Source organism: Streptacidiphilus sp. MAP5-3, from assembly GCF_041262505.1.
GTDB lineage: Bacteria > Actinomycetota > Actinomycetes > Streptomycetales > Streptomycetaceae > Streptacidiphilus.
Genome location: NZ_JBGCCL010000010.1, coordinates 114,506 through 227,090, shown reverse-complemented (window position 1 = coordinate 227,090; position 112,585 = coordinate 114,506). Strand labels below are relative to the sequence as shown.

Below are 112,585 nucleotides of genomic sequence, written 5' to 3'. Positions count from 1 at the left end.
GAGGGCGCAGTCGCGGATGCCGTAGGGCTGCTCGGTCGGCTCCTGGACGACCTCGGTGTCGCCGGCCTGCACCTTCTCGAAGGTGGCGTCGAGGTCCGGAGTGGCCAGCAGGATCCAGCCGTAGGTGCCCTTGGCCATCATCTCGTGGATGGTGCGGCGCTCGGCCTCGGTGATCCCCGGGTCGGTGGCCGGCGGCGCGAGGAGGATCGACGTGTCGGGCTGACCGACCGGACCGACCGTGATCCAGCGCATCTTTCCTTGCCCGACGTCGCTGCGCACCTCGAAGCCGAGCACGTCGCGGTAGAAGGCAACCGAGGCGTCCGGGTCGTCATGGGGAAGGGAGCTCGTGTGAATGGTGATGTCCATGAGGGCAGGCTAGAGCGGCCCCGCGTCCCGCGCTTCTCGAATCCTGACTGATCTCGTCGTCGAGCCCTGAGCCATTCCGCCATGGGGTCGGTCGCGCCACAACACCGGTACCGGGCCCACGCTTTGAGTACCCCTACTCGGCGCGGATCAGGACGACTCGGCCGAGGCACCACGCTTCCGGGCCTGGCCCCGTGCCATCACGTAATAAGCGATCGAGGCGACCACAGCGACGGGCGTCGCCACCACGTCGATCCACGACTTGTGAAGCAGCATCGACGCATAAGCGGCCACGCCGAACGCGGTGCTGAGGATGTACGCGCGACTTCGAGCCATTGGCGCTTGTAGGCCTGGAACGCCGCCATGCCGCATCCGAGAGCGGCGAACCCGATGAGGACCCCTATGAGCATTGCTGGAGCATAGGGGCAGCTCACGGCGCGCGGAAGGCCGGCCTGTACGCGCCCGGGGTCATGCCCGTGTGGGCGGGGAAGCGGCAGCGCGGTCGTCCGCCGGGGGCGGAGTCCCGAGACGGAGGGCTGATCGGCTGACAGGGCGGGCGTCGCCAGGTGAGGATGCAGGCATGCCCGACGAGACGACCGAGGTGAACGAGGTGACCCGAAAGTGACCCAGGTGTCAGAGGCGTCAGAGGCGTCAGAGATGCTCACGCCGCGCCGAATCGCCGACGACTACGTGGCGCGGATGGCCGCGCAGGACCCCACCGTCACCACCTGGTTGGGCTTGGATCCCAAGGACGAGCGGTTGCCGGACTTCTCCCCCGAGGGGTGCACCGCGGAGGCCGAGCTGGCCCGCGCCGTCCTGGCCCGGCTGGAGGCCCTGCCCGCGAGCGCGGACACGGACGCGAGCGCGGACGCGGCGGAGCAGGCCTGTGCGCGGCTGCTGCGGGAGCGGCTCGGGTCGACGCTGGACCGGCACGAGGCGGGCGAGCACTACCGTGCGGTGGCGAACCTGCACACGCCGATGCACGGGTTGCAGAGTCTCTTCGGCATGATGCCGACCGCCGCTGAGGAGGACTGGGTCCCGCTGCTCGCGCGGCTGCGCCAGGTGCCCGAGGCGGTGGCGGGTTACCGGACCACGCTGGCCGAGGGCGTCGCGCGCGGGCTGTTCGCCGCACCGCGGCAGGCGGAGGTGCTGGCCACCCAGCTCGACGCCTGGACGGGACCTGGCAACGCAAACGGCACCAGAACCGGCACCGGAACCGGCAGCAGAAACGGCGGCTGGCTGGCGCAGCTGGTCGCGCCCGCCCCGGAGCGGTTCCGGGACGAGGCGGACGCGGCGGCGGCGAAGGCGGGTGAAGCCGTCTCGGGGCTGAGCGACTGGCTGCGCGAGGGCTACGCGCCCGCCGCGGCGGGGACGCCGGACGCGGTCGGGCGGGAGCGCTACCTGCTCTGCGCCCGTGCGTTCCTGGGCGCGACGCTCGACCCGGAGCAGACGTACGCGTGGGGCTGGGAGGAGTTCCACCGCGTCCACGCGGAGCTGCGCGCGGAGGCGGCGCGGGTGCTGCCCGGCGCGGACGTGGAGCAGGCGCGGGCGCATCTGAACGAGCACGGGCACATGGTCCAGGGCGCCGAGGCGATGCGGGCCTGGCTGCAGGGGATCACCGAGGAGGCCATCGAGGCGCTCGACGGCACGCACTTCGACCTGTCTGGGCCGCTGCGCCGGGTGGAGACCCGGATCGCCCCGGCGGGCACCGCCGCCGCGCCCTACTACAGCGGCCCGAGCCTCGACTTCAGCCGCCCGGGACGGACGCACCTGCCGCTCGCCAACGGCGACGCCGAGGGACGGTTCCGCACCTGGCGGCTCGTCAGCACCTGGTATCACGAGGGCGTTCCGGGACACCACCTGCAGCTCGCCTCCTGGGTCGCGGCGGCGGACCAGCTGTCGCGCTACCAGGTCACCCTGGGCAAGATCAGTGCCAATGTGGAGGGTTGGGCCCTCTACGCGGAGCGGCTGATGGACGAGCTGGGCTTCCTGACCGATCCGGGACGCCGACTCGGCTACCTGGGCAAGCAGATGATGCGCATCGTCCGCGTGATCGTCGACATCGGCATGCACCTGCGCCTCGCGATCCCGGCCGACTCGCCGTTCCACCCGGGCGAGCGGTGGACGCCGGAGCTGGCCACCGCGTTCATGTCCGACTACGTCGGCATGCCGCCCGCCGCCCGGGACAGCGAGATCGTCCGCTACCTGGGCCGTCCGGGCCAGGCCATCGGCTACAAGCTGGGCGAACGCGCCTGGCTGGCCGGGCGGGAGGCGGCCCGGCACCGGCTGGGCGCGGAGTTCGATCTCACGGCCTGGCACATGAAGGCTCTGCGGCAGGGCTCGTTCGGGCTCGACGACCTGGTGGAGAACCTGGCCGGGCTCTGAGCGACGGTCCGGAAACCCTTCGCCCGGACCGCGGCGAAGCGCTAGGTTGCGGTCGACCTTCCGGCCCACTCCACCAAGCGATCAACGACCCAAGGAAGTTGAGACTCATGACGTCGAGCCCCACCGCCGCCGAGGCCCCCGCACGCGTCGACTTCTACTTCGACCCGGCCTGCCCGTTCGCGTGGATCACCTCGCGCTGGATCCTCGAGGTGGAGCAGCAGCGGCCGATCGACCTGCGGTTCCGGGTGATGAGCCTGTACGTCCTCAACGAGAACCGCGAACTTCCGGACTGGTACCGCGAGTTGGTCAACGAGTCGATCGGCCCGGTGCGGGTGGCGGTCGCCGCCGAGGCGCAGCACGGCAACGCGGTGCTGCGCGAGCTCTACACCGCCTTCGGCAAGCGGATCCACAAGCAGAAGAACGAGGACTTCGACCTGGTGATCCGGGAGTCACTGGCCGAGGTCGGGCTGCCGGCCGAACTGGCCGAGGCCGCACACGACACGACCTGGGACGAGCAGGTCCGGCGCAGCCACCACGAGGGCATGGACCCGGTCGGCGAGGACGTGGGCACGCCGACGATCCACGTCGACGGGGTCGCCTTCTTCGGGCCGGTGCTCAACTCCATCCCGCGGGGCGCGCAGGCGGCGCGCATCTTCGACGGGGTCCGCGCGCTGGCGGGTTACCCGGACTTCTTCGAGCTGAAGCGGACGCGCACCGGCTCGCTCAACTTCGACTGATTCGAAGGATCGGACCGATCGGACCGATCGGACTGACCGGACGCTCGGCGCCGGATCAGTAACCCGCCTTGGTGTAGGCGACGGTGGTGAAGGAGCCGTAGCGGTCGTTGGCGTAGCGGACGCCGGCGATGATCGAGTCGACCGGGTTGAGGATGTCCTTGTGGCCGGGCAGGGACCACTCGGCGAAGGTCGGCTTGATGGTCTGGAGCAGGCCGTAGGTGCCGCCGTAGAGGGCCTGGTTGCCGTCCCAGTGGTTCTGCGCGTCCGGGTTGCCGGAGGACTCGGTCATGGCCCGGGCGTAGATGGCGGACGCCGGGGGGACCTGGTCGCCGTGGGCGCGGAGAACGTCCTGCGCCTCGGCGATCCACCCGTTCAGGTTGTCCGGGTAGGTCTTCTTGGCGGGCGCGGCCGGCTTCGCGGGCGCGGGTTTGGCGTCCGTCTTCGGGGCGGGCTTCGCGTCGGTCTTGGCGTCGGTCTTGCCGTCGGTCTTCGCGTCCGGCTTTGCGTCGGCCTTGGCGGAGGCGGACGGGGCCGCGGTCGGGGTCCCATGGTCGGCGGCAAGGGCCGGGACGAAGTTCGCGACGACGACCATCCCGGCGACCGCGGAGCCCATGAGCAGGTCGGCGGTCAGACGGGCGGGCGTACGGGTGGCGAGACGCATGTCACTCCTGGAAACACGGGCAGCACTCAGCACCTGCCGGGCAGGGCAGGGCGGTACCGCACTGGGCACTGGGTCTGGCGGTTGTCCCGACACACCTGGCGCACACACCCGCGCTTCAGGCTTTGCAGTCGAGCGGCTCAGGAACGTCGCGGGGCTTCTCGCCCGGGCGCACACCTCAAGGGGATTCGCGCCCTCGGCGGTCGTGGCTTCGACGACATCGACCGCACTCGTTCCTGGACGTTCTCCACGTTCACACGACGCCCGCGGCCCGGGCAAGGGACTTCCGCCCCAAGTGGTTCAGACCACAACAACCCGGACAAACCTCCTGAGCGTTCGGGAATACCCGCTCACACGGCCGGATCGGCTCTGTTGAGCCGCCGGCGACTGTCGCGGACCCGGCGCACGGGCCCGCAGACCCTCCCCTGCCCGGTGAGGCGCGTCACTGCCCGCGCGAGGTGGCGTGTGACGCGCGCAACGTGGTGCGCGCCACAGAACGCGCCGGGCGCGCGGTGAGCCGGTTCACACCGGGGCGTTTGACCACCTCGCCGACGATCACCGTCTCGGCGGAGTCGACGCCGAGCGCACCGAGGTCCCGGGTGACAAAGGCGTAGAGCTCCGCCAGGTCGCGGAACCAGACGGCGACCGCGAGGTTCGCCTCCCCGGTGGTCGCCAGCGCGCCATGGACGGCCGGATGCGCGGCCAGCGCACGGCCGACCGCGTCCAGGCTGGGTGCGCAGCGCGCCGGACGCGGTCAGGCGGGCCAGCCGGCGGCGGACAGTGGACTCCGGCAGCCTGCTGCGCGTGGCAACGGCCGCGGCGGGCGGGCGGGCGTCGTCGCACAGGCTGTCGATCAGCGCCACATCGGTGGGGTGGCCGCGACGACGGCAACCTGCTCGGCGGCGTGCTGATCGCCCGCGAGGCGGGCGCGCTGGTCACCGACGCGCTCGGCGCTCCGTGGCAGGCGGGCGCGGAGGGCATCCTGGTCGCACCGACCAGCCTGCACGCCCGCCTGCTGGAACTGCTGCGCGACCGCGCCGGCGTCGGCGTCAGCTGAGGCTGCGTTCAGCTCAGCCGAGGTCAGCTGACGCGACGTCGATATGACGGTCGGTCATCTCCTGCTCCTGCGCGGCCAGCGGTTCGACCCGCCGCGCGCCGGTGAGGGCCGATGCCGCGCAGACTGCGCATGCGAGCAGCGGGACCAGCGCCGCGACGGCGAAGACGACGCGCGGCCCGTCCCGGCTGATCAACATGCCTGCCGCGCTCGTGCCGAGAGCGACACCGAGGTTGAAGGCAGTGTTGATCCAGGCGCTGCTCTCGGCGGTGTCGACCAGCAGATAGGCGGTGATCAGCGTCGCGTCGGTGACAGCGCCGGCGACCAGCAGTGTCGGCAGGGCACCGGCCGGGGCGAACCAGAGCAGTGGGAGCAGGTACACCACGCCACCGACCGCGCCCAGCACGGCCATCCGGGTGCGCGGCGAACGGCGCCAGGAGAGGCGGCCGTAGACGAGGCCGCCGACGACGCCACCGACGGAGAAGCCCGCCAGCAGCGGGCCGGCCACGGCCGCGCCCCACCCGGCGACGGCGGCCAACTCGGCCATCGCCCCCGCCGCGCCGACCGCCGCGACCGCGCCGAGCAGCACCAGGAATCCGGCGGACCGGAGTGGCGAGCGCCGCCCGGCCCCGGTCCGGTCCGCCCCGATCCCGTCGGCCCCGAGGCGCGCAGCGTCCGACCGCGTCGGCGCGGGCGCGGCCGTACGCGCCAGGACCGGTGCCAGGGAGCTGAATCCGAGCACGACGATCGCGGCGACGACGGCCAGCGCGATGCCGGGCGTGGTCACCGCGATCAGCGCGCCGCCGAGCAGCGGGCCGACCGAGAAGACCGTCGACTCGGCGACGGCGTCCAGGCTCAGTGCGGCCTGCCGCTGCGCCTCGCCACCGGCGAGGACACCCCAACGGGCCCGCAGCAGCGGCCCGACCGGGGGCGGCAGGATCCCGGCGACGACCGCGAGCACCGGCGCGACGGCCTCCGTCACCGGCCCGCGTGCCCCGCCCGCCGCCAGCAGGGCGAGCGCGGCGATCAACGCCAGCACCGCGGCGAACCCCACCGCGAGCAGTTGCAACGCACCGGGCCTGCGCTCCGCGAGCCGTGCCCGCCAGGGGCCGAGCACGGCGCTGAGCAGCCCGTAGACGCCGACGGAGGTTCCGGCTGCCCCGTAGGAGCCGACGGCCTCACGCAGCGCGAGGAGCAGAGGGAGGGAGATGAGTCCGTAGGGAAGCCGGGCGAGCGCTCCGGCGAGCGCCAGTCCGCGGGCATGCGGCAGCACAAGGACGGCACGGTACGACGCGCCGCCCTGGACAGGGCGTGACATGGAAGGTCTCCGGTGATGCGAGCACTACGCCACAGGGGGCGCGGCAGGGACAGGGACGTCGACGGGGCAGAGGCGTCGCGAAGCGGCACGCGTCCGACGTCAGCGCGATGGCGCGCGTCGGCTCGCGGCGGCGAGGTCCTGTCAGTGCGGCCCGGAGAGATGCATGGGGCGAGCGTAGCGGCAGCGAACCAGCCGTGGCCACACCTTTGCCCGCGGCTTGTACACGCGGCTTGTACAGGCACTTTGGTACGGGCAGCCGTACAGGCAGTTGTGCAAGCAGCCGGTGCAGGCAGCCGGTGCGGGCAGACTGCGGCAGAGTGGTGTCATGCACGGGCTGCACGCGCTGGACTGGCTGAACGCCCCCGGGTACTGGTTGGGCAGGCTGCTGTTCCAGCGCGCGCTGGCCGGGGTGTACCTGGTCGGGTTCCTGGTCGCCGCGCGGCAGGGGAAGGCGCTGATCGGCGAGCACGGGCTGCTGCCCGTGCCGCGCTTCCTGGCGCGCCGGACCTGGCGGGAGGCGCCGAGCCTGTTCCAGTTCGGCTACTCGGACCGGCTCCTCGCCGCCGTGTCCTGGGGCGGGGCCGCGCTGGCGGTCGCCGTCGCCGCGGGGGCGGCGGACGCAGTGCCGCTCTGGGCCGGGATGCTCTGCTGGGCCGTGCTCTGGGTGCTGTACCTGTCCATCGTCAACGTCGGGCAGACCTGGTACTCGTTCGGGTGGGAGTCACTGCTGCTGGAGACGGGCGCGCTGGCCGTCTTCCTCGGCAACGGAAGGGTCGCGCCCCCGATCACCACGCTGCTGCTGATCCGCTGGATCCTGTTCCGGGTCGAGGTCGGCGCGGGACTGATCAAGCTGCGCGGGGACCGCTGCTGGCGCGAGCTGACCTGCCTCTACTACCACCACGAGACCCAGCCGATGCCGGGCCCGTTCAGCTGGTGGTTCCACCGGCTGCCGAAGCCACTGCACCGGGTGGAGGCGGGCGCCAACCACGTGGTGCAACTGGGCGCGCCCGTCGCCCTGTTCCTGCCGCAGCCGGTCGCGACAGTCGCGGCCGGGCTGATCGTGACGACGCAGCTGTGGCTGGTGCTGTCCGGCAACTTCGCCTGGCTGAACTGGGTCACGATCACCCTGGCGCTGAGCACCGTCAGCACCGGCGGGGACCGTGCCTACCCGGCCACGCCGCTCTGGTTCTCCGTCCTCGTCCTCGCCTACGGCGCGCTGGTGCTGGTGCTCAGCTACCGTCCGGCCAGGAACCTTCTCTCCTCACGCCAGGTGATGAACCGCTCCTTCGACTCGCTCCACCTGGTCAACACCTACGGCGCGTTCGGCAGCGTCACCCGACTGCGCCACGAGGTGGTGCTGGAGGGCAGCGCCGACGGACACACCTGGCTGGCCTACGAGTTCAAGGGCAAGCCAGGGGACCCCCGACGCAGACCCCGGCAGTTCGCGCCGTACCACCTGCGCCTGGACTGGCTGATGTGGTTCGCCGCGCTCAACCCGGGCTACGCCCGCCCCTGGCTCACTCCCCTGCTGCGCAAACTGCTGGACGGCGACCGGGATACCCTGCGGTTGCTGCGCCGTGACGGCAACCCGTTCCCGGACATGCCCCCCGCGCACGTCCGGGCCACGCTCTACCGCTACCGCTACACCACCCGCGCCGAGCGACGGGCCACCGGCGCATGGTGGCACCGGGAACTCGTCGGTGGGTACCACCGGCCGCTGTCCACGTTCCATTCGAGCACCTGGGACTGACAATCAGCCGTTCTCCACGACCAGCGGCCACTGGATCTCGGTGACCCACTGCTCCTGCGGACCGCAGGAGTCCAGGTAGAGCTCACGGCCGAGGACGTCGGCCCGGCGGCCGGCGGACTCGATCCAACGGGCCAGGAACTGAACAGTGGTCAGCACCCGGTCCATGGAACCGTGGTGGACGATGGTCGCGGCCTCCGCGACCGGTGGCAGGTCGACGATCTCCACACCGGGCACCGAGCCGGGGGCGGCGGAGACGGTGACCCCCGCGTGCACCACGACGGGGTCGCCCAGCTCCGGGCCGGCCTGCTCGTACCAGGCCAGGGTCGGCCCGGTCGGCGGGACCCCGACGACGTCGAGCTGCTCGAAGAGGCGCCGGTAGAGGGGCTGGATGACGGGGCCGATGTGGCGCGGGTCGAAGCTCTCCGCGGTGTCGGTGAGCACGGCGACGCGGGCGGCGGGGAGGGGCTTGACGACGACTTCTTCGGTGGACATGGAGCCCTCGCTCTCGATGGTCCGGAGCCTCGTCTCGACCTGGGCCAGCCGCGCGGTCGCGCTCGCAACCGTCTCGGCCAGCTCGGCCTGCCGCAGCCGCAACATGCCGCGCAACTCCTCGACGTCGATCGACTCGTCGAGCACCTGGCCGACCTGTTGCAGGCTGAAGCCGAGGTCCTTGAGCGCGATGATCCGGTTGAGGCGGGCCAACTGGGCCGCGTCGTAGTAGCGGTAGCCGGTGTACGGGTCGACCCGGGCCGGGCGCAGCAGCCCGAGCGCGTCGTAGTGACGCAGCATCCGGACCGACACCTGACCGTAGGCGGCGAAGTCTCCGATGGTGAACATGACCCCTCCAGTCCAGAGCCTCCCACTGTGTCAGGGTCAAGCCGGATCCCCGACCCGCTGCGGGCGCGCCTCAGCCCGACGGGTGCGGTCGGTGCGGTCTGATAAGGCGCATGCCCACCGCACTCGTCCCCGGCCTGTGGTCGGGCTTGTGGTCCGGCCTGCGGTTCGTACTCGCCCTGCTGGGTGAGCTGCTGCTGGTCGGCGGCGCAGTGGTCGGGCTCTTCGCCGCCTGGCTGTCCTGGGGGCAGAGCCCGCTGCCCACGGCCGAGCAGCTGCAGACCGTCCAGGCGATCCAGCACGCCTTCCGCACCGGCACGGTGGTGCCGCCGGGTGTGGTGGCGCTGATCCGGATCCCGGCGCTGGGCGCGGGCTGGCAGTACCCGGTCTACGAGGGCACCGGCGCCGCGGCGTTGAGCCGTGGCCTGGCCCACTACTCCGGGACCGCGGAGCCCGGTCGGCGCGGCAACTTCGCGGTGGCCGGGCACCGGTCGTCCGACAGCGGCTTCGAACCGCTGGCCGACCTGCCGGACGTCGTCCGGGTCGGCGACCCGATCGTGGTGGAGACCGCTGCCGCCGAGTACGAGTACCGGATCAGCGGCACCGAGCGGACCGGCCCGTCCGACGTCGCCGTGCTCCGCCCGGACCAGGGACGCCACGCGGACCCGGCGCCCGGACTGGTCACGCTCACCACCTGCACGCCGCGCTACGGCTCCTCGGGCCGGTACGTCGTCTTCGGCACCCTGGTCGCGACCACGAAGGAGCCAACCGCGAAGGAGCCGACCACGAAGGAGCCGGTCCGGTGATCCTCCCCTGGCTGTTCCGGGCGCTTCCGGGCCCCGTCTGGCTGCGCCTCGCCGTCCTGCTGGCGGCGGCCGTGAGCTGCGGCTTCGCCCTGTGGGAGTGGGGCTTCCCGTGGCTGGTGCAGCACTTCGGCACGGCACTGGACGGCAGTCCGACGGTGGGTCAGGGCGGTTCGGGCAGAGCGTAGGGACGTCCGAAGCCGGAACTGGTAAGACTCTTGACAGTTATTTGGTCTAGTCCAATCATTGGCAGCGTCCGGTCACCTGCCGTCCGTCGACACGACGGCCGCCGGCGGCCTTTCTTGCACCGCTCCACCCCACGGGAGTCCTGCATGAGATCCGTACGTTCCGTGCTCACCGCCGCGCTGCTCGGCGCCGGCCTGGCCGTTGTGGGCGCCCCCACGGCACACGCGGCCAACACACCCCTGCCCGCCCACGTCTTCTCGCCCTACTTCGAGGCGTACAGCGGCGACGACCCCGCGACCCTGTCCTCGGAGTCCGGCGCCAAGTACCTGTCCATGGCGTTCATCCAGGCCCCCTCGGCGGGGTCCTGCAGCGTCGACTGGAACGGTGCCACGAGCCAGCCGATCAGTTCCTCGACCTTCGGCAGCTCGATCTCCACCATCCAGGCCAACGGCGGCGACGTCGTCCCGTCCTTCGGCGGCTACTCCGCCGACCACGGCGGCACCGAGATCGCCGACAGCTGTACGAACGTCAACTCCATCGCCGCCGCGTACGAGAGCGTGATCACCACCTACGGCGTCACCCGGATCGACCTCGACACCGAGGACAACTCGCTGACCAACAGCGCCGGCATCGACCGCCGGAACAAGGCCATCGCGCAGGTCGAGTCCTGGGCCGCCGCCAACGGCCGGACGGTGCAGTTCTCGTACACCCTGCCGACGACCACGAGCGGGCTCGCCTCCAGCGGCCTCGCGGTGCTGCAGAACGCGGTCCAGAACAACGCGCGGATCGACGTCGTCAACATCATGACCTTCGACTACTACGACGGCGCCACGCACGAGATGGGCACCGACGCCGAGAACGCGGCCACCGGGCTGGAGGGCCAACTCGCCACGCTCTACCCGTCCAAGACCGCCGCGCAGCTCTGGGGCATGGTCGGCATCACCATGATGCCCGGCATCGACGACTACGGCGCGGCCGAGACCACCACGGTCGCCGACGCGAGCAACGTCGAGAACTGGGCCACGGGCAAGGGCCTGGCCGAACTCTCCTTCTGGGCGGTGGAGCGCGACAACGGGGGCTGTCCCGGCACCGGGGGGTCCGACACCTGCTCCGGGATCACCCAGAACACCTGGGACTTCAGCCACGCCATGGAGCCCTTCACCAGCGGCAGCGGCGGCCAGACCACGAACGACTTCTTACTGGGCGTCAGCCCCGGCTCGGCCTCGGTCCAGCAGGGCGCCTCGGCGACCGCGACGGTCAGCACGGCGGTCACCTCCGGCAGCACGCAGAGCGTCAGCCTGACCGCGAGCGGCGCACCGTCCGGCGTCTCGGTCTCCTTCAGCCCGGCCTCGGTGACGGCGGGCGGCAGCAGCACGATGACCGCCAGGGTCGGGGCCTCGGTCGCGGCGGGCAGCTACCCGATCACGGCCACCGGGACGGCCGCCTCCGGCAGCCACTCGGCGACGTACACCCTGACGGTCACCGGCACCGGCGGCGGTGGCGGCGGCGGCAGCAGCAGCCTGGTCAACGGCGGGTTCGAGAGCGGCAGCCTGAGCCCGTGGACCTGCCAGTCCGGCAGCAAGGTGGTGACCACACCCACACACAGCGGCTCGCACGCGCTCCAGGTGACGCCCAGCTCGTCGACCACGGGTGAGTGCGACCAGACGGTCACCCTCCAGCCCGACACCAGCTACACGCTGTCCGGCTGGGTCCAGGGGAACTACGCGTACGTCGGCGTCAGCGGCGGCGCGACGGCCAGCACCTGGTCCAGCAACAGCGGCTGGAACCAGCTGAACGTGCCGTTCACCACCGGCTCCAGCGGCACCGTCACGGTCTACGTCCACGGCTGGTACGGCCAGGGCAACGTCTTCGCCGACGACCTCGCCCTGAGCTAGGGCCAGGCCCCGGCCCACCCGGGCCAAGGCAGTGCGGCGGGGGTGGTCAGCTCGCCAGGACGGGAACGTCCAGGCGGACCATCCCCGCCACACCGAACTGCAGCATGACGGTCACCGTCGAGCCGGCCTTGGGCGCGTCCCCGGCCGGCAGGCTGACCTTGGGGCCGTTGGCCGCACCGAACTGCGCCGTCCCGTTGTAGCCGCCGATGTACACCCCGGCCACGGACAGCGGGTTGGCCGACCCGCCCGTGATGTTCGCCACGTGCGGACCGACCGAGGCCACCGCCAGGTGCTCGGTCACCGGACCCGCGTTGATCACGCCCATCTCCAGCTCGGCTCCGCCCGGTGCGGCGAGGTGGACCGCGGCCTTGGAGATCTGCAGGTCGACGTTGCGACCCTCCAGCGACAGGTCCGTCCCGTCCGCACTGGTCCGGACGGACGACTGCGCCGCCCCCGGTACCTGCCGCTGCACGCCGCTCCCGGCGCACCCGGACAGTGCCAGCGCTGCGGAGACGGCGACGGCAGCCGCGGCGGCGGGAACCCGGACGGCGGAGGCGAGACGGAGACGCATGCCTGCATTATCGCCACCTCGCCGACCTGCCCCGGCACCCGGGGGGCGCTCACCCGGCTGGGCGACTTGGCGTCGCGCCGTCGGCCCGGTCTGCTCATCACAACGCAGAGTGTTGCTGTGAACACGACGGGCGACACCGTCGGGTGGCGACGCCTCCCGCACGGACGCCCCCGACACAGCAAGGAGCAACCATGCGGAAGTCCTCCCGGCTGGCTGCAGTCGGCACGATCGCGGCAGGCCTGGTCCTCGCCGCGGCCGGTGCGGCCAGCGCGGACGCGACCGCGAACGGCATCGCCGCCAACTCCCCCGGCTTCCTGTCCGGCAACCTCGTGCAGGTCCCGGTGGACCTGGACGTCAATGTCTGCGGGAACACGGTCAACGTGGTCGGCGTGGGGAACCCGGCGTTCGGCACCTACTGCGCCAACGGCGGCGACGTGCACGCCGCCGGCACCCACGGCGTCTGGCAGCACCACATGTGGTGGCACCACGACGACGACAACGCCACCGGCTGGAACCACGACCACGACGGGGACTGCGATTGAGCAGAGCCCGGAGAGTCGCACGACACACGGTGACGCGCTCTGACGCGCCGTCACCTTCGATAATACGCAGCGGCCCTGCTCCCGAGCATGGAGCAGGGCCGCCGCGTGTCCGCGTGACGGATCAGTCAGCGATCAGTCAGCAGTGAGTCAGCGTGGATGATCAGCCGACGTTCGCGGAGTGGTTGCCGAACGCCGGGTTCAGCAGGCCGATCACGTTGATCGAGTTGCCGGTCACGTTGACCGGGATGTGCACGGGCAGCTGGACGTTGTTGCCGCTGATCGCGCCCGGCGAGTTGGAGGCGTCGCCGCAGGCGTGCGAGCTGGCGAAGGCCGCGCCGGCACCGCCAGCAACGACACCGACAGCAGCGGAGGCCACCAGGGCGCCCTTGAGAACGTTCGTCATGATTCTTCTTTCCTCACCGGATTGAAAGACGCACCGGATTGATCACGATGGACACCCGCCACGGGCCCGACATCCGGGTCGCAGCAGGTACCCCACCCAACGAGACCTCCGCCGTCGCGTCACCGGACTCCCCGGACAATCACCCGGAAGTTGGATTACACCGAACATGCCTCCATTCGGGTGGCATTGCCGTGGGCCCATGTCCTCGGCCCCACCGCTTCGTTGGAGAGACCGGACTACCCAGTGCGGCGCACCGCCGATTCCAGGGCGTGGACGGATCACCGTTTCACCGTTCGCCCGGGAACGACGCGGCGCCCGCCTACTTCCGAGTTCCTCACGAGAGGGGACACCTCCCATGGTCAACACCAAGCGCGGCCTTGCAGTCACCGTCGCGGCGGCCGGTCTGCTCGCCGCCGGTGCTGGCGTCGCCGCGGCCAGCAGCACCGCCAACGGCTCGGCCACCAACTCCCCGGGCTTCCTGTCGGGCAACCTGGTCCAGGTCCCGGTTCACATCCCGGTCAACGTCTGCGGCAACACCGTCAGCGTCATCGGCCTGCTGAACCCGGCCTTCGGCAACAAGTGCGCCAACGTCGGCTGATCCTGCTCCGTCAGGCAGTCCCAGGGCCCGGCCGCGGGACGCGGTCGGGCCCTTCGCCGTTCGGCCCGGGGCCCGTCACGCCTTGATCGCGTTCGATCGCGTCCGCTCGTGCTTCGATCGCGCTTCGATCGCAGGGGCGAATCCGTATCGGCTGTACGAGTGGTCGTTCGACATGCCCCGTGTCTCGCCGCCCCGGCGCTCGTTTCGTCTTGCGTCCCCTCCATCCCGGAGGGGCACCTCACGCAAAGGAATGGACATGAACAAGGTCACCAAGGCCATCGCGCTGTCCGCCGCCGCTGCGGCCCTCACCCTGGCCGGCGCCGGCGCCGCCTCCGCCGACTCGACCGCGAACGGCATCGCCGCCAACTCCCCCGGCTTCCTGTCCGGCAACCTCGTGCAGGTCCCGGTGCACATTCCGATCAACCTGTGCGGCAACTCGATCAACGTGATCGGTGCGCTGAACCCGGCCTTCGGCAACGCCTGCGTGAACAACAGCTGACCTGCTGATCACCACCGATCAGCCTGACCCGTAGGAGATTGATCGTGCGCAAGTTCAAGACCGCCGCTGCCGTGTCTCTCGCGACGGTGGGCCTGCTGACGGGCGCCGCCGGCGCCGCCGCTGCCGACGCCAACGCGAACGGCATCGCCGCCAACTCCCCCGGCTTCCTGTCCGGCAACCTCGTGCAGGTCCCGGTGCACATTCCGATCAACCTGTGCGGCAACTCGATCAACGTGATCGGTGCGCTGAACCCGGCCTTCGGCAACACGTGCGTGAACCAGCCCGGCTGCTGACCCTCACCCAGCAGACCGCTGCCGCCGTCCCCCTGCGCCGCGCGCGCGGGGGGACGGCGGTGTCCGTTCCAGCCCTGTTCTTGTGTTCGTGAACAACCTCGGAGAGTCCGATGCGTAAGACCGCCCGTACTGCGGCACTGACCACGATCCTGCTCGGCGCCGCGGGCATCGCGGCGGCGACCCCCGCTGCCGCCCTCACCACAGCGAGCGGCGCGCGCCCCTCCGCGGAGCTGCAGCCGACGTCCATCGGCCCGGCGGTGGCGGGCCTGACCGGCGCGGTCCCCTACGTCGTCGCTCCGGCGAAGGACTTCCGCCTCGACCCGCTGGCCAACTCCTCCGCGGACCCGCTGAACAACGCCGTCGCCCTCCAGCCCGACTCCCCCGGCGCGGGCCCGGTCTCCACCAAGCCGGTCACCAGCGGCCTCAGCAACGGCGGCGGCCTGAGCAGCCTGCCGCTGGTCGGCGGAGCCGCGAATCTCCTCCCGGGCTGAGACGAAGCGCCTCTGCAAGCGATGACGTTGCACTGTTCAGGGGTGCGGGGAACTGCGCGACAAGCCACCCGAAGTGGTGACTCGCCGAACGAGCAGGGCCATCCGCACAGGGTGGTTACTCGCGCAGTTCCCCGCACCCCTGGTCACCCGAGTGCCTAGAAGCGCGCGCGGTTCAGCGTGCCCTGCGCGTCGGCGACGATGTCCTGGACCGGCTTGACGACGTTGGCGTCGGGCGTGCGCTGGTCCAGCGACAGCTGGCCGCCGGGCGCGCTGGAGAGGCTCGGCTCGGTGATCGCCGGCTGCAGGCGGGAGAGGTCGACCTGCGGCAACTGCGGCAGCGCACTCTGCTGCTCCGCCTGCGCAGCCTCCACGCGCGACGGCGCGTCCAGCGCGGACGGGATGGCGCGGCCCTGGTAGGTGACCGGGTGGCCCAGGCCCAGCGCGGCGCCCAGCGCCTTCGTCGGGGCGGCCGGCAACGCCAGGCTCGCGCCGCCGTCGTGGACCGTGCCGTCCAGGGACGGCATCGGCGCGACGGCGTCGAGGGACGGCGTCTGCGGCGCGGAGCTCAGCTGCGGAACCAGCGGGTCGGGGATCAGCTGGTTGTGGTTGCCGCTCATCGCCGGCGGCTGCAGGGGCAGAGCCGGGATCGTGCCCTCGACACCGCTGTCCGAGTGGTTGCCCGTCACATGCTGCACCAGCGGGCCCAGCGGGACGGCGAAGGGCACCTGCATGCGCGCGGCGGACTGCTCCAGCGCCTCCTGCTGCTGGGGCGTGAGCTGCGCCGCCGCCTGCGCGCCGGTGGCGTTCACCGCGGCCAGGACCGGCGCCGCGCACGCCGCGAGGGCGACCGCCGTACCGCGGAGGGACTTGTTCATCGTGACACTCATTCCTGTCCGAACACTCTTGCCCGGACGGGTTGCTGGACGGATTTCCGATGACCGACGGAAGCGGGCCCGGTTCGAGGCATGGGATGAGGTCGATTCAACAGCCGGGTGCGGCAAGGCCCGTGCGAAATCCACTCGTCCGGCCCATTACGCGGGTGCGCATTCGCTCCCGCGCGATCCCAGTTCCGCCTTTCGAGCTACCCCGGTCCTCACAGCGACGAGGAGGGATTCGCCCGTTCGGAGGCGCAACCACGGGCTTCAGGTTTCGTTGATTTGTGTGCCAGCTCAATGAATTGACAGGTGCTCAGAAAGGCGCGCAGCAATGCTCAAGAAGTCCCTTGCCGGTGTCGGTTTCGCCGCCGCTGCGATCGCGGCGTCCGTTACCCCCGCGATGGCCCTCGGCAACTCGGACGGCATGGCCAGCTCGGTGCAGGGCCCCGGTGGCACGAACGTCACCGGCACCTGGGGCGATGACAGCCCGAACTACCACTTCCTGGACAACCCGAACATCTGCCTGCCGGAGATCCACCACGTCCAGGTGGGCCTCATCCCGGTCCAGGCCGATGTCCCGATCGGGAACCAGCAGGAGCACCAGATCTGCAACATCGGACAGGCCACGCAGACCGACGGCGACGCCCCGCTGTCGCACCTGATCGGCTGAGCTGTCCCTCCGCGTTCCAGTTCCGCCCCGCAGTGACCGGTACTGACCCCGGTGCCGCGGCGCATCCCAACCCACCAGGAGCAATCCCGTGATCAAGAAGTCCCTGGCCGCCGCCGGCCTGGCCGCCGCCGCGCTCGCCGTCACCGCCGCCCCGTCCTTCGCCATCGGCGACAGCGACGGCATGGCGATGTCGACCCAGGGTGCCGGCGGCACCGACGTCACCGGTACCTGGGGCAACGGCAGCCCCGACTACCACGCGGCCGACAACGCCAACATCTGCCTGCCCGAGGTCCACCACGTCCAGGTCGGCCTCATCCCGGTCCAGGTCGACGTGCCGGTCCTCAACCAGCAGAGCCACCAGATCTGCAACGTGGGCCAGACCACCCAGACCACGGGTGACGCCCCGCTGAGCCACCTCATCGGCTGATCCAGCCGAACCGCACCACCGAGCTCCATCGAGTAGAGAAACGAGACTGACCCCATGCTGAAGAAGGCTCTCGCCTACACCGGCCTCGCGGCTGCCGCGCTGGCTGCCACGGCCACCCCCGCCTCCGCCATCGGTGACGCGGACGGCTCCGCCGTCTCCTCCCAGGGCGCCGGCGGCACCAACATCACCGGGACGTGGGGCAACGACAGCCCCAACTACCACTTCCTGGACAACCCGAACATCTGCCTGCCGGAGATCCACCACGTCCAGGTGGGCCTCATCCCGGTCCAGGCCGACGTGCCGGTTCTCAACCAGCAGGAGCACCAGATCTGCAACGTCGGCCAGCCGACGCAGACCGACGGCGACGCCGCCGCGTCGCACCTGATCGGCTGATCACCGCCGATCCTGTCCCTCCAGTTTCCACGGCTGCGGCCCCGGGAGTCCTTCCGACTCCCGGGGCCGCGGTCGTGCGGTCGTGCGGTGGTGACGAGGGCTCAGCTGTTGCGGAGGTGCTGGGCGGCCTCGACGGCCCAGTAGGTCAGGATCTGCTCCGCGCCCGCGCGGCGGATGGAGGTCAGCGTCTCCATGACCATGCGGTCCCGGTCGATCCAGCCGTTCGCGGCGGCGGCCTCGACCATCGCGTACTCGCCGGAGACCTGGTACGCGGCGACCGGCACCGGGCTGTGGTCCGCGATCTCGCGCAGCACGTCCAGGTAGGCCATCGCCGGCTTGACCATCACCAGGTCCGCGCCCTCGGCGACGTCCAACTCCAGCTCGCGCAGCGACTCGCGGGCGTTGGCCGGGTCCTGCTGGTAGCTCTTGCGGTCGCCCTTGAGCGACGAGCCGACCGCCTCGCGGAACGGGCCGAAGAACGCCGAGGCGTACTTGGCGGTGTAGGCGAGGATCGACACGTCCTGGTGTCCGGCCTCGTCCAACGCCTCGCGGATCACCGCGACCTGACCGTCCATCATCCCGGAGGGGCCGACCATGTGGACGCCCGCGTCGGCCTGCACCCGGGCCATCTCGGCGTAGCGGAGCAGGGTCGCGTCGTTGTCGACGCTGCCGTCCGCGGCGAGGACGCCGCAGTGGCCGTGGTCGGTGTACTCGTCCAGGCACAGGTCGGACATGATCACGACCTGGTCCCCGACCTCGGCGACGACGTCACGGATCGCCTGCTGCAGGATCCCGTCGGGGTTGGTGCCCTCGGAACCGACGGCGTCCTGCACCTCGGGCACGCCGAAGAGCATGATTCCGCCGATCCCGGCGGCGGCGGCCTCGACGGCGGCCTTCCGCAGGGTGTCCCGGGTGTGCTGGACGACTCCCGGCATCGAGGCGACCGGCACCGGCTCGCTGAGCCCCTCCCGCACGAACATCGGCAGGATCAGCTCCGCCGGGTGCAGGCGCGTCTCGGCGACGAGCCGACGGACGGCGGGGGTGGCACGCAGCCGCCGGGGGCGGATGTACGGACTCTCGATACCCATGTGCTGCGAACTCCTTTTGCAAGATGGTCAGTTGCAAACACCCAGGGCCGCGGGGCTCTGCTGATATGCGGCTCCGCCGAGTGGGCGCGAGAAACCACCCTGCGCGGATGGCCCTGCTCGTTCGGCCTGCCAGCTGCGTGGGTGGCTTGTCGCGCAGTTCCCCGCGCCCCTAATAGTGCAACTTACCGTGCCTTACGACGTGAACCCGGGCGTCGCTCGGAAGGGCGGTAGACCGGCTCGCCCGCCTCCATCGCGGCGTCGCGCCGCGCCGCGCCGAACTCGGCGAGCGCCTCCGCCAGCGCGTGAACCGACGGGGCGGGGGCCAGCACGTCCACGCGGAGGCCGTGCTCCTCCGCCGTCTTGGCGGTCGCGGGGCCGATGCAGGCGATCACGGTGACGTTGTGCGGCTTGCCCGCGATGCCGACCAGGTTCCGGACCGTCGAGGACGACGTGAAGATGACCGCGTCGAAGCCGCCGCCCTTGATCGCCTCGCGGGTCTCCGCCGGCGGGGGCGCAGCCCGGACCGTGCGGTAGGCGGTGACGTCGTCGACCTCCCAGCCCAGCTCGACCAGGCCCGCGACCAGCGTCTCCGTCGCGATGTCCGCGCGCGGCAGCAGCACCCGGTCGATCGGGTCGAAGACCGGGTCGTAGGGCGGCCAGTCGTCCAGCAGACCGGCGGCGCTCTGCTCGCCGCTGGGGACCAGGTCCGGCTTGACGCCGAAGTCGATCAACGCCTGGGCCGTGGTCTCGCCGACGGCGGCGACCTTGATGCCCGCGAAGGCACGGGCGTCCAGCCCGTACTCCTCGAACTTCTCGCGCACCGCCTTGACCGCGTTGACCGAGGTGAAGGCGATCCACTCGTAGCGGCCGGTGACCAGGCCCTTGATCGCGCGCTCCATCTGCTGCGGAGTGCGCGGCGGCTCGACGGCGATGGTCGGGACCTCGCTCGGCACCGCGCCGTAGGTCCGCAGCTGGTCGCTGAGCGCGCCCGCCTGGTCCTTGGTGCGCGGGACGAGGATGTTCCAGCCGAAGAGCGGCTTGGTCTCGAACCAGGACAGCGTGGCCCGGTGCTCGACCTGCTCGCCGATCACGACTATGACGTTGCTCGCGGGGTCGACCGGCGCGGAGACCGGCGAGGGCAGCACCCGGGCCGACTTGAGCTCGGCCGCGATCGTGCCCAGCGTGCCGCAGTAGGTGCGCTGACGGGTCGTGGTGCCCTCCAGCGTGACGGAGACCCGGGTGTCGGGCTTCCGGCCGTGGGCGACCAGGGTCTGCGCGGAGCTCGGGATCGAGCCCAGCAGGGTGCGCACGACCAGGGTCGACTCGCAGGAGCCGAGGTCGCCCCAGACCGCCTCCGGTAGCACGTGGCCGGCGTCGACGAAACGGACGTCCGCGCCCTGCATGCCCGCGCGCAGCGGGACACCCGCGTAGGCGGGCACGCCCACGGACTGGGCGACGCCGGGCACGACCTGGAACGGGACGTGCGCCTGGGCGCAGGCCAGCATCTCCTCGGCGGCGCGGCCGTCCAGGCCGGGGTCGCCGTCGACGGTGCGGACCACGTGCTTGCCGTTGCGCACCGCGCCGAAGAAGCGCGAGACGGACTCGCCGCCGTCGCTGCCCAGCACGCCGCCCTCGTCGAGGACGAAGGCGTCGGACGGGTCGGCGGCGTGGTGCACCTCGACGTGCTCTGGGCAGTAGGCGCGCACCGCGTCCGAGGTCATCGGGTCGGCCACCAGCACGTCGGCGGAGGTCAGCACCTCGACGGCACGCAGCGTCAGCAGGCCCGGGTCACCCGGGCCCGCGCCCAGGAAGGTCACCTGCCCGACGGGACGGCGCGGCGTGTCTGGACTCGTGGGGCTCACTTGGCTCGCTCCCCCATCAGACCGGCCGCACCGGCGGCGAGCATGCGCGCGGCGAGGCCGCGTCCAAGCTCGTCCGCGGCGTCATGGCCGGTGGCGGACATCTGCACGACGGTGGCACCGTCGACCGTGCCGACGAGGGCACGCAGTTCAATCTCGTCGGACTCGCCCCGGCAAGGCAGGGCAAGCGCGCCGACCGGCGCGGAGCAGCCCGCCTCCAGGGCGGCCAGCAGGGCGCGTTCGGCGGTGACGGCGGTGCGGGTGGGCGCGTCGTCGAGGCCGGACAGGGCGCGGGCCAGCTCGGTGTTGCCGGCGGCGCACTCGACGGCGAGCGCGCCCTGGCCGGGAGCCGGGAGCATCAGCTCGGCGTCGAGGATCTGGGTGGCCTCGCCGAGGCGGCCGAGGCGGTTGAGGCCGGCTGCCGCCAGCAGCACGCCGTCGAGCTCGCCGGAGCGGACGTAGCCGATCCGGGTGTCGACGTTGCCGCGGATCGCGACCGTCTCCACGGGCAGGCCCTGCGACCTGACCCACGCGTTGAGTTGGGCGAGTCGACGGGGGGAGCCGGTGCCTATCCGGGCCGGGCGGGTGTGCGCGCCCTTCTCCAGCAGCTCCGTCAGCGTCAGCCCGTCGCGGGCGACCAGCGCGTCACGCGGGTCCTCGCGGAGCGGGACGGCGGCCAGCACCAAGCCCTCGGGGGCCGCGGTGGGGAGGTCCTTGAGCGAGTGGACGGCGAAGTCGATCGTCCCGGCCAGCAGCGCGTCGCGCAGCGCGGAGACGAAGACGCCGGTCCCGCCGATCTGCGCGAGCGCCTCGCGGGAGACGTCGCCGTAGGTGGTGATCTCCACCAGCTCGACCTGACGGCCGGTCAGTCGGCCGACGGCGTCGGCGATCATGCCGGACTGCGCCATCGCCAGAGCGCTGCGCCGGGTGCCGAGCCGGAGCGGAGGGAGCTCGGCCGCGGCACCTTCCGCGGGGGGTGTGGTCATGCTCGTCTGACCCGTCATGAGATCATCCTGGTGGTACTGACGGCCTCAACGGCCATGGGATCAAGGTCGAACAGCTCGCGCAGCGCCTCCGCGTAGGAGGCACCGCCGGGCTCGCCCGCGAGCTGCTTGACGCGGACGGTGGGCTGGTGCAGCAGCTTGTCCACCACACGGCGAACGGTCTGCTGGAGCTCGGCGCGGGTGCGCTCGTCCAGCCCGGGGAGGCGGCCGTCGAGCCGCTCCAGCTCGGCGTTGACCAACTCGCTGGCCATCGCCCGGAGCGCCACCACGGTCGGCGTGATCGCCGCGGCCCGCTGCGCGGTACCGAAGGCCTCGACCTCGTCGGTCACGATACGGCGGACCGCGTCCACGTCGAGCGCGCCGGAGCTGGTGTGCTGGGCCGCGGTGGCCAGCGACTCGATATCGACCAGGTGGACGCCGGACAGCGCCTGGGCGGCGATGTCGACGTCGCGCGGCATGGCCAGGTCGAGCAGGGCGAGCGGCGGGGCGAAGGCACTGCGCTTCTCGGCGGCGGTCTCGACCATCTCGGCGGTCAGCACGATCCCGGCCGCCCCGGTACAGGAGATGACCAGGTCGGCCTCGGCCAGCGCGGCCCCGACCTCGCTGAACGGCACGGCCGTGCCGCCCAGTTGCGCGGCGAGGCGTTCGGCCTTGGCCAGGGTCCGGTTGGCGACGACCAGTTCGCCGGTGCCCTCGCGGACCAGGGTGGCCGCGGCCAGCGAGCTCATCGACCCGGCGCCGACGACCAGCGCCCGCTTGCCCTCGACCGGGCCGCAGACCTCGGCGATCTGCTGCAGGCCGAAGGTGACCAGGGTCTGGCCGGCCTTGTCGATCGCGGTCTCGCTGTGGGCGCGCTTGCCGACCCGCAGCGCCTGCTGGAACAGCTCGTTGAGCGAGCGCCCGGCGGTGTGCTGGTCCTGCGCGGTGTTCAGCGCGTCGCGCAGCTGGCCCAGGATCTGGCCCTCGCCGACGACCATCGAGTCCAGCCCGCAGGCCACCGAGAAGAGGTGGTGGACGGCCCGGTCCTCGTAGTGCACGTAGAGGTGCGGGGTCAGCTCCTCCAGTCCGACGCCGGAGTGATCGGCCAGCAGCGTGGAGAGGTTCTCGACACCGGCGTGGAACTTGTCCACGTCCGCGTAGAGCTCGATCCGGTTGCAGGTGTTGACCAGCGCGGCCTCGCCGACCGGCGCGGCCGCGGCCGCGGCGTGCAGCAGCCGGGAGGGCTGGTGGTCGGTCAGCGCGGCGCGCTCCAACAGCTGGACCGGTGCGCTGCGGTGGCTCAGGCCCACGACAAGCAGGCTCATCCGGCTGCCTCCTCGAACTTCTGCGGCGCCACGTCCGTGCGGTCCACGCGGCCGGCACGGCCGACATGTCCCGGCCGCGAGACTACTGCGGCGGACGAGGCGGAGGGTGCTTCTTCGGCCCCGTCCCGGGCGTCGCGCTCGTCACGTTCGTTGCGCTCGTCACGCCGGCCACGCCCGAACGGGGCCGCGGCGTCGTCGTCGGGCAGGTCGTCGCCCGCCTTGCGCTGCTCGTGGAAGGCGAGGATCTGCAGCTCGATGGAGAGGTCGACCTTGCGCACGTCCACCCCGTCCGGCACGGACAGCACGGTGGGCGCGAAGTTGAGGATGCTGGTCACCCCGGCCGCGACCAGGCGGTCGCAGACCTGCTGCGCCGCGCCGGGTGGCGTGGTGATCACGCCGATGGAGACCCGCTCGGAGCGGATGATCTCCTCCAGCTCGTCGGTGTGCCGGACCGGCAGCCCCGCGACCAGCTGGCCGGTGAGCGCCGCATCGGCGTCGAGGAGCGCGGCGACGCGGAAGCCGCGGGAGGCGAAACCACCGTAGTTGGCGAGGGCGTGGCCGAGGTTTCCGATGCCGACGATGACCACGGGCCAGTCCTGGGTCAGGCCCAGCTCGCGGGAGATCTGGTAGACGAGGTACTCCACGTCGTAGCCGACGCCGCGGGTCCCGTAGGAGCCGAGGTAGGAGAAGTCCTTGCGCAGCTTCGCGGAGTTGACCCCGGCCGCTGCGGCGAGCTCCTCGGAGGAGACGGTCGGCACCGAGCGCTCGGACAGTGCGGTGAGCGCACGGAGGTACAGCGGCAGCCTGGCGACCGTCGCGTCGGGGATGCCCCGACCACGGCTGCGGCGGGCGCCGCCGCCGGCGGGGTTCGGGTTGTTCTGGGTGGTTCGGCCAGTTGCCACGGTGCTCCTGTTGGTGAAGCTGGGCTTCGACTGCGCCTGCCAGGCTATGCGTTTGTGAACGCGTGCACAAAGATGGTGTCCGATTTGTCCACCAGGAGTGATGCGCATCACGCCATTTCCCCCGTGACCACGGAAGGGACAGCGGGGACGCCGTACGGTACGGCGCACGGTACGCCGTACGCGGAGCGCCGACCGCCGACGGCGGCGCGAGTAGCCGTGCGGGTGCTGCTGCGAGCACTGCTGCGGAGGCCAGTCGACCTGGGTGCGAGGGAGCGATTCTGGGTGTGAAGCGGGGCGGCACGGTGGTGCAGCTTCGGCCACGCCGCGGCCTGTGCCGTGTCGACCAGCGCACGCATCGGCTCGGCGTTGCCGGTCGGGGTGGCGAGCAGCCTCCGGAGCAGTGCGGCCGTGGCGCGGGCGTCGCCCAACGCGGTGTGTGCGTCGAACTCCGGCAGCCCGAGCGCGCCGGCGCAGGCCTCGAGACCACGGCCGTGCTCGGCGAGCGCGTCACCGAGTGCGCGCTCGGCCAGCGCCATCGTGCAGAGCGTCGGCAGCTCCGGCAGCTGGACGCCGATCCGCGCGAACTCGCGTGCAAGGAAGCCGTGATCACACCGGACGTGGTGCCCGACGAGCACGCGGCCCCGCAGCAGATCCGCCAGATGCGGTGCGATCTCCCGGAAGACGGGCGCCCCGACGACCTCCTCCTGCACGATCCGGTGCACGGAGGTGGGCCCGACCGGCCCGCCCGGGTCTACGAGGGTGCTGAACTCCGCTTCGACGCGGAGCAGGGGGTAGCCGAGCAGGACCACGCCGATCTCGACGACCCGGTGACGCCACGGACTGCGCCCGCTCGCCTCGACGTCCACGACGGCGAGCCCCCGGGAAGTCGGCAACTGCGGCGACGGCACGTGGGGCTCCTTCTCGGTCCTGCCCCCCGCGGCACAAAACTCCTCGATGGTAAGCGCACCAACGGCATGCTTTTAGGCTTTACAACCCGACAAACCAGACAAATCTTCCATCCCGAGACCAAGTTGCAACCCGCACCCGACCGCGGACGGAGGACGGAGGACGGATCACAGAGGACGCAGGACGGAGGCCTACGCACCGAGCGCAGTGCGCAGTCGCTTCGGGTCGACCTTCCAGAAGTCGTGCTGGTTGCCGTCGATGAGCGTCACCGGAATCTGCTCCCAGTACTTCCGGAACAGCTCCTTGTCGTCGTTGATGCTCAACTTCTCCACCGCGAAGCCCAACTCCGCCGCCAGTGCGTCGATCACCGCCTCCGCGTCCTCGCAGAGATGGCAGTCGGGCTTGCCGATCAGCGTCACCACGTGGTCGGAAGGTTGCTTCGTGCTGCGTCGCGGGAGAAGAGGGGCCATGGGCACATTCTGGACCACACAGAGTTAACGGCGTCTCCACGCTGCGGATACGAGGTTCGGGCCTCCGTCTGGCTATGCTCGCCGCATGGCCAGGCAGCGGAACACCCAGGAGCGGAACGGCTCCACGCGACTCGCGGGCGAAGCGTCCGCGGACGCCGCCGCGAAGGACCAGGACCTGCACGAGCGGTACTCGGAGGAGACCGACGAGCCGTCGGTCGATCCCCACGCGGGCGCCTTCTTCGACTGCGACAACACGATCATGCAGGGCGCGGCCATCTTCTACCTGGGCCGAGGCCTCTACAAGCGCAAGTTCTTCAGCTCCCGCGAACTGGCCCGCTTCGCCTGGCAGCAGGCGTACTTCCGGCTGCACGGCGCGGAGAACGCCGGGCACATGGCCGATGCCAAGGAGAGCGCGCTCTCCATCGTCCAGGGCCACCGCGCCGCCGACCTCGAGGCGATCTGCGAGGACGTCTTCGACGAGTACATGGCCGAGAAGATCTGGCCCGGCACCCGCGCCCTGGTGCAGATGCACCTGGAGGCGGGCCAGCGGGTCTGGCTGGTGACGGCCGCACCGCAGGAGGCGGCGCGAGTGATCGCCGCCCGCCTCGGCATGACCGGCGCCCTCGGCACCGTCGCCGAGACGCTGGACGGCGTCTACACCGGTCGCCTCGTCGGCGAGCCGCTGCACGGGCCGGCCAAGGCGGCGGCGGTCAAGTCGCTCGCCGCGCGCGAGGGCCTGGAGCTGTCGCGCTGCGCCGCGTACAGCGACTCGGCCAACGACATCCCGATGCTCTCCCTGGTCGGCTACCCGTACGTGATCAACCCGGACGCCGAGTTGCGCCGCCACGCCCGCCGCAACGGCTGGCGGGTCCGTGACTTCCGCACCGGACGCAAGGCCGCCAAGGTCGGCATCCCGGCCGCGGCCGGGCTCGGCGCCGCAGCAGGCGGCACGGCGGCGGCCGTGGCCATCTACCGCAACCGGCAGCACTGACACGCCGGGCGCACTGACGCCGCGCGCGCTTTTCCGCCCCTCCCCGGGCTTCCCACGGGCCGTCACGGCCTGCTTCTCCCCGCATCGCGGGGCCTTCACCGAATGACCGCTTCTGATCAGTTGCTGCTCGCGCAGTTGCTCGGAGTTTCCGGCGTGCGCACCCGGGAACGCGCCGTCGAACACCCCGGAATGCAGTCAGCACACGGCTGCTGAGGGTCAACTCTGCCCAACGGCCCGCCAACTGACCGAGGCATAGTCGGTCACATTCTGCCACCGGGTGGCAACAGAAGTGACTGAAGCGGTGAATTTGGCAACTGGGTGTAGCTGTTGTTGCACGAAGCGTTATCCTCGTCCAGCGGTCCCCACCCCCTGCACGTCACAGTCCTGCCCTGGGAGTCCCGTGTACCCACACGTCCGGAACGACGACGGCCTGACCCTGCTGCGCAGTCTGCTCCATCAGGAACAGCTGCACCCGACGCCTGCGTACTCCCCTGCGTACGCGCTCGCGGGCAGCGGCGGAGCGGTCCCAGTCGCCGCGCCCGCGGCGCCCGTCGTCCTGCGCACCCGGACGACGTCGCCCCGTGGCCGCGGCGCGGCGGGAGGCAGCGGCGCCGGCACCGGCGGCGGTGCGGACCGTGCCACGACCAGCTGGGAGAGCCCGGCGGGCAATCCCATGATGGCGCTGGTCGAGCGCGCCCAGGACGGCGACGGCGAGGCCTTCGGGCAGCTCTACGACCACTACTCGGACACGGTCTACCGGTACATCTACTACCGGGTCGGCGGCCGGGCCACGGCCGAGGACCTCACCAGTGAGACCTTCCTGCGCGCACTGCGCCGGATCGGCACGTTCACCTGGCAGGGCCGGGACTTCGGCGCCTGGCTGGTCACCATCGCGAGGAACCTGGTCGCCGACCACTTCAAGTCCAGCCGGTTCCGGCTGGAGGTCACCACCGGCGAGATGCTCGACTCCAACCAGGTCGAGCCCAGCCCGGAGGACTCCGTGCTGGAGTCGCTCTCCAACGCGGCGCTGCTGGAGGCCGTCCGGCGACTCAACCCGCAGCAGCAGGAGTGCGTGACGCTCCGTTTCCTGCAGGGCCTCTCGGTGGCCGAGACCGCCCGGATCATGGGCAAGAACGAGGGTGCGATCAAGACCCTCCAGTACCGTGCTGTGCGCACTCTCGCTCGACTGCTGCCGAGCGACGCGCGCTGATCCGGGCAGGTCGCGTAACCACGCACTTCCCCACTCGTTGCGCAGGATGCAAGACCCGATCCGGGGGTCAGCTTCACTCGAACGGGTGGTCCGTGGCGGAATGGAGCAACCAACCGGCGGGCCGAGTAGTCGACAACGCCGAGAGGAGGTGCTGCCCATGACAGCCAACGTGCTGGAATTCCGCCGGGCGAGAGCCTTCGCCGACGCCGTGGACGCTCGCGAGGCCCGGTTCGACGAGGAAAACCCTGACGGCGATGGTCAGTACGATCATCTGCTCGCCACGGTGGCCTCGTTGGCCTCCGTCCCCGGGCCCAGCCTCGACCCCGAGGTGCGCCTGACCCAACGAGCCCTACTGGTAGCCGAGTTCGAACGCACCTTCGCCGATGGGGGCGGAGCCGCGGTCGTTCCCGAGCAGCGGAGTCGGCGTGGTTCGCACCGCGCCATGCGCACGCCCGCGGTGGCCTGGCCGTCCGCCCGCTGGGGTCGGCGTCTCGCCGTCGGCGGCCTGGCGTCCATGATGGCCCTGGGCACCCTGGGCGGCGTCGCGGTCGCCAGCTCCAAGGCCCTGCCGGGCGACGTGCTCTACGGCATGAAGCGCGGCCTGGAGGACTGGCGGCTCAACCTCGCGGGCTCCGACGCGCAACGCGGCAGGCTGCTGCTGGACGAGGCGTCCACCCGCATGACCGAGGCCCGGGCGCTGATGAGCCGCTCGGACGGACACAGCCTCAGCCCGCAGACCATCGAGGACGTCAACCGCGCCCTCACGGACATGAACGTCGAGGGCAAGCGCGGTCGCGACCTGCTCAACGCGATCTACCGGAACAGCCACTCGCTGGCCCCGCTCCGGCAGTTGGCCGGTTTCGCGGCGACGCAGAGCAAGGCTCTCAACACCATCGAGCCCCGGCTCCCGGGCCAGCTGGACCCGGTGGCCACGCAGGTGCGCAGCCTGCTCTCGGGGATAGACGCAGAGGTCACCCCGCTGCTGCCGCCCACGTCGGGCAGCGGTTCCGCCTCCAGCGGCCCCCGTGACAGCTCGACCTCCCCCTCTGCGAGCGGCGGCACGTCCCAGTCGCAGCAGCAGCCTTCCGGCGGCACCACGTCGGGCACGGGCACGATGCAGGGCGCCACGGGCGGAGGCAGCGCGTCCGCGACCCCGAGCGGCGCGACGACCTCCGGCACGGGCACCCTCGTCGGCGGCCTCACCGGCGTCCTCGGCAACGGCGGCTCCGCCGCGTCGACCACGGCGACGCCGTCTCCGACGGGCAACGCGGGCGACGCCGGCACGGCGTCGAGCAGCGGCAGCGGCGCGGGCGGCAACGGTGGCCTGACGGTCCCTCCGCTGGTCCCTGGCCTCCTCCCGACGATCGGCATCGGCCTCTCCGGCGGGAGCTGAGCCCGTCAGACAGAGGGACGTCGCACTACCAAGGGGCGCGGGGAACTGCGCGAGCAACCACCGACATGCGGATGGCCCTGCTCGTTCGGCGACACACCACACGCGGTGGCTTGTCGCGCGGTTCCCCGCGCCCCTGGGGTAAGTGCAGCGTCCCTCTTGCCTTGTCTAGAAGAACACCGACCGCCGCTGCACCAGCATGCGGTAGAGCGTGTGCTGGATCGTCTCGCGTACCTGGTCCGTCAGGTTGAACATGAGCATCGGGTCGTCCGCCGCCTCCGGCGGGTACGCGTCCGTCGGGATGGGCTTGCCGAACTGGATGACCCACTTCGTCGGCAGCGGCACCGCGCCCAGCGGGCCGAGCCAGGGGAAGGTCGGCGTGATCGGCACGTACGGCAGGCCCAGAAGGCGCGCCAGCGTCTTCGCGTTGCCGATCATCGGATAGGTCTCCTCCGCGCCCACGATCGAGCACGGCACGATCGGCACTCCGGCCCGCAGCGCCGACGAGACGAAGCCGCCGCGCCCGAACCGCTGCAGCTTGTACCGGTCGGCGAAGGGCTTGCCGATGCCCTTGAAGCCCTCCGGCCAGACTCCGACGATCTCACCGTTCTCCAGCAGGCGTTGCGCGTCCTCGTTGCAGGCGAGGGTGTGCCCCGCCTTGCGGGCGATCTCGTTGACGCCGGGCAGGACGAAGACCAGGTCCGCGGCGAGCATCCGCAGATGCCGTCCGGCGTGGTCGTGGATCGCGATCTGGGTGATGATCGCGTCCAGCGGCAGCACGCCCGAGTGGTTGGCGACGACCAGCGCGCCGCCCTCCGTCGGGAGGTTCTCCGCGCCGCGCACCTCCAGGCGGAAGTACTTCTCCGCGAGCGGTCGCGCCAGCGACAACAGCACCTGCTCCGTCAGCTCCGCGTCGAAGCCGAACTCGTCGACCTCGTAGTCGCCGGTGAGCCGTCGCCGCAGAAAGCCCAGGCCGTTCGCCGCGCGCTGCTCCCAACCGTCGCCGAAGACCTTGCCGATCGCTCCGCCCAGCGGCCCGGCCAGCGCGCCGCCGACCGCCTGCGCGACCGACTCCGCGACCGCGTCGGCGAGCCCGCCGCCCGTCGAGCCCGCAAAGTCAGCCGCAGCCTCCGGATCCGGCTTCTCGACCGGCGGCTGCGCCGCGGGCGCGCCGCGTCGCTGGTGGATGGGGATGACCTTGGCCTCGCGCTCCTCGCGCCACGCCCGTTCCCTGGCCCGGCTCATCCCTCGCTCCTCGTGCTGGTGGACGGCAGCAACTCCGCCGCCCGGTCGGTCCAGTCGGCGATCCGCTCCGGCGCGAGCAGACCGGGCCGCTGCGCCTTGGCCAGGTCGGCCAGGGCCTGCTCGGTGGTGTAGGCCGGGGTGTAACCGAAGGTCTCACGCAGCATGGTGGTGTCGACGACCCGACCGTGCGTCAGCAACCGCAACTGCTCCGGCGAGAAGTCCAACAGCCGCGTCTGCCGGGCCAGTCCGGCCACCCAGCTGACGGCCTGCAGCAGCATCGGGACGGTCGGTTTGCCCAGCCTCCGCGCGACCTGGGAGAGCACCATCACGCCCTCCCCCGCGACGTTGAACGTGCCGCTGGTGGTCGTGCCGCGCCGCGGCTCCGACGCTGCCAGCCGCAACACCTCGACCGCGTCGTCCTCGTGGATGAACTGGAGCCGCGGGTCGAAGCCGAGCACCGTGGGCAGCACCGGCAGTCCGAAGTACTCGCTGAGCGGTGTGTCCGCGTCCGGGCCGATGATGTTGGCGAAGCGCAGCACGCTGACGGCGACGTCCGGACGCCGCCGTCCGAAGCCGCGGACGTAGCCCTCGACCTCGACCGCGTCCTTGGCGAAGCCGCCGGTGGGCAGCACCTTGGGCTGCATCAGCTCGTGGAAGACGGCCGGGTCGCGCGGCGCGGAGCCGTAGACGCTCGTGGTCGACTTCACCACCAGCCGTTTGACGCTCGGGGCCTTCTGCACCGCGGCGAGCAGCTGCATGGTGCCGATGACGTTGGTCTCCTTGACCACGCCACGGCTGGTCGAACCGAGCGTCGTGGTGCTGACGTTGAGATGCACCACGGTGGTGACGCCGTGCTCGGCCATCACCCGGGCCACCACCGGCCTGCGGATGTCCGCGCCGACGAAGGTGTAGGGGGCGTGGCCCTCCGGCTCCCCCTCCGGGGCCGGCTGCACGTCGACGCCGACGACGTGGTCGACACCGGGCTGGTCTCTGATCACCCGCGCGAACCGGCTCCCCAGATGCCGGCCGACCCCGGTGACGAGCACGACGTTCCCCACGACGACAGCCCTTCTCGATGCACTCGGTGCAGAGGTCGGCAGAAGACAAAAAGCCGCCCGCACCAGACACTAACGTCGGTGCGGGCGGCTGGACACCATCGGCAGTGCCGCGTGGTGTTACTTCTTGTTACGACGCTGAACGCGCGTGCGCTTGAGAAGCTTGCGGTGCTTCTTCTTGGCCATACGCTTGCGACGCTTCTTAATGACGGAACCCATTGACAACCTCACTCACTGGACACCCGCGAGTGCGGGCAACAGGGTCCAAACGACTGATGTAGGCCAACAGACTACCCAAGTCGGCGCGTGAAACGTAATCCGGCCCGGCGTGCGCGACGCCGGGCCGGATGGTTGTGCACTTGTGCCGCTACCTGTGCTGTTCTGTCGCGCCGTTCATGTGCTGTTCAGTCGTGCTACCCACCCGGCTACGCGGTCTCCCGTCCCACGTAGGAGTCGCGGAGGTAGTCGTGCACCGCTTGCTCGGGTACACGGAACGAGCGACCCACACGGATCGCGGGCAACTCACTGCTGTGCACCAGGCGGTACACGGTCATCTTCGACACTCGCATCACCGAGGCGACTTCCGCCACGGTGAGGAAGTTGACCTCGTTCAGAGGCCGCTCTCCAGACGCCATGACAACACCGAACCTTCTCCGTGTGACGGGCACCGGCTTCCCCTCCGGTGACTCCAGCCAGCACACGCGTATCCCCAGAGTAGTTGCGGGTGGTACGGGTGGGAAGAGGGAGAACCGGCCTCTCATTACTGAGACATACCGGCCAGTTGCAGTACGTAGGCAGTCAGCTGTCTGTAGCAGTCGGAGCGCAGGCCGTCGTCGAGCGGGATCGTCACGGCGACCAGTCCGGTCGCCTCCGCGACGAAGACGGCCGGGTCGTTGCTGTCGGCGAAGCCGACCGCACGGACCCCCAGCCGACCCGCGCCGCAGGCCCACCCGTGGTCGCCGAGCACCAGGTCAGGCAGGCTCTCGCCCTCCTCGGCCAGGGCCGCGAGGGCGATCCGCACCGGCTGCGGCGAGTGCGTGTGGACGGGGTCGCCCAGGGAGGGACGGCGGTCCTGCTCCTTGCTTGACGCGCTCTCTTCATACACCCTCAGCACGCCGACGTGCTCCCGGTAGTCAAGGGCGCAGCGGCGCGGGCCCTCGGCGAAGTGCATCGCAAAGCTCCGCCCGCACGCGGGCGTACGCAGGTCGCACCCGGCAGCGCGCAACGCCCGCCCGAACGCGGCGTACATCCCCGCCAGGTGGGGCGGATGCCCGGTCCCCAGCAGGACGCTGCCGCGCGCGTCGGCGGTCTCCCGGAGCACGACAGCGAGCCGGTCGAGCGCGTCGGCGGTCAGCTCGGGGTCGATGGTGTCCGGCCCGTGCAGGTACCCGGGGTCGGGATTGACCCCACAACGCCGCGCCATCAGCGCGAGCACCTCGTCCTTGCTCCAAGCTGTGTCCGGATCGAGCCCGAACAGCGCGTCGGCGTCCCCCCGCGCGAAGCGGGAGTAACTCCGCAGGTTGCTCTCGCGCAGGGTGCCGACATAGCCGGCGAGGCGGGTTTTGAGGAGATGCGCGACGAGGTCTTCTCTGAGGTCTTCTCTGAGGTCTTCTCTGAGGTCTTCTCTGGGGACAGTCACGGCAGCCTCTTTCGGACGTTGCTAAAGCAACAACCCGTGGTGGGGAAAAACCGCCTTGCGCGTAGCGATGATCGCCTGATCCACCCGGTCCGCCGGGTCGTACCCCGCGTCGAAGTCCTTCCACGTCGCGGCGAAACCGTCGCTCATCCGCTCCGGTGCGTGCGACCGCGTCAGGGTCCGGACCTCCTCGCGCCAGGAGGTTGGAGTCTCCGCCGCCGGGTCGATCGGCTGCCCGGCGGCGATCGCGACGAGGTGGGTCCAGGAGCGCGGGACCACGTCGACGACCGCGTACCCGCCGCCGCCCAGGGCGATCCAGCGGTCGTCCGCATGCGCGGACGCCAGCTCCGCCGCCGCGACCATCAGCGCGCGCTGCGCGTCCACGCTGACGGCGAGGTGGGCGAGCGGGTCCTCGATGTGCGTGTCCGCGCCGTGCTGGGTGACCAGCGCCTGCGGCCGGAAGGCCTCGACCAGCTGCGGCACGATCGCGTGGTACGCGCGGAGCCAGCCCGAGTCACCGGTCCCGGCGGGCAGCGCCACGTTGACCGCCGTACCGGCCGCGCCGCCGATCTCCTCCGGCCAGCCGGTCTGCGGGAAGAGTGTGCGCGGGTGCTCGTGGAGGGAGATGGTGAGGACGCGCGGGTCGTTCCAGAAGATCTTCTCGACGCCGTCCCCGTGGTGGACGTCGACGTCGACGTACACCACCCGTTCCGCACCGAGCTCCAGCAGGCGGGCGACGGCCAGGGCGGCGTCGTTGTAGATGCAGAAGCCCGACGCCTGGCCGGGCATCGCGTGGTGCAGGCCGCCCGCGAAGTTGACCGCGTGGCCGCCGTCGCGCCACACCGCCTCGGCCGCCGCGACCGACTGACCCGCGATCAGCGCGGAGGCCTCGTGGATGGCGGGAAAGGCGGGGTTGTCCTCGGTGCCGAGGCCACGCGCCGGGTTGGGGATGCCGGTCTCGGCGACCGCCTCGACGGCGGTGACGTAGCCGGGCTCGTGGACCAGGCTCAGCGTGGAGTCCCCCGCCGACGGCGCGGCGAGGACCTCGACGTCGGGCAGCCGGTCCAGCCCGAAGGCGCGGACCAGGTCCCAGGTCAGCCGCAGCCGGACCGGGTTCATCGGATGACCCGGTCCGAAGTCGTACCTGGTGAGGGCGTCGTCCCAGTAGAGCCGCGTAACGGTCATACCGTCACGGTATCGGCACCGGCCTCCGCCCCCGTCACGGCACCCGCACCGAAGGACCTGCTGACCAGGAAGACGGAGAGGATGAGCACCATCGGCACCAGCATCGCGATCCGGTAGCCCATGGCCCCCGCCAACCCGCCGACCAGCGGGGCGCCGACCAGGAAGCCGACGTAGTTGAAGATGTTGATCCGGGCCACGGCCGCGTCCGAGTCCTTCGGGAAGAGCCGCCCGCCCGCCGCGAAGACCTGCGGGACGATCACGCTGATGCCGAGTCCGACGACGGCGAACGCGGCGACGGCCACCCACGAGGTCGGCGAGAGCGAGACCAGCAGGAACCCGACCGCGCAGACCGCCGCACCGAGCCGGACGGTCCTGACGCTGCCCCAGCTCTGCACCCGGGCGTCGCCGAGCAGCCGACCGACCAGCATGACGACCATGTACGCGTTGTAGGGCACGGTGGTCATCTGCTCGGAGCTGTGCAGGCCCTCCTGGAGGTACTTGGCGGCCCAATTGGAGACGGTCGCGTCACCGATGTAGGCGGCGCACATGGCCAGGCAGAGCGGCAGCAGCGGCTTCCACGGGATCGAGCGGGCGGCGGCGGCCGCGGCCTCCTCGACGGCGTGGCCGAGCTCCTGCGGGCCCGCGTACCAGCGGCCGACGATCAGCACGACCGCCGCGACCACGACGCCGACGGTCCCGAACATGGACAGCAGGCTGAGCTTGTAGTGGACCTGCGCCCAGGCCAGCGAGGCCCCGAGGATGCCGCCGAGGCTGTACGCGGCGTAGAAGGTCTGCATGACGCTGCGGCCGTAGCGGTGCTGCAGGGCCACCGCCGACATCGCCTGGCTGGCGTCCAGACCGCCGACCGCGAGCCCGAAGGCGGCCAGCGCGAGCGCGGCCTCCCAGAGCGTGTTGCCGAGTCCGACCCCGAGCAGGGTCAGGCAGACGATCGGCTGGACGACGCGCAGCACGGCCCGCGGTGAGGTCCGCTTGACCACGTACTCCAGGGAGATGGAACCGACCCCGGCCAGGATCGGCACCGCCGCGAGGAAGACCGGCAACAGGCCGTCGCTGATGCCGTACTGCTGCTGGATCCCGGGGATGCGGGTGACCAGCAGCGCGAAGACGGCGCCCTGGGCCGCGTAGCTGACCAGCAGGGAGGTGCGGGCCTGCCGAAGTCTCGGCGTGATCTCGGGTGTTGCTGTGGTCATCCGGGAACACCTCTGCTTGGTCCGCTGTGTCGATCCGCTGGGCTGTCGTACGTTGCTTGTCCGCTTCGGTCGTGCTCTGCCGTACTGCAACGGGTTACTACCGGCCGGTACCCGATCAGGTTGGCGTGAGCGTACGGACTCGCGGGCGGGAGCGGAACCCCCGTCCGAAAAGTGATCGCAAAAGGCAACCCGCGTCGGACCACGTCGTTCCCGTGCTGCCGAGCTCCGGTTCCCTACCGTGGGGCCATGGGAATGGGTACGCGTCTGCGGCTCCGCGCGTCCGGCGGGACCGATCCGGTCACGCAGGCGCTTGTCGCGCTCTTCGGGGCACCCCTGGTCGAGCCGATGCTGATCAGCCAGCGGCTGCTGCAACGGGTGCCGGTGCACCGGCTGCAGGAGACGCTGGACGGGCTGCGCGAGCGTCACGGCGAGCTGCGGAGCGTGCGACGGCGGCGTGACCTGCACCTGCTCGTCTTCGCCGGCGGCGGCTCGGAGCTGGTCTGGGCCCGCCTGGACGAGCATGGCCGGCTGGTCTCCTTCGTCACCGGCCCCGGCGCGCTGACGGCCCGCCACGCCGCCACCACGGTCCCCGCGCCGAGCCGCCCGGCGGAGGAGACCGTCCCGGTCGCGGTCGAGGCGCCGGTGCCGGTCGCGGTTGAGGCGCCGGTCGAGGTGCCGGTGCCGGTTCTGACGGTGACGCCGGTGGCGAAGTCGGCGGCTGCGGTGTCCCTGCAACGCACTGTGCTCGCCTACTCCGGCGCCACCGCGGCAGAACTGACGTTCCCTTGGATCACCGGGTCCGGGACGGGCTGGCTGCTGATCCTGGCGCAGACCCCCGCATTCGCCTGGTACGTGCTGCGGACCGCGCCCACCCACGCCCTGCCGCCGTGGTTTCGGCTGCTTGCACCGGCGCCGATCGTGATCACCCTGCTGGCGCTCGCCCGGGTCCTCGGCCTCGGCCTGCCGTGGGGGCTGCCGGGGCTGCCGGAGATCGGCCTCTGCGTGGGCGTGGTCGGCCTGACGGCCTGGACCCGGCAGCGGGCCCGCCCGGTCCCGGGCGCGCCGACGGCCCATCCGCTGCTGCTCCGGTCGCCGCTGCGCGACGGCACCTTCGTCTTCACCGAGGCGGGCGGCCCGGCGACCAACCGCCACGCGGAGGCTTCACTCCAGCCGGGCGGCGACCGCGCCCTCCGCTACGCCGCGGACCTGGTCCAACTCGGCGACGGCCCGCAGTGGCGCAGCCGTCGCGCGCTCGGACTCGCGCCCGCGTCCAACGAGCGGTACGCGATCTTCGGGCACCCGGTGCAGTGCCCCGTCGACGGCGTCGTCCTGGCCGCCGTCGACGGCCTGCCCGACCACGCCCCGCAGGTGTCGTCCGCCAACCACCCGGACGGCAACCACGTCCGCATCGGCACCGACCGCGGCGTGATCGTCCTCAGCGGCCTTCGCGAGGGCAGCGTGCAGCCGCGTCGCGGCCAGCACGTTGCGGCGGGGACGCCGCTGGGCTCGGTCGGCAACAGCGCTGAAGCGCTGGAACCGAGCCTGCGCGTCCGCGCGGAGAACAGCGTGGGGCTGGCCCTGCCCTTCCGCATCGAGGAGTCACCCGGAACCCCCTGCCGGGGGCGCAGGTTCACGATCGAGGACTGAGCAGAACCGTAGGCAAAGGGCGCGCTTGCACTATCCAGGGGCGCGGGGAACTGCGCGAACAACCACTGATGAGCGGATGGCCCTGAACCTTCGGAGCTCTACCGATCAGGGTGGCTTGTCGCGCAGTTCCCCGCGCCCCTGGCAAGTGCAAGCAGTGCCGGAACCTGACGCAGGTCCTCTATCAACCCCGTCGCCGCCCCCAGTCGCTGCCGCGGCGTCAGCGCGGCGTAGCCGTAGACGTCCATGCCTGCCGCCCGTGCCGCCGCGACACCCAGGGGGCTGTCCTCGAAGACCACGCAGCGCTCCGGGGCGACGCCCATCCGCTCCGCCGCGTGGAGGAAGAGGTCGGGTTCGGGCTTGCCGCGGCCCACGTCCTGGGCGCTGAAGAGCACGTCGTCGGAGAAGAACGGGCTCAGGCCGGTCACCGCGTGAGCCGTGCGGATCCACTCGTGGTGCGCGGAGGAGGCCACGCAGTAGCGGATACCCCGCTCGCGCACCCACCTCAGCAGTTCCGGCGCGCCCGCCACCGGCGTCAGCCGCTCGCGGAAGGACGCGAAGACGCGCGCATGGAAGTCCTCGTCGAAGGTCGCGGGGAGCTTCGCCCCCGCGTAGCGGTCGGCGATGACGTCGTGGACCGTGTGCGCCGCCGCGCCCATGAAGTCGCGGTAGGAGTCCTCGATCGTGGTCGGGAAACCGAGTTCGGTCAGGTAGTCGGCGAGCAGTCGGTTGGAGAGCGGTTCGCTGTCCACCAGGACGCCGTCGTTGTCGAAGATCACCAGGTCGTAGCGCAGCACCCGGTCAACCCTACTTCCCGCCCTACTTCCCGCCGGAGGCCAGCTCCTGGGAGCGGTTGCGGGCGGCCTCCAGCGCGCCCAGCAGGGCCGCGCGGACGCCGTGGTTCTCCAGCTCGCGGATCGCGGCGATCGTCGTCCCGGCCGGGGAGGTGACTGCCTCGCGCAGCTTGACCGGGTGCTCGCCGGAGTCGCGCAGCATGACCGACGCGCCCACCGCCGCCTGGACGATCAGGTCGTGCGCGACCGCGCGCGGCAGGCCGAGCAGGATGCCCGCGTCGGTCATCGCCTCGACCAGGTAGAAGAAGTAGGCCGGACCGGAGCCGGAGAGCGCGGTCGCCGCGTCCTGCTGGTTCTCCGGGACGCGCAGCGTCTTGCCGACCTGGCTGAAGATCTCCTCGGTGCGGACCAGGTGCTCCTCGCGGGCGTGGGAGCCCGCGGAGATGACGCTCATCGCCTCGTCGACCAGGACCGGGGTGTTGGTCATGACGCGGACCACGGGCGTGCCGGAGGCGAGCCGCTCCTCGAACCAGGAGGTCGGGATGCCCGCCGCGCCGGAGATCACCAGCCGGTCGGCCGGGAGCGCCGGGGCAAGCTCGTCCAGCAGCGTGCCCATGTCCTGCGGCTTCACCGTGAGGATCAGCGTGTCGGCGAGCTTGACCGCCTCCGCGTTGGTCACCGGCTCCACGCCGTAGCGCTCGCGCAGCTCCGCCGCCCGTTCGGGGCGGCGCGCGGTGACGAGGACGTCATCAGGCGCCTTTCCGGCCCGCAGCAGGCCGGAGACCAGGGCCTCACCGATCTTCCCGGTACCGAGGACGGCGACTCGTTGCGTCATGGAGCCAGTGTGGCACCGGGTCGCCGCGTCCTGCGGACGCGTCCGAGTGGCGGTCACCGAGTGGCGGTCATCGGGTGACGGTCACCGAGTCGCCCGCGCTGCCTGAGCGGTTCAGCCCCGGACCAGCGCGCGGGCGAAGAACGCCAGGTTCGCGGGGCGCTCGGCCAGGCGGCGCACGAAGTACGCGTACCAGTCCACGCCGTACGGGACGTAGACCCGGACGGTCTCGCCCGCACCGGCCAGTCGACGCTGCTCGTCCTCGCGGATGCCGTAGAGCATCTGGAACTCGTAGCGGTCCTGCGGGCGCCCCGCGCGGACGGCGAGGGCTCCGGCGATCTCGATCAGCCGGGGGTCGTGGGTCGCCACCATCGGGTAGCCCTGACCCTCCATCAACAACCGCAGGCAGCGCACGTACGAGCGGTCCACCGCGTCCTTCCCCCGGTACGCGACCGAGTCCGGCTCGGCGTACGCGCCCTTGACCAGCCGCACCCGTGAGTCCGCGCCGAGAAGGTCGCGGCAGTCCGACTCGGTCCGGCGCAGGTAGGTCTGGAGCACCACGCCCAGCCACGGGAACGCGTCGCGCAGCGAGGCGGCGGTCTCCAGGGTGAGGTCGGTGGCGGTGTGGCCCTCCATGTCCAGGGTGACCGTGGTGCCTGCGGCCTGGGCCGCCTCGCAGATCGCCCGGACGTGTCCGCGCGCCAGCACCGCTCCGTCCCGACCGAGGCCCGAGCCCAGCGCGGAGAGCTTGACGGAGACCTCCGCCCGCCGCGCCAGCCCGGCGTCGTCCAGGGCGCGCAGCAGGCCCGTGTACTCGGCGGCGACGGCTGCGGCGTGGTCCTCGTCGACGGTGTCCTCGCCGAGGTGGTCGAGCGTGACCCGCAGGCCACGCGCGATCAGCCGGTCGGTCACGGCCACCGCCTCGTCGCGGGTCTCACCCGCGACGAAACGTTCCACCACGGCCCGCCCACCGGGCGCGGCCACCAGCGCCCGCTGCGCCTGCGGACTCCGCGCGGCGGCGAACAGAACACGACGGGACAGCATGGGCTCAAGGCTAGGGCTTGTCGTGGGGGCCTGTCCGGCCACGACACCCGGCCCTGGCTGGGGCCTCCTCCGGGCTGACTAGGGGCAAACTCAGGGAAGTCCCCTATGGCTTCCGCGGCGTCGGAGGCGCACCGTGGACGTATGAGTAGTAGTGAGGTCAACCGGCGGGAGTCCAGCACTCTTGCTGTCGCCTCGGCGTCGCGCGGTCCTTGGAAGACGGCGGCTGCCGTGGGCGTGGTCGGCGCCGGTGCAGCCGTGGCCGTCGATCTGATCACGTTGCACTGGTCGCTGAGCATCCTGGCCGGTCCGGCCAGCATCGGCTTGTTCCTCTTCTTCCTGGTCGGCGGCGCGGGCGCAGCGCTCACCAAGCGGGGCGGGGACCACCGGATCCGGCGCTGGGCCGCGGAGCACCCGTGGGAGGCCGCGCTCGCCCCTGCGGGCGCGCTGTGGGTCACCAACGCGGTGACGGAGTTCGTCTTCAGCTCGGCCGGGATACTGAGCAGCATCCTGACGGGGCTGTGGCACGCGGCGATCCTCTACGCCATAGTCGGCGTGGTCAGCAGCGTCGCCGGCGCCCGCCGAAAGTCCTCCGGCAGCTGACGATCTTGTCAGATTCTTAACCGATCATTCCGGCGCGGCGGTTTGACCGTCGCCATACTGGCGCGGTGCCAGCGACAGATGATCACGAGAAGGACCCGTTCGAGGGGCTGAAGCTCGACGAGGACTTCATTCAAGGGGCCGAGCACAAGGAGCAGTCCGCCCGCGCCCGGATGCTCTCGGCCAGGTGGAAGCGCACCCCTCCGCAGGACACCGGGTGGCGGGTTCCCGTCACCCCGGTCAAGAAGCGCCGTCGTCGCTGGCAGACGCCGCTTTTCGTGCTGCTCGCCGCCGGACTGGTCGCGGCCAGCCTCGACGCGCACGCGATCCACGACTGGGCCTTCGGCAAGGCGCCGGGGGCGCAGTCGGGGAACAGCGTCCAGATCACCCAGGCGCCGGAGACGACCCGCCCGACGACCGCTCCGCCCACGCCGGCAGACACGAACACGCCGACCCTGGAGCACCCGTTCGCCGGCTCGCCCGCGAACACCTGGCCGGCGGGCGCCGCTGCCATCACCGTTCCCGCAGCTCACGCGGTCGGCGTGTACGACGCGAGCACGGTCGCCTCGTACCTGGCGCGGGCCAAGGAGTTCCTGGTCGACAGCAACCTCGCGCCCGACGTGGTCGGCGGCGGCTATCCCAGTGCCGCCCTGGCCCTGGTCGATCCGCTGGAGACACAGCTGGTGGGCCCGCTCCGCAGCGACCTGGCGCATCCCTCCGCCAAGAACGACCCGACCGACATGTTCACCCGCTTCAACCCCGACCAGGCGCGGCTGATCGGCTCGGTGATCAAAGTCGAGGGAGAGCTGAGCTACACGTCCGACGAACAGGGCGGGCTGGACATCCACGCCGACGTCACCTTCGTCTACCCGCTGCAGCCCGGTCCGCACCCTGCGCCGTGGCTGACCGCGTCCCCGAGCCCGTCCGGGGCGGCGGTCCAGGCCTCGCTGACGGACTCCCCCGACGACTGGGACGTGGCCCGCAGCATCATCCGGCGCATCATCGACTTCGACGTGCCCGATGCGGCCCACTGGCAGCACACCCCCGGCAAGCTGTGGATCACCAACTACACCCCCGACATCGGCAACAGCGCCTGCGGGGTCAGCAACGGGTACATCAACCCGGAGTTCCCGAGCGTGGCCAACACGGACACCGAAGCTCCGTCCGGCCCCGCCGAGGACCCGTACGACCGCAGCAAGCTCCCGGACACGAAGCAGCAGGGCTGCGGAACGCTCAGCCGCACCTGATCCGGTCCGGGCTGGTCAGCGCTTGCGCCGGCTGCTCGCCTTGGCGGCCGACCTGCCGCCGCCCGAGCGGGCCTTCTGCGGCTTGGGCGTAGCCTTGCGGCGGGCCGCGGCGGCCACGGCCCGCTCGTAGCGGGACCGCAGGAGGGACTCGCCCGGGGCCTCGACAAGGCTGCGGACGAAGTAGGCGACCAGGGAGCCGACGAAGCCGACGATCATCGGCACGCCCATCGACTTGTCGTCCTCCATCCAGCCGGACAGCGACTCCTTGCCCCGGGAGAGGATGGTCCAGTTCCGCAGCGCGGCGATGCAGCTGCAGACCGCGATGGCGAGCACCATGACCGCCTCGACGAAGCCGCCGGTCTGCGCGATGAAGACGCCCTCCACCGCGAGCTGCATGATGTAGCCGCCGAGCAGGGCGGCGACGAGCGCGCCGACGCTGACCCCGACCCGACGCAGCCAGTAGCCGCGCCCCCGCTCCACCCAGGTGGTGCCGAACCAGCGGATCGGCTCAGGAGCAGGGGCGGAAGCAGGGGTGCTGCCGCCAGAGGTGTTGCCGACATGGCTGTCGGACGTCACAGGGCTCTGGGCGGGGTTCTCGGCGCGCGGGGACACCATTCGATTATGCGTGGTCCGACGGGTGGGCCGTGGGACCACCCGGGTCAGCCCAGCTTCGAGACGTCGCGGACCGCGCCCTTGTCGGCGCTGGTGGCCATCGCCGCGTAGGCGCGCAGCGCGGCCGAGACCTTGCGCTCGCGGGCCTTGGGCGCGTAGACGCCGCCCAGCGCCTCCCGGCGCGTGGCCAGCTCGGCCTCCGACACCAGCAGTTCGATACCGCGGCCCGGGATGTCGATCCGGATCCGGTCGCCGTCCTGGACCAGCGCGATGATGCCGCCCGAGGCCGCCTCGGGCGAGACGTGGCCGATGGACAGACCGCTGGTGCCGCCGGAGAAGCGCCCGTCGGTGATCAGCGCGCAGGCCTTGCCCAGACCGCGTCCCTTGAGGAACGAGGTCGGGTAGAGCATCTCCTGCATGCCGGGGCCGCCCCTGGGACCCTCGTAGCGGATGACGACGACGTCGCCCTCCTTGACCTGCTTGGCGAGGATCTTCTCGACCGCCTCGTCCTGCGACTCGCAGACGACCGCCGGGCCCTCGAAGGTCCAGATCGACTCGTCGACGCCGGCCGTCTTCACCACGCAGCCGTCGACGGCCAGGTTGCCGTGGAGCACGGCCAGGCCGCCGTCCTTGGAGTAGGCGTGCTCGACGGAGCGGATGCAGCCGCCGGCCGCGTCGGTGTCCAGCGTCTCCCAGCGCTCGGACTGCGAGAACGCCTCCGCGGAGCGGACGCAGCCGGGGGCCGCGTGCCACAGCTCGACCGCGTCCGCGGACGGGGAACCGCCGCGCACGTCCCAGGTCTTGAGCCACTCGGCCAGCGAGTCGGAGTGGACGGTACGGACGTCCTCGTTGAGCAGACCGCCTCGGTGCAGCTCGGCCAGGATGGCCGGGATGCCGCCCGCACGGTGCACGTCCTCCATGTAGTAGGTCGTGGTCGGCGCGACGTTCGGGGCGACCTTGGCCAGGCAGGGGACCTTGCGCGAGAGCCGGTCGATGTCGTGGACGGTGAAGTCGACCTCGGCCTCCTGCGCGGCGGCCAGCAGGTGCAGGATCGTGTTGGTCGAGCCGCCCATGGCGATGTCCAGGGACATGGCGTTCTCGAACGCGGCCTTGGACGCGATCGCACGCGGGAGCACGGACTCGTCGCCCTGCTCGTAGTGACGCTTCGTCAGCTCCACGACCGTGCGGCCCGCCCGCTCGTAGAGGTCGCGGCGGGCGGTGTGGGTGGCCAGCACCGAGCCGTTGCCGGGCAGGGCGAGGCCCATGGCCTCGGTCAGGCAGTTCATCGAGTTGGCGGTGAACATGCCGGAACAGGAGCCGCAGGTCGGGCAGGCGTTCTCCTCGATCCGGCGGATGTCCTCGTCGGAGACGTTCTCGTTGACCGCGTCCGCGATGGCGTTGATCAGGTCGAGCTTGCGGACCGTGCCGTCGACCAGGGTGGCCTGGCCGGCCTCCATTGGGCCGCCGGAGACGAAGACCGTCGGGATGTTCAGCCGCAGCGCGGCCATCAGCATCCCCGGGGTGATCTTGTCGCAGTTGGAGATGCAGATCAGCGCGTCGGCGCAGTGCGCCTCGACCATGTACTCGACGCTGTCCGCGATCAGGTCGCGCGAGGGCAGCGAGTAGAGCATGCCGCCGTGGCCCATGGCGATGCCGTCGTCCACCGCGATGGTGTTGAACTCGCGCGGCACCGCGCCCGCGGCCTTGATCGCCGCGGAGACGATCCGGCCGACCGGCGCCAGGTGCGTGTGGCCCGGGACGAACTCGGTGAAGGAGTTGGCGACCGCGACGATCGGCTTGCCGATGTCCTCGCCGGCTACACCGGAGGCGCGCATGAGAGCGCGCGCGCCCGCCATGTTGCGACCGTGGGTGACCGTTCGAGACCTGAGCTGCGGCACTGTTCTCAACTCCTTGGCTAGTGCCGTCGAGGGTACGCCCTATGACCGCCCATCGGACAGACTGTCCGAGATGCGGTCACCTGAAGCGGGGCTGCCGCCGGGCTGGTCTGCGGGTGCGGCGGCGAGGTTGAGCCGGGTGAAGGCCAGCGCCTCGGCGAGGTCGGCCTCCCGTTCGATCGGGCCCGACGCCCGCCGGGTGTTGACCTCCAGCACCACATGCCCGTCGAACCGGTTCCGCGCCAACCGCTCCAACAGCTCCGCGCAGGGCTGGTTCCCACGCCCGGGGATCAGGTGCTCGTCCTTGGCCGAGCCGGACCCGTCGGCGAGATGGACGTGGCCGAGCCGGTCGCCCATCCGGTCCAGCATGGCGAGGGCGTCGGCGCGCGAGGTCGAGACGTGGGAGAGGTCGATGGTGAAGTGCCGGTAGTCCTCGGTCGTCGGATCCCAGTCCGGGGCGTAGGCGGCGACCTCGCGGTCGCGGTAGCGCCAGGGGTACATGTTCTCCACGGCGAAGCGGACGTCGGTCTCGTCCGCCATCCGCCACACGCCCTGCACGAACTCCCGGGCGTACTGGCGCTGCCACCGGAACGGCGGGTGGACGACGACGGTGCCCGCCCCGAGCTTCTCCGCCGCGCTGCGGGCCCGCTCCAGCTTCTGCCAGGGTTCCGTGCCCCAGACCCGCTGCGTGATCAGCAGACACGGCGCGTGCACGGCGAGGATCGGCACCTGGTGGTAGTCGGAGAGGCGGCGCAGGGCCTCGATGTCCTGGGAGACCGGATCCGTCCAGACCATCACCTCGACACCGTCGTATCCGAGCCGCCCCGCGATCTCGAACGCGGCGGCGGTGTTCTCCGGGTAGACGGAGGCGGTGGAGAGCGCGACCTTCGCCTTCGGCACGAGGATGCACTCTTCGTCTCGGTTCACGTCGGTACCGCGTGCTTTCGCCACAGCAATCAGCTTAGAGAAAGGCTGCGCACGGGCGGCCACTCGCACTGCCCCCAGGGGCGCAACTGCCACATCTGCCCACTCCTACTGGCCTGACGCCAGCCGGTCCAGCCGTCGCAGGATGACGCCCTCGCGGAGCGCCCACGGGCAGATGTCCAGCTCGTCCACGCGGAACAGGTCCATCGCGCCCTCGGCGACCAGCGCGCCCGCGAGCAGCTGTCTCGCGCGCCCCACCGAAACCCCGGGCAGCAGCACCCGCTGCTCCGTGCTCATCGCGGCGAGCCGCGGGACCCAGTCCTCCAGCGAGCCGCGGGTCAGCCGCCTGGGCACCAGCGGGCCGTCGGCCTCGCGGGCGGCGCCCGTTATCCGGGCGAGCTGCTTGAAGGTCTTGGACGTGCCCACCACGTGGTCCGGGGATCCCAGCCGGGAGACCTCCGCCACGGTGCGGGCGATCTCCGCCCGCACGTGCTTGCGCAGCTCGCGGACGCGCTCGGGCGCGGGCGGGTCGCCCGGGAGCCACGACGCGGTGAGCCGCCCCGCTCCGAGCGGCAGGGAGATCGCGGTGTCGGGCTGCTCGTCCAGACCACAGGCGATCTCCAGCGAGCCGCCGCCGATGTCGAGCAGCAGCAGTCGACCGCTCGACCAGCCGTACCAGCGGCGGGCCGCCAGGAAGGTGAGCCGGGCCTCGTCGCCGCCGGAGAGGACCCGCAGCTCGACGCCCGTCTCGTCGAGGACCCGCTTGAGCACCTTCTCGCCGTTGGTGGCCTCCCGGATCGCGCTGGTGGCGAAGGGCAGGACCTCCTCGACACCCTTGTCCTCGGCGACCCGCATCGACGAGGCCACCATCTCGACCAGCCGCTCCACGCCGTCCCCGTGGATCGAGCCGTCCGCATGGAGCAGCTCGGCCAGACGCAGCTCTATCTTGTGCGAGTACGCGGGCAGCGGCGCAGCACCCGGGTGTGCGTCCACCACGAGGAAGTGGACGGTGTTGGATCCCACGTCGAGTACCCCAAGTCGCATAACTGTCCACGCTACGCGATCGCTCAACGGATCGTCGCCGGTCAGCGCAGGGAGACGCCCAAGGAGACGGAGGCCGGCGCCACGTGGGGCACCTGGGCCGTGTGCCAGCCCGGCGCGATGCCGTTGGTGTCGCCGGGCTGGTCACCTGTGTAGGTGTAGAGCGGAGCCCCGTCGTAGGTGACCTGGTCGCCGACGCCGTCCGGGCGCTCCGTCGCCGCCAGGGTGCCGGGGATTCCGGGTGGCAGGTTCAGCGGAGTGCCGGGGGTGGTCAGCAGCGGACGGCGGGTCTTCAGGCAGCTGCCGGTGCAGCCGAAGACGCCTGCTGAGGGGTGGTCGCCGTCGAAGTGGTAAAGGACGAGACCGTTCAGGTCGCTGAGCACGCGGCCCTGGGTGTCGGTGTCGGTGACCAGCACGGTGAAGGGCGGCCCGGAGGCGGAGGGAGCTGGCGTCGGAGTGTGCGCGGCGGCCGGCAGCGGAGTGGGCGCGGCGCCGACGAGGGCGGGGACGAGCGCGACGGCGAGCGCCGCCATCAGGACCAGCCTGCGCCTGGTGTGCGGCGCGGCCGGTCCGGCTGGCCGGACGGGATTCGGGACGGGCATTGCGGCCTCCTGGGCCCTCAGTACTTGATCGTAACGCCGCTGACGGAGTGGACGTCGGTCCCCGCTCCTGTGCCTCCGGTGAAGCCGACCCGGACGTCCGTCGGCAGGGTGACCTTCACCGCGATCACCTGCTTGCCCGCGACCGACACCAGCAGACTGCCGTTGGACACCGTCACCGCGACCGCGACCGGGCCCGAGCGCAGGTTGGGGATCGCGCTGGACGTGGCCGCGTAGACGAGGTGCCCGGCCGTCGAGCCGACGGTGACCCCGACGAAGTTGGCCGAGGGGTCGGTCGGGTCCTTGTAGGTGTCCAGGGCGACCGCGACGCCCGGCAGGCCGAGCCAGCCGAGCCCGCCGCCGTCGGCGCCCAGGGAGGCGGGACCGCGCTTGGTCGCGTCGAGCATCGCGAAGGTCAGGCCGTCGGCTCCGGTGCCACCGCCGATGGCAGCGGTGAAGCTCGCCGCCAGGTTCGCGGAGGGGACGGCGGTGGACTGGAAGTCCGATCCGGCCTGGTCGCGCTTGGCCGGGGTGAGCTGGAGCGTGGTGCCGATCATCGTCGCCGAGCCGTTGCGGACCCAGCCGTTCGGTCCGGGCGGCGGGACCGCGTAGGCCGGGGCCGTGATCGCCGCGTTGCGGACGGTGTGAATGTCCGTCAGCGCCCCTGTGCCGCCGGTGAAGGCGAGGAACGCGGCGGGCGGCAGCGAGGCGACCGGGGTGGCGAAGAGCCGGACGCCGTCGAGGGTGACCGTCACGGTCCGGCCGCTGACCTGGACGCCCACGGTGTGCGGTCCGCTGCGCAGGTTGGGGACCTTCGTGCTGGTGGCGGCGTAGGTCAACCCGTTGGCGTTGGAGCCGGTGGCCAGGCCGACGAAGTTGTTCGACGGGTTGGCGGCGTTCTTGTAGGTGTCGAGGGTGACCGCGACGCCCGGCGACGGGGCCCAGCCGAGGTCGCCGCCCGGCTGTCCGACGGCGGTCGGAGTGACCCTGGCCGGGTCGAGCAGGGCGAAGGAGAGGCCGTCGGCCCCCGTTCCGCCGCCGATGACGGCGGTGAAGGTCGCGTTCAGCCCGTTGGTGACCACCGGCACCGGGAAGACCGCGGAACCCGCCTGCCGGGCCAGTGCCTGAGTCAGGTCGAGATCACCGCCCGAGAGCGACGCGGACCCGTTGAGCTGCCAGCCGCCCGCACCGGGGTCGGGGACGACGATCTGTCCGGACGGCTGCGTGCCGGTGCCGGTCAGCGTCTCGGGCTGCGGGCCGCTGCCGTCGTCGGCGGTGATCTGGTAGGCGCCGGTGAAGCTGCCGGTCGAGGTCGGCGAGAAGGTGACGCTCTGGTGCACCACCGCGCCCGGGTCCAGCTCCTGGCCCTCGCTGATCGGTGCGGTGGCGAGGAACGGCGCGGCCGGCGGCGCCGCCTTGGTGATGGTGAGCGGGATGTTGCCGGTGTTGCTGATGTCGAAGGTCAGCGTCTTGGACGTGCCGATCGGCACGGAACCGAACGACGTGCTGGTCGGGGTGATCGTGAGGTGCGCGGCGCCGGTCACGGCGCTGCCGGTGAGCGGGACCGTCGCCGTCCCGTCCGGGCCCACCACGCTGAGCGTGCCGCTGTCGCCGGACGAGGCGGCCGTCGGCGCGTAGGTGACCTGGACGGTCACCGACTGCTGCGGCTGCACCACCGTGCCGGCTCCGGGCAGCCCGGAGGCGGAGAAGGGAGCGCTTGGCGCGGACGTCGAGGTCACCGTCTCGGCGGAGGTGCCGGTGTTGGTGATGCTGACGCCCAGGGTGCTGGTGGTGCCGGTGGCCAGCTGGCCGAAGTCCAGAGCGGCCGGGAAGGCGGTGAAGCCGGGCCGGGTGCCGTAGGCGGTCGCGCCGAAGCCGATGGTGACGGTGGACGATCCGGTGGAGACGGTGAAGCTGACCACTCCGCTGGCGGGTCCGGGCGTGGTCGGCGTGAAGGTGAGCGGCACCGAGTAGCTCGCACCCGTGGCGAGCGTCTTGGGCAGCCCGGTCGCCGCGACGGTGAAGGGGCTGCCGGTGGGGGTGGTGACCGCGGTGACGGTGACCGGCTGGGAGGCCCGCACGGTGAGCGTCCCGGTCCCGGTCGTGCCGACGGCGACGTTGCCGAGCGCCGCCGGGGAGCCGATCAGCGCGGACGCGGCGGGCAGGCCGAAGGCGAGCAGATGCCCGTCGCGGGTGCCGACGTAGACCCGGCCGCCACTGGTCGCGGGCACCGAGAACTTGGACGCGGTCCCGATCGGCGTCGACCAGAGCAGGTGCATCGAGCCGCTGTTCGGTACCGCGTCGTAGGCGCGGAGCTGGCCGTTGGCGCCGTTGCTGCCGTCCGTGTAGACGGCCCAGACGGTCGCCGAACCGGGCGTGGTCCCGTCGGAGGTGACCACCGGGGAGCCGGAGGTGTAGCCGAAGGTCTCCGGACTGGCCCCGGCCGGGGTCAGTGTCGGGTTGCCGCTCCCGTTCAGCCCGAACTGGAGGGCGCGCAGGGGTCCGCGCGACCCGATCTCGTAGACGTAGCCGCCCTGCCCGCCGTAGGCGGCGGGATGTCCCCAGACACCTTCGAACGGGCCGGTGGCGCCGAGCACCGCGTCACCGCCGCCGGGGCCCTGGTCGTGTCCGCCCAGGTTGTCCCGGTCCAGCAGGAAGACCCGGCCGTCCTTGCCGACCTGAACCAGCAGATGCGGATGGGCGGAGCTGGCGCCGAAGGGGGAGGCGGGCAGGGCCACCGGCCCGCCGGAGCCGAAGTCCTGGTCGTTCTGGTCCAGCGTGGGCGCGTTGGACGGGCTGAAGAAGTCCTGGGCGTGCAGCGAGCCGTCGCTGTTGACGCCGAGTCGGATCACGGACTCGGAGAGCTGCCCCGGCGGCCTGCTGCCGGGATCGGGAGCGGGCGACATCCCGTTGCCGGTGGAGAGGATGATCCGGCCCGGCCCGTCGGAGACGAGGCCGCCGCCTGCCTGCCAGACCCCCGCCATGCCGTTGGCGGCGCTGTTCTCGGTGGCCCAGAGCTTCAGCGCCCGAGTGCCGGTGTCGATCCCGGCGACGTAGCCGACGTAGGGGTTGACGTCGCAGTGCGAGCCGAAGCCGGCGTAGACCTTGCCGTCGAGCAGCAGCAGGCCGGCCCGCTGGTTGACGGTGTAGGCGTCGAACGGGCGGGTCGGGTCGTTGGTCGGCGCACCCTGGACCTTGACCGGCCAGCCGCTGCGCTCGGCCCCTGAGCCCGGGTCGATCGCGTGGATGTACCAGTTCGGGTGGGTCTGGTCCGGTCCGTCGTTGACCTTGGAGGTCAGGTAGACCGTGTTGTCGGCCGAGTCGTAGACGGGGGTGCTGGTCACGCCGAGGTTGGGGGTGAGGTCGCCGCACCCGATCGCGGAGGCGGGCCACGGCGCGCCGAGGGTCCGGGTCCAGCGGACCGCTCCGGTGGCCGCGTCGATGCCGTAGACCTTGTCGTTCTCGGTCGCGGCGATCAGCGTCGAGCCGATGACCAGCGGCTGGGCGTAGACCTGGCCGTCCACTGCCGTGGAGAACTGCCGGCCGAACCGCGAACTGGACACCTGCGCGGGCGTGAGACCGGGCTCGCTCTGGTCCCAGCCGGTGCGCAGGGTGTCCTGCGACACGGTCCCCTCGTCGGCACGGGCCCGGTCGCCCGGGGCCACCACACCGACTGCCACCAGAGCAGTGGTCAGACAAGCCGTCAGAACGCTTGTCCAACAAGCAGATCTCCACCCTTTCGTCATGGCGGCAGGATGCGGCCCGGCTCCGGGCGGGACGGCACGGCACTCCGTCCCGACCTGCGGGTTTCATCCGCCCGGACCTGCCCGGTCACACCCTCGGCCCACATGGCCGACCTGCCGACGCCCTGCCCGACGCCTCGCGGGCCCTACCGGGGTCGGGCCGCGGTCGGGGCCGCTCGTCCTTCGGACACATTCGGGCACATACCGACAGGCCGTCGGGAAATTCGCCCGATACCGCCCCGCAGGCCGTGGCGGTGGTACGGCAGAACCGGCATAGGCTGAGCGGGTGGCAGCAGTAGACGTACAGATCAGCGGCACGATGGACCTGAAGGCGGCCAAGAAGGCCGCCAAGGCGGCGCGCAAGCGCGAGGTCGGGCTGGACTTCCCGCGCGCCTGGGTCGAGTTCGTCGACCCCGACGACGCCGAGCAGGTCTTCCGGTGCGACCTCACCTGGCTCACCTCCCGTTGGACCTGCGTCTTCGGCCGCGGCTGCCACGGCATCCGCCCGGGACGGGCCAGCGACGGCTGCTGCACGCTCGGCGCGCACTGGTCCGACGACGACGACCAGAAGCGCGTCCTCGGCCACGCCGCCCGGCTCACCCCGGAGACCTGGCAGTTCCACAAGCAGGGCACCGGCGCCAAGGGCATCTCCGAGCCCGACGAGGACGGCGAACTGCGCACCCGCCGGATCGACGGCGCGTGCATCTTCCTGAACCGTCCCAGCTTCGCCGGCGGCGAGGGCTGCGCGCTGCACACGCTGGCGCTGCGCGAGGGCCTCGAACCGTTGGAGACCAAGCCGGACGTCTGCTGGCAGCTCCCGATCCGCCGCGCCTACGACTGGATCGACCGCCCGGACGAGACCCGCTACCTGCAGATCACCATCGGCGAGTACGACCGCCGCGGCTGGGGCTCGGGCGGCCACGACCTGCAGTGGTGGTGCACCGGCAGTCCGGACGCGCACGTCGGGGCCGACCCGGTCTACGTCAGCTACCGCGCGGAGCTCGTCGAGCTGATGGGCGGGGACGGCTACGCCGAACTGGTCCGCCAGTGCGAACGCCACCTGGCCAACCCGGCCGGCCCCGTCGCCCCGCACCCGGCGGACCAGCAGCCGGACAGCTGACAGACCCTAGCGCCCTCCGGTCGGCACAGCGCTGCTGCTTGACGACGTGTCGGACGGCTGCGGCGTCGGGTCGGCCGACGGAGAACCGGACGGCGTGGACCCGGACGGCGTGGCGGATGCCGAGGCGGACGGCGTCGGTGCGGGCGTGGGCCTGGGCGAACTCGACGGTGTGGGCGGCGGCGTGGGCGACGCGGAGGTGGGGCTCGGCGTCGGGGACGGGATGCCGCGACGGGAGCTGCCGGTGCCGTAGAGGGTGACCGTGCTGCCCGAGGGCTGAAACACGATCTGGGCGGTCCACGGGTCGCGCGGCGTCTGGTCCTCGTCGACGGTGACCAGCACCGTCAGCTGCGCGCCCGGCGCGAGCGTGCCGCCGTCGCGGCTGAGTCGGAGCCAGGGGGCCTGCGTCGACGCGGTCCAGAGCAGGGCGCTGCCACCGGCATTGGTGAGCGTGATCACCGTCCGGCCGCCCGACTGCGCCGCCCCGACCTCGAGTTGCCCGGCGCCGAGGCCCGGGGAGCCGACCGGTATGGGAACCGTCCCCGGCGGCACGGTGGAGCCGGGCGGGGTGACGCCCGGAGTCGTGACCGTGAACGCGACGTTCTCGCCGAGGTGCCCGCTGCCCGAGCCGGCGGGGTCCGTCGCCGACCCGGAGGGAGCGGCCGAGCCCTCGGACGGATCGGCCGACTGCGGGTCGGCCACGCGCACCGACGTGACCTGCGCCGCCGGGATGCCGGGGGCGTCCGCCAGATGCATCGCCCACAGCGCGACCGCAGGCGCGGCCACGACCGCCGCCGCGACCGACCCGATGACCGTGCGATGCCGGACCGCGACCGCGCGCTCCGCCTGCGGCGGCAGGTGCACCGGGAAGCCACGCCGGTCGAACCGGGGGTCCGGGAGCGGCTCCTCCCCGCGAGGGGCCCGGAGGGCGGCGCGCGGCAGGTGCACCAGCGGCAGCGCCCCCGCGTCACGCGGCGTCCCCGGCCACGGGCCCTCCGCGACAGCGCGCTCGGCGGCGCCGCGGCAGGTCGGGCAGTCGTCGACGTGGCGCACCAACTCACCGCGCAGCGCCCGCCCGAGGACGGGCCCGCGTCCGCGTCCGATCCGGCTCAGCTCCGGGCACACGTCGGCGGTGAGCACGGCGAGGGCAGCGGCGGTCCGCTCCACCTCGCAGGTCCCCTGCGCGAGCAGCACCGCCGCGGCGTCCGGCCGCAGGCCGAGGACGGCGGCGACCTCGGGCGTCTCCAGCTGGTGCCGACCGGACAGCTCCAACGCCTCCCGCTGGGCGGGCGTCGTCCCCGCCGCCTCGGGCCAGGCGAGACGCGCGAGCCGGGAGCGCGCGGCGGGCGCGCTGCTCGCGCCGATTGCGCCGAGCGCCGGGGGTGGCGCGGAGGGGGCGGGCGACGCGGTGCGGGCCTCCAGCCGGAGCAGGCAGATGTGACGATTCAGCGCGTACAACCAGGCACGTTGCAGCTCCGGCCGACGGAGGCGTCGGCGGTGCCGAACGGCGAGCCGCCGCGTCTGGCGCACGGCGGCAACGGCTTCGTCCTGGTCACACAGCACGGAGAGGCTGTAGCTGAACAGGGCGTCGGCGAGCTGGTCCAGCACGGTGTCCACGCCTCCGACGGTAGGCGCGCCGCGCCACCCCCCTCGGGGGATGCGCCTCCGATCCACCCTTTCGGGTGATGTACACGCGCCACCGAGACAGCAATCAGAAGTGGGACAGCCACCTTGAAGCGCGAGGGAGGTTGCCCACCGGCTCTGTTGTCAGTGGTGCGCGGTAGCGTTCCCGACATGGCCGCACGATCGAGCTCGTCCAAGTCCCGCAGCAGCTACCGCTGCACCAACTGCGGTGCCACACCGCCCAAATGGACCGGACGCTGTGGCGAGTGCAACGCCTGGGGCACGGTCGAGGAGGCAGGCGGGCCCGCCGTGCGGACCACGGCGGCCGGGCCGGTCTCGGCCCCGGCGCGGCCCATCGGGCAGGTGGACGCGACGACCGCGGCCTCGCGGGCGACCAACATCGACGAGTTGGACCGCGTCCTCGGCGGCGGGCTGGTGCCCGGCGCCGTCGTGCTGCTGGCGGGAGAACCAGGCGTCGGCAAGTCGACGCTGCTGCTGGACGTCGCCGCGAAGGCCGCAGGTCCCGAGCACCGGACGCTCTACATCACCGGTGAGGAGTCCGCGAGCCAGGTGCGGCTGCGTGCGGACCGGATCAAGGCGTTGTCGCCGCACCTCTACCTCGCCGCCGAGACGGATCTGGCCGCCGTGCTCGGGCACATCGAGCAGGTCCGGCCGTCCCTGCTGGTCCTCGACTCGGTGCAGACCATCGCCTCCGCCGAGCTGGACGGCGCGCCCGGCGGACCCGCGCAGATCAGGGAGGTGGCGGGCGCGCTGATCCGCGAGTCCAAGACCCGGGCCATGTCCACGCTGCTGGTCGGCCACGTCACCAAGGAGGGCGCGATCGCGGGGCCGCGTCTGCTGGAGCACCTGGTCGACGTGGTGCTGCATTTCGAGGGCGACCGGCACGCCCGGCTGCGGCTGATCCGGGGCGTCAAGAACCGCTACGGGGCGACCGACGAGGTCGGCTGCTTCGAGTTGCACGACTCCGGCATCACCGGACTGCCGGACCCGTCGGGCCTCTTCCTGACCAAGCGGGCCGAGCCGGTGCCCGGCACCTGTCTGACCGTCACCCTGGAGGGGCGGCGGCCGCTGGTCGCCGAGGTGCAGGCGCTGCTGGTGGATTCGTCGATCCCGTCGCCGCGCCGGGCCACCTCCGGGCTGGAGTCGCCCCGGATCGCCATGATCCTGGCCATGTTGGAGCGCCACGGCGGAGTCCGGCTCGGCAAGATGGACATCTACGCCGCCACCGTCGGCGGGGTGCGACTCTCCGAGCCGGCCGCAGATCTGGCCATCGCACTGGCGCTGGCCAGCTCCGCCGCGGACACCCCGCTGCCTCAGGAGCTGGTCGCCATCGGCGAGGTGGGCCTCGCGGGCGAGGTGCGGCGGGTCACCGGCGTGGAGCGGCGGCTGGCGGAGGCGGCCCGGCTCGGCTTCACCCATGCACTGGTCCCGCCGGAGCCGGGCAAGGTGCCCAAGGGAATGCGCGTGATAGAGGTCACTACGATCGGCGATGCCATGGCGGCAATTCCGGGCAAGCCCGGACGTCTCGGCAGGGACCCCGACCGCCGCGGGCGCAGCAGCAACGGACAGCGGCGCAAGTCGGTCAGCGAGCTGATGGAGCGCGACAGCCTCGCCAACCAGTCCGACAAGGTCGATCTCACGAACGACCAGCAACGATCCGTGCCGGGATACTTGGACATTCCCGACAGTGCGGACGAGCTGATGCGCGGTTGGGACGAGATCGAGCCGGAGTAGTTCGCGAATGCCCACGTATTTTCGCGGAGGATCGGCAAAGGATCCGAAGCTGGAAGAAACCTGGGAGACGGCCGAACGCGTTGCACCGTTTGCCATGCCCCCGCAATATCCCGACACACTCGTAGGCGGTCATCGGTAAACTCGTACGCGCACACCGCACCCCCACCGGAGGAGTCGCCCTCGTGGCAGCCAACGACCGGGCGGATCGTTCCTCCCGCGAGGAGGCCCTGCTCCGGGCCTCGCTGAGTGCCGTCGCACCAGGTACCGCGCTGCGTGACGGCCTGGAACGCGTCCTGCGCGGCCGTACCGGCGGCCTGATTGTGGTGGGCTTCGACAAGCAGGTCGAGGCGCTCTGCACCGGCGGTTTCGTGCTCGACGTCGAATTCTCCGCGACCCGCCTGCGTGAGTTGTGCAAGCTGGACGGCGCGGTGGTCCTGGACAAGGACATCACCAAGATCGTTCGTGCCGGCGTGCAGTTGGTCCCCGACGCCGACATCCCCACCGAGGAGACCGGCACCCGGCACCGCACCGCCGAGCGCGTCAACAAGCAGACGGGCTACCCGGTGGTCTCGGTCAGCCAGTCGATGCGGTTGATCGCCCTCTACGTCAACGGCACGCGTCGCGTGATCGAGGACTCCGCCGCGATCCTCTCCCGCGCCAACCAGGCGCTGGCGACCCTGGAGCGGTACAAGCTCCGACTGGACGAGGTCTCCGGCACGCTCTCCGCGCTGGAGATCGAGGACCTGGTGACGGTACGTGATGTCGCCGCCGTGGCACAGCGGCAGGAGATGGTCCGCCTGATCGCCAGTGAGATCGCTGGCTACGTGGTCGAGTTGGGCACCGACGGCCGGCTGCTCTCGCTCCAGCTGGACGAGCTGATCGCGGGCGTCGAACCGGACCGCGAGCTGGTCGCCCACGACTACTTCCCTGAGCGGGCCGCGAAGCGCGGGCGCACCGTCCAGGACGTCCTTACCGACCTGGAGGCGCTGACCCACACCGAGCTGCTGGAGATCCAGACGGTGGCCAAGGCGCTCGGCTACCCGGGCACCCCCGAGGCGCTCGACTCCGCGGTCAGCCCGCGCGGCTACCGCCTGCTGGCCAAGGTCCCGCGGCTCCCCAACACCGTCATCGAGCGACTGGTGGACCACTTCGGCGGCCTGCAGAAGCTGCTCGCCGCCAGCATCGACGACCTGCAGGCGGTCGAGGGCGTCGGCGAGTCCCGGGCCCGCTCGGTCCGCGAGGGCCTCTCCCGCCTGGCGGAGTCGTCGATCCTCGAGCGCTACGTCTGAGGCCCGACGCGGCCCTACTCCGGCCGCTACTCCGGTCCGGCTCCGGGCTGGTGCTCGGGCTCCCCGGTGCTCAGCTGCCGAACTGCGCCAGCTTGAACGAGTGCCAGGGCTGGGTGGCCACGCCGTTGATGCCGATGTGCACCACGTAGGTCCCGGCAGGGACGGCCGCACCGCCGGTGCCCGGGGTGCAGCCCGGCCTGGAGCTCGTCCGGCCCCAGCCGAAGGTCGCCTGCAGCGGGCCGTCGGTGGACGCCGGGACGGCGTACCACTGGGCCGAGGTGTCCTTCGGGCAGTCGCCGGACGACCAGACCTGCGCCCCGGTGTCGGCGGTGATGGTCAGCACCGCCGACTTCTGGCCGAGGTCGATCCGGCAGGGACTCTGCGCGGTGTTCGCGATGCCCAGCCGGAAGAGCGGGAGCTGCGAGGCCGCGTACGTCTGCTCGTTGCTGTTCAGGCTGAGGTCGAGGTCGGCCGCGTTGCAGACGGCCAGGCTCATCGTGCCGGGCAGGTTCGGCGCGGCCACGCCGGAGCCGCCGGTGCCTGCGGTTCCGCCCGACGTCGAGCCTGAGGCGCCCGATCCGCCGGTGGACGCGCCGCCGCCCGGCAGGGTCACCACTGGGGCGCCGCTCGGCGAGGGGGTCGGGGTGCTCGACCCGCCCGCGGGGGCGCTCGGGTTGGTACCGCCGGTGCCGCCGCCCGCCGTGCCGTCGCTGGAGCCGTGGCCCGTACTCGTCGGTCCGGGCGTGATCGACCCGACCGGAGTGCTCACGCTTCCGGCCGCGGCCTGCTTGCTGCCACCTGCGCCACCGAACACCAGTACGGATGCCAGCACGACCGCGCCCGCGAGGGCCGCCAGCACGACAAGACGCCGCCGCCAGTAGATTGACGCGGGCAGCGGTCCGACGGGATTGCGCAGAGAAGGCACGAGCAAACCTTACGAGAGTTCCACCCCGGCTCTGTGCAACACCACCGTACCTGCTGCTTCTTCTTTCACATCATCGTCCTGTTGAGCCGACTGATGGTCAGCGGTCCTCCGCTCGACTGATGTTGGGACTGGAGGCGTTATGACCGGCAGTACGGGAGCCGGACGGGTCCTCGTCGTCGACGACGACGCGGCGATCCGGCGCTCCCTGGAGCGCGGACTGCGGCTGAGCGGGTTCACCGTGCTGCTCGCCGCCGACGGGACGGCGGCCCTGGACCTGATCGCCACCGCCTCCCCCGACGTGCTGGTACTCGACGTCTCCATGCCCGGGCTGAGCGGCACCGAGGTCTGCCGCAGGCTGCGCGCGGGCGGCGACGAGACGCCGGTGCTGATGCTCTCCGCGCTGGACGAGCTGGCCGACCGCGTCGCCGGGCTGCAGGCAGGCGCGGACGACTACCTGATCAAGCCGTTCGCGCTGGAGGAACTGGTGCTCCGGCTGCACGCCCTGCTGCGTCGGCGTCCCGCTCCCCCGCCGACGGAGGTGCTGCAGGCGGGTCCGCTGGTGGTCAACCCGACGACCCGCCAGGCCTTCCGCGACGGCGTCGAACTGCGGCTCACCCGACGCGAGTTCTCGCTGCTGGAGCAGTTCGTCCGCAACCCCGGCATCGTGCTCACCCGGGACCAGCTGCTGGACCGCGTCTGGGGCTACGACTTCGACGTCCGCACCGACGCCGTGGACACCTTCGTCAGCTACCTCCGGCGCAAACTGGAGGAGGGCGGACGCCTGCGGCTGCTGCACACCGTGCGCGGCGTGGGTTTCGTGCTGCGGCTGCCCAAGGCCGGCGAGGGCCCGGGCGCCTCCGGCGGGCCGCGGAGTCCCGACAGGCCCGGCAGGTCCGGCAGGCCCGGCAGGCCCGGGAGTGCAGACAGAGCCGGCGCCCCCGGCAGACTCGGTAAGGAGGCCGGACGATGAAGCTCTCCACGCGGATAGCGCTCTCCGTCTCGCTGACCGTCCCGCTGCTGGTGCTGGCTGCCGGGGCGCTGCTGCTCGGCCTGGTCGGGCATGACATCTCCCAGCAGCAGAACACCCGGCTGCGCACGCTCGCCGTCGCCGTCGCGCCCGACGTGCGGTCGCTGCTCGCGGCGGACCGCGCAGGCCGCCCCAAGGTGGCCCAGAACCAGAACCGCCGCGTCCTCGACTCGGCACTCGACTCCGGCGTCCTCGTCCTCGACCCGCAGGGCACGACGGTGCTGAGCGGCGGCCCGCAGCCCGGTCCTGCGGTCGTACTGCCCGCGCCGACCGGCCGCCCCGAGACGGTCGCCGGGTTCCACGCCCTGGGCGAGTCCCTCGCGCAGGGTGGCACGCTCTGGGTATTCGCACCGGTCAGCGCGGACAACGCACAGCTCTCGGCGATCCGCGGCCGGGTGCTGCTGGTCGCCCTGCTGGCGGCTCCGCTGGCCGGTCTGCTGACGCTGGCGCTGGCCCGCCGCGCCACCCGCTCGCTGGGGACGCTGAGCGCCCAGGCCTCGGTGCTCGACCCGCGCGACGGCGCGGACTCGTTCCGGCACCGGCCCTCGCACATCACCGAGGTCGACGACCTGGCCACCGCACTGAGCGCGGTCCTGTCCCGCTACGACCAGCAGGCGACCCGCACCGGCGAGGCCCTGGAGACCGCCCGCTCCTTCGCCTCCGCCGCCTCGCACGAGCTGCGCACGCCGCTGATGTCCATGCAGACCAACCTCGACGTGCTGGCCGCGCACCCGGACCTCGCTCCGGACGAGCGCGGCGAAGTCGTCGCCGACCTGCGCGGCGAGCACGCGCGGCTGCTCGAACTCCTCACCGCGCTGCGCACGTTGGCGCGCGGCGACCTGGTCGAGGCGGAGGCCTTCACCGACCTCGACTTCGGCGAACTCGTCGACTCCTGCGTCCAGTCGGTCGCGCGGGGCGCGCCGGAGGCCTCGCTGATGCTGAGCGGCGGCTACGGCCTGTGGGTGCGGGCGTGGGAGCCGGGCCTGAAGATCCTGGTCACCAACCTGCTCACCAACGCGGTCGTCCACGGCCACGCACCGGGCGAGGCCTCCCGGATCGCGGTCTCCCTGACGGCGGCACCCGAGGCCGACGGCGGCCACGCGGTCCTGACCGTCGACGACTGGGGCCCCGGCATCCCCGCCGACCGCCGCGACGCGGTCTTCGACCGCTTCACCCGCGGCCAGGACAGCCCCGGCACGGGCCTCGGCCTCACCCTCGTCGCCCAGCAGACCGCCCTCCACGGCGGCACGATCACCATCTCCGAGGCGCCGGGCGGCCACGGCACGCGCTTCTGCCTGTGGCTGCCGCTGAGCGGCACACCGTTCCAGGAACCCACCCACCGCAACTGGCTGACGCAGACGCTGAACTTGAACTTGAAAGCGATGGGGTAGTTGCACTCACCCAGGGGCGCGGGGCTCTGCTGATATGCGGCTCCGCCGCTTGGGCGCGCAAGCGATCCACACAGCTGGCAGGCCGAACGGTCAGGGCCATCCGGTGGGGGTACCCCCGGCCGAAGGCTGGGGGAGGGTGGCTGCTCGCGCACGCAGTTGATCAAGCGGAGCCCCGCGCCCCTGAGCAGTGCAACTTCCCACGTGCGACAGTGCACGTCCGCTTGCGAGAAATCACGTGCCGTCCGCAGGACTAAACTCCCACCCGCCATGGAAACACTGCATCGCCCCGTCCTCGCCTGGTACGCCACCTCCGCCAGGGACCTGCCCTGGCGCGCGCCGGAGGCGACTCCGTGGGCGGTCATGGTGAGTGAGTTCATGCTCCAGCAGACCCCCGTCAAGCGCGTCCTCCCCGTCTACGAGGAGTGGCTCCGTCGCTGGCCGACGCCCGCGGCCCTCGCCGCGGACGCGCCGGGAGAGGCGGTCCGCGCCTGGGGGCGGCTCGGCTACCCCCGCCGGGCACTGCGTCTGCACGCCGCCGCGACCGCGATCCGGGACGAGCACGGCGGGGAGGTGCCGTCCGTGCATGCGGACCTGCTCGCGCTGCCGGGCGTCGGCGAGTACACCGCGGCGGCCGTCGCGTCGTTCGCGTTCCGGCAGCGGCACGCAGTGCTGGACACCAATGTGCGGCGGGTCTTCGCGCGGGCCGTGGACGGGCAGGAGTACCCGGCCAACGCCACCACCGCCGCCGAGCGCCGGACGGCGAACGCGCTGCTGCCCGACGAGCCGGAGACCGCCGCGACCTGGGCCGTCGCCGTGATGGAGCTGGGCGCGCTGGTCTGCACGGCGCGCAGCCCCGAGTGCGGCCGGTGCCCGATACGGAGCGACTGCGCCTGGCGGCAGGCGGGCAGCCCGCCGCACCAGGGTCCGGCCCGGCGCGGACAGACGTACGCGGGGACCGACCGGCAGGTGCGCGGCAAGCTGCTGGCCGTCCTGCGCGAGGCCCACGACAGCGTCCCTCAAGCGGAGCTGGACAAGGTGTGGGGGGACGCGGTCCAGCGCGCCCGCGCGTTGGACGGCCTGGTGGCGGACGGTCTGGTGGAGCCGGTCGCACCCGGGGTCTACCGACTGCCGCGCTGAACCCCCCAAGAGGACCCCCAGCAGGACCCACGACAGGGGCCACGACAGGGGCCCGCAACAGGAGTGCAGCCTTACTTGCCGACCGGCTAGTGTCGTCGCGACAGGCACGCTAAGCTCGTCCCACGGGGGCAGTACCAAGCGCACGACTGCACCACCGCACACCTGCAACAACTGCACAGCGCAGTCGCACACACCCACCGGCGGAGCGAGAGAGCCATGACCAGCCAGACCCCCCGGGGCGACACCCGGGCGCGCATTCTCGACGTCGCGCTGGAGCTCTTCGTGGAGCACGGCTACGACAAGACCTCGCTCCGGGAGATCGCCGACCGCCTTGGGGTCACCAAGGCCGCGCTGTACTACCACTTCCGCACCAAGGAGGACATCCTCGCGGGCATCGTCGCCAACATGGCGGCCCCGATCGAGGAGGCCATCGCCTGGGGCGAGCAGCAGGAGTACAGCCCGGAGGTGCGCGACGCGATCCTGCGCCGCTTCGCCGAGGGCATGGCCGACCGGCAGCCGCTGCTGCGCTTCTTCCACGAGAACCAGCCCGCCATCCGGGAACTGAACGCGGGCAACCAGTTCAAGGAGCGCATGATCGCGCTCACCCGACTGCTGCAGGGACCGAACCCGAGCTACGAGGACCGGGTGCGGGCCGCCGTCGGGCTGATGACGATCAACGTGGCCGCCTTCGTGGCGGAAGCGCAGGCCTGCGGGGAGGACCTGCACGACCTCCCGCCGCTGCCGGACGAGGCCGCCCGCCGCGACGTGGCCCTCCGCATCGCGCTGGACGTCGCCGACCGGATCGGCAAGACCCCGGCGGACGTCTAGCCAGGGCCGTGGCCAGCCGACGTCCAGCCAGGCCTGTGGCCGGACAGGCCCACCTCGCCTGAGCTGCGACTCCGGCCACGCCCGGTTACGGTCGAAGCAACACGCCGTTGATGCGTTGGAGCCCCCGTGACCCTGGTAGCCAAGCCCGGAACCTCCTGGGACGAGACCTACGCGCGCTGCCTGGCCGCCGCCCCGGAGGCCTTCGCGCCCGACCGGCTGCTGAACCTGGTGCGCGGCGGCTGGCACGCCGTCGGCGTCCCCGGCGAGCACACCACCCCGGTCGACGGGACGCCGATCCCCGGTCCGCCCCGGGTCGGCGCTCCGGAGGCGCACGCGGCCGTCGACTTCGCCATCGCCGAGCACGCGCAGTGGTCCCGTGTCCCGCTGGACCAGCGGCGCGACCGGGTCGCCGCCGCCGTCGAGGCGCTCGCCGGGCACCGGGACCTGCTGGCGATGCTGCTGGTCTGGGAGATCGGCAAGCCCTGGCGGCTCGCCGGTGCCGACGTGGACCGCTGCCTGGACGGCGCGCGCTGGTATCTCTCGGAGATCGAGCGCCAGTTGGGCCTCGGGTCGGCGACGCCGCGGACGCCGCTGCCGGGGCCGGTCTCCAACATCGCCAGCTGGAACTACCCGATGAGCGTGCAGGTCCACGGTGAGCTGGTGCAACTGCTGGCCGGCAACGCGGTGGTGGCCAAGACGCCGTCCCAGGGCGGCTTCCACTGCCTGACGCTGGCCCATGCGCTGATGCGCCGGGCGGGGCTGCCGGTCACGTTGCTCTCCGGGAGAGGCTCGCTGCTCGCCGACGCGCTGATCCGCGCGCCGGGTCTGGGCGCGCTCGCGTTCGTCGGCGGCCGGGCCAACGGCCGCCGGGCGGCGACGGCGCTGGCCGATCCGAGTCGGCGTCACTTCCTGGAGCAGGAAGGCCTGAACACCTGGGGCATCTGGGAGTTCAGCGACTGGCCCGCGCTCGCAGCGCACCTGCGCAAGGGCTTCGAGTACGGCAAGCAGCGCTGCACCGCCTATCCGCGCTACGTCGTCCAGCGTTCGCTCTTCCCGCAGTTCCTGGAGAGCTACCTGGGGGTCCTGGGCAGCCTGCGGTTCGGCCATCCGCTGGCCGTCCCCGCCCCGGACGAGCCGCTGCCGGAGCTGGACTTCGGGCCGGTCATCCATGCGGCCAAGGCGGCCGAGCTGCGCACCCAGTTCGACGAGGCGGTGGCCGGGCGCGCCGTCCCGCTGCACCAGGGCTCCCTCGCCGACGGCGCGTTCCTGGACGGTCAGGACACCTCCGCCTACCTCGCACCCGCCGCCGTGCTGTCGCCGCCCGCCAGTTGGTCGCTGCACCACAGCGAGCCGTTCGGGCCGCTGGACTCCATCGTGCTGGTCGACACCGAGGCCGAACTGCTGGCCGCGATGAACGCGGGCAACGGTTCGCTGGTGGCCAGCATCGCCACCGACGACCTGGCCTTCGCCGAGCGGATCGCGCCGGACCTGCTGGCGTTCAAGGTCGGCGTCAACAAGCCGCGTTCGCGCGGCGACCGCGCGGAGGTCTTCGGCGGCCTCGGGGCGTCCTGGAAGGGTGCGTTCGTCGGCGGCGACCTGCTCGTCCAGGCGGTCACCTACGGGCCCGGCGGCGCGGAGGAGAAGCTCTTCGGCAACTTCCCCGGCTACTCGCTCTACCCGGCGCGCTGAGCACGGACTTTCGCGCCCGGCCTCCCGGCCTGGAACTCCCCTTGTTTGACGGATTGTCAATAGCTGGTGGCCACAAGCTTCGTACCCATGCGAGTGGCTCCGTGCTGTCCAGGGCCGTGGTTGACCGGTTGGTAATGCCATGTGACGCTCCTGCTGAGCCTGCGGCAAAGGAGCCAGCCATGTCGACGCACGACCTCTACGCCACCCCGCCCACCGAGAAGTCGTGGTCCGTTCCGGCCTCCGGCTCCGCCCGCTTCAACTGGGAGTACGACGAGGGCCGGGAACGGCTGCTCAACCTGTACCAGAAGGGCAAGGACAAGCAGTGGGACCAGGTCAAGCGGATCGACTGGTCCCTCGAGGTCGACCCGTACGACCCGCTGGGCGTCCCCGACGAGGCGATGACCCTCTACGGCACCCCGTACTGGGACAAGATGAGCGAGGCCAACAAGGCCGACATGCGCCGCCACTACGCCTCCTGGCAGTTCAGCCAGTTCCTCCACGGTGAGCAGGGCGCGATGGTCTGCGCGGCGCGCATCGTCGAGTCCGTGCCGGACATGGACGCCAAGTTCTACTCGGCGACGCAGACCATGGACGAGGCCCGTCACGTCGAGATCTACTCGCGGTTCCTGCACGAGAAGATCGGCATGCTCTACCCGATCAACGACAACCTGCAGTCGCTGCTCGGCGACACGCTGCGCGACTCCCGCTGGGACATGCCCTACCTGGGCATGCAGGTGCTGATCGAGGGCCTGGCCCTGGCCGCCTTCGGGATGCTGCGCGACACCACCACCAAGCCGCTGCCCAAGCAGCTGCTGGCCTACGTGATGCAGGACGAGGCCCGGCACGTGGCTTTCGGGCGGATGGCGCTGCGCGACTACTACGCACAGCTGACGGACGCCGAGCGCGCCGAGCGCGAGGAGTTCGTGATCGAGGGCTGCTACCTGATGCGCGACCGGCTGCGCGGCGTGGAGGTGCTGGAACACTTCGGCATCCCGGCCAAGGACGCGGACGAGATCAGCGAGCAGAGCGAGTACCTGCAGTTCTTCCGCAAGCTGCTCTTCTCCCGGATCGTGCCGTGCGTCAAGGACATCGGCTTGTGGGGCCCCAAGCTCCAGCAGGCCTACCTCGACATGGGCGTGTTCGACCTCGGTGACTCCAACCTGGACCTGCTGATGCGGCAGGACGAGGAGATAGCCGAGAAGCTCGACGCCGAACGCTTCGCGGCCGAGGAGGCCGCCCGCGTCGACGAGGTCGGCGAGGCGATCGCCCAGGGCGCCGAGGCCTGAGCGATCGCCTGGTTCCGGTGGGTGCCGGGGTGACCGTCAGCGGGTGACGGTCACCACGCGGTCGGCGGAGCTCGCGAACGGGTCGTACGACGCCTCGACCCCGAGCGTGTCGCCCTTCCCGGTACCGGCGTCCCAACCGGCCACCCGCACCCGCACCGTGTAGCTGACGGACGCGCCGTTCGCCCAGTGGGCGGGGATCGCGGGCAGCCCGGCGCTGTCGGTGCCGAGCGGCACCCAACGGTCGTTCTGCCAAAGGTCGTAGGCCAGGCTCGCGGTCAGCGGCACGGACTCGTAGGACGTCGTCAGCAGGCCGGGCTGGAGCGACTGGGCGACGGGCGCGCCGGTACGGTTCGTGAGGGTGTAGCGCATCACCAGCGGCTGCGCGGCGGAGAGGGCGCTGCCGCCACCGGTCAGCGTCTGGACGATCGGACCGCCGGTCTTGGCCGTGCCGACCTCGAGGTCCAGCTGCTTGGCAACCGTGGCTCCGCCGCCGGTGCCGATGTTGAAGCCGAGCTGCAGTCGGTCGTCGTTCACCGGCCAGGCCTTGGTGGCCGCCAGGGTCACCTTCCAGGTGTAGGTGGCGTGCGCGGGCAACGTGAACGCGTCGCCGAACTGGCCGCCCTTGGGGTAGAACGAGCCGATCAGCCCACCGTCCTGACCGCCGAACGTGAGCGCCGTGGCGGGCGCGTGCACGGGCGTCATGCCCAGCGTCACCTGGTTGTCCCCCACCGGCAGCGCCCCGTGCGCCCCGCCGCCCAGCTCGCTCCCGAACGCGACGTCCGTACCCGAGGTGTTGCTGACGGACAGGTCGAACACCTCCGCCCGCCCACCGGGCATCAGCGGACCGGCCTGCATCCGACCCAGCGTCAGCACCAGCGGGCTCTTCGCAGCAGTCCCCGCCCCGGTCTGCGCCGCCTGCGCCACCCCGGGCAGGACGACGGCAGCAGCCGCAGCGACGACTGCGGCGGACCCGGCAACAACCCTGCGGCGAACAACCTTGCGACGAACGGACATGAGCCAACCCCCCACACCACGAGCACCTTCAGTGATCGCCCTCCCGGCGACACCTGGATCCTCGCCGACGAACGGTTCGTGTCCGATCCCCGGAGTGTCATGGCTCTGCAACAGTCGGAAACCGCCTTACCGGCCTGCCGCCTGACGGATGATGATCCGTATGACGAACTCCGACGGCCGCGAGGACCGCATCGACCTCGCCGACGCGATCGCCGCCATCCGGGACCAGCTGGTCGACGCCGCCGGGCGGGGCGCCGGCGCCGAGATCGGCTTCGAAGTCGGGCCGATCGAGCTGGAGTTCACGGTGGCGCTGAAGCGCGACGCGCGGGCCAGGGGCGGGGTGCGGGCGTGGGTGTTCTCCGCCGACGGCGAGGTGGGCGAGGCGCACGACCGGACCCACCGGGTCGCGGTCACGCTCACGCCGAAGTCCCGTACCAGCGGCGGGTCGGTCGAGGTGGGCAACCACACCGCGCCGGACCTGTCCGGGTTCTGACGGCGCGGCTCCCCGGACAGCGAGGTGATCACGGACCGGGTTGCCTGGCGGTGGTCGGTCCGTATGACTTCACGCTGCCGGCGATCGCCGCAATGATCGCCGTCAGAACGCCGAAGATGACCGCCAGCCCCAGGACGACCCCGTTGCTCCTGTGGAAGCCCAGGACGAAGTTGAGCTGAGCACCAATGGACGTGCCGAACTGCAGCGGCGACACAAAGAGGGTCACCACGACGTAAAGCACGCAGAGCGCACACAGTGTCCACGCGCCGGGTATCCGGCGGTTGAACGTGAATCCCGCTGGGACCAACAGCAACCCGGCGCTGACGAAGCCGCCGAGCGAGTTCTCAAACACCAGGCTGTCCACGTGACCGGCGTAGAGGACGTTGAAGAGCCCGAACCAGGCGAGCATGCCGGCGGTGAGCAGCGCCAGGACACCAGCGATCATCGCCGCTACGGGATGCGCCCTCGGCTTGGGCTGTGCCGCCCGCGGGCTGGGCCCGCCGCCCCACGGCACCGGTCCGCCCGCCAGCGGCGGCTGAGCCAGACGGACGGGCGCGCCGCCGGGGAGCGCGCCGGGCCCGGCCGGCCCGAAGCCCGGCGCCGGTGCGGGCGGGGCGTCGAGGTGTGTGGGTACGTAGCCGACCCCACCCGTGCGCGCCACCTCGTCCAGCGCTGCCAGCGCCTGCGCCGCCCCGGCGCGCTGCGTCGGATCCTTCGTCAGCAGCGCAGCGAGGACCGCCCCCAGGCCCTGCGCGCGCAGCGCAGGGCGTGGCATCCCGGTGACCACGGCGATGCACAGCGCGGCGAACGTCTCGGCGCTGAACGGGGGTTCCCCCTCCACCGCGCAGTACAGCGTCGCCCCGAGCGACCACAAGTCCGTTGCGGGCGCGGGGGGTTGGCCGGAGAGCTGTTCCGGGGCCATGTAGGCCGGGGTGCCGATGAGCGTACCGGTGTGGGTGAGTGCCGTCGTGGAATCCACCATGTGCGCGATGCCGAAGTCAGTGATGACGACCCGGTCGTCCATCAGCAGGACGTTGTCCGGCTTGAGGTCACGGTGGATGATCCCGGCCGCGTGGGCGCGGCTGAGCGCGCGCAGCATCGCCGCACCGATCTCCGCGACCCTGCGTGCCGGCAGGCCGCCGCTCTGCTCGATCGCCGTAGCCAGGGACGTTCCGGCCACGTACTCCATGACGATCACTGGCGCGCCCGCGTGCTCGACCACGTCGTGCACGGTGATGATCCCGGGATGGTTCAACTGCGCGGCCGCACGCGCCTCACGCAGCACGCGCTGGAGAAGGACCTCGCGCTGATCAGCGGTGATTCCCCGCGGGAACATCACCTCCTTCACGGCGACGTCCCGCCCGAGCGTCTCGTCCCGGCCCCGCCACACACGGCCCATGCCGCCCTGCCCGATCAGCTCCACACGCCGGTACCGGCCGCCGATCAACTCCCCGTTTGTTTCTGCCACATCGGACACTCTAGGTGTACCGCCGCCAACGCCCCAGAGCTCTCCGCCGGTTCGCCAGGAAGACGATCACCGGGCGGGTGGTCCGGCGTCCGGAGGCCCGACCCCGGACCCCCGACCGCTTCGCTTGCGGTCCGTTCCCCGGCGACACGAGAATCTTGGCGCATGGTCGGTGCGTGCTCGATTGACGATCCGTCACCACTGTGCAACCGCAGTGACCAGCACGTTCAGGGGGAAGGACGAGGGGTGACGCATCCGCAGCGCGAACGGCTGGCCGTGGTGCTCGGCGCAGGCCAGGGCAGCGGCTACCTGCTGAATCCGTGGACGGTGGTCACCGCGGCGCACGTCGTCGGCGACGAGACGACGGTCCAGGTGGCGATTCCCGGAGCGGGCGGGCCGAAGACCTGCCGGGTCGTCTGGCGACGGCAGGACAACCAGTGCGACGCCGCGCTGTTGGTCGCCGAGGAGGATCTCCTGCCGGGCGAGACCGTCCGTGGGTTCGAACGGCTCTCCTGGGGGCTGCTGAGCGGTCTCACGGCGCTGGCCGGGGCGGTCGCCGTCGGGTTCCCCCAGATCCAGCGGTCTGCCGACCAGCGCTTGGACAGCGAGCAGATCGTCGGCACGCTCAAACCCGGCACCGGACTGGTCGGCGGCCGGGCCGTACTGGACAGCGAGCACGCGGCTCCGCCCACCTCGGAGGACGGCTCACCCTGGGCCGGGATGTCCGGCGCACCGGTCTTCCTGCACAACTCCCTGGTGGGACTGGTCCGTTCGGCGCCACAGCAGTGGGGCGAGGCGCGGCTGGAACTGACCCTCTGTGAGGAGTTCGTGCTGCACGTCGAGGTCCGCCGCATCCTTGAGGACAACAACGTCGCCGACGCCATGACCACCCTCGAACCGCCCGCCGACTCGTTCGAGGACCGGCTGCGCGAGTACCTCGGCCAGGAGTGGGGCAAGGTCAGGATCTACGGCGTCACCCGCTCCGGGCGCGGGGACAGCGGTTGGCAGCTCGACGTCGCCTACCTCAGCCTCGAACTCGCCGACAGCGAGCGCCCGCAGCGCGAGATCGGCGACGAGGACCCCACCCCCGTGGCGCGGCGCGTCGAGGACGCCCTCGCACAGCAGCAGCGGATCCTGCTGCGTGGGAACGCGGGCTCCGGCAAGACCACGCTGCTGCAGTGGCTCACCACCCGCTGCGCCCGCGACGAACTCCCGGTCCAGCTGCGCCAGTTCAAGGACTGCATCCCCATCCTGCTGAAGCTGCGCACGATCGCCCGCGCCGGGCAGGCCCTGCCCGGACCCGAGGAGTTCCTCAAGGCCTCCGGGAATCCCCTGGCCGGGTTCCCCGGCTCGGAGGGCTGGGTCAGCCGCCGGATGGCCGAGGGCCGGGTGCTGCTGCTGGTGGACGGGATCGACGAGGCGCCCGCCGGCGAGCGGCGCCGCGTGCGGGAGTGGTTGACCGGGCTGCTCGCCGCGTACCCCGGGATCCGTTGCCTGGTCACCACCCGGCCGTCCGCCGTCCGCGAGGGCTGGCTCGGCGAACTCGGCTTCGCCGAGCTGGACATGCTGCCGATGAGCCGGGGCGACGTGGCCGCGTTCATCGACCGCTGGCATGCCGCGGCAGCGGCTGGGGCGGAGGGCGACGAAGAGCAACGCGAGCGGCTCGCCCGTTGGCGGGCGATGCTGACCGACGCGGCCGGCCGCATCCAGGACCTGGGCCGGCTGGCCGCCAACCCGCTGATGTGCTCCCTGATCTGCGCTCTCAACGCCGACCGCCAGGGCCACCTGCCGTCCGGCCGGATGGCCCTCTACGACGCGGCGTTGGAGATGCTGCTGGTCCGCCGCGACGAGGAGCGGGGCGTCGACCCGGCCTCGGAGGGCCTGGCGCTCAACGAGCTGCAGCAGCAGGCGCTGCTGCAGAGGCTCGCGTACTGGCTGATCCGCAACGGGCAGTCGGAGCTGTCCGAGGCCCAGGCGCTGGCCCGGATCGAGCACGCGCTGCCGCAGATGCCGCAGATCCGGGGCGACGCGGACCGCGTCCTCTCGCAGCTGACGGTGCGCAGCGGGGTGCTGCGTCAACCGGAGCCGGGCGTAGTCGACTTCGTGCACCGCACCTTCCAGGACTACCTCGGCGCGCAGGCGGCGATCGAGGAGGGCGACATCCCGCTGCTGGTCGACCACGCGCACGAGGACCAGTGGGAGGACGTGATCCGCCTCGCCGTGGGCCACGCGCGTCGACGCGAGCGCGCGGACCTGCTGGAGCGCATCCTGCGCCGCGCGGAGACGGAGCCGCAGCACGCCCACCGGCTGCGGCTCCTGGCTGCCGCCTGCCTGGAGCTGGCGGTCGAGTTGGACCCGGCCGTACGGGAGTCGGTCACGACGGCGGCAGCGGCGCTGATCCCACCGCGTACGACCGAGGCGGCCAAGGAGCTGGCGGGCGCGGGCCCGGTCGTCCTGGAGCTGCTGCCGGGCCCTGCGGGCCTGGACGACGCGACAGCCCTGGCCGTGGTCGTCTGCGCCACGACGATCGGCACCGAGCGGGCGATCCCGCTGCTCGCCGCGTACGCGGACCACCCTGCCATTGAGGTCCGGTCCCAACTCGCCTACGCCTGGCCCCGCTTCGAGACGCAGGAGTACGGGCGCGCGGTGGTCACCAGGCTCGCGCAACGCGAGAACGTGCGGCTGATGGTCACCGGTCGGGCCGAGGCGGAGTTCCTGGCCACGCTGCCGGCCGTGCACCGGGTGGAGTTCTCCGGCGCGCTGCCCGAGGAGACCGTCCGCCTGGTCCCGCGGGAGAACCTGCGCGAGCTCCGATTCCACGAGAATCCGCACGGGGTCGACTTGTCCCTGGTCCACGAGACGCCGAAGCTGTCCATGCTCATGCTGCTCAACAACAGCGGCGCGTTCGACATGTCACCGCTGGCGGAGACAAACATCAGGCGCCTGGTCGTCCTCGGCAGCCCCGCCGTCACCCACCTGGAGGCGCTCGGCCGGATGCCGAGGCTGCAACACCTCAGCTTCGCCGACGCGGCCTCGCCGCACAGCGGGAGGCTGGACCTGACGCTGATCCTGGCGGCGCCCCGACTGGCGTCGGTCCGGCTGATGGCAGCAGACCTCAACCCGGTCAACTGGGCCGCCCTGCGCGGCCACGCCGGGCTGACCGACCTCGACATCGAGGATCTCGACCTGCGCAGTCTGGCCGAACGCGACCCGCTCCCCCACGTCACCAGCCTGAGCCTGCGGAACGCCTCCTACACGGACGGCTTGGAGCGGGTGGCAGAGGCCTTTCCCGGCCTGCGGCTCATCTACTTCCTCGGTGATGGCGTTCCCCTCGACATGAACGAGCTCCGCCCCGGGACGCTCGTCGCCACGGAGCTCGCGATTCAGCTGCGGGGCGCAGAACCTGCGGCAGCGCCGCCGTCGGCCTCGCTCGAACGGTTCACCTGGCACTCGGTGCTGTGACGAAGGGCCCGGCTCCCTCTCGGGGAGCCGGGCCCTTTCGTCTGCCTTGCGACTACCGCATCAGCCCTTGGTCAGGTCCGGGCCCGCCGCGACCGGCGGGGCGTCCGCGACCGGGGTCTTGTCCGCGCCGACGAAGGTGAACTTGGCGTCCTTGCCCTCGCCCTCGACGTCCACGACGACGATGTGGCCGGAGCGCAGCTCGCCGAAGAGGATCTTCTCCGACAGCATGTCCTCGATCTCGCGCTGGATCGTGCGACGCAGCGGACGCGCACCCAGCAGCGGGTCGTAACCGCGCTTGGCCAGCAGCGCCTTCGCGGCCGGCGTCAGCTCAAGGCCCATGTCGCGGTCCTTGAGGCGGTCGTCCACCTTGGCGGCCATGAGGTCGACGATCTGGATGATCTCGTCCTCGCCGAGCTGGTGGAAGACCACGATGTCGTCGACGCGGTTGAGGAACTCGGGGCGGAAGTGCTGCTTGAGCTCCTCGCCGACCTTGGCCTTCATCCGGTCGTAGCCGGTCTGCAGGTCGCCCTGGGCGGCGAAGCCCAGGTTGAAGCCCTTGGAGATGTCCCGGGTGCCGAGGTTGGTGGTCATGATGATGACCGTGTTCTTGAAGTCCACGACCCGGCCCTGGGAGTCGGTCAGACGACCGTCCTCCAGGATCTGCAGCAGCGAGTTGAAGATGTCCGGGTGGGCCTTCTCGACCTCGTCGAAGAGGACGACCGAGAACGGCTTGCGGCGCACCTTCTCCGTCAGCTGGCCGCCCTCCTCGTACCCGACGTAGCCGGGCGGGGAGCCGAACAGCCGCGAGACGGTGTGCTTCTCGCTGAACTCGGACATGTCGAGCTGGATCAGCGCGTCCTCGTCGCCGAAGAGGAACTCGGCGAGCGTCTTGGACAGCTCCGTCTTACCGACGCCGGACGGGCCGGCGAAGATGAACGAACCGCCCGGACGCTTCGGGTCCTTGAGGCCCGCACGGGTGCGCCGGATGGCCTGGGAGAGCGCCTTGATGGCGTCCTTCTGGCCGATGACGCGCTTGTGCAGCTCGTCCTCCATGCGCAGCAGACGCGAGGACTCCTCCTCGGTCAGCTTGAAGACCGGGATGCCGGTGGCGGTCGCCAGGACCTCGGCGATGAGCTCCTCATCGACCTCGGCCACGACGTCCATGTCGCCGGCCTTCCACTCCTTCTCGCGCTTGGCCTTGGCGGTCAGGAGCTGCTTCTCGTTGTCGCGCAGGGACGCGGCCTTCTCGAAGTCCTGCGCGTCGATCGCGGACTCCTTCTCGCGACGGACGTCGGCGATCTTCTCGTCGAACTCGCGGAGGTCCGGCGGAGCGGTCATCCGGCGGATGCGCATCCGGGAGCCGGCCTCGTCGATCAGGTCGATGGCCTTGTCCGGCAGGAAGCGGTCCGAGATGTAGCGGTCGGCCAGCGTCGCCGCGGCGACGAGGGCGGCGTCCGTGATGGAGACGCGGTGGTGCGCCTCGTAGCGGTCGCGCAGGCCCTTGAGGATCTCGATGGTGTGGGCGAGCGACGGCTCGGCGACCTGGATCGGCTGGAAGCGGCGCTCCAGGGCCGCGTCCTTCTCCAGGTGCTTGCGGTACTCGTCCAGCGTGGTGGCGCCGATGGTCTGCAGCTCGCCACGGGCCAGCATCGGCTTGAGGATCGAGGCGGCGTCGATCGCGCCCTCGGCGGCACCGGCACCGACGAGCGTGTGGATCTCGTCGATGAACAGGATGATGTCGCCGCGGGTGCGGATCTCCTTGAGCACCTTCTTCAGGCGCTCCTCGAAGTCACCGCGGTAGCGGGAGCCGGCGACCAGGGCACCGAGGTCAAGCGTGTAGAGCTGCTTGTCCTTGATCGTCTCGGGCACCTCGCCCTTGACGATGGCCTGGGCCAGACCCTCGACGACGGCCGTCTTGCCGACGCCGGGCTCGCCGATGAGGACCGGGTTGTTCTTGGTGCGGCGGGACAGCACCTGCATGACCCGCTCGATCTCTTTCTCGCGCCCGATGACCGGGTCGAGCTTGGCCTCGCGGGCGGCCTGCGTCAGGTTGCGGCCGAACTGGTCGAGGACCAGGGAGGTCGACGGGGTGCCCTCGGCGGGGCCACCGGCCGTCGCGGCCTCCTTGCCGCCGCCCTGGTACCCGGAGAGCAGCTGGATGACCTGCTGCCGCACCCGGTTCAGGTCGGCGCCCAGCTTGACCAGGACCTGGGCGGCGACACCCTCACCCTCGCGGATCAGGCCGAGCAGGATGTGCTCCGTGCCGATGTAGTTGTGACCCAGCTGGAGGGCCTCGCGGAGCGACAGCTCCAGGACCTTCTTCGCCCGCGGGGTGAAGGGGATGTGACCGGACGGGGCCTGCTGCCCCTGACCGATGATCTCCTCGACCTGCTGGCGAACCGCCTCGAGCGAGATCCCGAGGCTCTCCAGGGCCTTAGCGGCGACACCCTCACCCTCGTGGATCAGGCCAAGAAGGATGTGCTCGGTGCCGATGTAGTTGTGGTTGAGCATCCGGGCTTCTTCCTGAGCCAGGACGACAACCCGCCGCGCGCGGTCGGTGAACCTCTCGAACATCGTTAATCGCTCCTCAGAGCGGTCGGGGCAGTGAGGGAATCCCCTCCCTGTCCTACCGCATGCTAGTCCCGGAGGCCGGAACAGCTCCTCACTCCAACCGTCGACACCCGCCAGTGGGGGACCGTGCGACGGCCGACAATGACTCCAACCGAATGCTGCGGGATGGTGTTCCCGCAGGCCAGGCAGATCCACCTGGAATCGCTACGCCGACGGCGAACGCATCCGCCGACACGCCGCGACACCACCGCATCCGGCCTCCCACATGGGCATTCATACCCTCTGGCGTACCCCATCCATACCGGGGTGACTCCGTCTGGTGTTCGCCCACCGAGGAATCCGCTTGAGGCCCGGTGGGGCCGCCACCGGAATCCGCTTGAGGCCCGGTAGGGCCGTAACCGGAATCTGGTGCAAGCAGTTGCTACGAGTGTGCCCCATCCCGTGCACAAGAAGCAGCCTCATGACAAGCAGGCCGCGGCTCCCGACGCGGGGAGCTGCGACCTGCTCGGCATGCCGTTCGCTGCAGGGGTGCGGGTGGTGCACCGGATGGACCGGCTGGCCCGGCCGACCGGGCCGGTCCTGGTGGCGCGGAACCGCCTGCTGCTGACGGTCCCTGCCGGGGCGGCGGAGCAGCTGCCGGGCCTGCTGTGCTGGCTGGGCTGGGCCCACCTGGACGGCGTGCTGACGGCCGTTCCGGCCGAGGCACCGCGCCCCGTCGGCCTCCGTCTGCTGCGCGCCGGCGCTTCCCCGTGCGGGGAGCCACTGGCCCGCCTCGTCGACACCTGCGCCGACGCCTGTGCCCGCGTGCAGTTGGATCACTGCCGGGAGCACCGGCGAACCGGAACTACTCAGCCGTGGGCCTTCTCGTACGCCTCACGGACGTTGCTCGGCACCCGGCCGCGCTCGTTGACCTCGTAGCCCTGCTCCTTGGCCCAGGCACGGATCTTCGCCGTGTCCGGGTTGCCGCCGACCGGACGCACAGCGGCGGCGCGGCCACCACGACCGGCACGGGCGCCGGCCCGGCCGCTCTGCTTGCGGCCCTTGTCCGTGTAGGGAGCGAGCAGCTCACGCAGCTTGCCCGCATTTCCATGGGTGAGGTCGATCTCGTAGGCAACCCCGTCGAGAGCGAACGTCACTGTCTCGTCCGCCTCGCCGCCTTCGAGATCGTCGACAAGAAGGACCTGGACCTTCTGCGCCACGGGCGTCCCTTTCCTCAAAAGCCTGGATTACTTGTAGGAAAGCAAACCGTCTTCCCGCGAAAAATTCAACCGGCCCTCAGGAACTCATCTCTCACAGATGCAGGAGCATCCGCCTGTTGCCGAGGGTGTTGGGCTTGACGCGTTCGAGATCCAGGAACTCCGCGACACCTTCGTCGTAGCTCCGCAACAGCTCGTCGTAGACGTCGGCGTCGACCGGAGTCGAGGCGATCTCCTGGAAGCCGTGTTTGGTGAAGAACTCGACTTCGAACGTCAGGCAGAAAATACGACGCACACCGATCCACCGCGCGGTCTCCACCAGCTTCTGCAGCAGCAGATGACCGATCCCGGTGCCGCGGCAGGAGGTGTCCACCGCCAGGGTACGCACCTCGGCCAGGTCCTCCCACATCACGTGCAGCGCACCGCAGGCGACGACCTCCGCATTGTCGTCGCGCTCCGCCACCCAGAACTCCTGCAGCGACTCGAACAGGGTCACCGTCGGCTTGTTGAGGAGGATGTGTTGACGCGCATAGCTGTCGACGAGGCGGCGGATCGTGGACACATCGGTGGTCCGCGCGCGGCGGATGGTGACCTGCATGGAGAGACGCTACCGCGTCGGCTACCGCACCTCCGGAGGGCCCTCGTCGGAGGCGTCGATATCCGCCGGGAAGATGGACGGGGCGAACACCCGCAATGCGTCGCCGAGCGCCTCCTGCTGCTCCGGTGACATCATGCCGAAGAAGTGCACCAGGGCCGCCGCCGGGTTGTCACTCGTCTCCCACGCGTCGTTCATCAGGGTCGCGGTATACGCCTCGCGCGTGGACACCGGCGCATATCGATAGGCGCGGCCTTCCTGTTCCCGGCGCAGCCACCGCTTCTGGAACAGCTTGTCCATCACCGTCATGACGGTGGTGTACGCGATCTCGCGTTCCTGCTGCAGATCTTCCAGAACCTCGCGAACGGTGACGAGCCGGTTCCACTGCCAGAGCCGGGTCATCACTTCGTTCTCGAGTTCACCGAGTGGGCGGGCCATGACAGTGCAAATATCACTTTTGCCCGAATTAATCCACAAGGCAGGGCTGCCCAACGGCATGCCCGAAGGCATGACTGAGGGGCACGAGGGCGGTGATTCCCGCGCTCTCGCGCCCCTCAGGCGTGCTCAGGACCGGCTGCAGCCAGGCTCAGTGCGAGCTCTGCGAGGACCTGATGGCGTCCGCCACCGCGTCCTCCTTGGTGGCGTTGGCGCCGCCCTGGTTGCGGAAGAGCGCGCGGATCATCAGGCCGAAGAAGACGGCCATCACAGTGGGCGGAGTCAGAGCCTCGATGTACTGCATGGGCCCGACTCTACTCGGGCCGTCACGAGCAGGGTCACTCGGGCTTCACGAGGGGGAACAGCAGGGTCTCCCGGATCGGCTTGCCGGTAAGAAGCATCACCAGTCGATCCACACCCATGCCCATGCCGCCGGTGGGCGGCATGCCGTACTCCAGGGCCCGCAGGAAGTCCTCGTCCAGCTGCATCGCCTCGACGTCGCCGCCGGCCGCCAGCAGGGACTGCTGGGTCAGGCGGTCACGCTGGTCGACCGGGTCGATCAGTTCGGAGTAGGCGGTGGCGACCTCCTTGCCGAAGATCACCAGGTCCCACTTCTCGGCGACGCCGTCGATCGAGCGGTGCTTGCGGGTCAGCGGCGAGACCTCGGTCGGGTAGTCCCGGATGAAGGTCGGCTTGACCGCGTTGTGCTCCAGCAGGCGCTCGACGAACTCGAGGATCAGCTGGCCGTGGCCCCACTTCTTCTCGTAGGGCACGCCGTGCTCGTCGGCGAGCTTGCGGAGCTCGTCCACCGAGGTCTCCGGGGTGACCTCGACCCCGAGGTGGGCGCTGATGCCCGGGTAGACGCTGACCTGCTCCCACGGCTCGGCCAGGTCGATCTCGACCTCCTCGCCGTGCTGGTCAAGGCCACGGATCACGGTGGTGCCCAGGGCGTCCTTGGCCGCGTTGAGGATCAGCTCGCGGGTCAGCTCGGCCTGGGTGTCGTAGTCGCCGTAGGCCTCGTAGGACTCGATCGCGGTGAACTCCGGGTTGTGGGTCGCGTCGGCGCCCTCGTTGCGGAAGTTCCGGTTGATCTCGAAGACCTTCTCCACGCCGCCGACCATGAGCCGCTTGAGGTACAGCTCGGTGGCGATGCGCAGGTACAGCGTCATGTCGTACGCGTTGATGTGGGTGGTGAACGGACGCGCGTTGGCGCCGCCGTGGATCGGCTGCAGCATCGGCGTCTCGACCTCGAGGAAGCCGCGGCGCTCGAAGGTGTCGCGCAGCGAGCGCAGCACGCGGACGCGCAGCTGCATCATCTCGCGGGCCTCGGGGTTGACGATCAGGTCCACGTAGCGCTGGCGGACGCGGGCCTCCGGGTCGGCCAGGCCCTTGTGCTTCTCCGGCAGCGGACGCAGGCACTTGGAGGTGAGCTCCCAGCGGTCGACCATGACCGACAGCTCGCCGCGGCGGGAGGTGATCACCTCGCCCTCGACGCCGACGTGGTCGCCGAGGTCGATGTCCGTCTTCCACGCGGACAGCCGCTCCTCGCCGAGCTTGTCGAGCGAGAGCATGACCTGCAGGTCACCGGTGCCGTCGCGGAGGGTGGCGAAGCAGAGCTTGCCGCCGGTGCGGCTGAGGATCACGCGGCCGGTGATGCCGACCCGGTCACCCGTCTGTGCGTCTGCCTCCAGGGCCGGGTAGGCCGCCCGCAGGTCCGCCAGCGTGCTGGTACGCGGGAACCCGACCGGGTACGGGTCGACGCCGGCGGCGCGGAGCCGCTCCAGCTTCTCGCGCCGGACGCGCATCTGCTCGGGAAGTTCGTCGGACGCGCCTACGGCGGTGCCTGCTGCGGCTGCGGGGGTCTGCTGATCGCTCACCTCACCAGGGTATCGACCGCACGGGCGTGCCCCGCCACTCGTTAAACCCGGGAGGGGCGTCCAAGGACGCTTCTCCCGGGCTCGGGTGACGCGGCGCGGGGAGTCGCTGTCCAGCCTCCGGAAATCACAGAAAATCCTCGGGACACCCCAAGGATCGACACATCGTCGACAAACTGAATTCCAACGCCAGGACGGGACAGCCGACGGCAAAGAACCGGCAGGTTCTTACCGACTTCTGTCCCCTCCTCCGGCGCGGAGACGGATCCGGGCGTCAGCTGTGGCTGCCGCCCACAGTTCCGTTGCGACGGCGCCGGGAGAGCACGAGTGCCGCTCCGCCGAGGACGACGGCCGCGAGTCCGGCACCGGCCAGCGGGAGGGTGTCGTCGCCGCCGCCGGTGTGCGCCAGCGAGCCGCCCGGAGCGGTCGGCGCGGCGGAAGCCGTCGCAGCCGCGGTCGCCGAGGCGGACGGGTGCGCGACCGGGGACGCCGAGGCCGACGGGCTCCCGGCCGCGGGGGTGGCCGTCACCTGGAAGGTCGCGACGTTGTTCAACGGCGTGTTGTCGTCCGGCTGCCCCACCGCCACGACGGTGCCCGGCACCGCGTGCAGCGTCCGGGTCGGCTTCAGGGTGAAGGCGAAGTCCGCCTCCGCGCCGGGCCGCAGGACCCTGGTGACCAGGCAGACGTAGAGCGCGCCGGGGACGCCGTCGCCGGCGGCCTGGGCGCGCAGCCGGGTGAGCCCGGCCACGGGCGGCGGACCGTCCAGGGGCTCGGCCTGGCAGCCCTTGGGCGCGGAGACCACGCTGACGCCCTGCGGCAGCATCGCAACCAGGGCCGCCGTGGTCCCGGCGGGGCTGCCGGACATCTGACGGGTCGGCACCGTCCCGTCGTTCCGGACGCCGAACACCGTGGTCGCCATCCGGCCCACGGTGCCGGTCACGTCGTGCGCGACCGCGGCGACGTCGTCCGGGCTGACCAGGTGCAGTTGGGAGACGGCGACGTTGTTGTCGTAGTTGATGTCAGGGACCACATGCGGGACCGTCTGCCGGGCCGATGCCGGAACCGGCACGAGGGCGAGTGGTGCGCCGTGGCCGGGCGTGCCACCGGTGATCGAGGAGTCGATCGCACCGCCGGTCACGTCCCACCCGTACATCAGCATGCCGTCCACGGCCTGGGGTACGGCCGAGACCGGGGCCGGGGTGGCGAGCTGGTAGGTCTCGCCCGGCTTGACGACCGTGTCGAAGTGGCAGACCACCGCGGTGGGGTCGCCCGTACCCGCGTCGGCACCGTAGCGGCAGTTGCCGAAGCCGCCGCCCACCGACCAGGCATCACCTTCGAGCGGGTCGAACAGCAGGGTGATACCGGAGGCGTCCTGGTCACCGACATTGGTGACCTGCGGATTCACCGTCAGGGTCCGGCCCGGGGCGAGGGTCAGGGTGGTCGGCATCGGCAGCACGGCAAGGTCGGGGCCGTCGCCGACGACGACCGTGGTCGTGGTCGGCGGGCCGCTCGGGTCCTCGGTGGCGTTGGCGGCGGTGACGGTGAACCGCACCGAGCCCTTGGCGGCGACCTTCGCGCCCGGCAGCGAGCGAAGGCCCACGTCGACCTGGCCGATCCCGTCGACTGAGCCGAGCGAGCATGCGGCGTGGAGCCTGGCGGCGTCGGTGAAGCGGCAGTTGCCCGGCAGCGAGAGGCCCGCCACACCGGCGAGCCGGCTCGCGTCGACGGCGACCTCGACCCCGGAGAGCGGAGCCTCCTCGGACATCACCGAGACGCCGACGCTGTGGTACTGCTGCGCCTGGACACCGGACGACTGCGGAAGCAACGTCACCTGCGGCGTGGAGACCACCGCGAGGAAGTGCGAACCGGCAGCGCCGGCCGGGACAGCGCTGAGGCCACCCACGGTGAGAACGGCAGCGGCCGCAACTCCGAGACGAGTTGCGGCACGCGTGCGTATGAAAGGCATCTGTGATTCCCACGTGAGCGAAGTGTGAAGGGTGCGCTGGATCCAACCACTTCACCGCTCTCGCAGGCCAGAGCTGTGGCCCGACCGTTATCCGCCGGTCAGGGCGCAGCCGGACCGAGCCCGGTGACGTCCGGTCACCCGGTGCCGGTGGCGAGTTCCTCGTCCTGGCCGGTGTTCTTGCGGACGCCGCGCGGGAAGAGGTCGCCCGGGGTCGGAATCGGGCGGACCGGGCGGTCGGAGGCGGGGCGGGCCGGGGTCCGGCGCTGCGGGTCGGACTCGGACGCGGGGGTGGACGCCGGGGTCGGGCGCTCGGTGTTGCTGCTCATGGCGATCGTTCCTCCACGACGGATGGACAGGGGGTACGACTCCGCGCGGGTCTTCTCGCGCAGCCTGGCCGGGCGGTTCGCTCGCGCGAAGTCCGCCACCTTCCCCCCGCTCAGCACGCTCGCGATCCGCGGCGGGCGCGGAATCTCCGGCACCGCCTGTGCCGCTCCCCCGATCGGCGCCAACGGGCCCGGCGACGGCTGCTCCGGCACCTGCTGCTGACCACGTGGCGCGCTCAACGCGACCACCTGCGCGGCGGGTTCCCGTTCCGGCAGCGCGGGGCGCGGCAGCTGCCGTCCCGACGGCCCTGACGGACCGTCGAGTCGCTTCCGCGCACTGACTTCTGCCAGCTCCGCGCAGCGGCGGCGCAGGGCAGTACGGCGGCTGCGCTCGGCGGTCGCGCAGGGCATCGCGCCGAGGGCACGCAGGGCGGAGAGGTCGTCGGAGTCCGGCAGGTAGCCGTCGGCGACGGCCTCCTCCAGGCGCTCCAGATAGCCGGTGGCACTGCCGGGCAGTGCGGCGCGGTAGCGGACCAGCTCCGCCAGCGCGAACGCCCGCATCCTCCCGCCCTCGTGCACCGCTTCGTCGATCGCCTCGGAGAGGCACAGAACGTCCTGGACGTCCTCCACCCAGGCGGCGTGCGCGGCACGCGGGACCAGACCGAACACGTCGGGTCTGCTCTCGGCGCTGACCGCGCTGACCGCCGCGACCGCGTTGACTGCGCTGATCGTGCTCGTCGTGCTCGTCGCGCTCATCGCGACCGGTGGATTGAGGACGTGGGCGAGGGCCCGACGGAGGACCCGCAGCTCGTCTGCGCTGAAGGCCATGCCGCCGCGAGACCCGTGAGGCGTAGGCATGGGACGACTGTACGTAACGAAAAGGGAAAATCGGATGAACCACGCCAGTTTCGGCGGGTCGTCCGATTTCTCCCCTTCCGTTTTCGAGTCCGAATTGCCTTATGAGGCGGCGTTGTTGCGCTCGAAGACCAGCCGCAGCCCGACCAGCGTCAGCCAGGGCTCGTGCACGTCGATGCTGGTTGCCTCGCCGAGCACCAGCGGCGCCAGGCCGCCGGTCGCGATGACCTGGACGTCGTCCGGGTCCTCGGCGAGCTCCGCCGCCATCCGGTTGACGATCCCGTCGACCTGTCCGGCGAAGCCGAAGAGCACGCCGGACTGCATCGCCTCGACGGTGTTCTTGCCGATCACCCCACGCGGCCGGGTCACCTCGATCTTGCGCAGCATCGCGCCGCGCACGCCCAGCGCCTCCACCGAGATCTCGATGCCCGGCGCGATCGCCCCGCCGACGAAGTCGCCGCGCTCGTTGATCGCGTCGAAGCTGGTCGCGGTTCCGAAGTCGACGACGATGCACGGGCCGCCATAGAGGTGCTTGGCCGCCAGCGTGTTGACGATCCGGTCGGTGCCGACCTCCTTGGGGTTGTCGGTCAGCACGTGCACGCCGGTCTTGACGCCCGGCTCGACCAGGACGGCCGGGACGTCGCCGTAGTAACGCCGGGTCACCTCGCGCAGCTCGTGCAGGACCGACGGCACGGTACAGCAGATCGCCAGCCCGTCCACGGACTCGGTCTTCAGCACCGGGTGCGCGCCCATCAGCCCCTGCATCAGCACCGCCAGCTCGTCGGCGGTGCGGCGCGGGTCGGTGGAGACCCGCCAGTGCTCGACGATCTCCTCGCCGTCGAAGAGACCGAGCACGGTGTGGGTGTTGCCGACGTCGATGGTGAGCAGCATGGGCGCGCCGTTCCTGGTCGTGGGTGGGCAGGGACTGGACGGAGAGTCAGGACTGTCCGCGCAGGTCCAGGCCGATGTCGAGAACGGGGGACGAGTGCGTCAGCGCGCCGACGGCCAGGTAGTCGACCCCGGTCTCGCCGACCTCACGCGCGTTCGCCAGGGTGAGCCCGCCGGAGGACTCCAGCTTCGCCCGGCCCGCGACCAGCGCGACGGCCTCGCGCAGCTGCGGAACGGTGAAGTTGTCCAGCAGGATCAGGTCCGCGCCCGCCTCCAGCACCGGCGGGATCTGCTCCAGCGTGTCCACCTCGACCTCGACCGGCAGCTCCGGGTACGCCTTGCGCACGGCCTGGAACGCCTCGGCGACGCCACCTGCGGCGACCACGTGGTTGTCCTTGACCAGCGCCGCGTCCGACAGCGCCATCCGGTGGTTGACGCCGCCGCCACAGCGGACCGCGTACTTCTCCAGCGCGCGCAGGCCCGGGGTGGTCTTGCGGGTGTCACGGACGACGGCCTTGGTGCCCGCAAGGGCGTCGGCCCAGGCGCGGGTCGCGGTGGCGATCCCGGACATGTGGCAGAGCAGGTTGAGCGCGGAGCGCTCCGCCGTGAGGAGGTCACGGGTCCGGGTGGTCACCGAGAGCAGCACCGTGCCGGCCTCGACGCGGGCACCGTCCTCGACATGCCGCTCGACGGTGAACTCCTCCTCGGCGACCAGCGAGAGCACGGCCTCGGCGACGCGCAGCCCCGAGACGACACCGGCCTGACGCGTGGTGAAGTCCGCGGTGGCGACCGCGTCCTCGGGAACGGTGGCCACCGACGTCACGTCCTCGCCCCCGGCGAGGTCCTCGGCGAGCGCGAGCGTCGCGATGTCCTCGACCTCGACGGGGTCCAGCCCGGCGGCTTCCAGCAGGGCCGCGAGCTCGGGGTCGAGGCCGGTCTCGTACTCGCCGCAGGCGCAGTCGTCGCCGCAGGCGTCCTGGAGGACGGGGAGCTCATCGTGGGTGTGCACTGAGGTTCCTTTTACTCGGAGGGTTCGTTGCAATTCGCAAGGGGCGCGGGGAACTGCGCGACAAGCCACCCACGCAGGTACAACACCGAACAAGCAGGGCCATCCGCACAGGGTGGTGTCTCGCGCAGTTCCCCGCGCCCCTGGCGAATTGCAACTTCCCCGCTTGCAAAAGTGCCGCACTCACGATTTCAGTCGCTGACGCGAAGCGTGCCGTCGACCAACGTCGTGACCAGGTGCCTGCGCCACCGCTCGTCGTCGCGGTCCGGTGCGTCCTCGCGCCAGTGGCAGCCGCGCGTCTCCTCGCGGAGCAGCGCCGCCGCGGTGAGCGCCGACGCGACCAGGTGGAGGTTGGTGGCCTCCCAGGTCTCGACCTGGACCGGCTCCCGCTTCTCCGTCTCCGGTTCCGACTCCGCCAGCGCCGCCAGCCGCTCCGTCGCCTCAGCCATGCTGCCCGCACTCCGCAGGACGCCGACCCCGCGCGTCATGACGCGCTGGATCTCCGCCCGCGACTCGGCGGCCAGCAGCGGGACGACCTCGACCGGGCGGGTCGTGTCCTCGTGACGCGGCGTCAGCCTGCCGAGCCGGTCGCGCTCGATGATGTCCGCCGCGATGCGCTCCGCGAAGACCAGACCCTCGAGCAGCGAGTTGGACGCCAGCCGGTTCGCGCCGTGCACGCCCGTGCAGGCCGCCTCGCCGCAGGCGTAGAGGCCGGAGACCGAGGTGTGGCCGCGCAGGTCGGTGCGGACCCCGCCGGAGGCGTAGTGCGCGGCCGGGGCGACCGGGATCAGCCCGGTCACCGGGTCGATGCCGTGGGCACGGCAGGAGGCGAGGATGGTCGGGAACCGCTCCTCCCACATCTGCGCGCCGAAGTGGCGGCCGTCGAGGAACATGTGCTCCGCGCCGGTCTCGGCCATCCGCCGCGTGATGCCCTTGGCCACGATGTCGCGCGGCGCGAGCTCGGCCAGCTCGTGCTGACCGACCATGAACCGGACGCCGTCCGCGTCCACCAGGTGGGCGCCCTCGCCGCGGACCGCCTCGGAGATCAGCGGCTGCTGGCCCTCCGCATCCGGGCCGAGCCAGAGCACGGTCGGGTGGAACTGCACGAACTCCAGGTCGGCGACCTCCGCACCGGCCCGCAGGGCCAGGGCGACGCCGTCGCCGGTGGAGACGGCGGGGTTGGTGGTGGCGGAGTAGACCTGGCCCAGGCCGCCGGTGGCCAGCACCACGGCCCGCGCGTGGACCGCGCCGACACCGTCGCGCTGGCCCTCGCCCATCACGTGCAGGGTCAGCCCGGCCGTGCGGCCCTCGGCGTCGGTGAGCAGGTCCAGCACCAGGGCGTGCTCGATCAGCTCGATGCCCTCGTCGTCGCGGACGGCCTCGACCAGCGCGCGCGATATCTCCAAGCCCGTCGCGTCGCCGCCCGCGTGGGCGATCCGGCGGCGGTGGTGGCCGCCCTCGCGGGTCAGCAGGATCTCGCCCTGGGCGTCCGTGTCGAAGGCGGCGCCGGTCTCGATCAGGCGGCGGACCGCGCCGGGGCCCTCGGTGACCAGCATCCGCACGGCGTCCTCGTCGCACAGGCCCACGCCCGCGACGAGGGTGTCCGCCAGGTGCTGCTCGGGGGTGTCGCCCTCGCCGAGCGCGGCGGCGATGCCGCCCTGCGCCCAGCGGGTCGAGCCCTCGTCCAGCACCGCCTTGGTGACGACGAGCACCCGCAGACCGCCCGCGCGCACGCGCAGCGCGGTGGTCAGCCCGGCCACGCCGGAGCCGACGACGACCACGTCCGCGGTCGTGGTCCAGCCGGGGGCCGGTGCGGCCAGTCTTCGGACCGACGCCGATGACGATGCCGATGTCATGAGTGACTCCGTACTGCTACGAGGGGGTTCGGCACAATCGCGTCGCCCCGCGTCAGACCACTGCCCTCCGGGGCAGCGGCGGCGTCCGCGCCGGTGTGGGTGATCCGGTTGTCGCGGTCGACGAAGACGATACGCGGCTCGTAGGAGCGGGCCTCGGCGTCCTCCATCTGACCGTAGGCGATCAGGATCACCAGGTCACCAGGGTGGACCAGACGGGCCGCCGCACCGTTGATGCCGATCACGCCGGTGCCGCGCTCCCCGGCGATGGTGTAGGTCTCCAGACGCGAACCGTTGTCGATGTCGACGATGTGGACCAGCTCGCCGGGCAGGATGTCAGCGGCGTCGAGGAGGTCCTCGTCCACGGTGACCGAGCCGACGTAGTGCAGGTCGGCCTGGGTGACGGTGGCCCGGTGGATCTTGGACTTGAGCATCGTGCGGATCATGGTGTGGTCACGTCTCCTGTAGGGGTACATGCCGGGCCCGGACCGAGCGGTCAGAGCGGTCAGAACCGAAGTCGTACGTTGTCGATCAGCCGGGTCGCCCCCACCTTGGCGGCGACGGCCAGGACCGCCTCGCCGGTGAAGTCGTCCCGGTCGATCTCGGTGAAGTCGGCCGGGTCGATCAGGCCGAGGTAGTCGAGGGCGATGGTGCTCCCCGCCTCTTGAGAAGGCACAGCCTTGGAGGGCACAGCCTCAAACACGCTCGACGCGGCCTTGCGTACCGCTGACGGCTCGCCGCCCGCCTCCCGCACGTCGCGGGCGGCGAACAGGGCGCGGGAGAGCGTCAGCGCGCGCTCCCGCTCCACGGCGGAGAGGAACCGGTTGCGGCTGGACAGCGCCAGCCCGTCCGGCTCGCGGACGGTCGGCACGCCCACGATCTCCACCGGGAAGTTCAGGTCGGCGACCATGCGCCGGATCAGGGCCAGCTGCTGGCCGTCCTTCTCGCCGTAGAAGGCCAGGTCGGGGCCGGTGAGGTGGAGCAGCTTGGCCACCACCGTCAGCATCCCGTCGAAGTGCCCGGGCCGGGACGCGCCCTCGTAGCCGGTGCCCATCGGCCCGGCGCTCAGCCGCACCTGCGGCTCGCCGCCGGGGTAGACCTCGTCCACGCCGGGCGCGAAGACGACGTCCGCGCCGGAGTCCGCGGCCAGCACCAGATCCGCCTCCAGCGTGCGCGGGTAACGGTCCAGGTCCTCCCCCGCACCGAACTGCAGCGGGTTGACGAAGACGGTGACGACGACCGTCCCCTCCTCGCCGACGCGGGACCGCGCGGTACGGATCAGCGTCGCGTGCCCCTCGTGCAGCGCGCCCATGGTCATCACCACCGCGCGCGGACGACCGATGGGGGTACCCCCGGCCGAAGGCTGGGGGACGGCGGCCACCGCCTCCAGCTCGGCCTTGGTGTGCACCAGAACGGTCATCAGAACTCCCGTGTCTCGTCCGCGAGGGCGTCCAGCAGAGCCTCGGCGGCCTCGGGCTTGAGCATCCCGTTCGCGAGCGCGCGGTCGGCGGTGGCCCGGGCCATGGCCCGGTAGGCGTCCAGCAGTTGGGGCGTGGTCCGGCGCAGCTGCGCGACGTGGGCGCGCACCGTCCCGGCGTCGCCCCGGGCGACGGGGCCGGTCAGCGCGGCGTCGCCGGCGCGCAGGGTGTTGTCGAGCGCGGCACCGAGCAGCGGCCCGAGCATCCGGCCGGGCTCGGCGACCCCGGCGAGCGAGAGCAGCTCCATCGCCTGGGAGACCAGGGTGACCAGGTGGTTCGACCCGTGCGCGAGCGCCGTGTGGTAGAGCGGACGCGCCTCCTCGGGCACCCACTCGGGCTCGCCGCCCATCTCCACGACCAGCGCCTCGGCGACCGGCCGCAGTTCTTCCGGCGCGGTGACGCCGAACGGGCAGCCCGCGAGACGGGCGACGTCGACGCTGGTGCCGGTGAAGGTCATCGCCGGGTGCAGGGCCAGCGGCAGGGCGCCGGCGCGGGTGGCGGGCTCCAGCACGGCGATGCCCTGGGCACCGGAGGTGTGCACGATCAGCTGGCCAGGGCGTACGGCGCCGGTCGCGGCGAGGCCCGCGACGAGATCGGCCAGCACGTCGTCGGGCACGGTCAGCAGCACGAGATCGGCGGCGGCCATCACCTGCGGCGGCGTCACCAGCCGTACGCCGGGCAGCAGGGCGGCTGCGCGCCGCTGCGACGCGAGGGAGACGCCGGAGGCGGCCACGACCTTGTGCCCGGCGTACTGCAGGGCCGCGCCGAGCGCGGGCCCGACGCGTCCCGTCCCGACGACGCCGACGGCGAGGCGCCCCGGCCTGTTGTCCGGCGCGTCCGGATCCGGCGACCCGAAGGCGGGCAGCCCGAAGTCGTCTGTGCTCATTGCTCACGCCTCACAGCGGTGCAGTTCCGTTCCAGTCCTCAGCGGGTACCAGACGTTCCGGCCCAGTGTACGACCGCAGGGTCGGCTGTCGCTGTGGCCTACGCCATGCACCGCCTGGGCGCGCGCTACGCCTTCGGAGGCTCGTTGTAGGCGTCAGCCCTGGGCTGCGCGCCGAGCGCGTGGATCGCGTCCATGATCTCGTCGGTGATCTCCCGTCGAACCGGGCCCACCGGCGTCTCCCCGATCCGTTCGGAGAAGTCCAGCGGCTCGCCGAACCGGATCGTCACCCGCCGGATCCTCGGCAGGAGCTTGCCCACCGGCTGGATCCGCTCCGTGCCGGTCAACGCGACCGGGACCACCGGCGCGCCCGAGGCGAGCGCCAGCCACGCCACACCCGTGCGGCCCCGGTACAGCCGACCGTCCCGCGAGCGCGTGCCCTCCGGATAGATCCCGAAGGCCCCGCCGCCCTGCAACACCTCAAGCCCCGCGTCGAGCGACGCCTGCGCCGAGCGGTGCGTGCCGCGTTCGACCGGGATCGAGTCCATCGCGGTGAAGAAGATCTTGTTGAGCCGTCCCTTGAACCCCGCGCCGGTGAAGTACTCCGCCTTCGCCAGGAACGACACCGGACGCGGCGCCAACAACGGGATCACCGCGCTGTCGATCGCCGCCAGGTGGTTGCTCGCAATGATCACCGGGCCGCGCTTCGGCACGTTCTCCCGGCCCACCACGACGGGCCGGTAGACGATCCGCGCCAATGGGGACAGCACCAGCTTGGCGAGGGCTTGCGACACAGTTCCTCCGGAGTCGACGGACGGACGCTGGGGATCGTACGTCATCGACAGCGGCGGGAGGCGAGACCGTCTGAGACGCTGGCTGCATGGGACACACAGACGAGAGCACCACCGCCACCAGTATCGACCCGGCCGACCGCCGCTTCGCTGCGGTGCGCGGCAGCGAGCGCCAGCTGTCCGGGATCCGGCCGCAGAGCCTCGCCGAACGCCTCGCCGACCTCTCGGGCGAGGCCGGACAAGCCGCGTTCGACCTGGACGGGCGCCCCGACGTCTACGGCGACGGCATCGTCACCGCGCTGGAGGACCGGGTCGCCGAGCTGCTCGGCACCGAGGCCGCGGCCTTCTTCCCGACCGGCACGATGGCCCAGCAGGTCGCCCTGCGCTGCTGGGCGGAACGGACCGGCAACCCCTTGGCGGCGATGCACCCGCTCGCCCACCCCGAGGTGCACGAACGCCAGGCGTACTCCCAGTTGACGGGCCTGCGCTCGGTCTGGCCCACCACCGCGCCGCGGCTCCCCTCCGCAGCCGAAATTGCCGACTGCGACGAGCCGTTCGGCACCCTGATGCTGGAACTGCCGCTGCGCGACGCGGGTTTCGTGCTCCCCACCTGGGACGAACTGGCGGCGACGGTCGCGGCGGCGCGCGAGCGGGACGCAGTGGTCCACTTCGACGGCGCGCGGCTGTGGGAGACCGAGCCGCACTTCGGCCGCAGCCTGCCGGAGATCGCGGGCCTGGCCGACTCGGTCTACGTCTCGTTCTACAAGACCCTCGGCGGCATCAGCGGCGCCGCGCTGGCCGGACCCACCGAGTACGTCGCCCAGGCGAGGGCCTGGCGGCACCGCTACGGCGGCCAGCTCTTCCAGCAGTGGCCCGCCGTGCTCTCCGCGTTGGTCGGGCTGGACCGTGAACTCCCGCGCCTGGACGCGTACGTGGACCACGCGAAGACGGTCGCCACAGCGCTGTCGGCTGCGCCGGGCGGACGGGTGCATCCTGCGGTGCCGCAGACGCACCAGTTCCAGTTCTGGCTCCCGTACCCGGCGGACCGGCTGAACGAGGCGACGCTCCGCCAGGCGGAGGAGTCCCGGCGGGTCCTGTTCGGCGGCTGGCGGGACTCGGCGGTGCCGGGGCTGTCGCTGACGGAGATCACGGTGGCGGGCCCGGCACTGGAGTGGACCGAGGAGGACGTCGCGGACGCGCTCAAGGAGTTCGTGACACTCCTCGGATGAGTTGCCATCGCCCCTAGGGGTGATGACAACGTCCCACCGTGCGAAGACTTATCCGCCCGCTTGGACGAGCCCGGTCTCGTACGCCAGGACCACCGCCTGAACCCGGTCGCGGAGATCCAGCTTGGTCAGGATCCTTCCGACGTGCGTCTTGACCGTCGCCTCCGACAGGCCCAGGCCTTCCGCGATCTCGCCGTTGGAGAGCCCCTGGGCGACCAGCAGGAGGACCTCGCGCTCACGTTCCGTCAGGCGTTCCAGCTCCGGGGTGAGCTTGGGGGCTGATGCCGACGGCAGCACTGCCGTGAAGCGGTCGATCATCCGTCGGGTGGTGGTCGGGGCGACCACCGCCTCGCCGCTGCTGACGGCGCGGATCGCGGCGACCAGCTCCGTCGGCGGGACGTCCTTCAGCAGGAACCCGCTGGCACCGGCCTTCAGCGCCGAGAACGCGTACTCGTCCAGGTCGAAGGTGGTCAGGATGAGCACCCGCGGCGAGGACGCCAGCGGGACCGAGCCGTCGCAGATGCGGCGGGTCGCCTCCACGCCGTCGAGGCGGGGCATGCGGACGTCCATCAGGACCACGTCGACGGGGGTCTGCGCAAGCACCTCCAGGGCCTGCGCGCCGTCGCCCGCCTCCGCGACGATCTCGATGTCGGGCTGCGACTGCAGCACCATGCGGAAGCCGGTGCGCAGCAGCTCCTGGTCGTCGACCAGCATGATCCGGACGGTCACCCAGAACCCTCTTCTCTATCCTCGCGTCGGACTCAGGTCAGATCTTCGCCGGGCCGAGCGGCAGCACGGCCTCGATACGGAAGCCGCCGCCACTGCGCGGGCCGGCGTCCAGGCTGCCGCCGACCATGCCGACCCGCTCGCGCATGCCGATCAGGCCGTGGCCGAAGCCGTCCTCGCCGCCCCCTCGGGCCAGCTCCGCGCTCGCGCCGCGGCCGTCGTCCTCGATGATCATGGCCAGGTCGCCGTCATGGAACCGCAGCTGCACCTTGGCGGAGGCCTCCGGGCCGCCGTGCTTGCGAGCGTTGGTGAGCGCCTCCTGGACGATCCGATAGGCCGTCAGCTCGACGCCGCGCGGCAGCGGCCGGGGCTCGCCCTCGATCCGGAACTCGACCGGCAGGCCCGCGCTGCGGACCTGCTCCAGCAGGTCAGGGAGCTGCTCGACGCCGGGCTGCGGCACGTACTCGCCGACGCTGTCCTCCGCCCGCAGCAGACCGAGCAGGCGGCGCATCTCCGCCAGCGCCTGGCGGCCGGTGCCGGCGATGGTGGCCAGCGCCTCCTTGGCCTGCTCGGGCGAGGAGTCCATGACGTAGGAGGCGCCGTCCGCCTGGACGATCATCACCGAGACGTTGTGGGCCACCACGTCGTGCAGCTCACGGGCGATCCGGGCGCGCTCGGCAGCGACGGCGATCTTGGCCTGGGCGTCGCGCTCACGCTCCAGCCGGGCGGCGCGGTCCTCCAGCTGCGCGTAGTAGGCGCGGCGGATGCTGGTGAAGCGCCCGAGGACCCAGCTGAGCACGAACGGCGTCGACGCGACCAGCGAGATCACGGTCAGCGTGACGATCCCGTGCTGAGGTCCACTGTTGAAGGCGAGGATCGCGAACGGGCCGGACAGGAACGCCAGCACCAGCGCGCACCGCGAAGTCCAGGGGCGGCCGAACGCGGCGGCGCCGTAGGTGAGGACCAGCAGCGCGATGTCGGAGGGGTAGACGTTGTTGCCGTACGCCATCTGCGCGAAGGCGAGCGCGACAGCCGTCCACATGGCGGCGTCCGGATAGATGCGGCGGACGCACATCAGGCAGCAGAGCGCGAAGGCCAGCAGGAGCTGACCGATGCTGCGCTGGCCGATCACTCCCATCAACGACAGCAGGAACACCAACGCGGCCCACGCGGTGTCGGACACCGTGGGGTGGCGGCGGAACCAGCTGTAGAGGAGTTGCACGATTACAGACTAGGCAGCGCGGAGCGCCCGAACCGTCCGCCGTCGGGCGGACTCGGGCATCCTCCGCAGGTCGGAGTTGGTTGGCTTCGGCACCCGCTGGGATGGTGGAGGGATGAGCGATGGTGGGGCCGTGAACGATGGTGGGGCCGGGAACAGCATGGTGCCGTGGCGGCAGGCGACGGAGGCGGCCCTCTACGGGCCGGACGGGTTCTTCGTCCGACCCGACACCGAGCAGCCTGGGGGCCCGGCCGCGCACTTCCGCACGTCGGTGCACGCCAGTCCGCTCTTCGCCCGGGCGGTGCTGCGGCTGGTCGAGTGGGTGGACGAGGGCCTGGGCCGCCCGGACCGCCTGGTCGTCTGCGACGTCGGCGCCGGTCGCGGCGAGCTGCTCGCCGCGCTGGCGCAGCTCACCGACGGGACCGAGCTCGGCGCGCGGCTGGAACTGCGCGCGGTCGAGCGCGCCGCCCGCCCGGACGGGCTGCCGGACGCGATCGCGTGGGGTGCGGAGATCGAACCGCTCCCCCACGGCCTGCTCTTCGCCAACGAGTGGCTGGACAACGTGCCGGTGGACGTCGCCGAGCTCGCCGACGACGGCGAGGACGACGAGGACGGCGAGGACGGCGAGGACGGCGAGGACGGCGGGGACGGGGTGCCCCGCTACCTGCTCGTCGACCCGGCGACCGGCGAGGAGCAGCCGGGCCCGGGGCTCACGCCCGAGGACGCGGCCTGGCTGGCCGCGCAGTACCCGGACCTCCCGCCCGGCGGCCGGGCGGAGCTGGGTCTGCCCCGGGACCGGGCGTGGTCCGAGGCGGTCGCGGCGCTCGGCCGGGGCCTCGCGGTGACCGCCGACTACGCGCACACCCGCGACGCCCGTCCTCCGTTCGGCACCCTCACCGGCTACCGGAACGGTCGGCAGGTCGCCCCTCTCCCGGACGGCAGCTGCGATCTGACCGCGCACGTCGCCCTCGACTCCTGCCTGGACGCCGCCGCCCGCACGAACCCGCGCGTCACCCACAGCCTGTGGACGACGCAGCGCGCGGCGCTGCGGGCGCTCGGCGTCTCCGGGGCCCGTCCCCCGCTGGCGCTGGCCTCCAGCGACCCGACCGGATACCTGCGCGCGCTCTCCGCCGCCGGGGAGGCGGCCGAGCTGATCGCGGTCGGCGGGCTGGGCTCCTTCCTCTGGGGCGCACAGGCTGTGGACATGGAGATCCCGGTGGGATGGCAGACTCTGTGTCCATGAACCCTGTGCCCATGAAGGAGACGACGGTCGGCATCGGCGCGGGCGCCGCCGCGACCGAGCTGGGCACGAGCGACATGGTGCTCAACATCGGGCCGCAGCACCCCTCCACCCACGGCGTGCTGCGGCTGAAGCTGCACCTGGACGGCGAGCGGATCACCGCGGCGGAGCCGGTCATCGGCTACATGCACCGCGGCGCGGAGAAGCTGTTCGAGGCGCGGGACTACCGCCAGATCATCATGCTGGCCAACCGCCACGACTGGCTGTCCGCCTTCGGCAACGAGCTGGGCGTCGTCCTCGCGGTCGAGCGGATGCTGGGCATGGAGGTCCCCGTCCGGGCCACCTGGACCAGGACGCTGCTGGCCGAGCTGAACCGGGTGCTCAACCACCTGATGTTCCTCGGCTCCTACCCGTTGGAGCTCGGCGGGATCACGCCGATCTTCCACGCCTTCGAAGAACGCGAACGGCTCCAGGCCGCGCTGGAGGAGGCCTCCGGCGGCCGGATGCACTACATGTTCAACCGCGTCGGCGGCCTCAAGGAGGACCTGCCCGCCGGCTGGTACGGGCGGGTGCGCGGCGCAGTCGCCGCCGTGCGGGCCAAGACGGAGGTCTTCGACCGGCTGGTGCTGGGCAACGAGATCTTCCGGGCCCGGACGACCGGCGTCGGTGTGCTGCGTCAGGACCTGGTCCACGCCTACGGGCTGAGCGGGCCGATCGCCCGCGCCTCCGGCGTCGACTTCGACCTGCGCCGGGACGAGCCGTACCTGGCCTACGGCGAGCTGGCGGACGTGCTGCGGGTGCCGACCCGGGAGACCGGCGACTGCCTGGCCCGGTTCGAGTGCCTGCTGGAGCAGGTCCACAACAGCCTGGACCTGGCCGACGCCTGCCTGGACCGGATCGCCGAGCTGCCGCCCGGTCCCGTCAACGTGCGGCTGCCCAAGGTCCTCAAGGCCCCGGAGGGCACCACCTACGCCTGGACCGAGAACCCCCTCGGGGTCAACGGCTACTACCTGGTCTCGCGCGGCGACAAGACCCCGTGGCGGCTCAAGCTGCGCTCGGCGTCCTTCAACAACCTGCAGGTGCTGAGTGAGATCCTGCCGGGGACGTTGGTCCCGGACATGGTCGCCATCCTGGGCTCGATGTTCTTCGTCGTCGGCGACGTCGACAAGTAGCCGCAGGCAGTTCCAGGAACGAACCGAGCCCCGCTCCCACCGATGGTGGAGCGGGGCTCTGTCGGTCGGCGGCTCAGAGCGCGCGGGATGCTCAGACCGCGCGGATGGCGCGGACGTCGATCGGCTCGGTCTCGTCCTCGGCGGTGAGGTCGACCAGCGCGTGCTCGATGCGCTCGCGTGCGTGGGTCGGCAGGACCGAGGGCGCGGCAGGTGCGGCCACGTAACCGGCCTGGGCGGCCACTGCCTCGTCGCCGACGACGTCCGCGGTGTCCGCTTCCGTCGCTGCGAGGTCGGCAGCGAGAGAGGCGGTGACGGACGCGGTGGCGGACGCGTCCTGCTCACCGAGCTTGGCACCTATCGCCGTCTCCTGGCGGGAGAAGAAGTTGAACGTGCCCGTCGCCCGGTCCTGACGCGGCATCACGTTCGGCGGCACGGCCGCGGCCGGACGCAGCGGGGGCAGCGCGGCCCGCGCCCAGGCCGGGGCCATCGCGGCCGAGGGCTCGACGCCCGAGGCGACGGACTGCCCGGCACCGGACATGTAGGGGGCGACGAGCCCACGCTGGGCCGCGCCCGAGCCGGTGAGGGCGGTGGCGCCGGACGGCTGACGCCCCGTCGCCGCCTGCCGCGCGGCGAACGCGTCCAGGGCCGAGCCGGGCTGAGGCCGATCCGCCTGAGTGGACCGCTCCTGCTCGGCCGCAGGCTGCTGGGCCTCCGTCGGGCGGTCGGCCGCTGCGGCCGGAAGTTCTTGACGAATGCTCACCGAATCGGCGCCCCGCGGGGCCCCCTGCCGGGCGTCCTGCGCGGCCGACTTCGGTGCGGACTGCGCCGGGATGCCCGGGTTCGGCGCGACCGGCGCCGGCGGAACCGGGACCTGAGCGACCTGCGTGACCTGGGCCGTCTGGGCGACCTTCGGGAGCCGGGGCTGACGCAGCGCCAGCGTCGCGCCGGCCTCGGCCTGTTCCGCGCGCCGCTCCATGCCGCGCAGGGCGGAGGCGGCCCGCAGGTAGAGGGTCGGCGTCGGCTTGGTGCCGCGCTTGGCGGCCTCGCGGCTCTGGCCGGCCTCGGCGTCACGCAGCGCCTGCTCCGCGGCGACCCGGGCCCGCTCGCGCAGCAGGTGGCCGTTGGCGGCCTCGGCCTGGGCCACCTGGCTGCGGTGCGCGAGAACCCGGCGCTCCAGCCGCTTGACCTGCTCCTCGGCGACCTCGGACTGGTACTCCAGCTCCGCGATCCGATCCTCGAAGCGCTCCTGGTCCCGGGTACGGGCGGACTGCTCGGCCGCGAGGTCCAGCTCGGCCGCGCGTTCGCGCTGGCGCAGCAGCGCGGCCGTGGCGCACGCGCCGACTGCGACGCTGATCACCAGGACCCGCTGCACGGTCAGACTGTTCGTGAGCAAGGCCGCAGCGAGTGCGGCGAGCGCCAGAACGGTACAGGCGAGCGAGGGGAGCGTCCGGCGAAGCGACGAGGCTTGGCGGTGGCGACCACGAGACATGGCCAAAAATCTAGCGTGATCGTCCGACTTATGTCAGGCGAGGGGTCAAATACACCCTTGACAGACGGTGGACAGGGCCGTCAGTGGCTCGTTCGCTGACACATTCACTGACTTTCCTGACACATTCGCCGTCACTCGGACCGATGCGGGTCCCGCTCGTCGTCGTCCTCGGGGAGCTTGCAGACATGCTGGATCCAGAGCCCGGCGGCCATCACGGCGACGCCCGCGACCACCGCGAAGAGGGCGGTGAGCGCCTGGCCCTTACGGGCCGGGGCATTGCTCATCAGGCTGAGCAGGAACACGCCCATGCCGCCGTAGACGCCCGTCACCAACGCCGCGACCAGGGCGCTGGCCTGGCCCAGCACCACCGCGCGGGCAGCCGACAGCGGATCGACGCCCTTGGCCCCCGGCACCCGCTCGCGCTGGGCGCGCAGCCGCCCGCGCAGCGAGATCGCAGTCGCGGCAAGCACGACCGCGATCACCGCCAGCACGATCGGGGCAGCCGCCGGAACGCCCGGCAGTGTGCCCACCGAGTTCCACAGGCGCGCGCCGGCCCAGCACAGCACCCCCGCGACCAGGGTGATCACGGTCAGTACGAGCGGGCGAAGCGGCTTCACAGCGGTCCCTCCAAGCCAGGATGCGCTCTACCGTACCTGCCGTACGACACGCTGACGCGAGGTCAGCGCGGTGCGGCGGGCCGGTGGGGCCCAGGCCCGGAGCCGAGCGCTGCTGCGCTCAGCGCGGCAGGTGCAGCGCGAGGTCCTCGCGGCGGCGGACGCCCTCCTCGCCGACCACGGCGAGCAGCTCGGCGACGCGGCCGCGGCCCGGCAGCTCGGCCTCCGGCTCGGCGTCGAACCACGGGGCGAGCACGAAACCGCGCTCGTGGGCGCGCGGGTGCGGCAGGACCAGCTCGGGGACGTCCTGCTCGACGCCCTCGTACGCGAGGATGTCGACGTCCAGTGTGCGCGGGCCCCAGCGGACCTCGCGGACCCGGCCGAAGGCGTCCTCGATGGCGTTGGCGCGCTCCAGCAGGGAAAGCGGCGGCAGCGTGGTCTTCAGCACCAGCACGGCGTTGAGATAGGCGGGCTGGTCCTCAGGACCGCCGACGCCCTCGGTCTCGAAGACCGCAGAGACGGACTTGACCCGGACGCCGGGGGTGTCCTCCAGCAGGTCGACCGCGCCCTGGAGGGTCTCCAAGCGGTTGCCGAGGTTGCTGCCGAGGGCGATGACCGCGCGGCGGGGGTTGTGCAGGGTGGTGTCGGCCGAGTCGACTGCGGCCTTGATCTCGGCCGGGACCGGCGAGGCAGTGGGGTCGGGCGTCATGGGAATCATGGGACTCATCCGCGGCTCCGAACGATGGTGATGGTGACGTCGTCGAAGGGGACGGTGATCGGCGCGTCCGGCTTGTGCACGGTGACCTCCACCTCCTCGACGGCGGCGTGCGTGAGGCACTGGTCGGCGATGCGCTGGGCGAGGGTTTCGATGAGGTCCACCGGGTCTCCGGTGACGACGGCGACGACCTCCTCGGCAACGACACCGTAGTGTGCCGTCGCCGCGAGCTCGTCGCCGGACGCGGCCTTGCGCGTGTCGACGCCGAGCACCACGTCGACGACGAAGGTCTGGCCGTGCTCCCGTTCACGCGGGAACACCCCGTGGTGGCCACGGGCCCGCAGGCCCTTGACCGCAATCCGGTCGAGCATGTGACGACTCCCTGTGGTCCGGCTCACCGACGACACACGCGGGAGCGATCAGGCTTCTTTGCCTACGGGTCCAAGCTACCTTGCAATGCTGACAATCCCGCGCGGCCCCCTTGTGAATCCCAGGGGCGCGCCCTGTAGCCAACGAATACGACCGGAATGCCCACCTGACGCACACAGCCCTACGGCTCAGACCGCCCCGCCGGCGTCGTCCCCGTCGTCACCGTCCTCGCCGCCACCGGTGAGCACCGGGGAACCGTGGTGCGACCAGAGCCGCCAGCCCTCACCCGTACGTCGGAACAGGTTCGTCGCGACCGCCTGTCCCCCGACCAGGGGACCCAGCTCGCCCTCGGTCTCGACGTCGCCGCTGGAGAGGATGTTCTCGGTGCAGGTGACAAGTGCCACATCGCCGAGCACCTCGACCTCGACGTCGGTCAGGAAGAACTGGATGTAGTCGGTGTGGGCCATGATCAGCGCGTACGAGCGCAGCACCGAGGCCCGCCCGCGCAGCACCGGCCAGCCCGGGTGGACGCAGACCGCGCCGTGCACGTCGTCCGCGTCCGCGCCGGACACCCAGGCGTCCGTGAGGGCGTCCAGGTCGCCCTCCTCCAGGGCGGTGTAGAGAGCCAGGTTGGCCTCGGTGACGGCGGCGACGTCCGCGTCGCTGCCCGTGGGGACGCCGGTCACCCGGCGGCTCGCCCGTCCCGCAGCTGACGCGCCTCGCGCAGGGCGGCCTCGACCCGCACCCCGTCCGCGCTGGCGGTCACCTCGTGCACCCGCACGGCCCACGCCCCACCGGCCGCGGCCAGCGCGGTGACCGCGGCAGTCGCGGCGTCCCGCTCACGCGCGGGGCGCAGCTCGCCCGTGCGCGCGTCGGCCAGCAGCGTCCCGAGGAAGCGCTTGCGCGAGGCCGCGACGAGGACCGGCCGCGAAAGCCGGGCCCAGGCGTCGAGCCGGGCCAGCAGCGCCCAGTCGTCCTCGCGGGTCTTGGCGAAGCCCAGCCCCGGGTCGACGATCACCTGCTCCGGGCGCACGCCGCCCGCGACGACCGCCTCCATCTGCTGCTCGACCTCGCGGACCACCTCGCCGACGACGTCCTCGTAGCGGGCCAGGGCGTCCATCTCGGTCGACTGGCCACGCCAGTGCATCACCACAAAGGGGACACCCGTCTCCGCCGCGACCTTGACCATCGTCGCGTCCGCGCGCCCGCCGCTGACGTCGTTGATCACCTTCGCCCCGGCGGCGACGGCCGCGTCCGCGACGGCGGCACGCATGGTGTCGACGCTCACCACCACGCCCTCCGCGGCGAGGCCGCGCACGACGGGCAGCACGCGCCGGAGCTCCTCCTCCTCCGTCACGCGCTTGGCCCCCGGACGGGTGGACTCCCCGCCCACGTCCACGAGATCGGCTCCACGCCGCGCGAGCTCGACGCCGTGGGCGACGGCCTTGTCCGGATCGAGCCAGAGCCCTCCGTCGGAGAAGGAGTCCGGGGTGACGTTGACGATGCCCATCACCCCACAGCGGCCCCAGTCAGGCAGCCCGGGGAGGGTACGGCGCGGAGATTCCATGCCCTGATTATCCCGCCAGGCGCTCCGCTGAAGTTCCGGCGGCCAGATGCACTTTCCCCGCGCCCCCAAAGAAACCGCAACTACCTGGGGGCCGGGATGGTGATCGCCTCGTTGGGGTCGGAGACCGCCCGTTGGAAGCGCCGGAGCGACTTCGGCAGCTCCATGACGATGAACGCCTCCGCCTGGAGCGCCGCGATACCGATGCGCGGGAGATCCGAGGCGCTCGGGTAGACCAGGAACCGCGGTTCCCAGATCGGGCGGAACTTCGCGTTGAACTTGTACAGCGACTCGATCTGGAACCACCGCGACAGGAAGACCAGCAGCCCGCGCCACGCCCGCAGCACCGGGCCCGCACCGATCCGCTCGCCGCGCGCCAGCGCCGAGCGGAACATCGCGAAGTTGAGCGAGACCCGGTTGACGCCCAGCGACGGACCGGCCTCCAGCGCCTTGACGATCAGCAACTCGTTCAGGCCCGGGTCGGCGTCGCGGTCGCGCCGCATCAGCTCCAGCGAGATGCCGTCCTTGCCCCACGGCACGAAGTGCAGCACGGCCCGGATGTCCGAGGCTCCCTCGGGCGCCCCCTCGACTGCCTTGTGCGCGGTGACGACCACACAGCCCTCGTCGCGGACGTCGCCGAAGCGGCCCAGCGCCATGGAGAAGCCGCGCTCGGTCTCCGTGCCGCGCCAGGTGTCCGCGGCGTGACGGATCGCCTCGCGCTCCGTCGCATCCAGCTCCTCGACGCGGCGGACCCGGCACTCGTAGCCGGCCCGCTCGATGCGCTTCACCATCTGGCGGACGTTGCGCATCGCGCGGCCCTCCAGCGTGAAGTCGGCCACCTCGACGATGGCCTCGTCGCCGATCTCCAGCGCATCCAGGCCCGCCTCGCGGGTCCAGACCTCGCCGCCGGTCTCGCTGCAGCCCATCACGGCGGGGACCCAGGCGTGCCGGTAGGCCTCCTCCATGAAGCACTTGATCGCGCCCGGCCACGCCTCGACGTCGCCGATCGGGTCGCCCGAGGCGAGCATCACCCCGGAGACGACGCGGTAGGCCACCGCCGCCTTGCCGGTGGGCGAGAAGATCACGCTCTTGTCGCGCCGCAGCGCGAAGTAGCCGAGCGAGTCGCGGACGCCGTGCTTGACCAGCAGCTCGCGGACCCGCTGCTCCTCGGACGCGTCCAGCCGGGCGACCGGCTTGGACGGGCGCAGCGCCAGCCACGCCGTGCTGACCGCGGTGAACAGGCCGAGGCCGGCCAGCGAGTAGTAGACCAGGTCGCCGGTGCGGTCACCGACGTACGAGATCGGGCCGCCGATGCCGAGCAGGCCCCAGAAGACCTCCCAGAATCGTTCCCGCAGTGTGGGATCGCCCACGGTCGTCTTGGCGTGCGAGCTGACGATGATCAGGCCGAAGCCGAAGCTCAGCGCGAGCATCAGCACGAAGTTGAACAGCGCCCGCCAGCGCGTCCGCGGGTCGGACAGGGCGTAGAACTCGCGGTGGTTGACCAGCAGCAGCACCCAGACGACCAGCGAGATCACCGCGGTGCCGGTGTGGTGCCAGCGCAGCAGCTCGACCAGGGCGCCGACCGGCAGCAGCACGGCGACGGCACGGAACGCCCGCGCCTTACGGCGGCGCAGCGCGTGCGCCAGCATGATCAGCAGGATGCCGACGACCAGGGACGCGGCCGTGGCCAGCGTGGTGACCGTGCCCGGCAGCAGGCTGGCGATCTTGTGCGCGTCGCTCTCGCGGAAGTGCGGCTCGAGCCCGGCGACGATGTCGAAGATGCCGATCAGGGCCGTGGCGTAGCCGACTGCACGTGGCACCCAGGGACGGGAGACCTTGGGGATCGGCAGGCCCTTGCGGGTCGGTCGCTCGGTGGCCACGGGTTCACTCATGGGAGCAAAGCGTAGACGCACAGGTAAGGACTTGGTTCCCGGTGGGACATCCTAGGTGATGAGCGCACATGAATAGCAGGCGTACGGGGACTACAGTGCGGGTGCTCAGGAACCGCTCAGGCATGCTGGAACGTCGGAGCTCCGGACCCGAACCACCAATCGGGTCGGAGCAGGACACGCCGCGTCGCCGGACAGCGACGGGCGGTCATCGGGACAGAGGTTTGGGCGCAGGCACGACATGGGACTCACCAGCAAGAAACTGGAGCTGCTCGTCGCACTCCTGGCGATCGCCAGCTTCGTCGGAACGGTCTGGCTCTGGCCCAGGCTGAGCGGGCGCAACTGGAAGGCCGTCAGCGGACGGGTCGGGACCCTGCTGCTGAGCCAGGTGCTGAGCCTGGTGGCGATCGGGCTGGTCGCGAACAACTGGGGCGGCTTCTACAGCTCCTTCAGCGACCTCTTCGGCACGGACCAGGGTCCGGCGCCGACGATCGTCGACCACACCAAGCAGACGTCGGACGGCAAGGGCGCGGGCAGCGTCACCGTCCAGGCCAGCAAGCCGGTCGCGCTCCAGCTGGGCGGCTCGGACGCCGGCGCGAGCGGCGGCTCGGTCCAGCAGGTCGCCATACAGGGCGGCTCGACGGGCCTGACCGAGCCCGCGTTCGTCTACCTGCCGGCCGCGTACAAGGACCCGGCGAACGCGCACAAGAAGTTCCCGGTGATGGTCGTCTTCACCGGCTACCCGGGCACGCCGGACAACCTGATCTCGCGGATGAAGTACCCGACGATCGCCGCGCAGGACATCTACCGGAAGAAGATGCCGCCGACGGTGATGGTCCTGATGCGGCCGTCCGTGGTGATGCCGCGTGACAACGAGTGCCAGGACGTCCCCGGTGGGCCGCAGGCGCAGACCTTCTTCTCGAAGGACCTGCCGCGTGCGCTGGCCACGCAGTACAACGTCTCCACCGCGGGCAGCGCCTGGGGCGTGATCGGCGACTCGACCGGCGGCTACTGCGCGCTGTCGCTCGCGATGCGGGAGCCCGGCTCGTTCACGGCTGCGGCGTCGCTCTCCGGCTACTACAAGGCCGCTGAGGACTCCACCACGGGCAACCTGTTCGGCGGCAGCCAGGACCTGCGGAACCAGGCCGACCTGATGTGGCGCGTGGCCCACCTGCCGGCGGTGCCGGTGTCGCTGCTGGTGACCAGCAGCAGGACCGAGGCGGACTACAAGGACACGCAGGCGTTCATCAAGGCGGTCGAGGCGAAGCCGCCGTTCGCGATCTCCTCGCTCTTCCTGGCCTCCGGCGGCCACAACTTCACCACGTGGAACCAGGAAACCCCGCTGGCCCTCCCGTGGGTCGCCAACCACCTCCTCGTCCCCACGGGCACGGGTACCGCCTGAGCTGGTCAGCAAGCGGGGAAGTTGCACTTTCCTCAGGGGCGCGGGGAACTGCGCGAGAAACCACTGACGAGCGGATGGCCCTGCACGTTCGGGGCTCTACCTGAGTGGGTGGCTTGTCGCGCAGTTCCCCGCGCCCCTGATAGTGCAACCGCCCACGCGCCGAAGACTCAGCGTCCGATGATCAGGCTCATGGCCTCGGCGCGGGTCTTGCCGTCGCGGAGCTGGCCGCGGACCGCGGAGGTCATCGTCTTGGCGCCGGGCTTGCGGATGCCGCGCACGCTCATGCACATGTGCTCCGCCTCGATGACCACGATCACGCCGCGGGCCTCGAGGATCCGCAGCAGGGAGTCGGCGATCTGCGTCGTCAGACGCTCCTGCACCTGGGGCCGGCGGGCGTAGACGTCCACCAGGCGGGCCAGCTTGGACAGGCCGGTGATCTTGCCGTTCTCGGCAGGTATGTAGCCGACGTGCGCCACGCCGTGGAACGGCAGCAGGTGGTGCTCGCAGCAGGAGACCAGCTCGATGTCCTTGACCAGGACCAGCTCGTCGTGGCCCAGGTCGAAGACGGTGGTCAGCACGTCCTCGGGCTCCTGGAAGAGCCCCGCGAAGATCTCCTTGTACGCGCGCGCCACGCGCGCCGGCGTGTCCTGCAGGCCTTCGCGGTCGGGGTCCTCACCGACGGCGATGAGCAGTTCGCGGACCGCGTCCTCCGCGCGCTTCTGGTCGAACTCCCGGACGGCACCGGACGAACCGTCGATGGTTACCGGGTCGATCATGGGCGGTTCTCCTCAGAACGATCAGAACGAAAAACGTCGGACAAACGTACTGCTGCCCCAAGGCTAATAGCCTCGGGGCAGCAGCATTCATTCCGGACGCCCGTGACAGGCGCCTTACGGGTTACAGCTCAGGCTGGTCCAGTCCCGGCAGCGGCGGGAGCGTGGTGCCCTTGTCCAGGGACGGGGCCGCGTCGCTGACGCCGTTGGTGAGGGACAGCTCGCGCGGCGACTGCACCGGCGGGCGAGTGGACGGGGTCCGACGCGGCGAGCCGGTCCAGGCCGGACGCGGCGGACGCTTGACGATCGGGGCGAAGATCTCGGCGAGCTGCTCCTTGTTCAGGGTCTCCTTGTCGAGGAGCTCCAGAACCAGGGTGTCCAGCACGTCGCGGTTCTCGACCAGGATCTCCCACGCCTCGTTGTGGGCGTTCTCGATCAGCTTCTTGACCTCCTCGTCCACCAGGGCGGCGACCTCTTCCGAGTAGTCGCGCTGGTGGCCCATCTCACGGCCCAGGAAGGGCTCGGAGGCGTCGGTCCCGAACTTGATCGCACCGAGGCGCTCGGTCATGCCGTACTGCGTCACCATGGCCCGCGCGGTGGCGGTGGCCTTCTCGATGTCGTTCGACGCGCCGGTGGTCGGGTCGTGGAAGACCAGCTCCTCCGCCGCGCGACCGCCCATCATGTAGCCGAGCTGGTCGAGCATCTCGTTGCGCGTGGTCGAGTACTTGTCCTCGTCCGGCAGCACCATCGTGTAACCGAGGGCGCGGCCGCGGGAGAGGATCGTGACCTTGTGCACCGGGTCGCTGTTGGGCGAGGCCGCCGCGACCAGGGCGTGACCGCCCTCGTGGTACGCGGTGATCTTCTTCTCCTTGTCGGACATGATCCGCGTGCGCTTCTGCGGACCCGCCACGACGCGGTCGATCGCCTCGTCCAGGGTGTTGTTGTCGATCAGCTTCTTGTCACCGCGGGCGGTGAGCAGCGCGGCCTCGTTGAGGACGTTGCTCAGGTCGGCGCCGGTGAAGCCGGGGGTGCGACGGGCGACGGCCTGCAGGTCGACGTCCGGGGCGACCGGCTTGCCCTTCTGATGGACCTTGAGGATCTCCAGGCGACCGATCAGGTCGGGCCGGTCCACGGCGATCTGGCGGTCGAAGCGGCCCGGACGCAGCAGCGCCGGGTCGAGGATGTCGGGCCGGTTGGTCGCCGCGATCAGAATCACGCCGCCCTTGACGTCGAAGCCGTCCATCTCGACGAGCAGCTGGTTCAGCGTCTGCTCGCGCTCGTCGTGACCACCGCCGAGGCCGGCGCCGCGGTGGCGGCCGACCGCGTCGATCTCGTCGACGAAGACGATCGCCGGGGCGTTCGCCTTGGCCTGCTCGAACAGGTCGCGGACGCGGGAGGCGCCGACACCGACGAACATCTCGACGAAGTCCGAACCGGAGATCGAGTAGAACGGCACCCCGGCCTCGCCGGCGACGGCGCGGGCCAGCAGCGTCTTACCGGTTCCGGGCGGGCCGTAGAGCAGCACACCCTTGGGGATCTTGGCGCCCACGGCCTGGAACTTGGCCGGTTCCTGCAGGAACTCCTTGATCTCCTGGAGCTCCTCGACGGCCTCGTCGGCACCCGCGACGTCCGAGAACGTCGTCTTCGGGGTGTCCTTGGTGATCAGCTTCGCCTTGGACTTGCCGAACTGCATGACGCGCGAGCCGCCGCCCTGCATCTGGTTCATCAGGAACAGGAAGACCACGACGATCAGCACGAACGGCAGCAGCGACAGCAGGATGCCGACGAAGGCGTTCTGCTTGTCCTGCTTGACCGTGTAGCTGCCGAGCTGGCCCTTGTCCACCGACTGCTGCAGGTTGGTCTGCAGGTCCGCCGCGAACTGGTCAGAGGCGTACTGCGCCTGGATCATGTTCGTGCCGTCGACGGTCTTGCCGTTCTTGAGCTGAACCTTGATCAACTGACTGTCGCCGGTCGTGACCTGCACCGACTGGGCGTTGCCCTGGTCGATCTGGCTGATGACCTGGCTGGTGTCCTCGGTCTTGTAGCCCTGGGTCGAGGAGACGACCTGCATCAGCACGACTACGGCGAGGACGGCCAGAACAATCCACATCACCGGCGCACGGAAGTATCGCTTCACGTCCATCCATGCGGGGCGACCAGAGCCGCCCCGTCCCTCCTGCCACTGTGCGGCACCTCGCGGCTCCACGCCGGGCGGTGCGTCCTATGTCTGTGTTTGTCCTCGACCGTCCCCGATAGGAACAGCGAATTATTGGACGGTACCGCAGCCATTCTCCATCTGAACGATTGCGTTCCCGTGTCAAACGGCTCTTCCCAGGGTCCAACGGAGGGAAACCGGACACTGTTCCCGCCCGGTCCACTCCGCGTGGACGACCTGGTGAGAGGTCGGGTGAGAAAGTTCCTCAGCCGCCGTAGACGTGCGGCGCGAGCGTGCCGACGAAGGGGAGGTTACGGAACTTCTCCGCGTAGTCCAGGCCGTAGCCGACCACGAACTCGTTGGGGATGTCGAAACCGACGTACTTGACGTCGATGGACACCTTGGCCGCGTCCGGCTTGCGCAGCAGGGTGCAGACCTCCAGGGAGGCCGGGTTGCGCGACTGCAGGTTGCTGAGCAGCCAGGACAGGGTCAGCCCGGAGTCGATGATGTCCTCGACGATCAGCACGTCCCGGCCGGAGATGTCGGTGTCCAGGTCCTTGAGGATGCGGACCACGCCGGACGACTTGGTCCCCATGCCGTAGGAGGACACCGCCATCCAGTCCATGGTCAGGTCCGAGTGCAGGGTGCGGGCGAGGTCCGCCATCACCATGACCGCGCCCTTGAGCACGCCGACGATCAGCAGTTCCTTGCCCGCGTAGTCGCGGTCGATCAGCGCGGCGAGTTCCGCGAGCTTGGCGTCGATCTCGTCCTTGCTGATGAGCACCTTGGCAAGGTCGGTGCCCATGTCCTTCTCGTCCACCCGTGCTACTTCCTCAGAGCTGGAGATCATGGAGATCGCAGAGTCGTCCACCCTGCGGCTGCATGCTCAACCTTACGGGAGCGACTCAGGCACTCAGGCACGCCGGAAGGGCTCAGGCACGCCGGAACGTGAGGCGGCCCGACTGGCGGCGCATCCGCACGTTGCCGGGCAGGTGCACCGGGCCCTGGCCGCGCCAGGAGGTGACCAGCAGGTCCATGGCCTCGACGTGGCGGGCGAAGAGCTCTCCGCCGGGCGCACCCGCGTCCAGCGCGGCGCGACGCAGCACCCGGCGGCGGACCGCGGCGGGCAGCTCGGCCAGGCGCGGGGCGTCCAGGCCGTCGGGGTGGCTGACGTCGGTCTCCACCTGGGCCGCCCAGACGTCCAGGGCGTCGGCGTCGTCGCGGAAGAGCCGGGCGGTCCGGGCCAGGGCCTCGACCACGCCGCCGCCCAGGTGCTTCTCCAGCACCGGCAGCACCTCGTGGCGGACGCGGGCACGGGCGTAGGCGGGGTCGATGTTGTGCGGGTCGTCCCAGACCGGCAGGTCGAGCACGGCGCAGGCCTGGCGGGTGGTGGCCCGGTCCAGCTCCAGGAAGGGGCGACGGTAGCGGCCGGTGACGGCGGGCATCCCGCTGAGCGAGCGGGTGCCGCTGCCGCGGGCGAGGCCGAGCAGGACGGTTTCGGCTTGATCGTCGCGGGTGTGGCCGAGGAGGACGGCACGGGCACCATGGCGCTCGGCGGCGGCGGCGAGCGCGGCGTACCGGGCGTCCCGGGCGGCGGCCTCGGGGCCGCCGTGGCCGCGGGCGGCGGGGACGTTCACGCCGAGGGCGTCGACCGGGTCCAGTCCGAGGGCGCGCAGCCGGGTGGCGACCTCCAGGGCGCGGGTGGTGGAGCCGCCCTGCAGGCCGTGGTCGACGGTCACGGCGCCGGCGCGGACGCCGAGCTTGGCGGCTTCGAAGACGGTGGCGGCGGCGAGCGCCATGGAGTCGGCGCCGCCGGAGCAGGCCACCAGCACCAGCGGCGCGGAGTCGGCGGGGCGCGGCCGTGGCTTTCGGTACTTGGCGTGACGGGGATCCACGTCACCGACTGAAGTCAGAAGAGGGCGCGGGCCGGCGGCGCGCAGCGCCTCGTCAGATGGGTGGTGGTGGGAGACGGGGGGGCGGGCGTCAGGTTGTTCCGCACCGGCGAAGGTGGCCGGAACGGCGGGGATGTCGTCGGCGAACTCGGCAAGCACCCGGCGCACCGCCAGGCGTATCGCCGCCACTGCGGGGTGGGGACCCATGGTCGATCACTCCTCGGAGCGTGCGGTTGGGGAGCAGGGCCTCCGCAGGAGGCTGCCGCATCTTCTCATACCCAGAGTGACCGGCTGGTCGCAGATCGTCGCAGAAGTCACGTCCGACACGCTGTTGCGTCGTCGTCGTGCATCTTCTGTTCCCGCGTTCGAGTGAACCGGCCTCGAAGACGGACCGGAGTTGACGCCGGCTCAGCGGTGCATGCGGGCCACCCAGGCGGCCGGATTGTGGATCTCCTCCTTGGTGGGCAGGGTGTTCGGGGACGTCCAGACCTTGTTGAAGCCCTCCATGCCGACGGCGTCCAGCACCGCGTTCACGAAGACCGCGCCGTCCTGGTACTGCCTCAGCTTGGCGTCCATGCCGAGCAGGCGGCGCAGCAACAGGTCCATCCGTCCGGCGCCCTTGGCCCGGCGCTGCTGGAACTTCTCCCTGATCTCCCCCACGCTCGGCACGACCTGCGGGCCGACCCCGTCCATCACCACGTCGGCATGGCCCTCCAGCAGCGACATGACGGCCGTCAGCCGGCCGAGGATCTCGCGCTGGGTCGGCGTCTGCACCACCTCGACCAGGTTGCTGGGGCTCTGCCCGCCGCCGCTCAGCGCCTCGCGCAGCCGCTCGACCAGGGTGGCCGGGTCGATCTCGGTCTCCGCCAGGAATGCCTGGATCTCCCCCTCGATGTGGTCGCGCAGCCACGGCACCGAGGTGAACTGGGTGCGGTGGGTCTCCTCGTGCAGGCAGACCCAGAGGCGGAAGTCGTGCGGGTCGACGTCGAGTTCGCGCTCGACGGCGACGATGTTCGGGGCGACCAGCAGCAGTCGGCCGGGCGGCGTGGCCGGCTTGTCCATCGCGGAGAGGTCGGCGGGCACGTCGGCCGGGGCGAAGGTCTCGTACTGGCCGAGGACCTTGGTGGAGAGGAACGCCAGCAGCAGGCCCAGCTCGACGCCGGTCACCTTGCCGCCGACCGCGCCCAGCGCGGCTCCGCCCGGCGTGGCGGCCCTGCGGGTCGCCATCTTCTGCACCAGCGGGGAGATGACGGTACGGAACCCGGCCACGTTGGCCTTGATCCAGCCGGGCCGGTCCACGACCAGGACCGGCGTCCCGCCGTGCGGCGAGCTCAGCCTGGTGTACTCGCGGACGTGGGCCTCCGCCTCGCGGGCGTGCGCGCGCAGCTCGGCGACGGCGGCGCGGGCCTCCTCGCGGGTGACCTCCGGTCCGGGCCGCGCGAAACGGCTCGCAGTGGCGACCGCGAGATCCCAGTCGATCATGTCCGTGCCCTTGCTACCGCTGTTACCGCTACCACCGGCGCTCGTCATGCGTTCAACCGTACGTTCTCTTCGGCGTTCTGGGGACCGTATGCGGCCGCGCGCCCGCGCCGTGTGCCCTGCCCCGGGTGCCCTGCCTCGTGTGCCCTGCCCGTCGCCTACCCGCCGCAGCCGCACTGGGCGACGGCGGAGGCGAGGCGGTCGAGGCCGTCGCGGGCAGTGGTGGCGTCGCCACCCGCGTGGGACATGAACGCGAAGGCGAGCAGCCGTCCGCTGCGGTCGACCACCAGCCCGGCCAGGGTGTTGACGGTGGTGAGCGAGCCGGTCTTGGCCCGGACCACGCCGAGTCCCGCCTCGGTGCCGTCGCCGCCGTAGCGGTTGTCGAGCGTGCCGGTGAACCCGGCCACCGGCAGGCCGGTGACGATGGAGCGGAGCTCCGGGTGCGCGGGCGAGGCGTCGAGGACGAGCAGCTGCGTCAGCACCCGTGCCGGGACCGCGTCCTGGTCGCTGAGACCGCTGGCGTCGAAGAGCCGGGCCGAGCCCCAGGTCACGCCCAGACGGGTGAGCGTCGACATCACCGCGGTGACGGCGCCCGAAAAGGTGACCGGCTGGTGGGCGGCGACGGCGCAGGCGTGGCCGAGCGACTCGGCGATGTCGTTGTCGCTGTTGGTCAGCATCTGCTCGACGACGTCGCTGAGCGGCGCGCTCTGCACCTGCGCCAGGGTCGCCGCACCGGCCGGGGCCGTGCCCTCGGTCGGGGCCGGGTCGGCCTGGACCCCGTCGGCGGCCAGCGCCGCGGCGAACTGGGCGGCGGCGTGCGCGGCCGGGTCCGACCAGCGCGGGGCGTTCTCGGTGCTGGTCGGGTCGATCCGGCCCTCGTCCGCGGTCAGCGCCTGGACCAGCGCGATGTTGTCGTTGACCCCGATCGGGTGCAGCGCGGGCCCGCCGAAGAGCGAGATGTCGTAGTGCAGCGCGATCGGGGCGCTCGCCGCTGCCTTGGAGCCAGGGTTCTGCGCGTGGGCAGGCTGCTCCGCCCGCAGCGCGGTCGCGGTGGCGGCGGCCAGGGCGGTGAGACTGTCCGGGCCGCTGCTCGCGCTGAGCGTCGCGTCACCGCCACCGACCAGCACCAGGCCGGTGCGGGCGTTGCCGACGACGCGGGTGGTGAAGGTGTGGTCGGGACCGAGCAGGGTCAACGCGGCGGTGGCCGTGGCGAGCTTGTTGGTCGAGGCGGGCGTCTGCGGCTGGTCGGCATCGGAGCTGTAGAGCGTCCGGCCGTCGGCGACGTCGACCACGTCCGCGGTGACGGTGCCGAGCGTGGGGTCCGCCAGCGGTCCGCCGAGGGCGCTGCTCAGTCCGCTCTGCGTCGGCAGTCCGGCGGTGCCGACCGTGGCGCCCACCGGGGCCAGCACGGCGGCGGCCTGCTGCCAGGACGGCCCGGCGGGCTTCGGCACGCCGTGAGCGCCGCCTGAGGCACCGCCTGTGGCACCGCCGAGCGCCTGCTCGCTGACGCGCTGGCCGCCCGCCCACGGGCCGGTCACGGTGATCAGCACGAGCGCGAGCACCAGGCCGGTCCCGCCCGCGATGCCGGCCACCTGCCGGGTCGGTGCGTACGCGTATCGGCGCCCGATCCGCGTCGCGTGCGGCAGCAGCGGGCGCAGCCGCGTCCCGAGGGTCCGCGCGGTCGTCACCGCCTGCGCTCTGGTCCGCACGGTCACCCGTGCCGCCTGCTCCTTCGTCCGCTCTCTCGTCCGGGCCCATGCCCGAGCCGTCGTCGCAGCCCGTGCCACCCACACGGCCTGCGCCGTTGCCCGCCAGCTCCCCATCCGGCCCTTCCCCATTCCTGAGCACTCCACGCCGTAGGAGACACTATTGGCTGCACCCACTGATATTGGAGGAGAGCCTTGGAGTTCGACGTCACGATCGAGATCCCGAAGGGTTCGCGGAACAAGTACGAGGTGGACCACGAGAGTGGCCGCATCTACCTCGACCGCATGCTCTTCACCTCGACCCGCTACCCGGCCGACTACGGCTTCGTCGACGGGACCCTCGGCGAGGACGGCGACCCGCTCGACGCGCTCGTCATCCTCGAGGAGCCCACCTTCCCGGGCTGCGTCATCAAGTGCCGCGCCATCGGGATGTTCCACATGACCGACGAGGCAGGCGGCGACGACAAGCTGCTCTGCGTCCCGGCCTCGGACCCGCGCTGGGAGCACCTGCGCGACATCCACCACGTTTCCGAGTTCGACCGCCTGGAGATCCAGCACTTCTTCGAGGTCTACAAGGACCTGGAGCCGGGCAAGTCGGTCGAGGGTGCGCACTGGGTCGGCCGCGCCGAGGCGGAGGAGGAGATCACCAACTCCGTCAAGCGCCTCGCCGAGTCCGGCAAGAGCCACCACTGACCGGCGCCTTCGGGCACGACCGGCGCCGCCGTCCCTCCGCACCGGACGGCGGCAGCACCTGAGCCCAGCGGACCCGCGTCCGCTGGGCTCAGGCATGCCCTGGGGCTACGTCGAGGCTAGGTTGGGGCTCATGGCTGAGATCCATCGCACGACCCTGACTCCCGGCAAGCTCGAACTGCTCACCGCGCGGCTGTCGCAGCAGAGTTGGTACCTCGGGGGCGGCGGTGACGGAGATGCCGGTGCCGTGACGCCGGAGCTGTCCAGGGCGGGCGGATTCCGGCTGGACGACCCGGAGGGCGAGGTCGGGATCGAGTTCGCGGTCGTGCGCGACAGCGCAGGGCCGGAGCCGGTGGCCTACCTCGTGCCGATGGCCTACCGCAGCGCCCCGCTGGAAGGGGCCCCGGCCGAGGCCCTGATCGGGACGGCCGAGCACGGCGCACTCGGCACCCGGTACCTCTACGACGGCGAGCAGGACCCGGTGGTGACCGCCCAGCTGCGCGCCCTGCTGCGCGGCGAGGTGGTGCCGCAGGCGCAGAGCGAGAGCGACACCGTCGACCCGACGGTCACGGTGCACGGCACCGGTTCTGTCGACGGCGTTCCCGTCGAGCTCAGCCGCGTCCTGCACCCCGCCGGGCCCGACGACGAGCCCCGCCGCCACGTCGCCGCCGGGTGGACGCTGGCGGACGACACGACCGTACGCGGCGTCTTCGCCCGCGCCCTGGAGGGGTAGCTCCAGGACGTCCCGGCGAGACCCGGTCCTGGAAACAGGCCCTAACGCGGGGGGACCGGGTTGTCGTAGATGTTGTCCGGGGTCACGATCTCGGTGATCGCTCGGGCGAGAAGGGTGGACGGCTCCTGGCCCCCGGAGCTGATGTCCGTGTTGATCAGAAGCACCATCGTCGCCTTCTGCGAAGGCAGGTAGACGGTCACGCTCTCGTAGCCGGGCGTGGAACCGTTGTGCCCGATCCATCCGCTGGTCTCGAAGATGCCGAGGCCGTAGCTCGTGCCAGGGAAGCCGGTCGGAAGCACCTTGAGCCGCTCCGCCTGGGTCTGCGGGCTGAGCAGCTTTCCGGTGGCGACGATCTCGGCCCAGCGACGCAGGTCCTGGAAGTCGGAGATCATCGCCCCGGCCGCCCACGCCCAACTGGAGTTCCAGTGGGTCGTGTCCGCGACTTTGCCGCTCAACGTCTGGTCGGTGTAGCCGTGCGCGTGCGGGTCGGGGATCTCAGCGCCCCGGGGGAACAACGTGCGGTGCAGGCGGGCCGGGCGCAGCACCCGCCGGTGGATGAAGTCGGCCAGGCCCAGCCCGCTGACCTTCTCGACCACCAGACCGAGCAGGATGAGGTTGGTGTTGGAGTACTGGAACGTCTCGCCCGGCCGGAAGGTGTTCTTGTGCCTGAAGCCGTACCCGAGCAGCTCCCACGGAGTGAACGAGCGACCCGGGTCACTCAACAGCGCATGCGTGAAATCCGCGTCCGCGGTGTACGGGAACAGGCCGCTGCGCATCTCGGCGAGCTGACGCAGCGTGATCCGGTCACCGCACGGGACGCCGTGGATGTGGGCGCAGATCGGGTCGTCGAGCCGGATCCTGCCCTCGTCGACGAGCTCGAGCAGCGCGGTGACCGTGAAGGTCTTGGTCTCGCTGCCGATCCGCATGAACAGGTCGGTGGCCATCGGTGTGCCGGTGGCGGTGTCGGAGACACCGGTCGCGCGGGTGTAGCTTCCCCTGCCCGGCAACCACACGCCCGCGATGACGCCGGGAATCGCGGCCTGCTTGCGGACGCCCTCGATGGCCGCGTCCAGCCGAGCGGTCAGCTCCGGGCCGAGACCGCCGGGCGGGCAGTCGTCCCCGCTCTGCGGCGCCCTGCTCCTGGCGTGAGCCGCCGCGGTGGAACTCGTCGCCATCGGGGCCAGCACCGCCGCCGCGAGGAGCGCCGCGGTGAATCCACGGCGGGAGGGGGTACTTTGCATGTCGGACGCCTCTTCCGGGTCAGGGGCTCAGGTGACCACGTCACCACCCGGACCCCGGCCGACGGCCCCCGCCCGGTATGCGTCCCACCGAGTCCACCCGTTTGGAGCCGCGCGGGCATCCGCGTGCAACGGACGACCGGTCCACGAAACGAAGCAACTCAGGGGCGGGCGTAGAAGTTCGGGGTGCCCATGATCCAGAGCGAGGCGGTCTTCACCACGGTGCCGGTGCGCGGGGCCTCGATGATGGTGTCCGCGCCCGTGTAGAGGGCGACGTGGTAGATGCCGTCCGGCTGGCCGTCGTGGGACCAGAACACCAGGTCGCCCGGTCGGAGCTGGCGGTAGGTCAGCGGGTGCGACTGGGCGTACTGGTCGGCCGCGTAGTGCGGCAGCGCGACGCCCGCGCGCTGCCAGGCGCGCATGGTCAGGCCGGAGCAGTCGTAGCCGGTCGGGCCCGCGCCGCCCCAGACGTACGGGGTGCCGAGCTGGGCGCGGGCAAAGGCGAGGACGCTGTCCGTCGACAGGACCGACAGCGGAGGTGGCGTCGGGGTGGGTGCCGCCGCCAGGGCGGTCAGGCGGGCGGCCTCGGCGGCGAGGGCGGCGGCGTGTTCCTGGGTCAGCTGCAGCGCGGTGCGCTGGGCGTCGGAGAGCTGGGAGAGCAGGGCGGTCTGCTGCGCGTCGAGGGAGGTGACCTGGGCCTGCTGGTCGCTCAGCTCCGTCTGCGCCTGCTTCTGGGCGGCCTCGACCTTGGCGGCCGCTGCGGCGGCGCGGGCGTCGGCCTGCTGCGCGGCCACCGAGGCGAGGACCGCGCGGGACGCGGTGGCGGACGCCTGGTTCAGCGCGTTCCGCGCCTGGTCGGACGCGCCGGACGCGGCCTGTTCCGCCAGCGACGCCGCCACCGGGTTC

106 protein-coding genes and 1 pseudogene (2 of these 107 cut by a window edge) are annotated in these 112,585 nt (G+C 71.5%); 39 read left to right on the top strand and 68 right to left on the bottom strand.

Annotation, left to right across the window (positions count from 1 at the left end; all coding sequences use genetic code 11):
- On the bottom strand, positions 1-366 hold the 5' portion of the coding sequence (locus ABH928_RS18120; RefSeq protein ID WP_370067538.1) for a VOC family protein. 45 nt of this gene lie to the left of the window's left edge; only the first 366 of its 411 coding nucleotides appear in the window; it begins with the start codon at positions 364-366; its stop codon lies off the left edge, out of view.
- A gap of 654 nt (positions 367-1,020) precedes the next feature.
- Between ABH928_RS18120 and ABH928_RS18115 the strand changes: the two genes are divergently transcribed.
- Both ABH928_RS18115 and ABH928_RS18110 read left to right on the top strand, forming a co-directional pair.
- Positions 1,021-2,748, top strand: a complete 1,728-nt coding sequence (locus ABH928_RS18115) for a DUF885 domain-containing protein (RefSeq protein ID WP_370067536.1) — start codon at positions 1,021-1,023, stop codon at positions 2,746-2,748.
- A 107-nt stretch (positions 2,749-2,855) separates the two neighbouring features.
- The gene (locus ABH928_RS18110; protein WP_370067534.1) at positions 2,856-3,485 is read left to right on the top strand and encodes a DsbA family protein; all 630 of its coding nucleotides are present in this window, start codon (positions 2,856-2,858) and stop codon (positions 3,483-3,485) included.
- 55 nt (positions 3,486-3,540) lie between these two features.
- Here the strand turns inward: ABH928_RS18110 and ABH928_RS18105 are convergent, their stop codons facing one another.
- From ABH928_RS18105 to ABH928_RS18095, 3 genes and pseudogenes are all read right to left on the bottom strand, one after another.
- Entirely contained in the window at positions 3,541-4,146 is a 606-nt protein-coding gene (locus ABH928_RS18105) for a transglycosylase SLT domain-containing protein (protein ID WP_370067532.1), read from the bottom strand.
- Positions 4,147-4,585: 439 nt separating this feature from the next.
- Positions 4,586-4,870 (bottom strand): Lrp/AsnC ligand binding domain-containing protein, encoded by a 285-nt coding sequence (locus ABH928_RS18100; RefSeq protein ID WP_370067587.1) that lies wholly within the window; start codon positions 4,868-4,870, stop codon positions 4,586-4,588.
- Positions 4,871-4,880: 10 nt separating this feature from the next.
- Positions 4,881-5,006, bottom strand: a pseudogene (locus ABH928_RS18095) (winged helix-turn-helix transcriptional regulator); the annotation flags it as partial.
- 41 nt (positions 5,007-5,047) lie between these two features.
- Between ABH928_RS18095 and ABH928_RS18090 the strand changes: the two are divergent.
- Positions 5,048-5,200, top strand: coding sequence for a hypothetical protein (locus tag ABH928_RS18090; protein WP_370067530.1), 153 nt, complete (start codon positions 5,048-5,050; stop codon positions 5,198-5,200).
- 13 nt (positions 5,201-5,213) lie between these two features.
- Here ABH928_RS18090 and ABH928_RS18085 read toward each other — a convergent pair whose 3' ends face one another.
- Positions 5,214-6,515 carry an MFS transporter gene (locus ABH928_RS18085; RefSeq protein WP_370067528.1) on the bottom strand — a complete coding sequence of 434 codons (1,302 nt, stop codon included), beginning with the start codon at positions 6,513-6,515 and terminating at the stop codon, positions 5,214-5,216.
- Positions 6,516-6,840: 325 nt separating this feature from the next.
- Between ABH928_RS18085 and ABH928_RS18080 the strand changes: the two genes are divergently transcribed.
- Positions 6,841-8,265, top strand: coding sequence for a lipase maturation factor family protein (locus tag ABH928_RS18080; RefSeq protein ID WP_370067526.1), 1,425 nt, complete (start codon positions 6,841-6,843; stop codon positions 8,263-8,265).
- 3 nt (positions 8,266-8,268) lie between these two features.
- On the opposite strand, the gene ABH928_RS18075 is transcribed toward ABH928_RS18080, so the two are convergent.
- On the bottom strand, positions 8,269-9,102 hold the full coding sequence (locus ABH928_RS18075) for a MerR family transcriptional regulator (protein WP_370067524.1): 834 nt from the start codon (positions 9,100-9,102) through the stop codon (positions 8,269-8,271).
- A gap of 110 nt (positions 9,103-9,212) precedes the next feature.
- Here ABH928_RS18075 and ABH928_RS18070 point away from each other — a divergent pair, with 110 nt between their 5' ends.
- From ABH928_RS18070 to ABH928_RS18060, 3 genes are all read left to right on the top strand, one after another.
- Positions 9,213-9,905: a sortase gene (locus ABH928_RS18070; RefSeq protein ID WP_370067521.1), complete on the top strand. Its 693-nt coding sequence runs from the start codon at positions 9,213-9,215 to the stop codon at positions 9,903-9,905.
- Entirely contained in the window at positions 9,902-10,090 is a 189-nt protein-coding gene (locus ABH928_RS18065) for a hypothetical protein (protein WP_370067519.1), read from the top strand. The genes ABH928_RS18070 and ABH928_RS18065 overlap by 4 nt, the downstream gene beginning before the upstream one ends.
- Before the next feature lie 144 nt (positions 10,091-10,234).
- Positions 10,235-11,983, top strand: a complete 1,749-nt coding sequence (locus ABH928_RS18060; RefSeq protein WP_370067517.1) for a carbohydrate binding domain-containing protein — start codon at positions 10,235-10,237, stop codon at positions 11,981-11,983.
- A 46-nt stretch (positions 11,984-12,029) separates the two neighbouring features.
- Here the strand turns inward: ABH928_RS18060 and ABH928_RS18055 are convergent, their stop codons facing one another.
- Positions 12,030-12,554 (bottom strand): hypothetical protein, encoded by a 525-nt coding sequence (locus ABH928_RS18055; protein ID WP_370067515.1) that lies wholly within the window; start codon positions 12,552-12,554, stop codon positions 12,030-12,032.
- Between the two features lie 191 nt (positions 12,555-12,745).
- Here ABH928_RS18055 and ABH928_RS18050 point away from each other — a divergent pair, with 191 nt between their 5' ends.
- Entirely contained in the window at positions 12,746-13,096 is a 351-nt protein-coding gene (locus ABH928_RS18050) for a chaplin (RefSeq protein ID WP_370067513.1), read from the top strand.
- A 160-nt stretch (positions 13,097-13,256) separates the two neighbouring features.
- On the opposite strand, the gene ABH928_RS18045 is transcribed toward ABH928_RS18050, so the two are convergent.
- A complete protein-coding gene (locus tag ABH928_RS18045) occupies positions 13,257-13,499 on the bottom strand; it encodes a chaplin (RefSeq protein WP_370067511.1) in 243 nt (80 codons plus the stop codon).
- Positions 13,500-13,854: 355 nt separating this feature from the next.
- Between ABH928_RS18045 and ABH928_RS18040 the strand changes: the two genes are divergently transcribed.
- The 4 genes from ABH928_RS18040 to ABH928_RS18025 all read left to right on the top strand — a co-directional run bounded on the left by ABH928_RS18040 (position 13,855) and on the right by ABH928_RS18025 (position 15,380).
- Positions 13,855-14,097 carry a chaplin gene (locus ABH928_RS18040; RefSeq protein ID WP_370067509.1) on the top strand — a complete coding sequence of 81 codons (243 nt, stop codon included), beginning with the start codon at positions 13,855-13,857 and terminating at the stop codon, positions 14,095-14,097.
- Between the two features lie 256 nt (positions 14,098-14,353).
- Positions 14,354-14,596, top strand: a complete 243-nt coding sequence (locus ABH928_RS18035; protein ID WP_370067507.1) for a chaplin — start codon at positions 14,354-14,356, stop codon at positions 14,594-14,596.
- Between the two features lie 44 nt (positions 14,597-14,640).
- Positions 14,641-14,889 carry a chaplin gene (locus ABH928_RS18030; RefSeq protein ID WP_370067505.1) on the top strand — a complete coding sequence of 83 codons (249 nt, stop codon included), beginning with the start codon at positions 14,641-14,643 and terminating at the stop codon, positions 14,887-14,889.
- A gap of 110 nt (positions 14,890-14,999) precedes the next feature.
- Positions 15,000-15,380: a hypothetical protein gene (locus tag ABH928_RS18025; protein WP_370067503.1), complete on the top strand. Its 381-nt coding sequence runs from the start codon at positions 15,000-15,002 to the stop codon at positions 15,378-15,380.
- Between the two features lie 155 nt (positions 15,381-15,535).
- On the opposite strand, the gene ABH928_RS18020 is transcribed toward ABH928_RS18025, so the two are convergent.
- On the bottom strand, positions 15,536-16,255 hold the full coding sequence (locus tag ABH928_RS18020; RefSeq protein WP_370067501.1) for a hypothetical protein: 720 nt from the start codon (positions 16,253-16,255) through the stop codon (positions 15,536-15,538).
- Positions 16,256-16,586: 331 nt separating this feature from the next.
- On the opposite strand from ABH928_RS18020, the gene ABH928_RS18015 reads away from it, so the two are divergent.
- From ABH928_RS18015 to ABH928_RS18005, 3 genes are all read left to right on the top strand, one after another.
- Positions 16,587-16,925 carry a rodlet layer protein gene (locus ABH928_RS18015; RefSeq protein ID WP_370067499.1) on the top strand — a complete coding sequence of 113 codons (339 nt, stop codon included), beginning with the start codon at positions 16,587-16,589 and terminating at the stop codon, positions 16,923-16,925.
- An 88-nt stretch (positions 16,926-17,013) separates the two neighbouring features.
- Positions 17,014-17,352, top strand: a complete 339-nt coding sequence (locus ABH928_RS18010) for a rodlet layer protein (protein WP_370067497.1) — start codon at positions 17,014-17,016, stop codon at positions 17,350-17,352.
- A 54-nt stretch (positions 17,353-17,406) separates the two neighbouring features.
- Positions 17,407-17,745 carry a rodlet layer protein gene (locus tag ABH928_RS18005; RefSeq protein WP_370067495.1) on the top strand — a complete coding sequence of 113 codons (339 nt, stop codon included), beginning with the start codon at positions 17,407-17,409 and terminating at the stop codon, positions 17,743-17,745.
- A gap of 101 nt (positions 17,746-17,846) precedes the next feature.
- Here ABH928_RS18005 and hemB read toward each other — a convergent pair whose 3' ends face one another.
- From hemB to ABH928_RS17970, 7 genes are all read right to left on the bottom strand, one after another.
- Positions 17,847-18,833 (bottom strand): porphobilinogen synthase, encoded by a 987-nt coding sequence (gene hemB, locus ABH928_RS18000; RefSeq protein ID WP_370067493.1) that lies wholly within the window; start codon positions 18,831-18,833, stop codon positions 17,847-17,849.
- A 182-nt stretch (positions 18,834-19,015) separates the two neighbouring features.
- Entirely contained in the window at positions 19,016-20,695 is a 1,680-nt protein-coding gene (locus ABH928_RS17995; RefSeq protein WP_370067491.1) for a uroporphyrinogen-III synthase, read from the bottom strand.
- Positions 20,692-21,678 carry a hydroxymethylbilane synthase gene (gene hemC / locus ABH928_RS17990; protein ID WP_370067489.1) on the bottom strand — a complete coding sequence of 329 codons (987 nt, stop codon included), beginning with the start codon at positions 21,676-21,678 and terminating at the stop codon, positions 20,692-20,694. Before hemC ends, ABH928_RS17995 begins: the two co-directional genes overlap by 4 nt.
- A 14-nt stretch (positions 21,679-21,692) precedes the next feature.
- On the bottom strand, positions 21,693-23,000 hold the full coding sequence (locus ABH928_RS17985; RefSeq protein WP_370067487.1) for a glutamyl-tRNA reductase: 1,308 nt from the start codon (positions 22,998-23,000) through the stop codon (positions 21,693-21,695).
- Complete coding sequence (locus ABH928_RS17980) at positions 22,997-23,902, bottom strand: redox-sensing transcriptional repressor Rex (RefSeq protein WP_370067485.1); 906 nt, start codon at positions 23,900-23,902, stop codon at positions 22,997-22,999. Before ABH928_RS17980 ends, ABH928_RS17985 begins: the two co-directional genes overlap by 4 nt.
- 107 nt (positions 23,903-24,009) lie before the next feature.
- The gene (locus ABH928_RS17975) at positions 24,010-24,810 is read right to left on the bottom strand and encodes a PolC-type DNA polymerase III (protein ID WP_370067483.1); all 801 of its coding nucleotides are present in this window, start codon (positions 24,808-24,810) and stop codon (positions 24,010-24,012) included.
- A gap of 189 nt (positions 24,811-24,999) precedes the next feature.
- On the bottom strand, positions 25,000-25,278 hold the full coding sequence (locus tag ABH928_RS17970; RefSeq protein ID WP_370067481.1) for a glutaredoxin family protein: 279 nt from the start codon (positions 25,276-25,278) through the stop codon (positions 25,000-25,002).
- 85 nt (positions 25,279-25,363) lie between these two features.
- On the opposite strand from ABH928_RS17970, the gene ABH928_RS17965 reads away from it, so the two are divergent.
- From ABH928_RS17965 to ABH928_RS17955, 3 genes are all read left to right on the top strand, one after another.
- The gene (locus ABH928_RS17965; RefSeq protein WP_370067479.1) at positions 25,364-26,269 is read left to right on the top strand and encodes an HAD family hydrolase; all 906 of its coding nucleotides are present in this window, start codon (positions 25,364-25,366) and stop codon (positions 26,267-26,269) included.
- A gap of 400 nt (positions 26,270-26,669) precedes the next feature.
- The gene (locus tag ABH928_RS17960) at positions 26,670-27,479 is read left to right on the top strand and encodes an ECF subfamily RNA polymerase sigma factor, BldN family (RefSeq protein WP_370067477.1); all 810 of its coding nucleotides are present in this window, start codon (positions 26,670-26,672) and stop codon (positions 27,477-27,479) included.
- 157 nt (positions 27,480-27,636) lie between these two features.
- Positions 27,637-28,872 (top strand): DUF5667 domain-containing protein, encoded by a 1,236-nt coding sequence (locus ABH928_RS17955; protein WP_370067475.1) that lies wholly within the window; start codon positions 27,637-27,639, stop codon positions 28,870-28,872.
- A gap of 165 nt (positions 28,873-29,037) precedes the next feature.
- On the opposite strand, the gene ABH928_RS17950 is transcribed toward ABH928_RS17955, so the two are convergent.
- From ABH928_RS17950 to ABH928_RS17920, 7 genes are all read right to left on the bottom strand, one after another.
- The gene (locus ABH928_RS17950) at positions 29,038-30,114 is read right to left on the bottom strand and encodes a lysophospholipid acyltransferase family protein (RefSeq protein WP_370067473.1); all 1,077 of its coding nucleotides are present in this window, start codon (positions 30,112-30,114) and stop codon (positions 29,038-29,040) included.
- A complete protein-coding gene (locus ABH928_RS17945; RefSeq protein ID WP_370067471.1) occupies positions 30,111-31,172 on the bottom strand; it encodes an NAD-dependent epimerase/dehydratase family protein in 1,062 nt (353 codons plus the stop codon). Before ABH928_RS17945 ends, ABH928_RS17950 begins: the two co-directional genes overlap by 4 nt.
- Before the next feature lie 117 nt (positions 31,173-31,289).
- On the bottom strand, positions 31,290-31,388 hold the full coding sequence (locus tag ABH928_RS17940) for a 30S ribosomal protein bS22 (RefSeq protein ID WP_003948845.1): 99 nt from the start codon (positions 31,386-31,388) through the stop codon (positions 31,290-31,292).
- Positions 31,389-31,594: 206 nt separating this feature from the next.
- A complete protein-coding gene (locus tag ABH928_RS17935; RefSeq protein ID WP_037602249.1) occupies positions 31,595-31,804 on the bottom strand; it encodes a helix-turn-helix domain-containing protein in 210 nt (69 codons plus the stop codon).
- A 125-nt stretch (positions 31,805-31,929) separates the two neighbouring features.
- Positions 31,930-32,808, bottom strand: a complete 879-nt coding sequence (locus ABH928_RS17930) for a phosphatase (RefSeq protein ID WP_370067467.1) — start codon at positions 32,806-32,808, stop codon at positions 31,930-31,932.
- Positions 32,809-32,829: 21 nt separating this feature from the next.
- Positions 32,830-33,990 (bottom strand): acetoin utilization protein AcuC, encoded by a 1,161-nt coding sequence (locus ABH928_RS17925; RefSeq protein WP_370067465.1) that lies wholly within the window; start codon positions 33,988-33,990, stop codon positions 32,830-32,832.
- Entirely contained in the window at positions 33,987-35,201 is a 1,215-nt protein-coding gene (locus tag ABH928_RS17920; protein ID WP_370067463.1) for an MFS transporter, read from the bottom strand. Before ABH928_RS17920 ends, ABH928_RS17925 begins: the two co-directional genes overlap by 4 nt.
- Positions 35,202-35,447: 246 nt before the next feature.
- Between ABH928_RS17920 and ABH928_RS17915 the strand changes: the two genes are divergently transcribed.
- The gene (locus ABH928_RS17915; RefSeq protein WP_370067461.1) at positions 35,448-36,848 is read left to right on the top strand and encodes a hypothetical protein; all 1,401 of its coding nucleotides are present in this window, start codon (positions 35,448-35,450) and stop codon (positions 36,846-36,848) included.
- Positions 36,849-36,946: 98 nt separating this feature from the next.
- Here ABH928_RS17915 and ABH928_RS17910 read toward each other — a convergent pair whose 3' ends face one another.
- From ABH928_RS17910 to ABH928_RS17900, 3 genes are all read right to left on the bottom strand, one after another.
- A complete protein-coding gene (locus tag ABH928_RS17910) occupies positions 36,947-37,639 on the bottom strand; it encodes an HAD family hydrolase (RefSeq protein WP_370067584.1) in 693 nt (230 codons plus the stop codon).
- 25 nt (positions 37,640-37,664) lie between these two features.
- Positions 37,665-38,474 carry a pyrroline-5-carboxylate reductase gene (gene proC, locus ABH928_RS17905; RefSeq protein ID WP_370067459.1) on the bottom strand — a complete coding sequence of 270 codons (810 nt, stop codon included), beginning with the start codon at positions 38,472-38,474 and terminating at the stop codon, positions 37,665-37,667.
- Between the two features lie 111 nt (positions 38,475-38,585).
- Positions 38,586-39,515: a proline dehydrogenase family protein gene (locus ABH928_RS17900; protein WP_370067457.1), complete on the bottom strand. Its 930-nt coding sequence runs from the start codon at positions 39,513-39,515 to the stop codon at positions 38,586-38,588.
- Between the two features lie 141 nt (positions 39,516-39,656).
- On the opposite strand from ABH928_RS17900, the gene ABH928_RS17895 reads away from it, so the two are divergent.
- Positions 39,657-40,115 (top strand): hypothetical protein, encoded by a 459-nt coding sequence (locus tag ABH928_RS17895; protein WP_370067455.1) that lies wholly within the window; start codon positions 39,657-39,659, stop codon positions 40,113-40,115.
- Between the two features lie 65 nt (positions 40,116-40,180).
- Entirely contained in the window at positions 40,181-41,359 is a 1,179-nt protein-coding gene (locus tag ABH928_RS17890; protein ID WP_370067453.1) for a hypothetical protein, read from the top strand.
- 15 nt (positions 41,360-41,374) lie between these two features.
- Here the strand turns inward: ABH928_RS17890 and ABH928_RS17885 are convergent, their stop codons facing one another.
- The 6 genes from ABH928_RS17885 to ABH928_RS17860 all read right to left on the bottom strand — a co-directional run bounded on the left by ABH928_RS17885 (position 41,375) and on the right by ABH928_RS17860 (position 50,110).
- Positions 41,375-41,971 carry a hypothetical protein gene (locus ABH928_RS17885; protein ID WP_370067451.1) on the bottom strand — a complete coding sequence of 199 codons (597 nt, stop codon included), beginning with the start codon at positions 41,969-41,971 and terminating at the stop codon, positions 41,375-41,377.
- Between the two features lie 47 nt (positions 41,972-42,018).
- Positions 42,019-43,869, bottom strand: a complete 1,851-nt coding sequence (gene ilvD, locus ABH928_RS17880) for a dihydroxy-acid dehydratase (protein WP_370067449.1) — start codon at positions 43,867-43,869, stop codon at positions 42,019-42,021.
- Between the two features lie 39 nt (positions 43,870-43,908).
- Positions 43,909-44,793: a sugar phosphate isomerase/epimerase family protein gene (locus ABH928_RS17875; protein WP_370067447.1), complete on the bottom strand. Its 885-nt coding sequence runs from the start codon at positions 44,791-44,793 to the stop codon at positions 43,909-43,911.
- Positions 44,794-44,898: 105 nt separating this feature from the next.
- Entirely contained in the window at positions 44,899-45,834 is a 936-nt protein-coding gene (locus tag ABH928_RS17870) for a Ppx/GppA family phosphatase (protein ID WP_370067445.1), read from the bottom strand.
- Between the two features lie 41 nt (positions 45,835-45,875).
- Positions 45,876-46,433, bottom strand: a complete 558-nt coding sequence (locus tag ABH928_RS17865; protein ID WP_370067443.1) for a hypothetical protein — start codon at positions 46,431-46,433, stop codon at positions 45,876-45,878.
- A 17-nt stretch (positions 46,434-46,450) separates the two neighbouring features.
- Positions 46,451-50,110, bottom strand: a complete 3,660-nt coding sequence (locus ABH928_RS17860) for a choice-of-anchor D domain-containing protein (protein ID WP_370067441.1) — start codon at positions 50,108-50,110, stop codon at positions 46,451-46,453.
- Between the two features lie 382 nt (positions 50,111-50,492).
- On the opposite strand from ABH928_RS17860, the gene ABH928_RS17855 reads away from it, so the two are divergent.
- Positions 50,493-51,293 carry a hypothetical protein gene (locus tag ABH928_RS17855; RefSeq protein ID WP_370067582.1) on the top strand — a complete coding sequence of 267 codons (801 nt, stop codon included), beginning with the start codon at positions 50,493-50,495 and terminating at the stop codon, positions 51,291-51,293.
- 6 nt (positions 51,294-51,299) lie between these two features.
- Here the strand turns inward: ABH928_RS17855 and ABH928_RS17850 are convergent, their stop codons facing one another.
- Positions 51,300-52,907 carry a hypothetical protein gene (locus ABH928_RS17850; protein WP_370067439.1) on the bottom strand — a complete coding sequence of 536 codons (1,608 nt, stop codon included), beginning with the start codon at positions 52,905-52,907 and terminating at the stop codon, positions 51,300-51,302.
- A 177-nt stretch (positions 52,908-53,084) separates the two neighbouring features.
- On the opposite strand from ABH928_RS17850, the gene radA reads away from it, so the two are divergent.
- Both radA and disA read left to right on the top strand, forming a co-directional pair.
- Complete coding sequence (gene radA / locus ABH928_RS17845; protein ID WP_370067437.1) at positions 53,085-54,668, top strand: DNA repair protein RadA; 1,584 nt, start codon at positions 53,085-53,087, stop codon at positions 54,666-54,668.
- A 182-nt stretch (positions 54,669-54,850) separates the two neighbouring features.
- Positions 54,851-55,957: a DNA integrity scanning diadenylate cyclase DisA gene (disA, locus tag ABH928_RS17840; RefSeq protein WP_370067435.1), complete on the top strand. Its 1,107-nt coding sequence runs from the start codon at positions 54,851-54,853 to the stop codon at positions 55,955-55,957.
- Between the two features lie 70 nt (positions 55,958-56,027).
- Here disA and ABH928_RS17835 read toward each other — a convergent pair whose 3' ends face one another.
- Entirely contained in the window at positions 56,028-56,882 is an 855-nt protein-coding gene (locus ABH928_RS17835; protein WP_370067433.1) for a hypothetical protein, read from the bottom strand.
- Between the two features lie 139 nt (positions 56,883-57,021).
- On the opposite strand from ABH928_RS17835, the gene ABH928_RS17830 reads away from it, so the two are divergent.
- The 6 genes from ABH928_RS17830 to ABH928_RS17805 all read left to right on the top strand — a co-directional run bounded on the left by ABH928_RS17830 (position 57,022) and on the right by ABH928_RS17805 (position 64,240).
- Positions 57,022-57,852: a response regulator transcription factor gene (locus ABH928_RS17830; RefSeq protein ID WP_370067431.1), complete on the top strand. Its 831-nt coding sequence runs from the start codon at positions 57,022-57,024 to the stop codon at positions 57,850-57,852.
- Positions 57,849-59,300: a sensor histidine kinase gene (locus ABH928_RS17825; RefSeq protein ID WP_370067429.1), complete on the top strand. Its 1,452-nt coding sequence runs from the start codon at positions 57,849-57,851 to the stop codon at positions 59,298-59,300. Before ABH928_RS17830 ends, ABH928_RS17825 begins: the two co-directional genes overlap by 4 nt.
- A gap of 267 nt (positions 59,301-59,567) precedes the next feature.
- Complete coding sequence (locus ABH928_RS17820; RefSeq protein ID WP_370067427.1) at positions 59,568-60,437, top strand: A/G-specific adenine glycosylase; 870 nt, start codon at positions 59,568-59,570, stop codon at positions 60,435-60,437.
- A gap of 216 nt (positions 60,438-60,653) precedes the next feature.
- Complete coding sequence (locus ABH928_RS17815; protein ID WP_370067425.1) at positions 60,654-61,265, top strand: TetR/AcrR family transcriptional regulator; 612 nt, start codon at positions 60,654-60,656, stop codon at positions 61,263-61,265.
- A gap of 126 nt (positions 61,266-61,391) precedes the next feature.
- A complete protein-coding gene (locus ABH928_RS17810) occupies positions 61,392-62,954 on the top strand; it encodes an aldehyde dehydrogenase family protein (protein ID WP_370067423.1) in 1,563 nt (520 codons plus the stop codon).
- A gap of 179 nt (positions 62,955-63,133) precedes the next feature.
- Positions 63,134-64,240 carry a ferritin-like domain-containing protein gene (locus ABH928_RS17805; RefSeq protein ID WP_370067421.1) on the top strand — a complete coding sequence of 369 codons (1,107 nt, stop codon included), beginning with the start codon at positions 63,134-63,136 and terminating at the stop codon, positions 64,238-64,240.
- 36 nt (positions 64,241-64,276) lie between these two features.
- Here ABH928_RS17805 and ABH928_RS17800 read toward each other — a convergent pair whose 3' ends face one another.
- On the bottom strand, positions 64,277-65,254 hold the full coding sequence (locus ABH928_RS17800) for a hypothetical protein (RefSeq protein WP_370067419.1): 978 nt from the start codon (positions 65,252-65,254) through the stop codon (positions 64,277-64,279).
- Between the two features lie 160 nt (positions 65,255-65,414).
- On the opposite strand from ABH928_RS17800, the gene ABH928_RS17795 reads away from it, so the two are divergent.
- Positions 65,415-65,747, top strand: a complete 333-nt coding sequence (locus ABH928_RS17795) for a trypco2 family protein (RefSeq protein ID WP_370067417.1) — start codon at positions 65,415-65,417, stop codon at positions 65,745-65,747.
- A gap of 28 nt (positions 65,748-65,775) precedes the next feature.
- Here ABH928_RS17795 and ABH928_RS17790 read toward each other — a convergent pair whose 3' ends face one another.
- On the bottom strand, positions 65,776-67,215 hold the full coding sequence (locus ABH928_RS17790) for a serine/threonine-protein kinase (protein WP_370067415.1): 1,440 nt from the start codon (positions 67,213-67,215) through the stop codon (positions 65,776-65,778).
- Between the two features lie 243 nt (positions 67,216-67,458).
- On the opposite strand from ABH928_RS17790, the gene ABH928_RS17785 reads away from it, so the two are divergent.
- The gene (locus tag ABH928_RS17785; RefSeq protein WP_370067413.1) at positions 67,459-70,674 is read left to right on the top strand and encodes an NACHT domain-containing protein; all 3,216 of its coding nucleotides are present in this window, start codon (positions 67,459-67,461) and stop codon (positions 70,672-70,674) included.
- A gap of 60 nt (positions 70,675-70,734) precedes the next feature.
- On the opposite strand, the gene ABH928_RS17780 is transcribed toward ABH928_RS17785, so the two are convergent.
- On the bottom strand, positions 70,735-73,248 hold the full coding sequence (locus tag ABH928_RS17780; protein WP_370067410.1) for an ATP-dependent Clp protease ATP-binding subunit: 2,514 nt from the start codon (positions 73,246-73,248) through the stop codon (positions 70,735-70,737).
- 438 nt (positions 73,249-73,686) lie between these two features.
- Here ABH928_RS17780 and ABH928_RS17775 point away from each other — a divergent pair, with 438 nt between their 5' ends.
- Positions 73,687-74,163, top strand: a complete 477-nt coding sequence (locus ABH928_RS17775; protein ID WP_370067408.1) for a hypothetical protein — start codon at positions 73,687-73,689, stop codon at positions 74,161-74,163.
- Here ABH928_RS17775 and ABH928_RS17770 read toward each other — a convergent pair.
- The 14 genes from ABH928_RS17770 to ABH928_RS17705 form a co-directional block, all read right to left on the bottom strand.
- Positions 74,094-74,444: an Lsr2 family protein gene (locus ABH928_RS17770; RefSeq protein WP_370067406.1), complete on the bottom strand. Its 351-nt coding sequence runs from the start codon at positions 74,442-74,444 to the stop codon at positions 74,094-74,096. The two genes, ABH928_RS17775 and ABH928_RS17770, sit on opposite strands and share 70 nt — an antisense overlap.
- Positions 74,445-74,535: 91 nt before the next feature.
- A complete protein-coding gene (locus tag ABH928_RS17765) occupies positions 74,536-75,039 on the bottom strand; it encodes an amino-acid N-acetyltransferase (RefSeq protein WP_370067404.1) in 504 nt (167 codons plus the stop codon).
- Between the two features lie 21 nt (positions 75,040-75,060).
- Complete coding sequence (locus ABH928_RS17760; protein WP_370067402.1) at positions 75,061-75,474, bottom strand: BlaI/MecI/CopY family transcriptional regulator; 414 nt, start codon at positions 75,472-75,474, stop codon at positions 75,061-75,063.
- Between the two features lie 148 nt (positions 75,475-75,622).
- Positions 75,623-75,775, bottom strand: a complete 153-nt coding sequence (locus ABH928_RS17755; protein ID WP_370067400.1) for a hypothetical protein — start codon at positions 75,773-75,775, stop codon at positions 75,623-75,625.
- A 34-nt stretch (positions 75,776-75,809) separates the two neighbouring features.
- Positions 75,810-77,348, bottom strand: coding sequence for a bifunctional lysylphosphatidylglycerol synthetase/lysine--tRNA ligase LysX (lysX, locus tag ABH928_RS17750; protein ID WP_370067398.1), 1,539 nt, complete (start codon positions 77,346-77,348; stop codon positions 75,810-75,812).
- A 271-nt stretch (positions 77,349-77,619) separates the two neighbouring features.
- Complete coding sequence (locus ABH928_RS17745) at positions 77,620-79,248, bottom strand: LPXTG cell wall anchor domain-containing protein (protein WP_370067396.1); 1,629 nt, start codon at positions 79,246-79,248, stop codon at positions 77,620-77,622.
- Between the two features lie 197 nt (positions 79,249-79,445).
- Entirely contained in the window at positions 79,446-80,492 is a 1,047-nt protein-coding gene (locus ABH928_RS17740; RefSeq protein ID WP_370067595.1) for a hypothetical protein, read from the bottom strand.
- 99 nt (positions 80,493-80,591) lie between these two features.
- Entirely contained in the window at positions 80,592-81,380 is a 789-nt protein-coding gene (locus ABH928_RS17735; RefSeq protein ID WP_370067394.1) for a type III pantothenate kinase, read from the bottom strand.
- 46 nt (positions 81,381-81,426) lie between these two features.
- Positions 81,427-82,386, bottom strand: a complete 960-nt coding sequence (gene nadC, locus ABH928_RS17730) for a carboxylating nicotinate-nucleotide diphosphorylase (protein WP_370067392.1) — start codon at positions 82,384-82,386, stop codon at positions 81,427-81,429.
- Positions 82,387-82,574: 188 nt separating this feature from the next.
- Complete coding sequence (locus ABH928_RS17725; RefSeq protein ID WP_370067390.1) at positions 82,575-84,239, bottom strand: L-aspartate oxidase; 1,665 nt, start codon at positions 84,237-84,239, stop codon at positions 82,575-82,577.
- The gene (gene panD / locus ABH928_RS17720; RefSeq protein ID WP_370067387.1) at positions 84,236-84,682 is read right to left on the bottom strand and encodes an aspartate 1-decarboxylase; all 447 of its coding nucleotides are present in this window, start codon (positions 84,680-84,682) and stop codon (positions 84,236-84,238) included. The genes ABH928_RS17725 and panD overlap by 4 nt, the downstream gene beginning before the upstream one ends.
- Positions 84,683-84,741: 59 nt before the next feature.
- Positions 84,742-85,659: a pantoate--beta-alanine ligase gene (gene panC / locus ABH928_RS17715; RefSeq protein WP_370067580.1), complete on the bottom strand. Its 918-nt coding sequence runs from the start codon at positions 85,657-85,659 to the stop codon at positions 84,742-84,744.
- Positions 85,656-86,600 (bottom strand): Rossmann-like and DUF2520 domain-containing protein, encoded by a 945-nt coding sequence (locus tag ABH928_RS17710; RefSeq protein WP_370067385.1) that lies wholly within the window; start codon positions 86,598-86,600, stop codon positions 85,656-85,658. Before ABH928_RS17710 ends, panC begins: the two co-directional genes overlap by 4 nt.
- Before the next feature lie 125 nt (positions 86,601-86,725).
- Positions 86,726-87,391 (bottom strand): lysophospholipid acyltransferase family protein, encoded by a 666-nt coding sequence (locus ABH928_RS17705; protein WP_370067383.1) that lies wholly within the window; start codon positions 87,389-87,391, stop codon positions 86,726-86,728.
- Between the two features lie 86 nt (positions 87,392-87,477).
- On the opposite strand from ABH928_RS17705, the gene ABH928_RS17700 reads away from it, so the two are divergent.
- On the top strand, positions 87,478-88,617 hold the full coding sequence (locus ABH928_RS17700; RefSeq protein WP_370067381.1) for a low specificity L-threonine aldolase: 1,140 nt from the start codon (positions 87,478-87,480) through the stop codon (positions 88,615-88,617).
- A gap of 48 nt (positions 88,618-88,665) precedes the next feature.
- Here ABH928_RS17700 and ABH928_RS17695 read toward each other — a convergent pair whose 3' ends face one another.
- Both ABH928_RS17695 and ABH928_RS17690 read right to left on the bottom strand, forming a co-directional pair.
- A complete protein-coding gene (locus ABH928_RS17695; protein ID WP_370067379.1) occupies positions 88,666-89,343 on the bottom strand; it encodes a response regulator in 678 nt (225 codons plus the stop codon).
- Positions 89,344-89,380: 37 nt separating this feature from the next.
- Positions 89,381-90,562: a sensor histidine kinase gene (locus tag ABH928_RS17690; RefSeq protein ID WP_370067377.1), complete on the bottom strand. Its 1,182-nt coding sequence runs from the start codon at positions 90,560-90,562 to the stop codon at positions 89,381-89,383.
- Positions 90,563-90,674: 112 nt separating this feature from the next.
- Between ABH928_RS17690 and ABH928_RS17685 the strand changes: the two genes are divergently transcribed.
- The gene (locus ABH928_RS17685) at positions 90,675-91,802 is read left to right on the top strand and encodes an SAM-dependent methyltransferase (protein WP_370067375.1); all 1,128 of its coding nucleotides are present in this window, start codon (positions 90,675-90,677) and stop codon (positions 91,800-91,802) included.
- 11 nt (positions 91,803-91,813) lie between these two features.
- Positions 91,814-92,971 carry an NADH-quinone oxidoreductase subunit D gene (locus ABH928_RS17680; RefSeq protein ID WP_370067373.1) on the top strand — a complete coding sequence of 386 codons (1,158 nt, stop codon included), beginning with the start codon at positions 91,814-91,816 and terminating at the stop codon, positions 92,969-92,971.
- A 91-nt stretch (positions 92,972-93,062) separates the two neighbouring features.
- Here the strand turns inward: ABH928_RS17680 and ABH928_RS17675 are convergent, their stop codons facing one another.
- The 7 genes from ABH928_RS17675 to ABH928_RS17645 all read right to left on the bottom strand — a co-directional run bounded on the left by ABH928_RS17675 (position 93,063) and on the right by ABH928_RS17645 (position 99,614).
- A complete protein-coding gene (locus ABH928_RS17675; RefSeq protein ID WP_370067371.1) occupies positions 93,063-94,460 on the bottom strand; it encodes a hypothetical protein in 1,398 nt (465 codons plus the stop codon).
- 131 nt (positions 94,461-94,591) lie between these two features.
- On the bottom strand, positions 94,592-95,077 hold the full coding sequence (locus ABH928_RS17670; protein ID WP_370067369.1) for a DUF3180 domain-containing protein: 486 nt from the start codon (positions 95,075-95,077) through the stop codon (positions 94,592-94,594).
- A gap of 118 nt (positions 95,078-95,195) precedes the next feature.
- Positions 95,196-95,783, bottom strand: a complete 588-nt coding sequence (gene folK / locus ABH928_RS17665; protein ID WP_370067367.1) for a 2-amino-4-hydroxy-6-hydroxymethyldihydropteridine diphosphokinase — start codon at positions 95,781-95,783, stop codon at positions 95,196-95,198.
- 14 nt (positions 95,784-95,797) lie between these two features.
- Entirely contained in the window at positions 95,798-96,160 is a 363-nt protein-coding gene (gene folB / locus ABH928_RS17660) for a dihydroneopterin aldolase (protein ID WP_370067365.1), read from the bottom strand.
- A gap of 186 nt (positions 96,161-96,346) precedes the next feature.
- A complete protein-coding gene (locus ABH928_RS17655) occupies positions 96,347-96,844 on the bottom strand; it encodes a nuclear transport factor 2 family protein (protein ID WP_370067363.1) in 498 nt (165 codons plus the stop codon).
- Positions 96,841-97,725, bottom strand: a complete 885-nt coding sequence (gene folP / locus ABH928_RS17650; protein ID WP_370067361.1) for a dihydropteroate synthase — start codon at positions 97,723-97,725, stop codon at positions 96,841-96,843. The genes ABH928_RS17655 and folP overlap by 4 nt, the downstream gene beginning before the upstream one ends.
- A gap of 80 nt (positions 97,726-97,805) precedes the next feature.
- Positions 97,806-99,614, bottom strand: a complete 1,809-nt coding sequence (locus tag ABH928_RS17645; RefSeq protein ID WP_370067359.1) for a phosphatidylglycerol lysyltransferase domain-containing protein — start codon at positions 99,612-99,614, stop codon at positions 97,806-97,808.
- 238 nt (positions 99,615-99,852) lie between these two features.
- Between ABH928_RS17645 and ABH928_RS17640 the strand changes: the two genes are divergently transcribed.
- Positions 99,853-101,013: an alpha/beta hydrolase gene (locus ABH928_RS17640; RefSeq protein ID WP_370067357.1), complete on the top strand. Its 1,161-nt coding sequence runs from the start codon at positions 99,853-99,855 to the stop codon at positions 101,011-101,013.
- A 167-nt stretch (positions 101,014-101,180) separates the two neighbouring features.
- Here the strand turns inward: ABH928_RS17640 and folE are convergent, their stop codons facing one another.
- The 6 genes from folE to dacB all read right to left on the bottom strand — a co-directional run bounded on the left by folE (position 101,181) and on the right by dacB (position 109,027).
- Positions 101,181-101,789 carry a GTP cyclohydrolase I FolE gene (gene folE / locus ABH928_RS17635; RefSeq protein WP_370067355.1) on the bottom strand — a complete coding sequence of 203 codons (609 nt, stop codon included), beginning with the start codon at positions 101,787-101,789 and terminating at the stop codon, positions 101,181-101,183.
- A 121-nt stretch (positions 101,790-101,910) separates the two neighbouring features.
- The gene (gene ftsH, locus ABH928_RS17630; RefSeq protein WP_370067353.1) at positions 101,911-103,929 is read right to left on the bottom strand and encodes an ATP-dependent zinc metalloprotease FtsH; all 2,019 of its coding nucleotides are present in this window, start codon (positions 103,927-103,929) and stop codon (positions 101,911-101,913) included.
- Between the two features lie 277 nt (positions 103,930-104,206).
- On the bottom strand, positions 104,207-104,791 hold the full coding sequence (gene hpt / locus ABH928_RS17625; RefSeq protein WP_370067350.1) for a hypoxanthine phosphoribosyltransferase: 585 nt from the start codon (positions 104,789-104,791) through the stop codon (positions 104,207-104,209).
- An 82-nt stretch (positions 104,792-104,873) separates the two neighbouring features.
- Positions 104,874-106,040: a tRNA lysidine(34) synthetase TilS gene (tilS, locus tag ABH928_RS17620; protein WP_370067348.1), complete on the bottom strand. Its 1,167-nt coding sequence runs from the start codon at positions 106,038-106,040 to the stop codon at positions 104,874-104,876.
- Between the two features lie 201 nt (positions 106,041-106,241).
- A complete protein-coding gene (locus tag ABH928_RS17615; protein WP_370067346.1) occupies positions 106,242-107,363 on the bottom strand; it encodes a zinc-dependent metalloprotease in 1,122 nt (373 codons plus the stop codon).
- Between the two features lie 107 nt (positions 107,364-107,470).
- The gene (gene dacB / locus ABH928_RS17610) at positions 107,471-109,027 is read right to left on the bottom strand and encodes a D-alanyl-D-alanine carboxypeptidase/D-alanyl-D-alanine-endopeptidase (RefSeq protein WP_370067344.1); all 1,557 of its coding nucleotides are present in this window, start codon (positions 109,025-109,027) and stop codon (positions 107,471-107,473) included.
- Positions 109,028-109,213: 186 nt separating this feature from the next.
- On the opposite strand from dacB, the gene ABH928_RS17605 reads away from it, so the two are divergent.
- Both ABH928_RS17605 and ABH928_RS17600 read left to right on the top strand, forming a co-directional pair.
- A complete protein-coding gene (locus ABH928_RS17605) occupies positions 109,214-109,711 on the top strand; it encodes an inorganic diphosphatase (RefSeq protein ID WP_370067342.1) in 498 nt (165 codons plus the stop codon).
- 130 nt (positions 109,712-109,841) lie between these two features.
- Positions 109,842-110,441 (top strand): 1,4-alpha-glucan branching protein, encoded by a 600-nt coding sequence (locus ABH928_RS17600; protein WP_370067340.1) that lies wholly within the window; start codon positions 109,842-109,844, stop codon positions 110,439-110,441.
- 41 nt (positions 110,442-110,482) lie between these two features.
- On the opposite strand, the gene ABH928_RS17595 is transcribed toward ABH928_RS17600, so the two are convergent.
- Both ABH928_RS17595 and ABH928_RS17590 read right to left on the bottom strand, forming a co-directional pair.
- Complete coding sequence (locus ABH928_RS17595; RefSeq protein WP_370067338.1) at positions 110,483-111,682, bottom strand: serine hydrolase domain-containing protein; 1,200 nt, start codon at positions 111,680-111,682, stop codon at positions 110,483-110,485.
- A 158-nt stretch (positions 111,683-111,840) separates the two neighbouring features.
- Positions 111,841-112,585, bottom strand: the 3' portion of a protein-coding gene (locus ABH928_RS17590; RefSeq protein ID WP_370067336.1) for a C40 family peptidase. The gene runs 434 nt beyond the window's last position; only the last 745 of its 1,179 coding nucleotides appear in the window; the start codon falls outside the window, past its right edge; it ends in the stop codon at positions 111,841-111,843.

Excerpts from the sequence above, each read along its gene's own strand:
- ABH928_RS18115 (WP_370067536.1), top strand. The coding sequence starts at position 1,021 with ATGCTCACGCCGCGCCGAATCGCCGACGACTACGTGGCGCGGATGGCC.
- ABH928_RS18110 (WP_370067534.1), top strand. The coding sequence starts at position 2,856 with ATGACGTCGAGCCCCACCGCCGCCGAGGCCCCCGCACGCGTCGACTTC.
- ABH928_RS18105 (WP_370067532.1), bottom strand. The coding sequence starts at position 4,146 with ATGCGTCTCGCCACCCGTACGCCCGCCCGTCTGACCGCCGACCTGCTC.
- ABH928_RS18085 (WP_370067528.1), bottom strand. The coding sequence starts at position 6,515 with ATGTCACGCCCTGTCCAGGGCGGCGCGTCGTACCGTGCCGTCCTTGTG.
- ABH928_RS18080 (WP_370067526.1), top strand. The coding sequence starts at position 6,841 with ATGCACGGGCTGCACGCGCTGGACTGGCTGAACGCCCCCGGGTACTGG.
- ABH928_RS18075 (WP_370067524.1), bottom strand. The coding sequence starts at position 9,102 with ATGTTCACCATCGGAGACTTCGCCGCCTACGGTCAGGTGTCGGTCCGG.
- ABH928_RS18070 (WP_370067521.1), top strand. The coding sequence starts at position 9,213 with ATGCCCACCGCACTCGTCCCCGGCCTGTGGTCGGGCTTGTGGTCCGGC.
- ABH928_RS18060 (WP_370067517.1), top strand. The coding sequence starts at position 10,235 with ATGAGATCCGTACGTTCCGTGCTCACCGCCGCGCTGCTCGGCGCCGGC.
- ABH928_RS18055 (WP_370067515.1), bottom strand. The coding sequence starts at position 12,554 with ATGCGTCTCCGTCTCGCCTCCGCCGTCCGGGTTCCCGCCGCCGCGGCT.
- ABH928_RS18050 (WP_370067513.1), top strand. The coding sequence starts at position 12,746 with ATGCGGAAGTCCTCCCGGCTGGCTGCAGTCGGCACGATCGCGGCAGGC.
- ABH928_RS18045 (WP_370067511.1), bottom strand. The coding sequence starts at position 13,499 with ATGACGAACGTTCTCAAGGGCGCCCTGGTGGCCTCCGCTGCTGTCGGT.
- ABH928_RS18040 (WP_370067509.1), top strand. The coding sequence starts at position 13,855 with ATGGTCAACACCAAGCGCGGCCTTGCAGTCACCGTCGCGGCGGCCGGT.
- ABH928_RS18035 (WP_370067507.1), top strand. The coding sequence starts at position 14,354 with ATGAACAAGGTCACCAAGGCCATCGCGCTGTCCGCCGCCGCTGCGGCC.
- ABH928_RS18025 (WP_370067503.1), top strand. The coding sequence starts at position 15,000 with ATGCGTAAGACCGCCCGTACTGCGGCACTGACCACGATCCTGCTCGGC.
- ABH928_RS18020 (WP_370067501.1), bottom strand. The coding sequence starts at position 16,255 with ATGAACAAGTCCCTCCGCGGTACGGCGGTCGCCCTCGCGGCGTGCGCG.
- ABH928_RS18015 (WP_370067499.1), top strand. The coding sequence starts at position 16,587 with ATGCTCAAGAAGTCCCTTGCCGGTGTCGGTTTCGCCGCCGCTGCGATC.
- ABH928_RS18005 (WP_370067495.1), top strand. The coding sequence starts at position 17,407 with ATGCTGAAGAAGGCTCTCGCCTACACCGGCCTCGCGGCTGCCGCGCTG.
- hemB (WP_370067493.1), bottom strand. The coding sequence starts at position 18,833 with ATGGGTATCGAGAGTCCGTACATCCGCCCCCGGCGGCTGCGTGCCACC.
- hemC (WP_370067489.1), bottom strand. The coding sequence starts at position 21,678 with ATGACCACACCCCCCGCGGAAGGTGCCGCGGCCGAGCTCCCTCCGCTC.
- ABH928_RS17985 (WP_370067487.1), bottom strand. The coding sequence starts at position 23,000 with ATGAGCCTGCTTGTCGTGGGCCTGAGCCACCGCAGCGCACCGGTCCAG.
- ABH928_RS17970 (WP_370067481.1), bottom strand. The coding sequence starts at position 25,278 with ATGGCCCCTCTTCTCCCGCGACGCAGCACGAAGCAACCTTCCGACCAC.
- ABH928_RS17965 (WP_370067479.1), top strand. The coding sequence starts at position 25,364 with ATGGCCAGGCAGCGGAACACCCAGGAGCGGAACGGCTCCACGCGACTC.
- ABH928_RS17955 (WP_370067475.1), top strand. The coding sequence starts at position 27,637 with ATGACAGCCAACGTGCTGGAATTCCGCCGGGCGAGAGCCTTCGCCGAC.
- ABH928_RS17950 (WP_370067473.1), bottom strand. The coding sequence starts at position 30,114 with ATGAGCCGGGCCAGGGAACGGGCGTGGCGCGAGGAGCGCGAGGCCAAG.
- ABH928_RS17940 (WP_003948845.1), bottom strand. The coding sequence starts at position 31,388 with ATGGGTTCCGTCATTAAGAAGCGTCGCAAGCGTATGGCCAAGAAGAAG.
- ABH928_RS17935 (WP_037602249.1), bottom strand. The coding sequence starts at position 31,804 with ATGGCGTCTGGAGAGCGGCCTCTGAACGAGGTCAACTTCCTCACCGTG.
- ABH928_RS17925 (WP_370067465.1), bottom strand. The coding sequence starts at position 33,990 with ATGACCGTTACGCGGCTCTACTGGGACGACGCCCTCACCAGGTACGAC.
- ABH928_RS17920 (WP_370067463.1), bottom strand. The coding sequence starts at position 35,201 with ATGACCACAGCAACACCCGAGATCACGCCGAGACTTCGGCAGGCCCGC.
- ABH928_RS17915 (WP_370067461.1), top strand. The coding sequence starts at position 35,448 with ATGGGAATGGGTACGCGTCTGCGGCTCCGCGCGTCCGGCGGGACCGAT.
- proC (WP_370067459.1), bottom strand. The coding sequence starts at position 38,474 with ATGACGCAACGAGTCGCCGTCCTCGGTACCGGGAAGATCGGTGAGGCC.
- ABH928_RS17900 (WP_370067457.1), bottom strand. The coding sequence starts at position 39,515 with ATGCTGTCCCGTCGTGTTCTGTTCGCCGCCGCGCGGAGTCCGCAGGCG.
- ABH928_RS17895 (WP_370067455.1), top strand. The coding sequence starts at position 39,657 with ATGAGTAGTAGTGAGGTCAACCGGCGGGAGTCCAGCACTCTTGCTGTC.
- ABH928_RS17870 (WP_370067445.1), bottom strand. The coding sequence starts at position 45,834 with ATGCGACTTGGGGTACTCGACGTGGGATCCAACACCGTCCACTTCCTC.
- ABH928_RS17865 (WP_370067443.1), bottom strand. The coding sequence starts at position 46,433 with ATGCCCGTCCCGAATCCCGTCCGGCCAGCCGGACCGGCCGCGCCGCAC.
- ABH928_RS17855 (WP_370067582.1), top strand. The coding sequence starts at position 50,493 with ATGGACCTGAAGGCGGCCAAGAAGGCCGCCAAGGCGGCGCGCAAGCGC.
- radA (WP_370067437.1), top strand. The coding sequence starts at position 53,085 with ATGGCCGCACGATCGAGCTCGTCCAAGTCCCGCAGCAGCTACCGCTGC.
- ABH928_RS17830 (WP_370067431.1), top strand. The coding sequence starts at position 57,022 with ATGACCGGCAGTACGGGAGCCGGACGGGTCCTCGTCGTCGACGACGAC.
- ABH928_RS17825 (WP_370067429.1), top strand. The coding sequence starts at position 57,849 with ATGAAGCTCTCCACGCGGATAGCGCTCTCCGTCTCGCTGACCGTCCCG.
- ABH928_RS17820 (WP_370067427.1), top strand. The coding sequence starts at position 59,568 with ATGGAAACACTGCATCGCCCCGTCCTCGCCTGGTACGCCACCTCCGCC.
- ABH928_RS17815 (WP_370067425.1), top strand. The coding sequence starts at position 60,654 with ATGACCAGCCAGACCCCCCGGGGCGACACCCGGGCGCGCATTCTCGAC.
- ABH928_RS17805 (WP_370067421.1), top strand. The coding sequence starts at position 63,134 with ATGTCGACGCACGACCTCTACGCCACCCCGCCCACCGAGAAGTCGTGG.
- ABH928_RS17800 (WP_370067419.1), bottom strand. The coding sequence starts at position 65,254 with ATGTCCGTTCGTCGCAAGGTTGTTCGCCGCAGGGTTGTTGCCGGGTCC.
- ABH928_RS17795 (WP_370067417.1), top strand. The coding sequence starts at position 65,415 with ATGACGAACTCCGACGGCCGCGAGGACCGCATCGACCTCGCCGACGCG.
- ABH928_RS17780 (WP_370067410.1), bottom strand. The coding sequence starts at position 73,248 with ATGTTCGAGAGGTTCACCGACCGCGCGCGGCGGGTTGTCGTCCTGGCT.
- ABH928_RS17765 (WP_370067404.1), bottom strand. The coding sequence starts at position 75,039 with ATGCAGGTCACCATCCGCCGCGCGCGGACCACCGATGTGTCCACGATC.
- ABH928_RS17760 (WP_370067402.1), bottom strand. The coding sequence starts at position 75,474 with ATGGCCCGCCCACTCGGTGAACTCGAGAACGAAGTGATGACCCGGCTC.
- ABH928_RS17755 (WP_370067400.1), bottom strand. The coding sequence starts at position 75,775 with ATGCAGTACATCGAGGCTCTGACTCCGCCCACTGTGATGGCCGTCTTC.
- ABH928_RS17740 (WP_370067595.1), bottom strand. The coding sequence starts at position 80,492 with ATGCCTACGCCTCACGGGTCTCGCGGCGGCATGGCCTTCAGCGCAGAC.
- ABH928_RS17735 (WP_370067394.1), bottom strand. The coding sequence starts at position 81,380 with ATGCTGCTCACCATCGACGTCGGCAACACCCACACCGTGCTCGGTCTC.
- ABH928_RS17725 (WP_370067390.1), bottom strand. The coding sequence starts at position 84,239 with ATGACATCGGCATCGTCATCGGCGTCGGTCCGAAGACTGGCCGCACCG.
- panD (WP_370067387.1), bottom strand. The coding sequence starts at position 84,682 with ATGATCCGCACGATGCTCAAGTCCAAGATCCACCGGGCCACCGTCACC.
- ABH928_RS17710 (WP_370067385.1), bottom strand. The coding sequence starts at position 86,600 with ATGAGCACAGACGACTTCGGGCTGCCCGCCTTCGGGTCGCCGGATCCG.
- ABH928_RS17700 (WP_370067381.1), top strand. The coding sequence starts at position 87,478 with ATGGGACACACAGACGAGAGCACCACCGCCACCAGTATCGACCCGGCC.
- ABH928_RS17685 (WP_370067375.1), top strand. The coding sequence starts at position 90,675 with ATGAGCGATGGTGGGGCCGTGAACGATGGTGGGGCCGGGAACAGCATG.
- ABH928_RS17680 (WP_370067373.1), top strand. The coding sequence starts at position 91,814 with ATGAAGGAGACGACGGTCGGCATCGGCGCGGGCGCCGCCGCGACCGAG.
- ABH928_RS17675 (WP_370067371.1), bottom strand. The coding sequence starts at position 94,460 with ATGTCTCGTGGTCGCCACCGCCAAGCCTCGTCGCTTCGCCGGACGCTC.
- folK (WP_370067367.1), bottom strand. The coding sequence starts at position 95,783 with ATGACGCCCGACCCCACTGCCTCGCCGGTCCCGGCCGAGATCAAGGCC.
- folB (WP_370067365.1), bottom strand. The coding sequence starts at position 96,160 with ATGCTCGACCGGATTGCGGTCAAGGGCCTGCGGGCCCGTGGCCACCAC.
- folP (WP_370067361.1), bottom strand. The coding sequence starts at position 97,725 with ATGGAATCTCCGCGCCGTACCCTCCCCGGGCTGCCTGACTGGGGCCGC.
- ABH928_RS17645 (WP_370067359.1), bottom strand. The coding sequence starts at position 99,614 with ATGAGTGAACCCGTGGCCACCGAGCGACCGACCCGCAAGGGCCTGCCG.
- ABH928_RS17640 (WP_370067357.1), top strand. The coding sequence starts at position 99,853 with ATGGGACTCACCAGCAAGAAACTGGAGCTGCTCGTCGCACTCCTGGCG.
- folE (WP_370067355.1), bottom strand. The coding sequence starts at position 101,789 with ATGATCGACCCGGTAACCATCGACGGTTCGTCCGGTGCCGTCCGGGAG.
- ftsH (WP_370067353.1), bottom strand. The coding sequence starts at position 103,929 with ATGGACGTGAAGCGATACTTCCGTGCGCCGGTGATGTGGATTGTTCTG.
- hpt (WP_370067350.1), bottom strand. The coding sequence starts at position 104,791 with ATGATCTCCAGCTCTGAGGAAGTAGCACGGGTGGACGAGAAGGACATG.
- tilS (WP_370067348.1), bottom strand. The coding sequence starts at position 106,040 with ATGGGTCCCCACCCCGCAGTGGCGGCGATACGCCTGGCGGTGCGCCGG.
- ABH928_RS17615 (WP_370067346.1), bottom strand. The coding sequence starts at position 107,363 with ATGACGAGCGCCGGTGGTAGCGGTAACAGCGGTAGCAAGGGCACGGAC.
- ABH928_RS17600 (WP_370067340.1), top strand. The coding sequence starts at position 109,842 with ATGGCTGAGATCCATCGCACGACCCTGACTCCCGGCAAGCTCGAACTG.
- ABH928_RS17595 (WP_370067338.1), bottom strand. The coding sequence starts at position 111,682 with ATGCAAAGTACCCCCTCCCGCCGTGGATTCACCGCGGCGCTCCTCGCG.